Origin of the sequence: Eubacterium sp. An3, from assembly GCF_002159465.1 — a bacterium.
Classification (GTDB): Bacteria; Bacillota; Clostridia; order Lachnospirales; family Lachnospiraceae; genus Anaerobutyricum; species Anaerobutyricum stercoris.
In genome coordinates this window covers 1-115,343 of the sequence record NZ_NFIR01000009.1, presented here as the reverse complement: position 1 = coordinate 115,343, position 115,343 = coordinate 1, and the positions used below count along the sequence as shown (strand labels likewise).

General features: G+C 47.1%; 112 protein-coding genes, 1 tRNA gene and 1 other RNA gene. 100 read left to right on the top strand and 14 right to left on the bottom strand.

The genetic code is table 11. From position 1 onward, the window contains the following. Positions 1–183: 183 nt before the first annotated feature. The 12 genes from B5F87_RS09785 to B5F87_RS09730 all read left to right on the top strand — a co-directional run bounded on the left by B5F87_RS09785 (position 184) and on the right by B5F87_RS09730 (position 9,164). Entirely contained in the window at positions 184–1,575 is a 1,392-nt protein-coding gene (locus tag B5F87_RS09785; protein ID WP_087280467.1) for an AAA family ATPase, read from the top strand. Next, positions 1,568–2,245 carry a hypothetical protein gene (locus B5F87_RS09780; RefSeq protein ID WP_087280465.1) on the top strand — a complete coding sequence of 226 codons (678 nt, stop codon included), beginning with the start codon at positions 1,568–1,570 and terminating at the stop codon, positions 2,243–2,245. The genes B5F87_RS09785 and B5F87_RS09780 overlap by 8 nt, the downstream gene beginning before the upstream one ends. A 92-nt stretch (positions 2,246–2,337) precedes the next feature. Continuing rightward, complete coding sequence (locus tag B5F87_RS09775) at positions 2,338–3,186, top strand: MerR family transcriptional regulator (RefSeq protein ID WP_087280462.1); 849 nt, start codon at positions 2,338–2,340, stop codon at positions 3,184–3,186. Between the two features lie 44 nt (positions 3,187–3,230). Further along, the gene (locus tag B5F87_RS09770) at positions 3,231–3,680 is read left to right on the top strand and encodes a GNAT family N-acetyltransferase (RefSeq protein ID WP_242964376.1); all 450 of its coding nucleotides are present in this window, start codon (positions 3,231–3,233) and stop codon (positions 3,678–3,680) included. Then, positions 3,677–4,486 (top strand): methyltransferase domain-containing protein, encoded by an 810-nt coding sequence (locus B5F87_RS09765; RefSeq protein WP_087280459.1) that lies wholly within the window; start codon positions 3,677–3,679, stop codon positions 4,484–4,486. Before B5F87_RS09770 ends, B5F87_RS09765 begins: the two co-directional genes overlap by 4 nt. A 44-nt stretch (positions 4,487–4,530) precedes the next feature. Continuing rightward, complete coding sequence (locus B5F87_RS09760) at positions 4,531–4,956, top strand: GNAT family N-acetyltransferase (protein WP_087280456.1); 426 nt, start codon at positions 4,531–4,533, stop codon at positions 4,954–4,956. 34 nt (positions 4,957–4,990) lie between these two features. After that, on the top strand, positions 4,991–5,449 hold the full coding sequence (locus B5F87_RS09755; protein WP_087280454.1) for a DUF4869 domain-containing protein: 459 nt from the start codon (positions 4,991–4,993) through the stop codon (positions 5,447–5,449). Continuing rightward, the gene (locus B5F87_RS09750) at positions 5,433–5,993 is read left to right on the top strand and encodes a P-loop domain-containing protein (RefSeq protein WP_087280452.1); all 561 of its coding nucleotides are present in this window, start codon (positions 5,433–5,435) and stop codon (positions 5,991–5,993) included. Before B5F87_RS09755 ends, B5F87_RS09750 begins: the two co-directional genes overlap by 17 nt. A 59-nt stretch (positions 5,994–6,052) precedes the next feature. Next, the gene (locus B5F87_RS09745; protein ID WP_143405245.1) at positions 6,053–6,412 is read left to right on the top strand and encodes a hypothetical protein; all 360 of its coding nucleotides are present in this window, start codon (positions 6,053–6,055) and stop codon (positions 6,410–6,412) included. Positions 6,413–6,569: 157 nt separating this feature from the next. Then, positions 6,570–7,523 carry a transporter substrate-binding domain-containing protein gene (locus B5F87_RS09740; protein WP_087280444.1) on the top strand — a complete coding sequence of 318 codons (954 nt, stop codon included), beginning with the start codon at positions 6,570–6,572 and terminating at the stop codon, positions 7,521–7,523. A 198-nt stretch (positions 7,524–7,721) separates the two neighbouring features. Then, positions 7,722–8,366, top strand: a complete 645-nt coding sequence (locus B5F87_RS09735) for an amino acid ABC transporter permease (protein WP_087280441.1) — start codon at positions 7,722–7,724, stop codon at positions 8,364–8,366. 12 nt (positions 8,367–8,378) lie between these two features. Beyond that, entirely contained in the window at positions 8,379–9,164 is a 786-nt protein-coding gene (locus B5F87_RS09730) for an amino acid ABC transporter ATP-binding protein (RefSeq protein ID WP_087280439.1), read from the top strand. 166 nt (positions 9,165–9,330) lie between these two features. On the opposite strand, the gene B5F87_RS09725 is transcribed toward B5F87_RS09730, so the two are convergent. After that, positions 9,331–10,518, bottom strand: coding sequence for a pyridoxal phosphate-dependent aminotransferase (locus tag B5F87_RS09725; protein ID WP_087280436.1), 1,188 nt, complete (start codon positions 10,516–10,518; stop codon positions 9,331–9,333). A 200-nt stretch (positions 10,519–10,718) separates the two neighbouring features. Here B5F87_RS09725 and B5F87_RS09720 point away from each other — a divergent pair, with 200 nt between their 5' ends. From B5F87_RS09720 to rlmH, 3 genes are all read left to right on the top strand, one after another. Further along, positions 10,719–11,795, top strand: coding sequence for an iron-containing alcohol dehydrogenase family protein (locus B5F87_RS09720; RefSeq protein WP_087280433.1), 1,077 nt, complete (start codon positions 10,719–10,721; stop codon positions 11,793–11,795). A 126-nt stretch (positions 11,796–11,921) separates the two neighbouring features. After that, the gene (locus tag B5F87_RS09715; RefSeq protein ID WP_087280430.1) at positions 11,922–12,632 is read left to right on the top strand and encodes a zinc metallopeptidase; all 711 of its coding nucleotides are present in this window, start codon (positions 11,922–11,924) and stop codon (positions 12,630–12,632) included. Positions 12,633–12,641: 9 nt separating this feature from the next. After that, the gene (gene rlmH / locus B5F87_RS09710; protein ID WP_087280428.1) at positions 12,642–13,100 is read left to right on the top strand and encodes a 23S rRNA (pseudouridine(1915)-N(3))-methyltransferase RlmH; all 459 of its coding nucleotides are present in this window, start codon (positions 12,642–12,644) and stop codon (positions 13,098–13,100) included. Positions 13,101–13,151: 51 nt separating this feature from the next. Here rlmH and B5F87_RS09705 read toward each other — a convergent pair whose 3' ends face one another. Beyond that, positions 13,152–14,702, bottom strand: coding sequence for a polysaccharide biosynthesis protein (locus B5F87_RS09705; RefSeq protein WP_158097011.1), 1,551 nt, complete (start codon positions 14,700–14,702; stop codon positions 13,152–13,154). Positions 14,703–14,778: 76 nt separating this feature from the next. Here B5F87_RS09705 and nifS point away from each other — a divergent pair, with 76 nt between their 5' ends. Both nifS and B5F87_RS09695 read left to right on the top strand, forming a co-directional pair. Further along, entirely contained in the window at positions 14,779–15,978 is a 1,200-nt protein-coding gene (gene nifS, locus B5F87_RS09700; protein ID WP_343215753.1) for a cysteine desulfurase NifS, read from the top strand. Between the two features lie 71 nt (positions 15,979–16,049). Beyond that, a complete protein-coding gene (locus B5F87_RS09695) occupies positions 16,050–16,505 on the top strand; it encodes a hypothetical protein (RefSeq protein WP_087280419.1) in 456 nt (151 codons plus the stop codon). 132 nt (positions 16,506–16,637) lie between these two features. On the opposite strand, the gene B5F87_RS09690 is transcribed toward B5F87_RS09695, so the two are convergent. Continuing rightward, positions 16,638–17,579, bottom strand: coding sequence for an L-lactate dehydrogenase (locus B5F87_RS09690; RefSeq protein ID WP_242964373.1), 942 nt, complete (start codon positions 17,577–17,579; stop codon positions 16,638–16,640). A gap of 223 nt (positions 17,580–17,802) precedes the next feature. On the opposite strand from B5F87_RS09690, the gene B5F87_RS09685 reads away from it, so the two are divergent. From B5F87_RS09685 to B5F87_RS09650, 8 genes are all read left to right on the top strand, one after another. Further along, positions 17,803–17,876, top strand: a tRNA-Arg gene (locus B5F87_RS09685). A gap of 146 nt (positions 17,877–18,022) precedes the next feature. Continuing rightward, a complete protein-coding gene (locus B5F87_RS09680) occupies positions 18,023–19,153 on the top strand; it encodes a DUF362 domain-containing protein (RefSeq protein WP_087280414.1) in 1,131 nt (376 codons plus the stop codon). After that, complete coding sequence (locus B5F87_RS09675; RefSeq protein ID WP_087280411.1) at positions 19,153–19,596, top strand: 23S rRNA (pseudouridine(1915)-N(3))-methyltransferase RlmH; 444 nt, start codon at positions 19,153–19,155, stop codon at positions 19,594–19,596. The genes B5F87_RS09680 and B5F87_RS09675 overlap by 1 nt, the downstream gene beginning before the upstream one ends. 21 nt (positions 19,597–19,617) lie before the next feature. Further along, positions 19,618–19,788 carry a hypothetical protein gene (locus tag B5F87_RS20965; protein WP_158097010.1) on the top strand — a complete coding sequence of 57 codons (171 nt, stop codon included), beginning with the start codon at positions 19,618–19,620 and terminating at the stop codon, positions 19,786–19,788. After that, a complete protein-coding gene (locus B5F87_RS09665) occupies positions 19,781–20,134 on the top strand; it encodes a DUF2200 domain-containing protein (RefSeq protein ID WP_087280405.1) in 354 nt (117 codons plus the stop codon). The genes B5F87_RS20965 and B5F87_RS09665 overlap by 8 nt, the downstream gene beginning before the upstream one ends. A gap of 177 nt (positions 20,135–20,311) precedes the next feature. Next, positions 20,312–21,406 carry a helix-turn-helix transcriptional regulator gene (locus B5F87_RS09660; protein WP_158097009.1) on the top strand — a complete coding sequence of 365 codons (1,095 nt, stop codon included), beginning with the start codon at positions 20,312–20,314 and terminating at the stop codon, positions 21,404–21,406. Next, positions 21,376–23,244, top strand: a complete 1,869-nt coding sequence (locus tag B5F87_RS09655) for a sigma 54-interacting transcriptional regulator (RefSeq protein ID WP_087280400.1) — start codon at positions 21,376–21,378, stop codon at positions 23,242–23,244. Before B5F87_RS09660 ends, B5F87_RS09655 begins: the two co-directional genes overlap by 31 nt. Positions 23,245–23,589: 345 nt before the next feature. Next, entirely contained in the window at positions 23,590–25,134 is a 1,545-nt protein-coding gene (locus B5F87_RS09650) for a 4-hydroxyphenylacetate 3-hydroxylase N-terminal domain-containing protein (RefSeq protein ID WP_087280397.1), read from the top strand. Between the two features lie 136 nt (positions 25,135–25,270). Here the strand turns inward: B5F87_RS09650 and B5F87_RS09645 are convergent, their stop codons facing one another. The 3 genes from B5F87_RS09645 to gdhA form a co-directional block, all read right to left on the bottom strand. Continuing rightward, positions 25,271–26,155 carry a hypothetical protein gene (locus B5F87_RS09645; RefSeq protein WP_087280393.1) on the bottom strand — a complete coding sequence of 295 codons (885 nt, stop codon included), beginning with the start codon at positions 26,153–26,155 and terminating at the stop codon, positions 25,271–25,273. 127 nt (positions 26,156–26,282) lie between these two features. Next, positions 26,283–26,753: an Lrp/AsnC family transcriptional regulator gene (locus B5F87_RS09640; RefSeq protein ID WP_087280390.1), complete on the bottom strand. Its 471-nt coding sequence runs from the start codon at positions 26,751–26,753 to the stop codon at positions 26,283–26,285. A gap of 206 nt (positions 26,754–26,959) precedes the next feature. After that, on the bottom strand, positions 26,960–28,294 hold the full coding sequence (gene gdhA, locus B5F87_RS09635; protein WP_087280387.1) for an NADP-specific glutamate dehydrogenase: 1,335 nt from the start codon (positions 28,292–28,294) through the stop codon (positions 26,960–26,962). Positions 28,295–28,827: 533 nt separating this feature from the next. Here gdhA and B5F87_RS09630 point away from each other — a divergent pair. Genes B5F87_RS09630 through B5F87_RS09620 form a run of 3 tightly spaced genes read left to right on the top strand, consistent with a single transcriptional unit; the run spans position 28,828 to position 32,165 of the window. Further along, positions 28,828–29,781 carry an ABC transporter ATP-binding protein gene (locus tag B5F87_RS09630; RefSeq protein WP_087280385.1) on the top strand — a complete coding sequence of 318 codons (954 nt, stop codon included), beginning with the start codon at positions 28,828–28,830 and terminating at the stop codon, positions 29,779–29,781. Beyond that, a complete protein-coding gene (locus tag B5F87_RS09625; protein WP_087280382.1) occupies positions 29,778–30,644 on the top strand; it encodes an ABC transporter permease in 867 nt (288 codons plus the stop codon). Before B5F87_RS09630 ends, B5F87_RS09625 begins: the two co-directional genes overlap by 4 nt. A 12-nt stretch (positions 30,645–30,656) precedes the next feature. Then, complete coding sequence (locus B5F87_RS09620; protein WP_087280378.1) at positions 30,657–32,165, top strand: GldG family protein; 1,509 nt, start codon at positions 30,657–30,659, stop codon at positions 32,163–32,165. Here B5F87_RS09620 and B5F87_RS09615 read toward each other — a convergent pair. Beyond that, a complete protein-coding gene (locus tag B5F87_RS09615; RefSeq protein WP_087280375.1) occupies positions 32,162–32,980 on the bottom strand; it encodes a histidinol-phosphatase HisJ family protein in 819 nt (272 codons plus the stop codon). The genes B5F87_RS09620 and B5F87_RS09615 overlap by 4 nt on opposite strands. 247 nt (positions 32,981–33,227) lie before the next feature. On the opposite strand from B5F87_RS09615, the gene gap reads away from it, so the two are divergent. The 15 genes from gap (at position 33,228) to B5F87_RS09540 (ending at position 48,819) form a co-directional block, all read left to right on the top strand. After that, positions 33,228–34,244 carry a type I glyceraldehyde-3-phosphate dehydrogenase gene (gene gap, locus B5F87_RS09610; protein ID WP_087280372.1) on the top strand — a complete coding sequence of 339 codons (1,017 nt, stop codon included), beginning with the start codon at positions 33,228–33,230 and terminating at the stop codon, positions 34,242–34,244. Between the two features lie 105 nt (positions 34,245–34,349). After that, positions 34,350–35,540: a phosphoglycerate kinase gene (locus B5F87_RS09605; protein WP_087280369.1), complete on the top strand. Its 1,191-nt coding sequence runs from the start codon at positions 34,350–34,352 to the stop codon at positions 35,538–35,540. A gap of 28 nt (positions 35,541–35,568) precedes the next feature. Then, positions 35,569–36,321 carry a triose-phosphate isomerase gene (gene tpiA, locus B5F87_RS09600; protein ID WP_087280478.1) on the top strand — a complete coding sequence of 251 codons (753 nt, stop codon included), beginning with the start codon at positions 35,569–35,571 and terminating at the stop codon, positions 36,319–36,321. A gap of 168 nt (positions 36,322–36,489) precedes the next feature. Next, a complete protein-coding gene (gpmI, locus tag B5F87_RS09595) occupies positions 36,490–38,034 on the top strand; it encodes a 2,3-bisphosphoglycerate-independent phosphoglycerate mutase (RefSeq protein ID WP_087280366.1) in 1,545 nt (514 codons plus the stop codon). 142 nt (positions 38,035–38,176) lie between these two features. Further along, positions 38,177–39,046 carry a methionyl aminopeptidase gene (locus B5F87_RS09590; RefSeq protein WP_087280363.1) on the top strand — a complete coding sequence of 290 codons (870 nt, stop codon included), beginning with the start codon at positions 38,177–38,179 and terminating at the stop codon, positions 39,044–39,046. Between the two features lie 30 nt (positions 39,047–39,076). Continuing rightward, the gene (locus B5F87_RS09585; RefSeq protein WP_087280360.1) at positions 39,077–39,946 is read left to right on the top strand and encodes an exonuclease domain-containing protein; all 870 of its coding nucleotides are present in this window, start codon (positions 39,077–39,079) and stop codon (positions 39,944–39,946) included. 190 nt (positions 39,947–40,136) lie between these two features. Then, positions 40,137–41,372: an ABC transporter substrate-binding protein gene (locus B5F87_RS09580; protein ID WP_087280357.1), complete on the top strand. Its 1,236-nt coding sequence runs from the start codon at positions 40,137–40,139 to the stop codon at positions 41,370–41,372. A 239-nt stretch (positions 41,373–41,611) separates the two neighbouring features. Beyond that, positions 41,612–42,493: a branched-chain amino acid ABC transporter permease gene (locus tag B5F87_RS09575; RefSeq protein WP_087280354.1), complete on the top strand. Its 882-nt coding sequence runs from the start codon at positions 41,612–41,614 to the stop codon at positions 42,491–42,493. 13 nt (positions 42,494–42,506) lie between these two features. Continuing rightward, positions 42,507–43,586, top strand: a complete 1,080-nt coding sequence (locus B5F87_RS09570) for a branched-chain amino acid ABC transporter permease (RefSeq protein ID WP_087280351.1) — start codon at positions 42,507–42,509, stop codon at positions 43,584–43,586. A 2-nt stretch (positions 43,587–43,588) separates the two neighbouring features. Beyond that, positions 43,589–44,347, top strand: a complete 759-nt coding sequence (locus B5F87_RS09565) for an ABC transporter ATP-binding protein (RefSeq protein ID WP_087280348.1) — start codon at positions 43,589–43,591, stop codon at positions 44,345–44,347. Positions 44,348–44,360: 13 nt separating this feature from the next. After that, positions 44,361–45,071 carry an ABC transporter ATP-binding protein gene (locus B5F87_RS09560; protein ID WP_087280345.1) on the top strand — a complete coding sequence of 237 codons (711 nt, stop codon included), beginning with the start codon at positions 44,361–44,363 and terminating at the stop codon, positions 45,069–45,071. A gap of 8 nt (positions 45,072–45,079) precedes the next feature. Further along, positions 45,080–45,700, top strand: coding sequence for a cytidylate kinase-like family protein (locus B5F87_RS09555; RefSeq protein WP_087280342.1), 621 nt, complete (start codon positions 45,080–45,082; stop codon positions 45,698–45,700). Positions 45,701–45,748: 48 nt separating this feature from the next. Continuing rightward, the gene (locus B5F87_RS09550) at positions 45,749–47,164 is read left to right on the top strand and encodes an amidophosphoribosyltransferase (protein ID WP_087280339.1); all 1,416 of its coding nucleotides are present in this window, start codon (positions 45,749–45,751) and stop codon (positions 47,162–47,164) included. Between the two features lie 144 nt (positions 47,165–47,308). After that, positions 47,309–48,022 carry an MIP/aquaporin family protein gene (locus B5F87_RS09545; protein WP_087280336.1) on the top strand — a complete coding sequence of 238 codons (714 nt, stop codon included), beginning with the start codon at positions 47,309–47,311 and terminating at the stop codon, positions 48,020–48,022. Between the two features lie 260 nt (positions 48,023–48,282). Continuing rightward, positions 48,283–48,819, top strand: a complete 537-nt coding sequence (locus B5F87_RS09540) for a TetR/AcrR family transcriptional regulator C-terminal domain-containing protein (protein ID WP_087280333.1) — start codon at positions 48,283–48,285, stop codon at positions 48,817–48,819. Between the two features lie 105 nt (positions 48,820–48,924). Here the strand turns inward: B5F87_RS09540 and B5F87_RS09535 are convergent, their stop codons facing one another. Beyond that, entirely contained in the window at positions 48,925–49,818 is an 894-nt protein-coding gene (locus B5F87_RS09535; protein WP_087280330.1) for a LysR family transcriptional regulator, read from the bottom strand. A 163-nt stretch (positions 49,819–49,981) separates the two neighbouring features. On the opposite strand from B5F87_RS09535, the gene B5F87_RS09530 reads away from it, so the two are divergent. From B5F87_RS09530 to hslO, 27 genes are all read left to right on the top strand, one after another. After that, positions 49,982–50,353, top strand: coding sequence for a hypothetical protein (locus tag B5F87_RS09530; protein ID WP_087280327.1), 372 nt, complete (start codon positions 49,982–49,984; stop codon positions 50,351–50,353). Positions 50,354–50,454: 101 nt separating this feature from the next. After that, positions 50,455–51,762 carry a phosphopyruvate hydratase gene (gene eno / locus B5F87_RS09525; protein WP_087280324.1) on the top strand — a complete coding sequence of 436 codons (1,308 nt, stop codon included), beginning with the start codon at positions 50,455–50,457 and terminating at the stop codon, positions 51,760–51,762. Between the two features lie 202 nt (positions 51,763–51,964). Then, positions 51,965–52,339, top strand: a complete 375-nt coding sequence (locus tag B5F87_RS09520; protein ID WP_087280321.1) for a BlaI/MecI/CopY family transcriptional regulator — start codon at positions 51,965–51,967, stop codon at positions 52,337–52,339. Further along, entirely contained in the window at positions 52,339–53,772 is a 1,434-nt protein-coding gene (locus B5F87_RS09515; RefSeq protein WP_087280318.1) for a M56 family metallopeptidase, read from the top strand. The genes B5F87_RS09520 and B5F87_RS09515 overlap by 1 nt, the downstream gene beginning before the upstream one ends. A gap of 113 nt (positions 53,773–53,885) precedes the next feature. Then, positions 53,886–55,178 (top strand): BMP family ABC transporter substrate-binding protein, encoded by a 1,293-nt coding sequence (locus tag B5F87_RS09510; protein WP_087280315.1) that lies wholly within the window; start codon positions 53,886–53,888, stop codon positions 55,176–55,178. 85 nt (positions 55,179–55,263) lie between these two features. Then, on the top strand, positions 55,264–55,509 hold the full coding sequence (secG, locus tag B5F87_RS09505) for a preprotein translocase subunit SecG (RefSeq protein WP_087280312.1): 246 nt from the start codon (positions 55,264–55,266) through the stop codon (positions 55,507–55,509). Between the two features lie 192 nt (positions 55,510–55,701). Continuing rightward, positions 55,702–58,068 carry a ribonuclease R gene (gene rnr / locus B5F87_RS09500; RefSeq protein WP_087280309.1) on the top strand — a complete coding sequence of 789 codons (2,367 nt, stop codon included), beginning with the start codon at positions 55,702–55,704 and terminating at the stop codon, positions 58,066–58,068. A gap of 42 nt (positions 58,069–58,110) precedes the next feature. Continuing rightward, positions 58,111–58,581, top strand: a complete 471-nt coding sequence (gene smpB, locus B5F87_RS09495; protein WP_087280306.1) for an SsrA-binding protein SmpB — start codon at positions 58,111–58,113, stop codon at positions 58,579–58,581. A 186-nt stretch (positions 58,582–58,767) separates the two neighbouring features. Beyond that, positions 58,768–59,116: a transfer-messenger RNA gene (ssrA, locus tag B5F87_RS09490) on the top strand. A 488-nt stretch (positions 59,117–59,604) separates the two neighbouring features. After that, positions 59,605–60,852 (top strand): M56 family metallopeptidase, encoded by a 1,248-nt coding sequence (locus B5F87_RS09485; protein ID WP_158097008.1) that lies wholly within the window; start codon positions 59,605–59,607, stop codon positions 60,850–60,852. Between the two features lie 2 nt (positions 60,853–60,854). Further along, the gene (locus B5F87_RS09480; protein WP_087280299.1) at positions 60,855–61,097 is read left to right on the top strand and encodes a hypothetical protein; all 243 of its coding nucleotides are present in this window, start codon (positions 60,855–60,857) and stop codon (positions 61,095–61,097) included. 553 nt (positions 61,098–61,650) lie between these two features. Beyond that, positions 61,651–61,962 carry a thioredoxin gene (gene trxA, locus B5F87_RS09470; protein ID WP_087280293.1) on the top strand — a complete coding sequence of 104 codons (312 nt, stop codon included), beginning with the start codon at positions 61,651–61,653 and terminating at the stop codon, positions 61,960–61,962. Positions 61,963–61,991: 29 nt separating this feature from the next. Continuing rightward, positions 61,992–62,645, top strand: coding sequence for a 4'-phosphopantetheinyl transferase superfamily protein (locus B5F87_RS09465; RefSeq protein WP_158097007.1), 654 nt, complete (start codon positions 61,992–61,994; stop codon positions 62,643–62,645). Between the two features lie 133 nt (positions 62,646–62,778). Next, complete coding sequence (locus B5F87_RS09460) at positions 62,779–63,441, top strand: SEL1-like repeat protein (protein ID WP_087280287.1); 663 nt, start codon at positions 62,779–62,781, stop codon at positions 63,439–63,441. A gap of 51 nt (positions 63,442–63,492) precedes the next feature. Continuing rightward, a complete protein-coding gene (tig, locus tag B5F87_RS09455; RefSeq protein ID WP_158097006.1) occupies positions 63,493–64,614 on the top strand; it encodes a trigger factor in 1,122 nt (373 codons plus the stop codon). A gap of 97 nt (positions 64,615–64,711) precedes the next feature. Then, positions 64,712–65,425, top strand: a complete 714-nt coding sequence (gene pyrH, locus B5F87_RS09450) for a UMP kinase (protein WP_087280281.1) — start codon at positions 64,712–64,714, stop codon at positions 65,423–65,425. Between the two features lie 189 nt (positions 65,426–65,614). After that, positions 65,615–66,160, top strand: a complete 546-nt coding sequence (gene frr / locus B5F87_RS09445; RefSeq protein WP_087280278.1) for a ribosome recycling factor — start codon at positions 65,615–65,617, stop codon at positions 66,158–66,160. Positions 66,161–66,287: 127 nt separating this feature from the next. Next, positions 66,288–67,013: an isoprenyl transferase gene (locus B5F87_RS09440; RefSeq protein WP_087280275.1), complete on the top strand. Its 726-nt coding sequence runs from the start codon at positions 66,288–66,290 to the stop codon at positions 67,011–67,013. A gap of 14 nt (positions 67,014–67,027) precedes the next feature. Next, entirely contained in the window at positions 67,028–67,837 is an 810-nt protein-coding gene (locus tag B5F87_RS09435) for a phosphatidate cytidylyltransferase (RefSeq protein ID WP_087280272.1), read from the top strand. Next, positions 67,834–68,970 (top strand): 1-deoxy-D-xylulose-5-phosphate reductoisomerase, encoded by a 1,137-nt coding sequence (locus tag B5F87_RS09430; RefSeq protein ID WP_087280269.1) that lies wholly within the window; start codon positions 67,834–67,836, stop codon positions 68,968–68,970. Before B5F87_RS09435 ends, B5F87_RS09430 begins: the two co-directional genes overlap by 4 nt. Before the next feature lie 86 nt (positions 68,971–69,056). Beyond that, positions 69,057–70,091 carry an RIP metalloprotease RseP gene (rseP, locus tag B5F87_RS09425; protein ID WP_087280266.1) on the top strand — a complete coding sequence of 345 codons (1,035 nt, stop codon included), beginning with the start codon at positions 69,057–69,059 and terminating at the stop codon, positions 70,089–70,091. Between the two features lie 107 nt (positions 70,092–70,198). Further along, positions 70,199–71,278 carry a flavodoxin-dependent (E)-4-hydroxy-3-methylbut-2-enyl-diphosphate synthase gene (gene ispG / locus B5F87_RS09420; protein WP_087280263.1) on the top strand — a complete coding sequence of 360 codons (1,080 nt, stop codon included), beginning with the start codon at positions 70,199–70,201 and terminating at the stop codon, positions 71,276–71,278. A 15-nt stretch (positions 71,279–71,293) separates the two neighbouring features. Next, positions 71,294–74,782 carry a PD-(D/E)XK nuclease family protein gene (locus B5F87_RS09415; RefSeq protein ID WP_087280260.1) on the top strand — a complete coding sequence of 1,163 codons (3,489 nt, stop codon included), beginning with the start codon at positions 71,294–71,296 and terminating at the stop codon, positions 74,780–74,782. After that, positions 74,783–78,520: a helicase-exonuclease AddAB subunit AddA gene (gene addA, locus B5F87_RS09410; protein ID WP_087280257.1), complete on the top strand. Its 3,738-nt coding sequence runs from the start codon at positions 74,783–74,785 to the stop codon at positions 78,518–78,520. A gap of 80 nt (positions 78,521–78,600) precedes the next feature. After that, positions 78,601–80,142 carry a cardiolipin synthase gene (gene cls, locus B5F87_RS09405; protein ID WP_087280254.1) on the top strand — a complete coding sequence of 514 codons (1,542 nt, stop codon included), beginning with the start codon at positions 78,601–78,603 and terminating at the stop codon, positions 80,140–80,142. Positions 80,143–80,154: 12 nt separating this feature from the next. Beyond that, on the top strand, positions 80,155–80,928 hold the full coding sequence (locus B5F87_RS09400; protein WP_087280251.1) for a class I SAM-dependent methyltransferase: 774 nt from the start codon (positions 80,155–80,157) through the stop codon (positions 80,926–80,928). 44 nt (positions 80,929–80,972) lie between these two features. Beyond that, entirely contained in the window at positions 80,973–81,851 is an 879-nt protein-coding gene (hslO, locus tag B5F87_RS09395; protein WP_087280248.1) for an Hsp33 family molecular chaperone HslO, read from the top strand. A gap of 19 nt (positions 81,852–81,870) precedes the next feature. On the opposite strand, the gene B5F87_RS09390 is transcribed toward hslO, so the two are convergent. Continuing rightward, positions 81,871–82,143 carry a hypothetical protein gene (locus tag B5F87_RS09390; RefSeq protein ID WP_087280244.1) on the bottom strand — a complete coding sequence of 91 codons (273 nt, stop codon included), beginning with the start codon at positions 82,141–82,143 and terminating at the stop codon, positions 81,871–81,873. A gap of 213 nt (positions 82,144–82,356) precedes the next feature. Here B5F87_RS09390 and thyA point away from each other — a divergent pair, with 213 nt between their 5' ends. From thyA to B5F87_RS09330, 12 genes are all read left to right on the top strand, one after another. Further along, entirely contained in the window at positions 82,357–83,187 is an 831-nt protein-coding gene (gene thyA / locus B5F87_RS09385; RefSeq protein ID WP_087280475.1) for a thymidylate synthase, read from the top strand. Positions 83,188–83,208: 21 nt separating this feature from the next. Then, positions 83,209–83,709 (top strand): dihydrofolate reductase, encoded by a 501-nt coding sequence (locus tag B5F87_RS09380; protein WP_087280241.1) that lies wholly within the window; start codon positions 83,209–83,211, stop codon positions 83,707–83,709. Between the two features lie 18 nt (positions 83,710–83,727). Next, positions 83,728–84,225 carry a preQ(1) synthase gene (queF, locus tag B5F87_RS09375; protein ID WP_087280238.1) on the top strand — a complete coding sequence of 166 codons (498 nt, stop codon included), beginning with the start codon at positions 83,728–83,730 and terminating at the stop codon, positions 84,223–84,225. An 87-nt stretch (positions 84,226–84,312) separates the two neighbouring features. After that, positions 84,313–85,425, top strand: coding sequence for a recombinase RecA (gene recA / locus B5F87_RS09370; RefSeq protein WP_087280234.1), 1,113 nt, complete (start codon positions 84,313–84,315; stop codon positions 85,423–85,425). Positions 85,426–85,439: 14 nt separating this feature from the next. Beyond that, positions 85,440–86,051 (top strand): regulatory protein RecX, encoded by a 612-nt coding sequence (locus B5F87_RS09365; protein ID WP_087280231.1) that lies wholly within the window; start codon positions 85,440–85,442, stop codon positions 86,049–86,051. Between the two features lie 275 nt (positions 86,052–86,326). Further along, positions 86,327–87,877 (top strand): ribonuclease Y, encoded by a 1,551-nt coding sequence (gene rny, locus B5F87_RS09360; RefSeq protein ID WP_087280228.1) that lies wholly within the window; start codon positions 86,327–86,329, stop codon positions 87,875–87,877. 232 nt (positions 87,878–88,109) lie between these two features. Continuing rightward, positions 88,110–88,709 carry a hypothetical protein gene (locus B5F87_RS09355; protein ID WP_087280225.1) on the top strand — a complete coding sequence of 200 codons (600 nt, stop codon included), beginning with the start codon at positions 88,110–88,112 and terminating at the stop codon, positions 88,707–88,709. Between the two features lie 115 nt (positions 88,710–88,824). After that, on the top strand, positions 88,825–89,622 hold the full coding sequence (locus B5F87_RS09350; RefSeq protein WP_087280222.1) for an FAD binding domain-containing protein: 798 nt from the start codon (positions 88,825–88,827) through the stop codon (positions 89,620–89,622). After that, positions 89,613–90,071: a (2Fe-2S)-binding protein gene (locus B5F87_RS09345; protein ID WP_087280219.1), complete on the top strand. Its 459-nt coding sequence runs from the start codon at positions 89,613–89,615 to the stop codon at positions 90,069–90,071. The genes B5F87_RS09350 and B5F87_RS09345 overlap by 10 nt, the downstream gene beginning before the upstream one ends. A 5-nt stretch (positions 90,072–90,076) precedes the next feature. Continuing rightward, complete coding sequence (locus B5F87_RS09340; RefSeq protein WP_087280216.1) at positions 90,077–92,365, top strand: molybdopterin cofactor-binding domain-containing protein; 2,289 nt, start codon at positions 90,077–90,079, stop codon at positions 92,363–92,365. Next, positions 92,365–93,111 (top strand): nucleotidyltransferase family protein, encoded by a 747-nt coding sequence (locus B5F87_RS09335; RefSeq protein WP_087280213.1) that lies wholly within the window; start codon positions 92,365–92,367, stop codon positions 93,109–93,111. Before B5F87_RS09340 ends, B5F87_RS09335 begins: the two co-directional genes overlap by 1 nt. A gap of 105 nt (positions 93,112–93,216) precedes the next feature. Continuing rightward, complete coding sequence (locus B5F87_RS09330; protein WP_087280210.1) at positions 93,217–93,825, top strand: xanthine phosphoribosyltransferase; 609 nt, start codon at positions 93,217–93,219, stop codon at positions 93,823–93,825. 34 nt (positions 93,826–93,859) lie between these two features. Here B5F87_RS09330 and yqeC read toward each other — a convergent pair whose 3' ends face one another. Next, the gene (gene yqeC / locus B5F87_RS09325) at positions 93,860–94,645 is read right to left on the bottom strand and encodes a selenium cofactor biosynthesis protein YqeC (protein ID WP_087280206.1); all 786 of its coding nucleotides are present in this window, start codon (positions 94,643–94,645) and stop codon (positions 93,860–93,862) included. 198 nt (positions 94,646–94,843) lie between these two features. Between yqeC and selD the strand changes: the two genes are divergently transcribed. From selD to B5F87_RS09290, 7 genes are all read left to right on the top strand, one after another. After that, the gene (gene selD, locus B5F87_RS09320; protein ID WP_242964363.1) at positions 94,844–95,875 is read left to right on the top strand and encodes a selenide, water dikinase SelD; all 1,032 of its coding nucleotides are present in this window, start codon (positions 94,844–94,846) and stop codon (positions 95,873–95,875) included. A gap of 29 nt (positions 95,876–95,904) precedes the next feature. Continuing rightward, positions 95,905–96,609 carry a sulfurtransferase-like selenium metabolism protein YedF gene (gene yedF, locus B5F87_RS09315; protein ID WP_087280201.1) on the top strand — a complete coding sequence of 235 codons (705 nt, stop codon included), beginning with the start codon at positions 95,905–95,907 and terminating at the stop codon, positions 96,607–96,609. A 105-nt stretch (positions 96,610–96,714) separates the two neighbouring features. Next, entirely contained in the window at positions 96,715–97,566 is an 852-nt protein-coding gene (yqeB, locus tag B5F87_RS09310; protein ID WP_087280198.1) for a selenium-dependent molybdenum cofactor biosynthesis protein YqeB, read from the top strand. Next, the gene (locus tag B5F87_RS09305) at positions 97,563–97,799 is read left to right on the top strand and encodes a DUF3343 domain-containing protein (protein ID WP_087280196.1); all 237 of its coding nucleotides are present in this window, start codon (positions 97,563–97,565) and stop codon (positions 97,797–97,799) included. Before yqeB ends, B5F87_RS09305 begins: the two co-directional genes overlap by 4 nt. Positions 97,800–97,891: 92 nt before the next feature. Then, positions 97,892–98,377: a hypothetical protein gene (locus B5F87_RS09300; protein WP_087280193.1), complete on the top strand. Its 486-nt coding sequence runs from the start codon at positions 97,892–97,894 to the stop codon at positions 98,375–98,377. 383 nt (positions 98,378–98,760) lie between these two features. Continuing rightward, a complete protein-coding gene (locus tag B5F87_RS09295; protein ID WP_087280190.1) occupies positions 98,761–99,030 on the top strand; it encodes a hypothetical protein in 270 nt (89 codons plus the stop codon). Further along, complete coding sequence (locus tag B5F87_RS09290) at positions 99,014–99,292, top strand: DUF4160 domain-containing protein (protein WP_087280187.1); 279 nt, start codon at positions 99,014–99,016, stop codon at positions 99,290–99,292. Before B5F87_RS09295 ends, B5F87_RS09290 begins: the two co-directional genes overlap by 17 nt. A 251-nt stretch (positions 99,293–99,543) precedes the next feature. Here the strand turns inward: B5F87_RS09290 and B5F87_RS09285 are convergent, their stop codons facing one another. Then, the gene (locus B5F87_RS09285) at positions 99,544–100,845 is read right to left on the bottom strand and encodes a D-alanyl-D-alanine carboxypeptidase family protein (RefSeq protein ID WP_242964362.1); all 1,302 of its coding nucleotides are present in this window, start codon (positions 100,843–100,845) and stop codon (positions 99,544–99,546) included. Between the two features lie 221 nt (positions 100,846–101,066). Here B5F87_RS09285 and glgB point away from each other — a divergent pair, with 221 nt between their 5' ends. Genes glgB through scpB form a run of 3 tightly spaced genes read left to right on the top strand, consistent with a single transcriptional unit; the run spans position 101,067 to position 104,319 of the window. Next, positions 101,067–102,983 (top strand): 1,4-alpha-glucan branching protein GlgB, encoded by a 1,917-nt coding sequence (glgB, locus tag B5F87_RS09280; protein ID WP_087280184.1) that lies wholly within the window; start codon positions 101,067–101,069, stop codon positions 102,981–102,983. Continuing rightward, positions 102,961–103,704: a segregation/condensation protein A gene (locus B5F87_RS09275; protein ID WP_087280181.1), complete on the top strand. Its 744-nt coding sequence runs from the start codon at positions 102,961–102,963 to the stop codon at positions 103,702–103,704. The genes glgB and B5F87_RS09275 overlap by 23 nt, the downstream gene beginning before the upstream one ends. A 33-nt stretch (positions 103,705–103,737) precedes the next feature. Then, a complete protein-coding gene (scpB, locus tag B5F87_RS09270; RefSeq protein ID WP_087280178.1) occupies positions 103,738–104,319 on the top strand; it encodes an SMC-Scp complex subunit ScpB in 582 nt (193 codons plus the stop codon). Here the strand turns inward: scpB and B5F87_RS09265 are convergent. Further along, positions 104,302–105,573 (bottom strand): MFS transporter, encoded by a 1,272-nt coding sequence (locus B5F87_RS09265; protein ID WP_087280176.1) that lies wholly within the window; start codon positions 105,571–105,573, stop codon positions 104,302–104,304. The genes scpB and B5F87_RS09265 overlap by 18 nt on opposite strands. Positions 105,574–105,886: 313 nt before the next feature. After that, the gene (locus tag B5F87_RS09260; protein WP_087280174.1) at positions 105,887–106,534 is read right to left on the bottom strand and encodes a TetR/AcrR family transcriptional regulator; all 648 of its coding nucleotides are present in this window, start codon (positions 106,532–106,534) and stop codon (positions 105,887–105,889) included. 507 nt (positions 106,535–107,041) lie between these two features. Here B5F87_RS09260 and B5F87_RS09255 point away from each other — a divergent pair. The 8 genes from B5F87_RS09255 (at position 107,042) to B5F87_RS09220 (ending at position 113,720) form a co-directional block, all read left to right on the top strand. After that, positions 107,042–107,503 carry a transcriptional regulator GutM gene (locus B5F87_RS09255; protein WP_087280171.1) on the top strand — a complete coding sequence of 154 codons (462 nt, stop codon included), beginning with the start codon at positions 107,042–107,044 and terminating at the stop codon, positions 107,501–107,503. 44 nt (positions 107,504–107,547) lie between these two features. After that, positions 107,548–108,087, top strand: coding sequence for a glucitol/sorbitol-specific PTS transporter subunit IIC (srlA, locus tag B5F87_RS09250; protein WP_087280169.1), 540 nt, complete (start codon positions 107,548–107,550; stop codon positions 108,085–108,087). Positions 108,088–108,108: 21 nt separating this feature from the next. Beyond that, positions 108,109–109,161, top strand: a complete 1,053-nt coding sequence (locus B5F87_RS09245; RefSeq protein WP_087280166.1) for a glucitol/sorbitol-specific PTS transporter subunit IIBC — start codon at positions 108,109–108,111, stop codon at positions 109,159–109,161. A gap of 145 nt (positions 109,162–109,306) precedes the next feature. Then, positions 109,307–110,125, top strand: a complete 819-nt coding sequence (locus B5F87_RS09240) for an SDR family oxidoreductase (RefSeq protein ID WP_087280470.1) — start codon at positions 109,307–109,309, stop codon at positions 110,123–110,125. A 79-nt stretch (positions 110,126–110,204) separates the two neighbouring features. Next, positions 110,205–110,888 carry a transaldolase family protein gene (locus B5F87_RS09235; RefSeq protein ID WP_087280163.1) on the top strand — a complete coding sequence of 228 codons (684 nt, stop codon included), beginning with the start codon at positions 110,205–110,207 and terminating at the stop codon, positions 110,886–110,888. A 63-nt stretch (positions 110,889–110,951) separates the two neighbouring features. After that, complete coding sequence (locus tag B5F87_RS09230) at positions 110,952–111,314, top strand: PTS glucitol/sorbitol transporter subunit IIA (protein WP_087280160.1); 363 nt, start codon at positions 110,952–110,954, stop codon at positions 111,312–111,314. 95 nt (positions 111,315–111,409) lie between these two features. Then, a complete protein-coding gene (locus B5F87_RS09225; RefSeq protein WP_087280157.1) occupies positions 111,410–111,670 on the top strand; it encodes an HPr family phosphocarrier protein in 261 nt (86 codons plus the stop codon). 136 nt (positions 111,671–111,806) lie between these two features. After that, the gene (locus B5F87_RS09220) at positions 111,807–113,720 is read left to right on the top strand and encodes a PRD domain-containing protein (protein WP_087280154.1); all 1,914 of its coding nucleotides are present in this window, start codon (positions 111,807–111,809) and stop codon (positions 113,718–113,720) included. A 283-nt stretch (positions 113,721–114,003) separates the two neighbouring features. Here B5F87_RS09220 and B5F87_RS09210 read toward each other — a convergent pair whose 3' ends face one another. Next, a complete protein-coding gene (locus B5F87_RS09210; RefSeq protein WP_087280148.1) occupies positions 114,004–115,275 on the bottom strand; it encodes an Ig-like domain-containing protein in 1,272 nt (423 codons plus the stop codon). Positions 115,276–115,343 lie beyond the last annotated feature (68 nt).

The window sequence follows — 115,343 nt, the reverse complement described above, 5'->3', positions numbered from 1 at the left end:
ACAAAATATATGAACTTTTCAAGGTGCTATAGACAGGCTTTTGACCCCAATATCATAAGATGAAAAAATAAAAGATTTCACAAATATTATTTTTGAAATAGAATAAAAAATGCAGAATTTAAAATAATAATTTGAAAAGAGATATGTGTTTGTGTTACAATGAATTCCGTGGAGGTAAAACAAATGGAAAGTGTTGTGAGATTAGCTTCTTTAAAAATTTCAAATATAAAAAATGTTAGAAACGGACAGATTATTATGCCCAATACCTTTCGGAAGCAGTTGGACTATAAACATGCAGAGGTGTTGGGCTTATATGGTCAAAATGGTTCTGGCAAAACGGCGGTGATTGATGCCTTGTATTATTTACAAAAGATTATGATTGGCAGTGCGTTGGAGGATGAAATCGCAGATTATATCGAGGTAAATGAGAAGGAAGCAGAGATTACTGCCGATTTTAATATTTTTGCAGACTCAGTTATTTATGAAGCGGGCTATAAAATTACTTTGCAAAGAAATGGAAAACATGCAGAGATTGTTCGGGAAACTTTGAGTTGTGCCGTAAATGAAAGAGATTCCAGAAGTAATAAGACTGTTTTTATGGATTATCAGCGTATGGATAAAGATATAGTGTTTTCTCCGAGAAAGAGATTTAATGAAGTGATTGAAGCGAATGCGGAAAATAAAACGGATTTGATTGTGGCGAGAAAAATGGCAGAAAAGGAGAACTGTTCTTATATTTTTGGAGAGAGCAGCAGAGAAATTTTCTGTCGTTGTTATGAAAATGATTTCAGACACTATTCAGAGACAATCAAGGCGTTATTTAAGTTTGCATTGAAAGATTTATTTGTAATTCGTAACGCTCATTCAGGAGTGATTTCTGCTAATTTTCTGCTGCCTATGGCATTCAGGATTGAACAAGACGAAATCGGGATGAAGGGAGATTTTGCTGTCCCTTTAACAGAACCGATTATCTTAAATGAAGAAAGAAAAAATGTTTTGGATGTTATTGTAGAACAGGTGAACATGGTTTTATTTACAATTATTCCAGGAATGAAAATAGCGGTTCATAATCATGGAATGCAGCTAACGGATTCAGGAGAAAATGGTTACAGAGTGGAGATTGTTTCTATCCGGGACGGTATGGCTCCGATTCAAATTAGAATGGAATCGGAAGGAATCATTAAGATTATTTCTATTTTAAATGCGCTGATTCAGGCGTTTGGAAATTTTTCTATCTGTCTGGTCATTGATGAATTGGATGCAGGTATTTTTGAGTATATGCTGGGAGAGCTGCTGGATATTTTCAGCAAAAGCGCAAAAGGGCAGTTGATTTTTACGTCACATAATCTTCGTGCCCTCGAAATGCTGGATAAAGATAGTATTATGCTTTCCACGGCTAATCCGGACAGAAGATATATTCGAATGAAAAATGTAAAAGCAACAAACAATCAAAGGGATATGTATTTGAGGGGAATTACCCTTGGTGGACAGGATGAAGTAATTTATGAAGAAACAGACAGCCTAAAAATCGCACGCGCATTTAGAAAGGCGGGTAGAATGATACAGCATGAGTGAAAAAAAGGTCGTTATGTTTATAGTGGAAGGACCAAGTGACGAAGCTGCACTTGGGTCGATTATGAAAGAATATTTTTCAAATAATGAAGTGCAATTTGTTGTGGTATATGGGGATATCACTCTGAAAGATTATGTTTCTGAAGACAATATTCTAAAAAAAATCAATGAACAGATAGAAAGTGTAAAAAAGAAATATCGTTACTTTCACGATGATTTTATCATGATTATCCATATCGTTGATACGGATGGTGTATATATTCCGGAAATTGATATCAAAGAAGCAGATGTGGAGAAGGCGCAATATTACGAGGATCATATAGATGTTAAAAATGCAAAAGCAATTGTAAATCGCAACAGACGCAAAGGAGCCATTTTATATAAACTTAGGAAAACAGGAAAGATAAATGGAATACCTTATCGAATTTATTTTAATTCTTGCAATTTAGAACATGTGTTATATGATGAGTTAAAAGACTTTACCGATGAGGAAAAACAAATCTTATCGGACGACTTTGCAGATAAATATGACGGGAAAGTAAATGAATTTATAGAATTTATATCAGATAACCAAATTGCAGTTTCGGGAACATTTCAGAAAACATGGGATTACATAGAAAAGGACAGAAATTCTTTAAACAGACATTCTAATATGCATTTAATTTTTGAATAGATTTTATAATTCAAAGGATGGATTTCCCTTGACTGTAAACCTCATTTATACTGTATATTTAAGCCTCAGAAGAGATAAAAGGAGGCGAAAGTATGACCATAAAAGAAGTGGAAGAGCGGACGGGCCTGGCCCGCTCCAATGTTCGGTTTTACGAAAAAGAAAAATTGATCCGGCCCTCAAGAAATGAGCGAAACGGCTACAGAGATTATTCGCAGAGCGATGTGGAGAATCTGAAGAAGATCGCATATCTGCGCACCCTGGGGATATCTATTGAAGACATACGAAATGTAATCCAGGGGAAGGAGTCCCTCCCTGAGATTCTGGAACGGCAGAGCGAACGGCTGGATGAGCAGATGGCGGATCTGGACAGGGCAAAGGTGCTCTGCGATAAAATGCTTCACGACCGGGAACTCAGCTACGAAACGTTGCAGGTGGAGCGATATGTGAATGAACTGGGGGATTATTGGGAGCAGAATCAGCCGGTATTCCGTCTGGATACCGTCAGTTTTGTCTGGCTTTGGTGCAGCTTCCAGACATGGATGGTGTTGACCGTTTTGTGCTTGCTTGTGGGCATCTTGTTTTACAGCAAACTGCCCCCGCAGATTCCGGTACAATGGAAGCTGGGCATCGCAAGTACGTTGGTACGAAAAGAGTTTATCTTTGCTTACCCGCTTATCTGTATTGCAATCCGTTATTTTCTCAGACCGTACATTTATCTAAAAGTGCAGATGAACACGATTTATGGAAAGATTATATCAGAGTATCTGAGTAATTCTCTGTGTTTCGTTGCCCTTTCGGCGGAAGTTTTCGGCGTGTTGTTCGTGTTTGGGCTGGCAGAAAATATCGTGATAGTTTTTCTGGCAGATGCAGTAGTGCTCCTTGGTCTGCTGGCGACAGGGCTTGTGAAAATGAATCTGAGGGGATTTGGGAGAAAGGAGTAATACTTTTCAAAACAGAAATCTTTAAAGAAAAAATGGAGATATAGATGATGAAGATACATGTGGTAAGAGCAGAAGAACTCTGGCAGCAGGCCGGCGCCTACTATGTGCGCATCCAGGCCATGGCCAGGCAGTACCATATCACGCTCCGGGAAGAGTTCGATGAACACGACACTCCGAAAGCCAAATACATTGTGCTGTTGGACGATGAATTTCCGGTGGCTACCTGCCGTCTGTATGAACTTTCCGGGGAGACGTTTCCTTCCGTGATGCTTGGCCGGGTTGTGGTCCTGCCAGAATACAGAAAGAAGGGGCTGGGCGGGATGGCGGTAACCGAGGCGGAAAATTGGGCGCGCGAACTGGGATATCAAAAGTCAGTTCTCGAGAGCCGGGATGTGGCCGTGGGCTTTTATGAAAAGCTTGGTTATGAAATCTGCGACGGACAGATTATCCACGGCGACACCTTTGACTGTGTCCGGATGGAGAAAATGTTGTGATTATTGTAGATGGAGAATCTGGAAAAAGAAAGAAGGAATCATTCATGTGGAATGCGGATATTTATGATAGTTTTGGAAAAGAGCGGATGCAGCCGTCTATCGATCTGGCAGCCCGCTTAAAAGATAAAAAGTTCAAAAGAATATTGGACGTGGGCTGTGGGAGCGGCATGAGCACGGCGGCGATTCTCTCCACATGGAAAGACGCCGAAGTCATCGGCGTGAATTTATCGGAAGAAATGCTTCAAAATGCCAGGGAAACCATGCCGCAGGTGCAGTTTATAAGAAGAGACTGCAGCAAGCCGTTGCTGGACATGGGTACATTTGACCTGATTTTTTCCAACGCATTTCTGCAATGGATACCCAATCAGGAGGAATTTATCAATCAGGCATTTTCCATGTTAAAGGAAGGCGGAGTGCTTGCTGTGCAGATTCCGCTCTTTGACGAGATGCCGGCCAGCAGATGTATCACCGACGCAGAGAAAAACTGGACACAACAGCTGGCGGGAATTGAAGAAGAGCAGTTCGTGGTGCACCCGCCTCTGCAATATTACGAGATGTTCGCAGAACATTTCCCAGAAATCAACATGTGGACCACCGATTACTGCTACATCATGGACAGCCATGAGGAGGTTCTTAACTTTTTAAAAGGCGTCGCCCTGCGCCCGCACATAGGAAGACTCAGCGAGACCGAGCTGCAGATGTTCATGAACGAAGTCCTTACGAACCTGAAAAATGCATATCCGGCCCGGAAAAATGGAACGGTGCTGTTTCCGTTCCGGAGACTGTTTTTAACGGGAGAGAAGTAAGCGGGGCGTAAAATGCAAAGAAAACGTTATGACGGAGGTGCGACATGCGGCTGATTCCTGTTGATAAAGAAAACAGAAGCGCTTACAAAGTATTTGAGCAAGCCAAAGATTTACCGACCTATTTATCCAGAATATATCCGAATTTAGAAGCTTCCTATCTGAAGTGGATGTATATTGAAGAAGATGGAAATTATATTGGGAGCGTCTGGCTGGAAGGGCAGGATACCCGTAGGGCAAAGCTTGGAATTTTCATTGCGGACCCCGCATATCGGGATAAAGGCATTGGAAAATATGCAATACAAAAAATGATTTCTTTGGCAAAAAGCGACGGCATAGATATAATCACCCTGAATGTCAGGGTGGGGAATCTGCGTGCCAGAAAAGTATATGATTCCTGTGGCTTTAAGGAGAGGAAAAGATTTAAAAAAGAAAATGGCATAGACGTGTTCTACATGGAGTTGGAATTATAATATATATCAGTGAAAAATTTTGGGAGGGAAGAAGATGTTAAAAATATGGTACTATGGCGGAGTGGAATATATGAAAGATGCGCCGGCATATTTTAATAATGTATATGAAGACGAATGGCTGGAAGACAATTTTGTCAAAGAAATGATTTTAGATGTTGACAATTCTAAAGTGATCAGTCCGCATATTATTGAAAGTCCGGTTCTCGGAGCGATTACGCCAAGAGAACTGTCCGGCGGCGTCAAAGTCTTGATTCTTATGCTGAAAGATGACTCTTTTGTCTATAATATGTCAAATTGCGGCAACAATTGTGCAAAATGGATTGTGAAAATTGCCGAAAAAAAAGATTTGATCGTGTATCTCCAGCATATGCTCAGATTTACCGGAGAGTTTGAAATTATGATTATGAATACGGGAAAAATTGTTCATAATGGAAAAGAGTATGTAAACGAGCTGCTTAAGGCGGAGGAAATGGTCAATGAAGGGAAAATATGAATTTGAGGTGCGGAGTAAAAAAGTAGTATTCCGATTTGAAATAAAAAGAAATATTACCGTTATTAAAGGGGATAGTGCATCAGGAAAAACCACTTTATTGAATATGATGTATGAATATTTGTTAAATGGCAGAGAATCCGGATTTACAGTTTCCACAAATGCAAAATATTATGTATATCTCCGTGATATGCCGGGCAGAAGCTGGCAGGAAACGTTTGAACCTTTAAAAAATACGGTAATTTTCATTGAAGAAAATAATAATTTTATCTTTTCACGGGAATTTGCCGAATATGTATTATCTTCCGGAAATTATTTCGTGTTTATAAGCAAATCGCCGCTGAAAATGCTTCCTTACAGTATTCACGAAATATATGAGATTAAAACAAGAAAAAAACAGGCGGATGTACGGCAGGTATTCTGTGATTTTCAAGAGTTGTACAGCAATTTCCCGGACGTGAAAAATAACAGAATGTCTGTGGTTGTGACAGAAGACAGTAATTCAGGATATGAGTTTTATTCTGCTTTGTTTGAAAAAATGAGGTAATCAGCGCAGAGGGGAATTCCAATATTGTAAATGTGTTGAAAGAGCAAACAGCAAAAAATATGTTTGTGATAGCAGATGGTGCGGCATTTGGTTCGATGGTTGAAGATTGCTTTGAATTTGTCGTACATAATCTGGATAAAAGAATCTCCATGTGGATGCCGGAGTCGTTTGAATACATTTTACTCAAAGCCGGGATTATACAAAATAATAAAATAGATGCGATTCTGGATAACCCAAGTGAGTACATTGAATGTAAGAGATACCCAAGCTGGGAACGTTTTTTTACGGAGATATTGATTTGTTTTTCGGATGAGAAATATAAATATTCTAAAAAACATTTGAATCCTTATTATGTGCTTCCGTATAATCTGGAAAAGGTAAAAAAATATTTATGGGAGGGGTTACAGATTATTTTATAATCAGAGAAATGAGAGAAGCAATTCTTTTATGATGTGAGAATCAGAAAATAGCATTTACCTCTTGCTTTTTCCTGCTCCTTCGACTATAATACTTTACTAGAGTAGATTGATAAATCTTTACATCAAGAAAGAAATAAGAGTAAAAGGAGAAAACGTTATGAAGAAATTTATTGCCATGGCTTTATTTTCCGCCATGTGTGTAACTTCCCTGGCAGGATGTGGTAGTTCCAATGGAAGCGGCGGCAGTTCCGCAGAGGGCGGTACACAGGCTGCAGCAGAGTCTGACTGGGAAGATGTCAGCGCAAAGGGTGAGATGACCATTGGTATGACATTATTTGCGCCGATGAACTATTACGATGAGAATAATAATTTTGTTGGTTTTGATACTGAGCTGGCGCAGGCAGTGGGCGAGAAGCTGGGTATCGATATCAACTTTGTGGAGATTAACTGGGATTCCAAGGAGATCGAGTTGAATTCCAAGAATATCGACTGTATCTGGAACGGTATGTGCAGCACAGCAGAGAGACAGGAAACCATGACGCTTTCTGCGCCATATCTGTACAATACACAGGCTATGGTTATGAAGGCGGACCGTGAAGATGAGATTATGAGCAGTGTGGACGGACTCACCGTTACGGCTGAGAAAGGTTCCACCGGCGAAGGCAAGCTGCAGGGAACTATCGCAGATGATGACACGGTAGAAGTTTCCGCGATGGAATACTTTGCGAATTCCAACTACGTGGCTTCAGACTCCATGGCGAAGGCTTTGATGGAAGTTAAGGCCGGAACCGCTGATGTGGCGCTGGTTGACAGCGTGGCTGCATACGGCATGGTTGGCCCTGACACCGATTATTCCGATATGGTCATCAACGTGGATAATAACTTTGGTCTGCAGGAATATGTTATCGGTTTCCGTAAAGGAAGCGATCTGGAGCAGCATGTCAGCGATGCCATTGACGAACTGTATGCAGATGGCACTGTAGCTCAGCTGGCTGAGAAATATAACCTTTCTGATCTTTTGATTGAGAATGATGCGCAGGCAGCAACGGAAGCGCCGGAAGCAGCGACAGGTGATACAGCAGCAGAAGCTGCAACCGCAGCTGCAGAATAAGATGAATCAATCACTATAAATAATCGAACAGTAAACGTATGAATCCGGATTTCCGGCATTCCGCATGGCGGCGGAAGAGAGGAAAGCCGGATTCTTATTGTGAAAACACTGGAATCGCGCCGCCTTTGATGAAGGCAGATTCCGCCTGACGGGCAGGAAACCCGAAGTATATCATACATAAAAAAGGAGAGATACGCTATGTTGGGAGCTAATCCGATCGAGTCGCTGACCAGCGGATTTTTGTTAAACCTGGAACTGTTTGCGGTGACGCTGCTTCTGGCGCTTCCGCTGGGTTTGATCATTACATTTTGTTCCATGTCCAGATTTAAACCGCTGAAATGGATCACAAAAGTATTTATTTGGGTAATAAGGGGAACACCGCTGATGCTGCAGCTTTTTGTGGTGCTGTATGCGCCGGGACTTTTGTTCGGGATTCCGATGTCTTCCCGGTTCACGGCGGCGGTCATTGCCTTTGTGATCAATTATGCCGCTTATTTTTCAGAGATTTACCGCGGTGGAATTGAGAGTATTTCCGTGGGACAGTACGAGGCCGGCAAGGTGCTCGGCATGACCCGGTCGCAGATTTTCTTCAAGGTCGTTCTGCTTCAGGTGGTAAAACGGATCGTGCCGCCGATGAGCAATGAAATTATTACTCTTACTAAAGATACGGCGCTGGCTCGTGTCATTGGAATCGGTGAGATTATCATGAGCGCGGAACGTTTTACAAAGATGGGACTTATTTGGCCATTATTCTCGACAGCTCTGTATTTCCTTGTATTTGTCGGCGTTCTCTCTCTGCTGTTTGGCTGGGTTGAGAAAAAGATGGATTATTTCAGAGTGTAAGGAGGTACGGACATGGCGATTTTGGAAGTAAATAATCTGAAAAAGAATTTTGGTAATCTGGAAGTGCTGAAGGGAATTGATTTCTCTTTGGAAAAGGGGGAGTCTCTCGCCATGATTGGCGCGTCGGGAAGCGGTAAGACTACGCTGCTGCGCTGTCTGAACTTTCTGGAGAGACCGACCAGTGGACAGATTCGTGTTAACGAAAAAGTGGTATTTGACGGGGCGGACGCCAGAACTTTGAGCGAGGCGGAGATTCGGAAGAACCGTCTGCATTTCGGCCTGGTGTTCCAGTCCTTTAATCTGTTCCCGCAGTATACAGTATTGAAGAACTGTACGCTGGCCAAGGAACTGATGGCCAAAGAGCGACCGGATTTTAAAACCAATAAAAAGCAGATTCTTGATGAGATTAAGACAGAAGGGGAGGCAGTGCTTGCCAGTGTCGGATTGCAGGAGAAAATGGATTATTATCCACATCAGCTCTCCGGCGGACAGCAGCAGCGTGTAGCCATCGCCAGAGCCCTGATGTTACAGCCGGACATCCTCTGCTTTGACGAGCCGACTTCCGCTCTGGACCCGGAGCTTACCGGAGAGGTATTAAAAGTAATCCGCGGACTGGCGGACAAAAAGACAACTATGGTCATTGTCACCCACGAAATGCAGTTTGCCCGTGATGTCTCCGACAAGGTGCTGTTCCTTGATAAAGGAATGGTGGCTGAGTACGGAAGTCCGGAACAGGTATTTGAACATCCGAAGGAAGAACGGACCAGGCAGTTCCTGGAGAGATATTTTGAGCAGTAACATATAATTTCAATAAAAGCTTCATTAAAAAAGAGCAGCCGGTTATTTTCCGATGATACCTCCTGTCAGGCAGACAAGTGACAAAACTTATGTCTGTCAGAAAGGAGTATAGCGAAAAAACGGCTGCTCTTTTGGTTTGTCATAGCATCAGCTCAGGGAGCAATTTCTATTTCAGATACTCCGCTGCCAGTTCTTTAAAGACCGGCAGCGCTTTTTTTATGCGCTCCGTCGGTACACAGTAGGCGATCCGGAAATGTCCGGGACAGCCGAAAATGTCGCCCGGTACCAGCATCAGATTTTTCTCCTTTGCTTTTTCGCAGAAGGCGTAGGAATCCGGTTCCAGGGAACGAGGGAACATATAGAATGTGCCGCCCGGTTCCACGCAGGAGTAGCCGTAGGAGAGAAGAGCGTCGTAAAGAATCTTTTTGTTCTCCTCGTAGACGGACAGGTCGGAAGTGTCCCCGCACACTTCGGTGACAGTTCTCTGCATGAGAGAGGCGGGGCCGTTCTGGCCGATGGTCCTTGAAATCTGAGGACAGATAGCTATGATATTTTCCGCTCCTTCACATTCAGGATTCACTGCCAGATAGCCGATTCGCTCGCCCGGCAGGGAGAGAGACTTGCTGAATGAATAACAGGTCAGCGTATTCTTGTAAAAATTAGCGATGTATGGGCTGTCTGTTCCCGTGAAGACAATGTCCCTGTATGGCTCGTCGGAAATCAGGTAAATCGGGCGGCCGAATTCTGCGGATTTGGCAGTGAGGATATCGGCCAGCCGCCGGATGGTTCCGGTAGAGTACACAATGCCGGAAGGGTTGTTCGGGGAATTGATCAGCACGGAGGTCACGGCCGGGGTGAGCATTTGCTCGAAAGCATCAAAGTTGATCTGGAAGCTGTCGGTGTCGGCAGGAACGATGGACAATTTCAGGGAAGCTCCGGCAGTGTACGGTTTATATTCAGAAAAACACGGGGCAAAGGTCAGCACCTCATCGCCTGGATTGTTGACGGCTCGGAAGGCGTGGGCCAGAGCGCCGGCGGCGCCGATGGCCATGAATATGTTTTCTGGTTGATAATGACACCCGTATTTCTGATTTAAGCTCTTTGCGATGGCGGCTCTTGCCTCCGGAATACCCATGCCCGGGCTGTAGCCGTGAAGTGACAGTGCGTCAAGCTCCCGGATGTTTTTGATGATGGTATCATTGACGCTTTGCGGCGCCGGAACGGACGGGTTGCCCAGACTGAAATCATAAATGTTTTCGGCACCGACGATTTTAGCCTTCTCTTGTGAATACTGGAATATTTCAAAAATGATATCTTTCTCAGACAGCATTGATGTGTAATATTTGTTGATCATTATTTTGTCTCCTTTGCTATGCAGAATCGTCTGCGGATCAAACCGCAGATAATAATTATTTTATCATGGAATATTTATGGTGAAAAGGCGGCGGCTCTAAATTTTCTCCGCTGCATTGACGAATAAAAAGACTTTGTTTATAATACGAAGAGGAATCTCAGAGTAAAAACAATACGAAGAATAGATAGAGGGAGAATATTATGGATAATTATACAATTTTGCCGGTTCCTTATACGGTAGGACCCGAGGCATATAACAGCGTCGCAGAATACACCCGTCTCTATGGAACAAAGGCGGTGGTCATCGGTGGAGAGAAGGCCATGAACGCATCCAGAGAGAAGCTGCTGAACGCTGTGGAGGATACAGAGATCACAATCCTCGATTTTGTACATTTTGGAAAAGAATGCACCTTTGAGGCGGCAGGACGGCTGGAGGCCGTGGAAGCGGTGAAGGAAGCGGATATGATCTTTGCCGTGGGCGGCGGCAAGGCCATCGATACGGCAAAGCTGGTGAGCATTGATTTAAAGAAGCCGTACTTTGCCTTTCCGACCATCGCCTCCAATTGTGCGGCAGCTTCCGCGGTGTCTATTGTTTATAAAGAGGATGGTTCCTTTGCGGATTTCGTACATTTTCTTGAGGCAGCGAAACATGTGTTCATTGACACGGATATTATTGCCCGCGCGCCGAGAGAATATCTCTGGGCTGGTATCGGAGATACCTATGCCAAATATTATGAGGTGAGCATTTCCGCCCGGGGCGAGAGCCTGCCGCATTATATGGCTATGGGCGTGAATATGAGCCGCATGTGTATGGAGACTCTGGTGGAGCACGGAGCACAGGCGCTTTGCGATAACGAGGCTGGAATCGCTTCTTATGATCTGGAGCAGGCGGCGCTGGCTATCATCATTACCACAGGATGGGTATCCATGCTGGTGGCGAGAGATCATACTATGGATTATAACGGCGGCGTGGCCCACGCCTTCTTCTATGGTCTGTGCAATCTGCCGGGATTTGACGAGAACCATCTCCATGGAGTTGTGGTGGGCTTTGGCGTTCTGCTGCTTCTTGTTATGGATGGAAGAGAAGACGAGTGCAGAAAGCTCATAGAGTTTAATAAGACCGTTGGTCTGCCGACATGTTTGTCCGATATTGATGTTACTGTGGAGCAGGTGGCTGCCTGTGCGCATACTATGACAGAGGATGAGGACGTGCGGCATTATCCGTACAAGGTAACGGAAGAAATGATTCTTCGTGCGGTGAGAAAACTGGATGTGTAAAGAACGCGGCGGTGCAGGACACAATCTGAACATAATTTGACAGTATAATGTTTCAACCAAGTGAAGTGACTTTATAGATTTTGCCCGGAAAATGATTCCGGCAAATATTAGAAAGGTGGTATCACTATGTATTATGGATATGGTATGGGTGGATTTTTCTGGGATCCGACCTATTTTCTTGTTATTATCGGCGTGGTGATTTGTCTCATCGCTTCCGCAAGGGTACAAAGCACCTATGCGAAGTTTGAGAAAGTGAGAAGTCACTCCGGCGTCACAGCGGCAGAGGCCGCACAGCAGATTCTTCATGGCGCAGGGCTTTATAATGTGCGGATTGAGCGCATTTCCGGGCATCTGACGGATAATTATGATCCCCGAAGCAAGGTGCTGCATTTATCTGACGCGACCTGGCGTTCCACATCGGTGGCAGCCATCGGCGTGGCGGCTCATGAGTGCGGACATGCCATTCAGGACGCAAGAGACTATGCGCCTCTTAGAATCCGGGGTGCAATCGTTCCGGTAGTGAATTTTGGTTCTATGCTGTCATGGCCGATTATCATTATCGGTATCTTGCTGAGCTTTAATCATTTTTTGATTACTTTTGGAATTATCCTGTTTTCCCTTACGGTGCTTTTCCAGCTGGTGACTCTTCCTGTAGAGTTTGACGCTTCTTCCAGGGCTCTCCGGATTCTTGGAGACACGCACATGCTCTATGAGGATGAGCTTCGCGGCGCAAGAAAGGTATTAAGCGCGGCGGCTCTTACCTATGTGGCAGCAGCAGCGTCCTCAATCCTGCAGCTCCTTCGTCTTGTTCTGCTGTTTGGAAGAAGAGACGATTAGTGTGCGGCTATGAAAGATATTAAGATTCTTTGTGTGGGAAAGATTAAAGAAAAATATTTCCGTGAAGGCATTGAATACTATGTTCGACAGATAAAAAAGAAGTATCCGGTGGAAGTGGTGGAATGTGCCGATGAAGCCACGCCGGATAAGGCGTCCGAAACGGAAGAACTTCAGATTAAAGATAAAGAAGGCAGAAAACTTCTTCAAAAGATAAAGGAAGAAGATTATGTCATTGCTTTGTGTATCGATGGCGTGCATAATTCTTCCTTGCGATGGCGGGAGCGGATGCAAAAACGCGCCCGCCTTGTGTCTGGTTCTATGGTTTTTGTCATCGGCGGTTCTTTGGGACTTTCTGACGCCGTGGTGCGGCGGGCCAATGAGAAACTTAGTTTTTCTGCCATGACATTTCCGCACCAGATGATGCGGATGATATTATGTGAGCAGATCGCCGGTGTATTCGCGGAATGAGAAGCTGCCGATGAAGGTGGAATCGGCAGAGGACCGGGAGATTCTGTACATTTAACAGGAACAGCGTTCTACTCCCAGTTGAAGGGAGAGAAAGAATACAAAATAAAAGAGACCACTGGCCGCCAGGGTCAAAAATGGATGGAGACCGCTGGGAAGCAAAACCTGCTGGTAAAGGAGCTGGGACAGCCAGCCGCCCGCCAGGGCGAGAGCTGCGGGCAGCAGCAGTGTTTTTTCCACTGAAAAAGAGAATGAGGTCACTTTAAGTATACAGAACAGATCTGTCAGAATCTGTATGGCGTACCCGGCCAGAAGTCCATATAAATAACCGCGGATACCAAAGGAAGGAATCATGGTCAGGATGAAGAGAATCCTCATACCCATGCCCAGCAGATTGTGATACAGAGTCTGTTTTGTGCTGCCGAAACCATTTAAGATGCTCGACAGAGTCTGTGACACGTACATGAACGGACATAAAATGGCGAACATATATACATAATGGCCGGCTTCCTGGCTTCCAAATACAATATTGCCCAGGGTATTTCCGTACAGGAGAAAACCGAAAGTGCTGAATATACCGATGATGATGCAGTAATGAAGACTTTTTGAAATGGTGCTTCGTATCTGCATCATTTTTTTCTGTTTATAGGAAAAAGAAATGGCAGGAAGCAGCATAACGGACAGAGAATTTACGATAGTTGCCGGAAAAAACAAAAAAGGGAGAGCCATGCCGGTGAGCGTTCCATAGCATTCCAGTGCCAGGGTCTGGCTGCCAAGATACGGAATCAGCATAAAAGGAATGAGCATATTTTCCAGACTGCTGATTATGGTCAGAGAAAAATGGTTGATGGTCAGAGGAATACTGAAAGAGAAAAATTCCCGGACCATAACGGAAAAAGGCATAGTATGGACTGATTGAAAATGAGGATGGGAACGGCGCAAGGAAAAACGATTGCGTCCCATCCGCTCTCCGAAAAGATTGGTGTAAATATAGGCAAAAACAGTGTATACAGTGGAAGCAATCTCGCCGATGACCATGCCCCAGGCGGCGATTCTTGCATCAGCCGTAAACAGATAGATGGAAATAGAGAGTAGGTAGATACTCCCTACCCGCGCACACTGTTCCACCAGCTGACTGGCAGCGGGAACACTGGAGCGATTTAAGCCGATATAATACCCGTGAAGGCAGGATTTGACTGCCACAAAAGGCAGAGAGAGGGCTGCGATACGCAGGGCGGGAGCAGCCGATGCCTCATGAAGCAGATGTGTGCTCAGATACCCGGCGCTTTCATACAGGATGGACAGGAGGATCAGGGATAACAGAAAAGAGAGCGTGCAGGTAAGATGGATCAGACGGCGTATATTTTTCTGTTCTCCCATGGCGTAAAAGCGGGAGGTCAGATTGGATATGCCCGTCTCGAAACCATGGCAGACCAGTGTAAAGCAGAGCATGTATATGGGAAAAATGAGCTGGTAAATTCCCAGTTCCTTTGCACCAATCAGGTTGGAGAGGAATATTCTGTTATAGAAACCCAGAATTCTGGAAAGAAATCCGGATAAAGTGAGAATAAGAGTTCCGGTAAATATTGTTTTCTTATAGGACATAGAAACACCTGCGAGTAGTTTCTTTTTAATATATGAGCGGAACTGACGACTTAGAATAAAAACAGACGGCTTAAAAATGAGTAGAAAGGTCGGTGCGATCATGTCGATGATTTATCTGGATAATGCTGCCACAACTCCGCTGCTGCCGGAAGTGTTAAAAGAAATGCTGCCCTATCTTGAGGGGCAGTACGGAAATCCTTCTGGCCTCTATCAGATTTCTGCAGAAGCAAAAAACGCAGTGGAGAATGCCAGAAAAACCATAGCGGATACTCTTGGCTGTGAGCCGGAGGAAATATATTTTACTTCCGGAGGAACAGAGGCGGATAACTGGGCCATAAAATCTGTATACAGAGCAGGGAAAAAGAAATGTCATATCATCACATCTCAAATCGAGCATCATGCAGTGCTGCACACCTGTCAGGCGCTGGAAAGGGAGGGCTGCGCGGTCACTTACCTGAAGGTGGATGAAATGGGACGGATATCGCCGGAAGAACTGGAAAAGGCCATTTGCCCGGATACCGCGCTGATTACAATTATGACTGCCAACAATGAGGTGGGAACCATTCAGCCTGTCAGAAAAATCGGTGAGATTGCCCGGCGGCATAACATTTTCTTCCATACAGATGCCGTGCAGGCGTACGGACATTTTCCAATTTCGGTAAACAAACTCGGCATTGATATGCTCAGTGCCAGCGCTCACAAATTCCGGGGGCCAAAAGGAGCTGGATTTCTCTATATAAAAAAAGACCTGGATCTTCCGCCTTTTATGCACGGAGGAGCGCAGGAAAGAGGAAGAAGAGCCGGAACGGAAAATGTACCGGGCATCGTTGGCATGGGCCGGGCTGCCAGCCTGACTCACCGGGGAATGGAAGAGAGGGAACGGAAAACCTCCGCTATGCGGGATTATATGATTCGGAGAATTCTGGGCGAGATTCCTTTTGCCAGGCTGAACGGAAGCTGGAAAAATCGTCTGTCTGGAAATTGCAATATCAGTTTTCAATTTGTAGAAGGAGCGGCGCTTCTGGTGCTTCTGGATGAAGAGGGAATTTGTGCCGCTGCCGGTTCCGCGTGCAGCACCGGATCAAGGGAACCGTCCCATGTATTAAAAGCTATGGGGCTGCCGGACAGCATTGCGCACGGAACCATACGTCTGACCATTGGCAGCCAGAATACCATGGAGGAAATAGATCGTGCGGTGGAAAGTATAAGAAAATGTGTGGCGAGACTTCGGAGTAATTCACCGGAATTTGAAGACTTGATGGACGGCAGAAAATAAAGGAAACACTTCTTTCTTTCTATTTTCTTCTATAGTATAATAATATTATCAAAATGCAAGGGAGGAATTTTATGAAGAAAAAACTGTGGACGCTGGCTGTTGTTCTCTCTGCGGTATTTCTGTTCCCGGGGGCTGCTCCGGCGGTTAAGGCCCGGAGCGTGAATCCGGAGACCGAGCAGGCTGAAACCATGGCAAATAAGAAATCAGCGAAGCTCAGCAAAAAAGTATACCGGCAGATTAAAGGCTGGTGGACCAATGTTTCCTCCGGCGGAACTGACCGTAAGTTTACCCGGACGAAGATGAAGGTGTACGACCGCAATACCGGAGAATGTATCGGAAAAATGAAAATCTACGGCTGCAAAAAGGTCAAAGGCGGTTACCTGATCAAACTGAAGAACAGCCGCGGCGAAAAGCTTAGCTATAAGTTCAACAAAAAAGCAGATATGATGGAGAACTATATGGGATGGAAAGCCGACGGCGATTATTATTCCGGTTCCAGCAGCCTTTTCCGTGGAAAATGGGGATGAAAAAACTTTGTTGTAAATGCAGGAAGAGCGCGCTGTGCGAAAAGGGGCAGGAACGTTTTGTTCCTGCCTCTTTAAGGTGCAAAATGTTTTCAGTGTGAATATCAGAAAACTTATGGCGCCGTATTATTCTGTCTACAGATCCAGTTCTGCCGCTACTTTTTTCAGGGTTTCAGCAGATTCCAGCAGACGTTTCTGCTCATCTTCGTTAAGAGAAATCGGCACATGTGTCTCGATACCGTCAAAGCCTACGATGGCAGGCATACTGAGAGCGATGCCGTCAATGCCGTATTCACCGTCCATCATGGCGGAAATCGGCAGGATAGACTTTTCATTTCTCACGATACATTCGCAGATTCGTTTCACTGACATAGCAATACCGTAATAGGTGGCGCGTTTTTTAGCAATGATCTCATATGCGCTGTTCTTCACGGAATCAGCGATTCTCTTCATGGAAGCTTCGTGGTTAAAATGACCACGCATCTCGCAGAATGTATCCAGCGGAATACCGGAAACATTGGTGCTGCTCCATGCTGCGATCTCACTGTCGCCGTGTTCTCCGATGATGAAAGAATGGACACTGCGGCTGTCTACGCTCAGATGTTCGCCAAGAGCGTATTTCAGACGGGCAGTGTCAAGCACTGTGCCGGAGCCGATGACTCTGTGTGCCGGGAGCCCGCTGAGCTTTAATGCCACATAAGTAAGGATATCCACCGGATTGGAGACGATCAACAGGATACCCTGAAAATCCTGCTCCGTAATCTGTGGAATAATGCTTTTGTAAATAGCCACGTTTTTATGTACCAGATCAAGCCGTGTTTCATCCGGCTGCTGGTTTGCTCCTGCAGTCACGATAACGATACCGGCGTCAGCAATATCTTTATAGTCGCCGGCATATATTTTCATCTGTCCGGCGAAAGGAATTCCGTGGGCAATATCCTTTGCCTCGCCGTCAGCTTTGTCATAATTGGCATCAATGAGAACAATTTCAGAAAATAAACGGCTCTGCATCAAAGTAAATGCTGTTGCAGAACCAACGAAACCACAACCGATAATGGCAGCTTTTCTTGGATTCATTATCAACACCTCTTTCATTTTTATTTTGTTCCGTAGGAACCTGTGTATTATAACATAAAATGGAACAAAAGCGGTGGTTATAACAACAAAATCCTAAAAAAATTTAAAAATACGAGGAGAATTTTTTTCAATAAGAGGAATATTCTGTTTTTTCTAATTTTTTGAAAAAATTCCTTGCAAAACATACGGAAATATAGTATTATAAATGCCGGAAGTTTTCCAAGGACCAGTAGCTCAGTTGGATAGAGCAACGGTTTCCGGAACCGTGTGTCGGGGGTTCGAGTCCCTCCTGGTTCGTTTTTTTATGTCCGGATACAGAATAACAGAGAAGAAGTTTCCTGTTGGGAACCTCTTCTCTGTTATTTTTTTGGTTGTGCTTTTTCCTAAAAAGATAGTATAATAGGAATGCAAAAAAAGGATAAAATGAATCAAAGGAGTATCACATGGAAAAATCAAAAGTATATTACACTGATTTTAGAACAAAACTTGGAGAAGGTCTGCCGACCAAATTAAAAAGACTGATCAGGAAAGCAGGTATCGAAGATATCGACATGGATCAGAAGTTTGTCGCTATCAAGATGCATTTCGGCGAGCTGGGTAATCTGGGCTTTCTTCGTCCGAACTATGCAAAAGCTGTTGCCGACGTGGTAAAAGAAATGGGCGGTCTGCCGTTCCTCACCGACTGCAACACCCTGTACCCGGGCAGCCGGAAAAATGCTCTGGAGCATCTTCAGTGTGCATGGGAGAATGGATTTACCCCGCTGACCGTCGGCTGTCCGGTGCTGATCGGAGACGGTCTTAAAGGAACTGATGATATTGACGTGCCGGTGGAGGGCGGCGAGTACATTACAAGCGCCAAAATAGGACGTGCCGTCATGGACGCCGATATTTTTATCAGCCTGACACATTTTAAGGGGCATGAGATGACCGGTTTTGGCGGAGCCATTAAAAATATCGGTATGGGCTGCGGTTCACGTGCCGGAAAGAAAGAGCAGCACTCCAACGGAAAGCCGAGCATTGATCCGGAAGCATGCCGTGGCTGCCGCCTCTGCCAGCACGAATGTGCCAATAACGGACTGGAATTCAACGAGGAGACGAAGAAGATGACCGTCAACACAGACAACTGTGTGGGCTGCGGACGATGCCTCGGCGCCTGCAACTTTGACGCCATCGCGTTTGTCAATGACGCGGCGACAAAAGAACTGAACTGCCGGATGGCGGAATATACCAAAGCAGTCATCGACGGACGCCCGAACTTCCATATTTCCCTCATCGTGGACGTATCTCCAAACTGTGACTGCCATGCGGAAAATGACGCGCCGATTCTTCCAAACATCGGAATGTTCGCATCCTTTGATCCGCTGGCTCTCGACCAGGCATGTGTGGACGCCTGCCTCAAATGTGATCCGCTGCCAAACAGCCAGCTGTCCGACCGGATGCACAGCGAAGGCTTCTGCGACCACCACGACCACTTCGAAAACACCACGCCGGATTCCGAGTACAAGACCTGCCTCGATCATGCCGCAAAGATTGGCCTTGGAAACCGCGATTACGAGTTGATTTTTGTAAAATAATGAAATACGAGATTTACATTTATGAGGAGGCCAAAACGGCCTCCTTTTATAAAAAAGCCATCGCAGAATACGAAAAGCGCCTGAGCCGCTACTGCAAAATATCCTGCCGCTTCATAAAAAAAGAAAAAGAATGGGAGAAGCTCCTCACCGAAGCCGAAACCGCCGGGGACGCCTGCCTGGTTCTGCCGGGGCCGGACTCCGTATCATCGGAAGACTTCAGCGCGGCAATCGGCCGGATGGAGCTGTCAGGACAGGGGAAAAAACGCTTTTTTATACCGGGAACTCGCTTCACTGCCCCGGAAAAGGGCGACGCAGAAAAAAGAAAAGCGGCGATCATAAACCTCTCGGACTTCACCATGAACACAGCCATGACCGCTATGATTCTCTATGAGCAGATTTACCGGGGGTACCGGATATTGAACAACCATCCGTATCATAAATAAGTGTGGTTTTCTGTGGTGTATATGGATAAAGGAAAAGAAGAAAATCTGAAGAAGTTCGCTATAGCATATTTACAGCAGAGTTTCAATATTAAAAAAATAGAAAGAATTAAAAAAATAAAAAAATATTCAGGTTTACAGAATGAAATCCGTCTGTACGCCTCAGCCAGAGAAGTCAGGAGGAAAAATGGATAATCAAAAAGTATTTGCAATGAGTTTCAGTAAGATATATCCGCTCTACGTTCAAAAAGCAGAGCGGAAAAGCCGAACAAAGAAAGAAGTGGACGAGATTATATGCTGGCTTACCGGCTATGACCCGGAGACCCTGCAGGCGCAGATTGACAGGAATGTCAGCCTGCAGACATTTTTTGAAGAGGCGCCGCAGATGAATCCCAAGGCAGCGTTAATCAAAGGCGTTGTCTGCGGCGTCCGTGTGGAGGAGATAGATGATCCTCTCATGCAGAAGATCCGCTGGCTGGATAAGCTCGTTGATGAGCTGGCAAAGGGAAAGAAGATGGAGAAGATATTACGGGTATTTTAACTGGCAGTTAATTTTCCTTCCCGTAAATTAATAACCATTCAATTGTCTGTATCTTCTCTGTTCTGTATAATAAAAATGACAAAGCTGCTATGGTGGAATGTCAGAATGGTCTTCATCGATGAAAGAAGCCGGATCTTGCAAAATATGATGAAAATACAGATCAACAGGAGAAAGACAATGAAAATAAATGAAATCATACGGGAAAAAAGGCTGGCTGAGGGGTTTACGCAGGAACAGATGGCGTCGTATCTGGGAGTGTCTGCCCCCGCGGTCAATAAATGGGAAAAAGGCGTTTCGTATCCGGATATCACTCTGCTGCCTGCATTGGCAAGGCTGCTTAAAACGGACGTAAATACCCTTTTATCGTTTCAGGAAGATTTGAGTGATCAGGAGATTGCGGATTTTTTGGGAAGCGTTTATACTGTAGCTATGGAGCAGGGAATGCCTCAGGCGTTTGCGAGTCTGAATGAGAAAATCCGGGAATATCCTTCCTGTGAGAAACTGGTGCTTAACGGAGCGCTGACACTGGAAGGACTGGTCGCGATGACTGTCAGGGAAGGAGAAGGGGAGTTGTTCCGGGCAGAGATTGAGCGCTTGTATGAGAGAGCGGCAGAGGGCAGCGATGTGCCGGTCAGCCAGCACGCAAAGGCTATGCTGGTTTCCAGGTATATGGCGAGAAAAGAATATGCGGAAGCGGAACGGCTGCTTGAAGAGCTGCCTTCAGAGAACATGTTTGATAAAAACAGTCTGAAATCCAGCCTTTATCTGGCGGAAGGGAAAACGGCGGAAGCGGCGCAGATTCTGGAGAGAATGATTATCAATGATATAAGCAGTGTGGTTGCTTGTCTGCTTTCTCTGATAGAGGTCGCCATGAAGGAAAAGCGGGAAGACGATGTGGGAAAGCTGGCGCAGACGGCAAAGGACACGATTCGGCTCTATGATTTGTGGGAATACGAGGAGTACGCTATTGACTTTCAACTGGCCTTGGTTCGGGAGGATGCGGCTTTGTGTCTGTCCAGTCTGGAAAAAATGTTTCATGCCATGCAGAAAGTGGACGATATTCCTTTGCTGCAGGGTTCGTTTTTATACCGGCATTTGCCGGTGAAAGAGAGTCCGGGCAAGGATAAAATGACAGTGGGCGAAATGATGATGAATAATCTGCTGAAAGAGATGGGGCGTAATGATAATGGAGAATATGATTTTCTCCGTGCAGACGGCAGATTTCAGGAATTTCTTTCCCGGTGGAAAACAGAACAGGCAGCGGAAGTCTGAGCGAACAGAGCCAGCCGGCAGGACCGGAGAACAGGCAGTCGCTGGTTGCGGGGAGGGCAGTCATGGTGGAGATAAAGAATAATATGCGCGGGATCTGTGAAAATACTATGCGAAAAGAAGATTATGAGTCGGTGCTGGACACTATCTTCTGCAGCATTTTGCTTTTTGACGAAGAAGCAAAGTTGGTTCATTTTAACAGAGGAGCCTGTCTGATGTTTGAGGATATGGGGTGGAATCTGGCTGAAAAAATTGGTACAGATTTTGAAGAATTTACCGGTGTTCTCAGGAGAGAGGTGGACTATATGCGAGGAAGCGGCCGTTATCGGGTGGAGATTCATAACCGCTTTATTGTGTGCAATGTACAGCCGTGGATAACGGGAGACAGAAGAAGGGGGACAATCCTGATTCTCCATGAGTCGCTGCAGTCCAGCTGCATCATGCAGGAGCTGGATGTGACCAGCGGTCTTTTGCAGGAAATCAATATTTTTGTGGAATCTTCCCATGACGGTTTTCTTGTGACCGACAGCCGGGGGAATGTAGTCCGGGTCAATGCGGCCTGGGAGAAGGTGTTTGGGATCAGCAGAAGTCATGTGATTGGCAAAAATGTATCGCAGCTCATAGAGGAGGGCGTTTATTCAGAGTCTGCTGTTTTGAAGGTGATCAAAACCAAAAATGTGGCAACGGTCATGCTGAAAAAAGAAAGGAAAAAAATCATTGCCACGGGAGCGCCTGTGTTTGACGCTAACGGGACTTTTACTTCCGTGGTGGTAAATGTGCGGGATATCACGGAGCTCAATAACCTTCAGAGTAATCTGGAGCAGCAGCGCCTGGTGGCGGAAGGTTTTGTGAGAGAGCTTGCCTTTATGCACAGCAGAACGCCTCTTATCGCGCACAGCAAGGAAATGAAAAATATCATGGATACGATAAAAACGCTGTCGCAGGTAAATTCTACGGTTCTTGTAACAGGCGAATCCGGTACGGGAAAGGAAGTCATAGTCAATCAGATCCATCAGGCCAGCAGCCGCCGGAAGAAACCTTTTATCAAGATTAACTGCGGTGCGATTCCGGCTGCGCTTTTTGAATCAGAACTGTTTGGCTATGAGGAAGGGGCTTTTACCGGGGCGCGAAGAAAAGGAAAGGCAGGATTTTTTGAGCTTGCCAATGGAGGAACACTCTTCCTTGATGAGATCGGAGAACTGGATCTGGCGCTTCAGGTAAAGCTGCTGCGGGTGATTCAGGAGGGAGAAGTGACAAGGATTGGCGGGACGAGAACGATTCATGTGGATGTGAGAATCATTGCCGCCACCAACCGGGATCTGTGGCAGCAGGTTCAGGAAGGAACATTTCGGCAGGATTTATTTTATCGTCTGAACGTCATCAACATTGAAGTGCCGCCTCTGCGAAGCCGGAGAGAAGATATTATTCCGCTTGCAGTTCGTTTTCTCGAAAATTTCAATAAAAAATACGAGAAAAAGAAAGAAATATCCGCGGAGCTTGGTAAATTATTTCTGGAGATGGAGTGGCCGGGAAATATCCGCGAACTGGAGAACCTGATTGAGAGTATGGTCGTTCTGACACAGGGTACGGTGATGGAACCGAAGGATCTGCCTATCCGGTACAAAAATTCTTTCGGGAATGAGAGTGTGGCGCAGGTGTCAGTAACGGGTATTCTTCCATTAAAGGAGGCAGTGGCATTGACTGAAAAGCAATTGCTGGAAAATGCCAGGGAGAAATATGTGACGACCAGAGAAATGGCAAAGGTTCTGCAGGTGAATCAGTCGACTGTTTCACGCAAACTGGAAAAGTTGATGGGAACAAAGAAAAAAGAATATTTTTAGAGAGAATAATTTTTGAATTTTTCCGGATATGCCGAAAAGACACATTTTTGATGCGCTACCGCATATTTCTATGCGTTTTTGCATAATAAGGAGAGGAAGGGATGCGGTCTTATTTTCCTGCAGATTGTTTTGGTGATGCAAAAATACATCAAAAAAGATGTCTGATTGTCTGAAAAAAGTAAATACCGATGTATTTGAAGCCCTGTGTCAGTTGGCACAGGGTTTGCTTTATTATAATATATGAAGATATTTTTGTTTTAAGCCAGAGACAGCTTATAAGTCAATACGATATCCCGGAAGGGAGGAGGATGGAAGGGCTGTCGGAAAAGAAAAGGGGGGTTTATTATGGCAATTATGACGAAAGAACAATTTCAGGACAGCATTCGTGCCAGAGAACCGATGAACGTCTGGTTTCTGGGAGAAAAGATTGAAGACTTGACAACCTTCCCGGTATTATCGGCAAGTTTTAATGCCGTTTCCAAAGTTTATGAATTACATAATCACCCGGATTGGGAAGATTTACTTACGGTGGAATCGGATTTAAACGGAGAAAAGGTAAGTATCTATAACGCGCCGCTGCGTTCTCCGGAAGATGCCAACCGGAAAACCCGCGCTGCGCGTGCTCTGGCGGAGGTCATAGGGTGTTGTACACATCGCTGTACCGGTTCGGAAGCTTTTGCCGGCCTGGGACCGTGTACCTATGATATGGATCAGGATCTGGGAACCGATTATTTTAAACGTTTTACGAATTTTATTGATTATGTACAGAAAAATGATCTGAGCTGTACGGTGACGGTGACCGACGTGAAGGGGCTGCGTACTCTGCCGCCGCATAAACAGCCGAACCGGGATAATTACATTCATATCGATGAGATTCGGGAAGACGGAATTATTATCAGCGGATTTAAGTGTAATCAGACTGGAATTTTGTTTGCACATGAGATTATTATTATACCGACCACAAACATGAAGCCGGAAGATGAAGATTTTGCTCTTGCCTGTGCGATTCCGGCAGACGCTCCAAATATCACCTACGTTCTGGGAAGAACGCCGCAGGATAAGAGATTCTTTGAGGTAGGAGGAGATATCGAAGGAATTGATCTGGGCAAAAAGTATGCGGATCACCAGGCACTGGTTTATTTTGATAAGGTATTCGTACCAAAAGAGCGGGTGTTCATGTGCGGAGAAACAAAATATGTGGGAAGAATGCTCAGTTATTTTACAGCGGTGCATCGTCTGACTGCCGGCGGATGTAAAGCTGGCGGATGTTCTGCATTGTGCGGTGCGGCCAGCCTCATTACGGAGATGGTCGGTGTGCAAAAGGCGGGGCATATCCGGACAAAACTGACGGAGATGGCCATGACGGCGGAGACTGTTTACGCGCTTTCGCTGGCTTCCGGCGTGGAAGGATTCAAACATCCGAGCGGTTACTGGATTCCAAACCCTCTTCTGTCCCATACCTGCAAATATACTTGTACGAAAATGCCGTTTGAGGCAGTGCGCTATGCCAGAGATATCATAGCCGGATTCGGCGAGACGGCCCCATCAGAAATCGATATGCGTTCTGAGGCTGTCGGTAAGCTGTGCCAGGATGCGTTTAATCCGGGAAATCCGGATTATGATGCTTTTGATCGGCTACGCGCGGTACGATTTGTGGAACATATGGTGAGGGGTTCCAACTGGACGGCCATGGCACTGCACGGAGGCGGTAATCAGGAAGCGTCCACGGTGATGGCGAGAGCTTATACGGACTGGAAGCATCTGCAGGATATTGCCAGGGCGGCCACAGGTATTGTGAAAGATGAAGAAAAGTGCGAAGAAATCATTAGTGATATCGGTAAGAGAGAGGGACGCATCTGTACCACACTGGATTTGCCGAAGGAACAGTAGAGAATGAGAAGAGGAAGGCAGAGAAAAAGTAGAGAAGCATAAAATGATATAATACTAAAAGATAATAAAATAGAGACCGGGCGGCGCTGGAAATTCTCGCAGCGCCGCCCGGTTTTTGTGGCTGACAATTTGTTTTTTACGTGTCCTTTTTCTCCGTTACTTCTGAGGAAGAGGAGGAGAGAGCGGAAGATTTTTCTTCTGCTTCTGCCTGTGCCAGAAAGTCGGCGTTTTTTTCTTTCAGACGTGGGATAAAAAGTCTGGCAAAACGTCCTTTTCCCCGGGTTTTTACGTAAAAGAATCCGATCACGGAGAAAATGACAGCGCCGATAAAGTTGACCAGCAGGTCGTTCATGGTGTCTATAAGCCCGATATCCAGATAACCGCCCAGTCCGAGGCTCTTTCCGTTGACAACCACATCCCGGATGTTATCCACCGGGATGGGAATGTTGCTTCTGGTCGGATCCAGCAGCACGGATTGGAAAGAATGAATGACGGTATCTTTCTGCATGTCCAGGGAGAAAAAACAGTCCATGGCAAACTCAAAAAACTCCCAGATGACTCCGATGGTCATGGAAAAGCAGAAGGCCACGATGGCGAGGAAAACCGGTGAGAGCTGAAAGGAAAACCGTTCGCTCCTGTTCAGGATATCCACCAGGGCAAACCCGATGGCTGCCATCAAAAATCCATTCAGAGTGTGAAGAACCGTATCCCAGAACGGAAAGATCAGATAATAAGAGTGAATCTCGCCCAGAATCTCTGCGGCAAAAATAAAAATCAGAATTGTGATTTCCAGAGCGGTGGGAAGCTCGATCTTCAGATTGATCTGTATCAGGCTCGGAGCGATGAGAAGCGCCAGAGTCAGAAGACAGAGAAACACATTCTCATAATTCCTGTTTAAAAATTGAAGGATCATGACCACAATAACCAGTGCGCGCAGAATGATGTAGACCATAAAAGAGCTTTTATGTTCACGGAGTTCTCTATGTATGGCTTTTCCCATTATTCGAATCTTTTTTTTCATAGTATCTCCTTAATGCCTTTTTATCTATCGTTGCTACCCGCTTATTATAGCGGCAGAAAACATAGAAGGCAAGAAAAATGATTGAAAAATGGAAACAGCCATAAAAAGAGAGGGATTGTCGTTTTGCTTATTGGTTTTGTGCGGTTTCTTCTTCCTCCTCTTCCTGCGGCAGATGAATGCCTCTCGGGGGAACTGCCGTGGAAAAAACAATCTGGGTCTGGGTGTTGCCGTACTGCTGCAGGTGACCGATGAAGGTATCAAGTTCCATGGTACTTGGAAACGCCACCTTCAGCATGATGGAATAGAGCCCTGTGACGCAGTTGCATTCCAGGACATTGGGGCAGGCTGTAACATAAGGATAGAATTCGTCCTTTTGTTTCGGATCCAGTGTCAGATTGATAAATGCAGTGATGTGATAACCCAGGGCCACCGGATCAACCGTTGCATGGTAGCCGGTGATAATGCCGTTCTTTTCCAGGCGTTCGATGCGCGTGGAGACGGCGGGAGAAGATAAAAAGACTTTCTGAGCCAGGTATTTCAAGGGATACCGGGCGTTTTCCTGTAACAGCGATATGATTTTTCTGTCTATTTTGTCCATATGATCAACCTCCGGATAAAACTGTGTTATGCTGAAACTATGTAAATGATGCATATTAAGAAGAATTTTTTCGTAGAAGCCCGTGTTTCTATGAAAAAAAGGAGTATCCCAAACAGGGACACTCCTTTGCGTCGATGCTATTATATAGTACCCGGCCGTATTTGGCAAGTACTTTTGTAAATAAAATTACGTACGGAGAACGGATATTAGCAGACGCCCTGTGCCAGCATAGCGTTTACAACTTTCTCAAAACCGGCGATGTTAGCGCCAGCCACATAGTTGCCTTCCATATCGTAACGTTTTGCTGCGTCAGAAATGTTATGGTAGATATTTACCATGATACCCTGTAATTTGCTGTCAACATCCTCGAAGCTCCAGCTTAATCTCTCGCTGTTCTGGGACATTTCCAGTGCGGATACAGCAACGCCGCCGGCGTTGGAAGCCTTTCCAGGAACGAAATAAATACCGTTGTCCTGAAGATATTTGGTTGCGTCTAAAGTAGTAGGCATGTTGGCGCCTTCTGCAACGGCGATACAGCCGTTGGCTGCCAGCTGTTTGGCGTCTTCCAGATGAAGTTCATTCTGTGTTGCGCATGGAAGAGCGACATCACATTTTACCTGCCATACGCCGCGGCCTTCATGATATTCGCTGTTTGGACGATAGTTCTTGTATTCGGTCAGGCGGGCACGGTTCACTTCTTTGATCTCTTTTAATGCGGCAACATCAATGCCTTCCGGATCATATACCCATCCTGTGGAATCAGAGCATGTTACAACTTTTGCGCCTAACTGCTGTGCTTTTTCGATGGCGTAGATGGCAACATTGCCGGCGCCGGAAACGCAGACGGTCTTACCTGCTAAATCCATGCCATGGTCTTTTAATAACTCTTCTGTAATGTATACAAGGCCGTAACCGGTTGCCTCTGTTCTTGCGAGAGAACCGCCGAAAGTAAGACCTTTACCGGTCAGGACGCCTTCGTAACGTGTGGTCAGCCGTTTGTACTGTCCGAACAGATAACCGATCTCTCTTCCGCCTACACCGATGTCGCCGGCCGGTACGTCGCAGTCAGGACCGATATGTTTGTGGAGCTCTGTCATGAAGCTCTGGCAGAATGCCATAACTTCACGGTCAGATTTACCCTTCGGGTCAAAATCAGAACCGCCCTTGCCGCCGCCGATCGGAAGACCGGTCAGGGAGTTTTTGAAGATCTGCTCAAAGCCCAGGAATTTGATAATACCCTGGTTTACGGAAGGATGGAAACGTAAGCCTCCCTTGTAAGGTCCGATAGCGCTGTTGAACTGTACGCGGACACCCATGTTCACCTGTACATTTCCTTTATCATCAACCCAAGGAACACGGAACTTGATCATTCTTTCCGGTTCAGTCAGTCTTTCCAGAATGGCTTCTTTTTTGTAGAATTCTTCATTGGCTTCAATGACCGGACGAAGAGATTCGAATACTTCTGTGACAGCCTGGTGGAATTCCGGCTCACTTGGATTTTTTGTGATTACTTTTGCGAGAACGTCATCAACGTAAGACATAAATTAATCCTCCTTAAAAATGCATCATTGCTTTTTTATTTCTTCAACGCTCCCTATTATACTATATTGCTTTCTCATAATCAATAAAAAGAATGGCAAAAACTACATTTTTCTTAAAAAAAATTTCATAACATGACGGAAAAACTCGCATTTTTAAGAAGAAAGTGAGAAAAAATGATGGTTTCCAATTCATTTCCTTCAAAAAATTAACTGAAAATATAGGAAACCCATAAGAAAAAAAGGCGTGGACGCCGGAAAATGTATCAGAACGGCGCATAAAAATTAAAAAAAGAAAGTGAAAGTGCATAAAAATGTATACGAGAAATAAAATTGACAGCCTGTTGTAAGGAAATCGTGAAAAAAATGTGAAAAGGCCATATTGTTCACAAAATTATCTTAAATGTTGCATAGTATGTACGAAGCAAAATCATCGCAGGCTGCGGCAAAACTCACGATGGGGCAAAACTCACGATGGAATGGCATAAGCAGAGTCGGCGCCGGAAGCACTGCGTAAAAAATAATGGAGGATGATTATGATTGAAGTAACAAATCTGGTAAAAGATTATGGAAATCATCACGCCGTAAAGGGAATCAGTTTTACGGTGGGAGAAGGACAGATTGTCGGACTTCTCGGACCCAATGGCGCTGGTAAATCCACGACCATGAACATCATGACCGGATACATTTCGTCCACAGCCGGAAAGGTGAAGATCGGGGAGTATGATATGTTTGAGCAGCCGCTGAAGGCAAAGAAGCTCATCGGTTATCTGCCGGAGATGCCGCCGATCTATGAAGAGATGACGGTAGAAGAATATTTGAATTTCGTGTGCAGTTTAAAAGGCATACGCAAAAAGAAGGACAGAATGGAGAACATTGCAGAGGTGGAAGAAGCGGTCAGGATCACGGATGTAAAGGGACGTCTCATTAAAAACCTGTCAAAAGGATATAAACAGAGGGTGGGACTGGCTCAGGCGCTCATTGGTAATCCTCCGCTTCTGATTCTTGATGAGCCTACGGTGGGACTCGACCCGAATCAGATTATTGAAATCCGTGCCCTCATCAAAAAACTGGGAGAAAAACATACGATCATATTGAGTTCGCATATCTTGTCGGAGGTCAACGCCATCTGCGATTATGTGCTGATCATTGACAAAGGTCTTCTCGTGGCGGAAGATACGCCGGAAAATCTGTCGGAGCATTTTGCGGATAAAAACCGGATCCTTCTGTCTGTCAAAGGAGAAAAAGAATTGATCGAACAGGCTCTGGAGGAGTCAGAATATATTGCTTCGTATACTGTTACCGGAGAAAATGAAGGCGTTCTGGATGTGACGGCGGAAACCAGTGTAAAAGAAGATGTAAGAGACGCGCTCTTTTTTGAATTTGCAGATAAAAAGCTGCCGATAGTCAAGATGGAGACGGAGACCTTAAGTCTTGAAGAAGTGTTCCTGAAATTGACCGGCAAGGAAGGAGAGGAAGAAGAATCATGAGAGCAATCTATATAAAAGAAATGAAATCATATTTCCATTCATTATCCGCCTATCTGTTCCTGGCGCTGTTTCTCGCCATTTCCGGCGTATATTTCTCCGTGATATGCATGTCGTACGGATATACGGATTATGCGGCGAACATTTATTCAAATATAACTATTATCTTTATCATTATTGTGCCGATACTTACCATGCGCCTCATGGCGGAGGAACGTAAACAGAAGACGGATCAGTTGTTGCTCACCAGTCCGGTCAGGGTAACAGGGATCATACTCGGAAAGTATCTGGCTGTGCTTACACTCCTTCTTGGAGCTGTGGTTATCACATTTTTGCAGGCTGCTGTCCTCAGCATGTACGGGGATGTGAACTGGCTGACAGTGCTGACAGGAGGGCTGGGATATTTTCTGGTGGGAGCCAGCCTTCTTGCCATCGGGCTGTTCATTTCCTCTATCACGGAAAGTCAGATGATCGCGGCAGGAATTTCTTTTGGCGTAGTGCTTCTTTGTATGCTGCTGCCGAATCTTTCGGACATCGTGCCGGGCAGAGCCAGATATACGTATATAGTATGCGGAATAGTCATTGTTCTGCTGGCCTGGTTTTTCTATGAGGAGACAAAAAGCTGGAAGGCGGGAGTGATCACCATGGTTCTCGGCGCGGCGGTTCTTGGGCTTTTCGCCTGGCGGACTCCGGAATTATTTGATAACGGCCTGTCAAAAATCATTGACTGGTTTTCCATTATGGACCGGTTTAATGATTTTTGCTCTGGTATCTTAAACGCCTCTTCGATCATATATTACCTGTCGTTTATTGCGGTATTCATTTTTCTGTCCATCCAGACGATTGAAAAACGCAGATGGAATTAGGAGGAGCAGCACATGAATAAGAAGTTTTGGAAAAAAGAGAAAAAAGGAAAACTGTTCAGCGGCCGGCAGATTTTTAAAAACCGGCATTTTAAGAAGGGACTGTTTTCTGCGGTGGCCGTGGTGCTGGTGCTTATTATCGCCGTGGGAGCCAATGCGCTGATCACATGGAAGGATTTCAGCATTGATGTGACATCTAACCAGATTTATTCTCTGTCTGATCAGACCAAAAGTATTGTGAAAGCGCTTGATCAGGAAGTGACGTTCTATGTTATCAATTCAGAATCCGATGTCAACGGCGCTTACAAAAAGATTTTTAATGAGTATAAAAAATTATCTTCTAATATAAAGATTGAGTACAGAGATCCGGAACTTTATCCGAATTTCACTCAGGATTATGTGGAAGATACCGAGGAAGTCAGCAATGACAGCGTGATCGTAGTCTGCGGAGATAAAAACCGGTACATTTCTTCCGATGATTTTATCACCTATAGCTATGACAGCGGGTATTCGTATTCCGCCAGTGAGCTTCAGGTAGAAAAACTGCTGACAGAAGCTATTAATTATGTTATTTCTGATGAAACGCCGGTAGTCTACACCCTGAGCGGCCATTCGGAACAGGATCTTTCCTCCGATGTGATAAGCAGCTTTGAGGGAGACAACTATGCGGTTGAGACGCTGAATCTTCTTTCAGCAGGCTCTGTGCCGGAAGACTGCGAGATTCTTCTTATTAACGGCGCGCAGACTGACATTACGGAAGATGAGAAGAATCAGATCAAGACCTATATGGATAACGGCGGGAAAATGTATGTGTTTCTTGACGCCAGCGTGGAAGATCTTCCACAGCTTTATTCTCTGCTGGAAGAATACAACATCGGTGTGGAACCGGGCGTAGTGGTTGAAACAGACGCCAACATGTACACCCAGTATCCGATTTACCTTCTGCCGGAGATTCAGGATTCTGACGTGACGGAGGCACAGTATGACAGTAATATTTATATTCTTGCCCCGAGCGCCAAAGGACTTACGGATCTGTCAGCGGATGATGCGGAAGAGGAAACCAGCGAGGATACCAGTGAGGAAACCAGCGAAGAAACCAGTGAGGATACGACTTATACCGTAACTTCCCTGCTGACTACCAGCGATGGTGCGTACTCCAAAGTGGATACCAACAGCTCCACCATTGAAAAAGAAGAAGGTGACATCGACGGGCCGTTCTCCATCGCCATGGCAGTTTCCGATGATAACGGCGGCAGGCTCATTGTGACCGGCTGCAGCAACATGCTGGAAACATCCATTGATTATGCAGTAGGCGGAGCCAACACAGATTTTGTGTTAAATGGTGTGAATTATCTCAGTCAGCAGGAAAGTAAAATCTCCATACGAGCCAAAGATCTGTCCACTGACACAGCCATTGTTCCGGCTTTCAGCCAGAAAGTAACGCTTGTTGGCTGCGTATTTGTTCTGCCGTTGCTGCTGCTGGCAGCAGGCATTGTGATGGCAGTGCGCAGAAGAAGACTTTAATTTATCGGAATAAATTCCGGCTGCTGTTCCCGGTACAGGGCGTAATACCGGAATCCTGCCTCGGACAAAATCTCTGGCAGCCGGTCAAAAGCGTAGGCCATGTCTTCCGGGCGGTGGGCATCGCTGCCGATAGTGATGATCTCGCCTCCGAGATCGCGGTAGCGCTTTAAGATCTCCATGTGAGGATTCGGCCACGGCAGCCCCTTCTTCAGGCCGGCGGTATTTACCTCAAGCCCTTTTCCGTTGTGGATAAGATAGCGGAGGATCTCATCCAGGATATCCGCGTAATCCCCATAATGAAATTCCGGACGTGGTTCAGGGATATAGCGGCTGATATAATCCAGATGGCCGGCGGTCTGGAAGAACGGGTATACTTTCAGATTGTCCAGCGTGCTTTCAAAATACCGGCGCAAGCCTTCTTCCGGCGTGTGCGTTTCAAAAAAGACCGCATCATAAGGATCGACGCCGTCCACCAGATGGCAGGAGTTGATGATGAAATCAAAGCGGCCGCCTATTTTGCTGTAAAAATTAATGAGAGCCGGACCCGCGTGTTTTTGTACGCCGAGCTCGATGCCGTGGAGCAGTTCGATCTGCGATGCATATTTTTCTTTCAGCCGGAGAAACATAGTATAGTAGGCTCCGAAATCCAGCTGAAAGTCCAGGCCGTCCTCGGTAACGGGAAAATCATAATCATAGTGTTCTGTGAAGCAGAGGGTGCGCAGACCGAGGGAAATGCCCTGTAACACCATGTCTTCCATGGAAGCCTCGGAATCTGAGGAAAAAAAACTGTGCAAATGTGTGTCGCTTATCAGCATTAAGATACTCCTTTCATGGATATTATTTATGAATAATATTGGATTTGCCGGTTACTATATAATAATAGCATAAAATCAGTGATAATATTTTTCTTTTTTTTATGCAAATTTTTACTTGAAAAAATACCATAAATTAGGTAAAATAGTTAAGGATTTGACATAGTGAGTCAATTCTTTTATAGGATGTGGACAAGAAGTCCATATTCCTGGATTTTTAACAATTTCTAAAAACTTAGGAGGAATTATCATGGCAGTAAAAGTAGCAATTAACGGTTTTGGTCGTATTGGTCGTCTTGCTTTCAGACAGATGTTTGGAGCAGAAGGTTACGAAGTAGTAGCTATCAATGACTTAACAAGTCCTGAGATGCTTGCTCACCTGTTAAAATACGATTCTTCACAGGGAAGATACGAATTAGCTGACAAGGTTTCCTACGGAGAAGACTCCATCACAGTTGACGGACAGGAAATCAAAATCTACAAATTCCCGGATGCAAATGATTGCCCATGGGGAGAGATCGGTGTTGACGTTGTATTAGAGTGCTCCGGTTTCTACACAAGCAAAGCAAAAGCTCAGGCTCATATCAATGCCGGCGCTAAAAAGGTTGTTATCTCCGCTCCAGCTGGAAATGACCTTCCTACAGTTGTTTACAACACAAATCACGAGACACTGAAAGCTGACGATACTATCATTTCCGCAGCTTCCTGTACAACAAACTGTCTTGCACCTATGGCAGACGCTTTAAATAAATACGCTCCTATCCAGAGTGGTATCATGTGTACAATCCACGCTTACACAGGCGACCAGATGACACTTGACGGACCACAGAGAAAAGGCGATAAGAGACGTTCCCGTGCAGCAGCAGTGAACATCGTTCCTAACAGCACTGGTGCAGCAAAAGCAATCGGACTGGTTATCCCAGAGTTAAATGGTAAATTAATCGGTTCCGCTCAGCGTGTTCCTACTCCTACAGGATCCACAACAATCCTGACAGCAGTTGTTAAAGGAACAGACGTAACAGTAGAAGGCATCAACGCAGCTATGAAAGCAGCAGCTAATGAGTCCTTCGGTTACAACGAAGACGAAATCGTTTCCTCCGATATCGTAGGAATGAGATACGGTTCCTTATTCGATGCTACTCAGACAATGGTTTGCAAGATCTCTGATGATTTATACGAAGTACAGGTTGTTTCATGGTATGACAATGAGAACAGCTACACATCTCAGATGGTTCGTACAATCAAATACTTTGCTGAATTAGCATAATTTAAGACGATCATAATTGATTATATAAGATCCAGACATGGGTCCGGTCTGTTGGACCGGGCCCTGTTTGTTTTCAATATTGTTTAACGAGAGGAGATTACACCCATGCTGAATAAAAAATCAGTTGATGATATCAATGTAAAAGGTTTAAGAGTTCTGGTTCGCTGTGACTTCAACGTACCTCTGCAGGATGGAAAGATCACAGATGAAAACCGTCTGGTTGCTGCATTGCCAACCATCAAAAAGTTAATTGCTGACGGCGGCAAAGTGATTCTTTGCTCCCATCTGGGCAAACCGAAGGGAGAGCCGAAACCGGAATTATCCCTTGCTCCTGTAGCTGTACGTTTATCCGAGCTTCTGGGACAGGAAGTGAAGTTTGCTGCTGATCCGGAAGTTGTCGGACCAAACGCAAAAGCAGCAGTGGAAGCAATGAACGACGGAGACGTTGTATTATTAGAGAATACCCGTTATCGTGCAGAAGAGACCAAGAATGAAGATGCTTTCTCCAAAGATCTGGCTTCTCTCTGCGACGTATTTGTAAACGATGCTTTTGGTACCGCTCACAGAGCGCACTGCTCCAACGTCGGTGTTACCAAATATGTTGATACGGCTGTTGTCGGATACTTAATGCAGAAAGAGATCGATTTCCTCGGCAATGCAGTAAATAATCCGGAAAGACCTTTTGTTGCCATCCTGGGCGGAGCAAAAGTTTCCTCCAAGATTTCCGTTATCAACAACCTTCTTGATAAGGTTGACACTCTGATCATCGGCGGCGGCATGGCTTATACATTTGCAAAAGCACAGGGCAAAGAAGTTGGTAAGTCCTTACTGGAGGCTGATTATCTTGATTACGCCAACGATATGATCAAGAAAGCAGCAGACAAAGGTGTGAACTTATTACTGCCGGTTGACACCGTTGTGGCAAAAGATTTCAGTAATGATGCCCCAAGCCGCGTGGTTGAGGGAAGCATGGACGCAGATGAAATGGGTATGGATATCGGACCTAAGACAAGAGAGATTTTTGCAGATGCAGTGAAATCTGCGAAAACTGTCGTATGGAACGGACCGATGGGCGTATTCGAGATGCCGAACTTTGCAAAGGGAACTATCGCAGTGGCGGAAGCGCTGGCTGATATCAATGCTGTTACCATTATCGGCGGAGGAGATTCCGCGGCAGCTGTTAACCAGCTTGGATTTGGCGACAAGATGACACATATCTCCACAGGCGGCGGCGCTTCTCTGGAATTCCTGGAGGGCAAAGAGCTTCCTGGTGTTGCGGCAGCAAACGATAAATAATTGTATTCGAAATAAGAAAAGAGGAAATATTATGCGTAAAAAAATTATTGCCGGTAACTGGAAAATGAACAAAACTCCTAGCGAGGCAGTTGAGCTTGTCAATATGTTAAAACCGCTCTGCGCCAATGACGACGTAGATGTTGTGTTCTGTGTACCGGCCATCGATATTATCCCGGCGGTAGAAGCTGCCAAAGATTCCAATATTGCAATCGGCGCAGAAAACATGTATTATGAAGAAAGCGGCGCATATACGGGCGAGATTTCCCCGGCTATGCTGGTTGACGCCGGAGTGAAATATGTAGTTCTCGGACATTCCGAGAGAAGAGAATACTTCGGAGAGACCAATCAGGATGTAAATAAGAAAGTATTAAAGGCTTTCGAGCATGGTATCACTCCGATCATGTGCTGCGGCGAGTCTCTGGAACAGAGAGAACAGGGCGTTACCGTTGACTTTGTACGTCAGCAGGTAAAAGAAGGCTTCTATGGTGTTACCGCTGATCAGGCAAAGACAGCCGTAATCGCTTACGAGCCAATCTGGGCCATCGGCACAGGCAAGACAGCTACCACAGAACAGGCACAGGAAGTCTGCGCTGCAATCCGTGCATGCATCGCTGAGATTTACGATGATGCCACAGCAGCAGCAATCCGTATCCAGTACGGCGGAAGCGTAAATGGCAACACAGCTCCGGAATTATTTGCACAGGCAGATATTGACGGCGGTCTGGTTGGCGGAGCTTCTCTGAAAGCTGATTTTGGTAAAATTGTAAATTATAATAAATAATTGATGTTTTGGGGGCTGTTGCATGGATATCCGGGGAAGTTTTTCCCGGATACTGGCGGCAGCCCTGATTTTTGCGCTTTGTGCGGCTGCCGGAAAGAAATGTACAAAATATGCGAGGACAGCTGCCCCGCCAGCGCAGAACAATTTTATTTTACAGGAGATTTTGATATGAGTAAAAAACCAACAGTGTTAATGATTTTAGACGGATTCGGCTTAAATGATAATCCGAAAGGAAATGCGGTTTATGAGGCAAAGACTCCAAATATCGACCGCATTATGGAACAGTATCCTTTTGTAAAGGGGAATGCCAGCGGTCTTGCCGTTGGTCTTCCGGATGGACAGATGGGTAACTCCGAGGTAGGACATCTGAACATGGGCGCCGGAAGAATCGTTTACCAGGAGCTCACAAGAATCACTAAATCCATCGAGGATGGAGATTTCTTTGAGAATGAAGCGTTCCTTGCCGCAGTGGAAAACTGCAAGAAGAACAATTCCACTCTGCATCTTTACGGATTGTTATCCGACGGCGGCGTACACAGCCACAATACCCATCTTTACGGCCTGCTGGAGCTGGCTAAGAGACAGGGACTCACTGATGTGTGCGTACACTGCTTTATGGACGGACGAGATACCGCCCCTACATCCGGTAAAGGTTTCGTGGAAGAACTGGTAGCAAAAATGGAAGAGATTGGCGTCGGCCAGATCGCATCCATCGAGGGACGTTACTATGTCATGGACAGAGATACCCGCTGGGAGCGTGTGGAGAAAGCTTATGAAGCTCTCGTATACGGTGAAGGCGTGAAAGCTTCGGATCCGGTACAGGCTATGGCAGATTCTTATGCCGGCGATGTGACAGATGAATTTATTCTTCCGACCGTTATTGAAAAAGACGGAAAACCGGTGGGAACTCTGAAAGAGAACGACTCCGTAATCTTCTTTAATTTCCGTCCTGACCGTGCGAGAGAGATTACCCGTGCTCTCTGTGATCCGGAATTTAACGGATTTGAGAGAAAGAACGGTTACTTCCCGATGACTTACGTATGCTTCACAGAATATGACGCAACTATCCCGAACAAGATCATCGCTTTCCACAAAGTGGAAATTACCAATACTTTTGGTGAATTCCTGGCAGCCAATGGATTAAAACAGCTTCGTCTTGCAGAGACAGAGAAATACGCCCATGTAACATTCTTCTTCAACGGAGGAATCGAGGTGCCGAACGAGGGTGAAGACAGAATCCTTGTAAAATCCCCTTCTGTTGCCACCTACGATCTTCAGCCGGAGATGAGTGCGCCGGAAGTTGGTGAAAAACTGGTGGACGCCATCCGCTCACAGAAATATGATGTGATCATCATCAACTTCGCCAACCCGGATATGGTCGGACATACCGGCGTGGAAGCAGCTGCCATCAAAGCGGTGGAAACAGTGGATACCTGTGTTGGCAATGCGGTAAAAGCCATCGAAGATGTTGATGGACAGATGTTCATCTGCGCGGATCATGGTAACTGCGAACAGCTTATAGATTATGAAACAGGCGCGCCGTTTACTGCACATACCACCAATCCGGTGCCGTTTATCCTCGTAAATTATGACAAGGATTATACCTTGAGAGAGGGCGGCTGTCTGGCAGACATTGCTCCAACGCTCATCGAGATGATGGGAATGAAGCAGCCGGAAGAAATGACTGGAAAGTCCCTGCTTATCAGGAAGTAATAACCGCAAAAGTTTTTTACAGGCCCCGGATAAACGTCCGGGGCTTCTTTCTTGGGAAAAAACAAAGGTTCCCTATTGGCACAAAAGGTGCTATAATGCATAAGAATGTGCATAAGCAATTGCAGCCAGGAGGTATGAAAAGTTGAAAATTGGAAGAAATGATAAATGCTGGTGCGGCAGCGGCAGAAAATACAAATCCTGTCACATGTCGTTTGACAACAGGATCAAAGATTTTCAGAATCGCGGATATGAAGTGCCGAATCATCAGATGATAAAGACGCCGGAACAGATAGAAGGAATCCGCGAAGCAGGCAAGAGAAATACGATGGTGCTTGATTATATCACTCCTTTTGTGAAGGAGGGTGTCACCACGGAGGAACTTGACAGAAGGATAGAGGAATACACCCGGAAGATGGGTTGCATACCGGCGTGCCTTCACTATCAGGGCTACCCGAAGAGCGTCTGCATCTCTGTGGACGATGTGGTATGCCATGGAATTCCAAGCGAAAACCAGGTGTTAAAAAGCGGCGATATCGTCAATGTGGACTGTACCACTATCTATAACGGATATTTCGGGGACGCTTCCCGGATGTTCTGCATTGGGGATGTCTCTGAGGAGAAGAAAAAACTGGTGCGGGTGACCAAGGAATGTCTGGATTTGGCTCTTGCGGCCGTTCGTCCGTGGGGAACCATGGGAGACATGGGCTACGTGTGCAACAAACATGCCGAAGAAAACGGGTACACTATCGTGAGAGAGATTGGCGGACACGGCTGCGGCGTGCATTTCCATGAGGATCCGTGGATCAATCACATCGGCACTCCGGACTCGGGGCTTCTCTTTGTGCCGGGTATGACATTTACGATCGAGCCGATGGTCAATATGGGACAGCCAGACGTATATCAGGACGAAGAGGATGGCTGGACGATCTACACACAGGACGGCAAACCTTCTGCACAGTGGGAATATACCATTCTTGTGACAGGAGACGGGACAGAGATTCTTTCTTATTAAAGTGGACAGAAACGGAAAAGAGGTGATGGAGTGAATAGAAACAACACTGCAAAAAAGAAGTTTTACTATGCATTTTTTGACGCGGAATATACCTGTTTTATGGAGAAAGACACCTTTTTTGACAGAGAACACAGTGGAGAATTATTGTCAGTGGGGCTGGTTATCTGCGATAAAAGCTTTAATCTCGTACGAACCTATTATTCACCGATCCATCCGATTTATAATACGAAGCTGACCGGTTACTGTAAGGAACTGACGGGTCTTACTCAGAAAGAAATAGATGACGCGCCGTCTTACGAGGCAGTTTTTCAGGAAATGTACCTTCTGTTTCAGGAATACCCGGTGAAAGAGATTTTTACCTGGGGAAATGATGCTCATACTATACGTCACGATATGGAAAAGAACCACCGGTTTGTGGCAAAGAAATTTCGTAAAATTGCAGGATTACTGCAGGATATCACCAAGAGACTGACCCGGCGCATATATGGAAAGGGAATGGTTCTGAGCCTTTCTGATATGAAGTACATCTGCGGCATGAGCCACCATACTGCGCATAATGCTCTGGAGGATGCGAAAGATCTGTACCGTATCACCAGATGCTGCGCGCAGGGGAAGTTTGACAGGGAGAGAGCCGGCAGGCTGGAGGAGTACATCCACAGAAGAGATGCCTACCACCAGTACAAACGGTTTAGAAAGCCGCTTTCGTTTACCGTGGATGTCGGGGAGCGACAGCCGTCCGCAAGAAACCTGCGGGAAGCTTCCATGCAATATATCGGTGTCCTGAAGAGCTGCTGCATGCAGGAGGACGGCACGGTTCCACCGGAAATTCTGGCGCTGTGCGATGATTTACGAAGTCTCGTAGGGATAGAGAATCAGGACTGTCCAAAGCTGGAAGAATAATTTTTTGAAGGAAAATCTTTTCTTTCATTCAAAATAACCATTCAAAACTAACAATTTACAAGAGAAAAATTGTTGCTTTTGCAATAAGAATGTAGTAAAATCGTAAAGAAGAAGAAAGGCGTTCTTATAGGATGACTGAAGGATGCCTTTTTTCATTATTTTTTAATATTCTTGAAGGAGGAAGAAAGAAATGAAAAAGTTAGTGACAGCAGCTCTGGTTCTCGCCATGACGGTGGGATGTCTTGCAGGCTGCAGCGGCGGTTCAGGAACTTCCGAAGAAAAGAATGCCAACGCATTTTATATCGGTGGAATCGGACCGACAACAGGTGCGGCAGCGATTTATGGTAATGCGGCAAAGAACGGTGCGCAGATCGCCATCGATGAGATCAATGAAGCAGGCGGAATCAACGGCGCGCAGATTGAATACCGGTTTGAAGACGACCAGAATGACGCTGAGAAGTCGGTAAACGCTTACAATACCTTAAAGGACTGGGGTATGCAGATTCTTTACGGAACAGTTACAACAGCGCCTTGTATCGCAGTGGCAGATATGACAGCGCAGGACAATATGCTCCAGATTACTCCATCCGCATCTTCTACAGATGTTATTGAAAATAAAACTAACGTATTCCAGGTTTGTTTTACTGACCCTAACCAGGGTACTGCATCTGCACAGTATATTGACGAGCATAATCTTGCTACAAAGATCGGTATCATCTATGACAGCTCCGATCCATATTCCTCAGGAATCGAAGAGAACTTCGTAAAAGAAGCAGAGAGCAGAGGACTGCAGGTTGTGTCAGAAGAAGCGTTTACTGCTGATTCCAAGACAGATTTCCAGACACAGCTTCAGAAGGCACAGGACGCAGGCGCAGACCTGATTTTCCTTCCGATTTATTATCAGGAAGCTTCCATTATCTTACAGCAGGCAAGCAACATGGGCTATGCTCCGACATTCTTCGGCGTGGACGGCATGGACGGTATCCTGACTGTAGAGAACTTTGACACATCTCTTGCTGAGGGAGTTATGCTTCTGACACCTTTCGCGGCAGACGCACAGGATGACGCTACTGTAAGCTTTGTTACCAAATACGAAGAGCAGTACGGCGAGACTCCGAACCAGTTTGCGGCAGACGGCTATGATGCGATTTATGCGATCAAGGCTGCTCTTGAACAGGCTGGAGCAACACCGGATATGAGCGCTTCCGATATCTGCGACGCCATGAAGACAGCAATGACTCAGATCAACGTACAGGGTCTGACCGGTGATGAAGGCGGACTGAAATGGTCTGAGACCGGTGAGGTTAACAAATCCCCTAAAGCTGTTGTGATCGAGAACGGCGTGTACGTAGGTATGGATTCTGAGGAAGAGGCAGCTGCCGGAACAGAAGCTGCACCGGAAGCAGATACAGCCGCACAGGAATAAGAGCGGACAATCCTCATGAAAATCAGGCTCCATGTTCGTGAACTGTTTGGGAAAAACAGCTTCGCAATTATATGATAAGAGCCCATAGAAGGGCTGCTTTTTGGCAGCCCTTCTTTCCTTGAGTTTACACACAGATACAGAAATGTGAGTATTTCGAAAAATATAATTTAATGAAAATTATATTTTTCGGAATGCTTATGCAAAAGTACAAGTTTAAGAAAGAAAAAAGAGGTGGAAAGATGAGTTTTATATCCTATTTATTGAATGGCATCAGTCTTGGAAGCGTTTATGCCATCATCGCTCTTGGATATACGATGGTGTACGGTATCGCCAAAATGCTGAATTTTGCGCATGGCGATGTCATTATGATTGGATGTTACATCGTGTTTACCATGATGACAACAATGGGATTGAATCCAATCGTCAGTATTTTGGCAGCAATTGTGGGATGCACAGTCCTCGGTGTTGTTATTGAAAAGATTGCGTACAAACCGTTAAGAAAGGCTTCTCCGCTGGCGGTTTTGATTACGGCAATTGGTGTCAGCTACTTCCTGCAGAACCTGGCGCTGATCATTTTCGGCGCGGACACCAAGTCCTTTACATCAGTAGTGAACATGGAGCCTCTGCGTCTGGCGGGCGGCAAGCTTGTGATCTCCGGTGTGACGATTGTGACAGTCATTGCCTGTATTGTGATCGTACTGGCGCTCATGACATTTATTAAGAAGACAAAAGCGGGACAGGCTATGCTGGCTGTTTCTGAAGATAAAGATGCGGCGCAGTTGATGGGCGTTAATGTGAATAAAACGATTTCTCTTACTTTTGCCATCGGTTCGGGATTGGCTGCCATCGCGGGCGTATTGTTATGTTCTGCGTATCCGACTCTGTCTCCGTATACTGGTTCCATGCCTGGCATCAAAGCGTTTACCGCAGCGGTTTTTGGCGGAATTGGTTCGGTTCCGGGCGCATTCATCGGCGGAATTCTTCTGGGAGTTATTGAGATTCTGGGAAGAGCATATGTATCTTCACAGTTGTCAGACGCCATTGTGTTCGCTGTATTAATTCTGGTTCTTCTGATTAAACCGACCGGAATTCTTGGCAAGCCAATTCATGAGAAAGTGTAGGTGCAGACGTAAGATGAAAAAGTTCAGTTTGAAGAATATGAATAAAATAACAAAGAATCATTTTATTACCTATGCCATGGTGATCATTGTATTTGCCGTGGTGCAGTTCATGGCGTCCGGCGGTATGATATCCAGTCTGATGCAGGGACTGCTGGTTCCTCTGTGTACCTATTCTATCGTTGCAGTGGGACTGAATCTCTGTGTGGGATATCTTGGCGAGCTCAGCCTCGGACACGCGGGCTTCATGTGTGTCGGCGCTTTTTCCAGTGCGTTTTTTACAAGATACATGGAAGACTCTGCTATGAATCCGAATCTCCGGTTTTTCCTGGCTCTGGTCATCGGTACTCTGGCCGCCGCTATTTTCGGCTGTCTTATCGGAATACCGGTTCTTCGTTTAAGAGGAGACTACCTGGCGATTGTAACTCTGGCGTTCGGAGAGATCATTAAAAATGTCATTAACGTTATGTATGTGGGAAGGGACGGCTCCGGACTGCACATTTCTATCAATGACAGCGCGTCATTTACACTGGACGACACCGGAGATATGATTATCGACGGAGCCATGGGAATTACGGGCACGCCCCGCCAGTCTACCTTCCTCATCGGAGTCCTCATTCTTTTGGTGAGCCTTTTTGTGGTGTTTAACCTGGTGAATTCCCGCAGCGGCCGTGCCGTTATGGCAATCAGAGATAACCGTATTGCAGCGGAATCCGTGGGTATCAATATAACCAAATATAAACTGATGGCTTTCAGTATTTCTGCGGCCATCGCCGGAGCGGGCGGAGTCCTCTATGCTCACAACCTGTCCACACTGACAGCTCTTCCGGCAAACTTCGGATATAACATGTCCATCATGATTCTTGTATTCGTGGTTCTGGGAGGAATCGGAAGCTTCCGGGGATCGATCATCGCGGCTGTTGTGCTCACGATGCTTCCGGAGGTGCTTCGTGGTCTGGCGGATTACCGTATGCTCATTTACGCTATCGTTCTTATTGCGATGATGCTGTTTAACTGGGCGCCGAAGGCGATTGAATGGAGACAGAGATTTTCTGTGAAAAAGCTCTTCCACAAACAGGCGAAGGGGGTACAATAGTCATGGCATTGCTTGAAGTAAAGAACCTGGGTATCTCCTTTGGAGGTCTCCGGGCAGTAGATAATTTTGAAGTGAATATTGAAAAAGGACAGCTGTACGGTTTGATCGGACCGAACGGTGCGGGAAAAACCACAGTATTTAATATGCTCACCGGCGTATATAAGCCGGATGACGGTCTGATTCGTCTGGACGGGCAGGATCTGATCGGTAAAAGCACCATTGAGATCAATAAGGCAGGCGTGGCCAGAACCTTTCAGAATATCCGGCTCTTCCATGCGCAGACTGTCCTTGACAACGTAAAGATTGGTCTGGCTAATCACTATAAATATTCCACCCTCACAGGGATTCTCCGGCTTCCAAAATACCGGAAGATGGAAAAGGCCATGGACGACAAAGCCATGGAACTGTTAAAAGTTTTTGAGATGGATGATAAGGCGGATTACCTGGCGTCGAATCTTCCGTACGGCGACCAGAGAAAGCTGGAGATCGCCCGTGCTCTCGCCACGGAGCCGAAACTTCTTCTGCTCGATGAACCGGCGGCCGGCATGAACCCTAACGAGACACAGGAATTGATGGATATGATTCGTTTTGTGAGAGACGAGTTTGACATGACGATACTGCTTATCGAACATGATATGAAGCTTGTCTCCGGTATTTGTGAAAAACTTACTGTGCTCAATTTCGGTCAGGTTCTGGCGCAGGGAAAAACCAGCGACGTGCTGAATAATCCGGAAGTAGTTAAGGCGTATCTGGGAGAATAGGAGGAAAGACTGTATGGCGATGCTTGAAATAAAGGACCTTGAAGTATATTATGGTGTGATTCAGGCTATCAAAGGGATTTCCTTTGAGGTCAATCAGGGAGAGGTTATCGCGCTGATCGGAGCCAACGGCGCCGGCAAGACAACCACCCTTCAGACAATCACAGGTATGCTGCAGGCTAAAAAAGGACAGATTATTTTTGAGGGAAAAGATATCACAAAGGTTCCAGGACATAAGATCGTGTCCATGGGAATGGCTCATGTGCCAGAGGGACGGAGAGTGTTTGCCGACCTGACGGTTCTTGAGAATCTGAAGCTGGGCGCATATACCAGAAAAGATAAAAATGAGGTGGAGGAGACCCTTCAGAAAGTATACCAGAGCTTCCCAAGACTGAAAGAGAGAAAGAACCAGTCGGCGGGAACTTTAAGCGGCGGAGAACAGCAGATGCTTGCCATGGGCCGGGCGCTTATGTCCAAGCCGAGAATTATTCTCATGGATGAGCCGTCCATGGGACTTTCTCCGATTTTTGTGGAAGAGATTTTTAAGATTATTCAGGAGATATCCGCGGCGGGAACAACGGTACTTCTGGTGGAACAGAACGCGAAAAAAGCGCTGTCCATTGCGGACCGGGCCTATGTCCTTGAGACTGGCAACATTGTTCTGAGCGGAGACGCCAAAGAGCTTATGAATAACGAATCCATTAAGAAAGCATATCTGGGAGAGTAGGTGATTGTATGGAACATACAGTAATTACGATTGCGAGAAGCTACGGAAGCGGCGGAAAGACCCTCGGAAAGCTTCTGGCTGATGAATTGGGAATCCACTGTTATGACAGGGAGCTTCTCCGGATGGCCTCGGAACAGAGCGGCATCAACGAGGCCTTGTTTGGCAAGGTGGACGAAAAAGTAAAGACGATGCCTTTATTCCGCATCAGTAAGAACATTTACAAAGGAGAGGTGCTGCCGCCGGACAGCGATGACTATACTTCCGACGATAATCTGTTCAACTACCAGGCAAAATGTATCAAAGAGCTGGCAAAAACAGAATCCTGTATCATTATCGGACGCTGTGCGGACTTTATCCTGAAGGATGAGCCAAATGTCATCAAACTGTTTTTCTATGCATCAAGAGAAGACTGCATTAAACGTACCATGGCGCAGAATGGCGGTACGGAGAGAGAAATAATAAAGAAAATTGAAAAAAGAGATAAGTATCGTTCTGATTATTATAAATATCACACGGGAAGAGACTGGAACGATGCGCGAAATTATGATTTCTGTCTGAATACATCCAGTACCAGTTATGATAAGTTGGTAAAGGTTGTCAAAGACTACATTGAAATCTGCAAGCACTAGAGCTGTCAATGGAGGCAAGTTCATTTTATTACGGTAAAGGAGCACATTATGGGCGGAATATTTGGAGTAGCATCAAAAGAGAGCTGTGTATTTGACCTGTTTTTCGGTATTGATTATCATTCCCATCTGGGAACCCGTCGGGGCGGCATGGCTGTGTACAGCAAAGAGAAAGGATTTGACCGTTCTATCCACAATATTGAAAATTCGCCGTTTCGGACAAAGTTCGAGCGGGATGTGGAGGAACTGTCCGGCAATCTTGGAATCGGTTGTATTTCTGATAGTGAGCCTCAGCCGCTTCTGGTTCAATCTCATCTGGGCAGTTTTGCCATCACAACGGTGGGAAAGATTAACAATCAGGAAGAACTGGTGAAAAAGGCGTTTGACAACGGACGAGCTCATTTTCTGGAGATGAGCGGCGGCGGCGTCAATGCCACTGAGCTGGTTGCCTCACTGATCAACGAAAAACAGAGTATTTCCGAGGGAATTCGTTATGCTCAGGAATCCATCGACGGCTCCATGAGTATGCTTGTAATGACGCAGCATGGTATTTTCGCTGCCAGAGATTTGCTGGGAAGAACGCCTCTGTTCATCGGGGAGAAAGAAGGCGGACACTGTATTTCCTTTGAGGATTTCGCTTACGCCAATCTGGGATATAAGACCTGTAAAGAACTGGGGCCGGGTGAGGTAGTCTTCGTCCGCCCGGACAGCGTAAAGACGGCGGTTCCTGCCGGTGACAAGATGAAAATATGTTCTTTCCTCTGGGTATATTACGGTTATCCAAACGCCACATATGAGGGCGTCAATGTGGAGACTATGCGTTACCGCTGCGGAGAACTTCTGGCAAAGAGGGATAATGTGGAGGCGGATTATGTGGCCGGCGTGCCGGATTCCGGTATCGCACACGCCGTAGGTTATGCTAACGAGTCAGGAATACCATTTGCCAGACCGTTTATCAAGTATACCCCTACATGGCCGCGATCTTTCATGCCGCAGAATCAGTCCAAACGAAATCTCATTGCCAAAATGAAGCTGATTCCGGTACATCCTCTGATCAAGGGAAAGAAGCTGCTGTTGATCGACGATTCTATCGTGAGAGGCACACAGCTTCGGGAAACCACAGAGTTTCTTTATGAGAGCGGGGTAGAAGAGGTGCATATCCGTCCGGCGTGTCCTCCTCTTTTATATGGCTGTAAATATCTGAATTTCTCCCGCTCCAAATCTGAGCTTGATCTGATTACCCGCCGGGTGATCCTGAAGCGGGAAGGAGAAGAAAAAGCAAATGATCCGGAGATTCTGGCGGAATACGCCAACCCGGATTCTGAAAAATATCAGGCTATGCTGGATGATATCTGTAAGGAGCTTAACTTTACTTCCCTCCGTTTCCACAGGCTGGACGATATGATCGAATCGATCGGTCTTCCCAAAGAATGTCTGTGTACCTACTGTTGGGATGGAAAAGAATAATATTTAGAAAATTATAAAGAAAAAGTAAGAAAATCGACATTTTCCTACAAAATTCCTCCGATGTGAAAACAAAGTTCATACGTTTGGTGCTATATTAAATACAACACTAGTGTATAACTTTTTTCACAGAAGGAGGAATTTTTTATGACTGCATATCTTGGTGAATTTTTAGGTACCATGCTCCTCGTTCTTCTTGGAGATGGCGTTTGTGCCAACGTGAACCTGAACAAATCAAATTTCAAAAATGGCGGTCTGGTAATTGTGACAATCGGATGGGGTATGGCCGTACTCCTTCCTGCAGCATGTTTCAGCAATATCTGTGCAGCATCTTATAACCCTGCTCTGACAATTGCTCTGTGTATCGGCGGTTCTCTGCCATGGTCCCAGTGTATCGGATATATTGTCGCTGAGATGCTCGGCGGTATCATCGGTGGTATCCTTGTATGGATCGCTTTCAAGCCTCAGTTTGATGCGACTGCAGACGAACCTGACACAATGCGTGGCGTCTTCTGTACAGCTCCTGGCGTAAGAAATATTCCGTACAATATCTTACAGGAAGCTTTCGCAACGTTCTGGCTGGTATTCGCTATTCTTGCATTCCCGAACTGCGGCGTTGTTGACGGCGGTGTTTCCAAATTCTTCGTATTTGCCATCATCGTTTCCTGCGGTATGTCCTTCGGCGGACTGACCGGATATGCTATGAACCCTGCCCGTGATATCGGACCTCGTATCGCTCATGCAATCCTTCCGATCAAAGGTAAAGGCGATTCTGACTGGGGATACGCGATTGTTCCTATTCTGGGACCTGTCATCGGAGCCATTGTAGCCGTATTATTATACATGGTTATTCCGTGGTAAGTATATAGCGGAAAAGGAACTGTGCTCATAAAAGTTCTATATTATAAGTTTGCCCTGAGTGGATATATATTTATCAATATACCTGCTCAGGGCAATCTTTTTATTAAAAATCAATTATTTTTGATATCTGTTTTTGATATAACAGAAATATGATATATATATTTTGCAAATGACAAAAAATGAGGTAAACTGTGTTGGTGGAGGAAAAGCTGATAGGAAGAAGGAATTCTTTTTGCAAAACAAGGAGAGGAGAGCGCAAGATGGTAAGCAGGACAAAAGAAAAACTGGCAGAAGCATTTAAAGCCGTCGTATGCAGGAAAACCTTTTCTAAAACGACGATTTCTGACATCACAACAGAATGTGGAATGACGAGGGAGAATTTTTATTATCATTTTCGCGACAAATACGACATTCTCGACTGGGTATTTCAGAATCAGCTGTTGATTCAGGACACAGAAAGTGTCCAGAAGATGACGATGGAAGAAATAACGCTGCATTTTATCCACAACATTAATAAGGATTATAAATTTTACCGGGCCATAGTAAAGGATATCGGGCCGGATCAGATCCGGAAAGAGGTATTTCCGTATATTGAGGGAACGACCCGCAAGTTTGTGGAAGATTCCATGGATAAAAATATATGGAAGATGAGGGAAGAAAAAGAACATTTTGCCGTTGAATATTTCACCGACGCCTTCATTTCATTTATCACCAATTATCTGCTGGGACACAAAGAGATGGACGAAAAAATGATGGTTACGAACTTTCACTTTCTTTATACGCAGTTTTTTGGATAATGCATTTCCCTCTGGGAGCCGCCCGTTTTCCCCCCCGGAATCGCCTGGTTTCCCCCGAAAGCAGCTTGTTTCTTAATGGCGGCTTGTGGGAAGAGCCATCTGGTGTCACTGGTCGTGTCCCTCGAGGAGAAGATCGACAAACTTCCGGGCCGCGATGCTCAGGGTGTGGGAGCCGTTTTGGATCAGGCAAATCTCCCTGAGAGGAATGTCTTCGTGCAATGGGATCTCTACGATTTCTTTTTCGTTGAGATGGCGTCGAACCAGTTCTTCCGGATAGAAACCGATGCCCAGATTATGCTGGATCATCGGGAGTATCTGATCTGTGGTGGCGGCCACCATATCCGGCTGAAAAGAAAGATTATGTTTCATGAAGAACTCCTGGTGCTGATGTCTCGTGCTGGTTTCATGGCTCAGAGAAATAAAAGGAAGGTGAGAAATTTCAGCGATAGAATGTTTCCTCTCAGATAAATATGCGTATTTATTGCCTCCGATCAATATTTCACGAAATGAAGAGAGTGAGATTTTGGTCAGGGGCTGTTTTATTTTTAAAGGAGTGGTCACAACAGAAAAATCCACGAGATCGTTTTTCAGCGCGCCAGCCGCTTCCGGAGCAGAATAATTCAAAATCTGCAGACGAATCTTCGGATGGCGGATACGGAATTCTTCCAGTTTATCAAGGAGGAGCAAATGCAGGGCAATCTCGGTGGCACCGACAGTGATAAGACCCTCCTCCATATTTTTCTCTTTTTTTATCTGGTTTTCTCCGGCGAGAATCTGTTTATAGCCGGTAGCAACATAATGAAACAGTTTTTCGCCTTCGGGAGTCAGTGATACCCCGCGATTGGAGCGTACAAACAACCGGCAGTCCAGTTCATTTTCCAGATTATTCATGCAGCGGGTGATGTTCGGCTGGCTGTTGTCCAGAAGCTCCGCGGCTTTTGTAAAGCTCCTGCACTGGGCCACGTAATAAAAGATGCGATAATAATCTAATATAACCATAAAACTCCTCCTGATTATAATAAAATAGAATAACAACGATATCATATATATATTTTACATATTGCATTTCGGAAAGTATAATACAGTTGTTTCAAGAAAACAAGGTTTTTGGTTCCTGAAAATTATATAACAGGAAACGCAAAAAAAGAAAGGGGATTTTATCATGTTGATGAAAAAAATATTTTTAGCATTTGGAATAACTGCAATGACATTTTCTGCATGTCTGGGAAATATGACCATGGTACAGGCAGCTTCTTTGAGCGGAACGCAGGGTGAGCCTTCTCAGGCAGAACAAAGAGCGATGTTATCAGAATCTAATTTCTTTTCTCCGGGACGTTTGGGCCAGGCTGCAACTCTGTATGGAACAGGTGATAAATCAAAAAAGGCAGCCATTTTTTCCCCGGGAAAGTTTGGGATAATCAACTGTAAAGATAAAAATATGTGGAGTGAGAATAAAAATAAAAAAATCACATGGCTTTCTCCAGGACAGTTTGGAGAAAAGGAGTCTTATTTATATTGCTGGAAAGAAAAGTGACCGCTTCTTTTAAATATAGAAGCGGATGCATAAAATTTAGTAAATCCTCCAATACTGAAAGCGGGAAAAATTTACATCGTTTCAGTATAGGAGGATTTTTTATGGTAAAATGTTATGGAAAAGAACGATTTGTGATTGAAGAAGTTCATGGCCTGGAGGTGCTTGATTCCCGTGGAAATCCCACCGTGGAGGTTACCGTCCGGTTGAAAAGCGGAGCCATCGGGAAAGCTATAGTGCCGTCCGGAGCTTCCACGGGACGTTATGAGGCGGTTGAACTTCGGGACGAGGAAAAGCGATTTGGGGGGAAAGGAGTGGAGCGTGCGGTCACCAACGTAAACACACGAATCAACGATCGTCTCTGTGGCTGCGACGCTTTAAATCAGCGGGAAATTGACAGGATTTTAATTGAGGCTGACGGCACGGAAAATAAGGGGAAATATGGCGCCAATGCTATCCTTGGCGTATCGCTTGCCACGGCTAAGGCGGCGGCAGACGCCCTGGGAATCCCGCTGTACCGCTATATCGGAGGAGTCAATGGAAAAACTTTGCCGGTACCTATGATGAATGTCATCAACGGCGGCGCCCATGCCAAAAACTCCATTGATTTTCAGGAATTTATGATCATGCCGGTGGGGGCGGAGAGCTTCTCCGAAGGGATTCAGATGTGCGCGGAAATATATCAGCAGCTGAAAAAGACTCTCCATGAAAAAGGGCTGTCCACAGGAGTGGGTGATGAGGGTGGCTTTGCCCCTGACCTGGAATCAGCGGAAGCGGCTCTGGATATTCTTGTGCAGGCTACGGAAGGGGCAGGCTATAAAACGGGAGAAGATATCTGTTTTGCCATGGATGCGGCAGCGTCTGAGTTGTACGATGAGAATGCGAAGCGTTATTATTTCCCTGGAGAAAGCCGCATGAAAGAAAAAGAAATATATCGTAACGCGGAGGAGATGGTACAGTATTATGAAGCCCTTGTGGAACGTTATCCGATCATCTCCATTGAGGACGGGCTGGGAGAAGAAGATTATGCCGGCTGGAAAGTGCTTACCTACCGTCTGGGCGAGAAAATCCAGCTGGTGGGAGATGATCTTTTTGTGACAAACACAAAAAGGCTTCAGGAAGGCATTGAGAAAGGTATCGCCAATTCCATTCTCATCAAACCGAATCAGATCGGAACGCTCTCAGAGACACTGGATGCTATTTTGATGGCACAGAAAGCAGGCTATACCACTGTGATCTCTCACAGGAGCGGGGAGACGGAGGATACGACCATTGCGGATATCGCAGTGGCAGTCAACGCCGGGCAGATCAAAACCGGCGCTCCGTGCCGTGCGGAACGGACGTCCAAATATAATCAGCTTCTTCGCATTGAGGAGGAGATGGGAAGTACCGCGTCTTTTAAAGAAAAATAAATAGGACCAAGTGAGTAAGCATCTGCGTACTGGCGCGGCAGCCGGGCTGCCGCGCCAGTACTTTTTGCCCTTATGCAGAATAACTGACAAAATATCAGTGTAATGGGAGATCACAGCGGAATTTTTATTTTTCTTGACATTTCTACAGATGTAGAATATAATTTCTACAAACGTAGAAAAGAAGCCGAGAGGAGGAGATGCGATGAAAAAAATGAAACGACTGCCGGAGAGTGAGTTCGCTATCATGAAGCTGGTCTGGGGTACAGAGCCTCCGGTATCACGCCACGATATAGAGAGTGCGATGGAGGGAAGCCGGCATCTGGCTTCCACCACAATCCTCACTCTGTTGACAAGACTTTGCGACAAAGGATTTCTTGCTGTGGAAAAGAGAGGCAGAGTGAACTATTATTCTCCGCTGATCACCGAGCGGGAGTATCTGGCGTCAGCGAGCCGGACGATTCTTGATAAGCTCTACGGTGGTTCTCTTGCCAGTTTTGCGATGGCTCTCTGTGACAGCGGGATAAAAAAAGAGGAGATTGAGGAACTGAAAGACATGCTGGAGCGAGGTGATCTGTAATGATGATGAGGATAGTGTGGGCGATTTTTCTGACCATGGTTGTCAGTGTGGCTTTTGGCGTGGTCTGGAGGAAAGAGCAGAAAGTGTCGGAGGGGAAAGCGGACGAGAAAAACAGTCAGATATGGGTGTCGCCTCTGGTGCTTCCATTTTTGCTGGTGCTGGTGCTGATACTATGTATTTTTCAGGTTGGCTGGCGGGAGGGAATGCATTTGTTTTTCTGTCAGGCTGCTGACGTGTTCCTTTTTTTGAGCGTCTATTTCATCATCCTGCTTATCCTGCTTCCTTTGCTGCGGAGGCGAATCAGTGCCAGAGCCTGTGCGACCTTGTGGCTTGTTCCTGCGTTTTTGTTTTACCAGGCGTATGGACTCTACAACAATATAATTATCCCGTACCGCACCATTTATGTTCCGCTCCGGGTACTTCAGGCAGGAATTGTTATTTGGGCAGCGGGTTTTGTGGTCGTAATGATATATCAGATCATATCTCATCAGCTGCTCCGGCGGCATCTTTTGAAAAACAGCAGAGAGGTAGAAGACGCAGTGGTGCTGGAAGTATGGGAAGAAGAAAAACAGAGACTCTGTTATGAAGATCCGGTGCGGCTTCTTTATTGCAGCGCTATCTCCACGCCGCTGTCCATGGGGATATGGGGCAGTTTGACGCTGCTGCCGGAGCGGATGTACACAAAAAAAGAATTATCGTTTATTTTCCGTCATGAGCTCCATCATATGAAGCGCCGGGATGTGCAGACGAAGATTTTTTTAGGTTTTTGTAAAGCTCTTTGCTGGTGTAATCCTCTCATATGGATTGCTGTGAAAAAGGCCAGCGACGATCTGGAACTTTCCTGCGATGAAATTGTTCTGGCGGGCAGCGGGGAGAAAGACAGGGGCGAATATGCGGAGCTTTTGCTGCAGACGGCGGGGCGTTCCGGAGGTTATACCACATGCCTGTCAGCCGCCGCCAGTACTCTCCGGTATCGGATGAGATCAGTGCTTCATCCACGGAAAAAATTTGCGGGCGTTGCGGTATTGGCAGTGATCATGTTTGCAAGCTGTCTCTGCTATGGAAGTCTGGTACTGACCAGCGGGAGGAAACCGGCAGGAAAGGTTCTGCAGGAATATGGCGTGACGGCGGAAGATATTTCCCATGTTTCCGGCAGATTCACAGAATCCGGTGACGGTGACGGCAGATGCGGTGAGGAACTGTTTGCGTACCTGTCTTCCATAAATGTGGAGCGGATCTACAGCGCCAGAGATTTTTACGATGTTGGAAGAAATGGGATTTCTTTATATTCCGATAAAAAAGAAATTGATATCAAGATGGACGATTCTCTGCTGCTTATAAACGATTTTGAGAAAAACCGGGAGGAAGCCTATCAGATCCGGTCGGGCGTTGACTGGCAATATATAGGGCGGCTCATGGAAGATCATTCATGATTTTCTGCCGATGAAACAATTAATTTTCTATAGTTTTGCAATTAACCTCTTTACTTCTTTCAAAATGTATTCTAATATAAGTACATATATTGTCTGAAAACAGGAGGAAGAAAATGAAACGATATATTGTAATGATACTGGCTGCATTGATGGCAGTTTCCATAATAGGATGCGGACAGTCCGGAGATCTGTTTCCGGAAAGTACTGCCGGTGATACCGCGCAGACGGAGCCGGTGGATGAGGCGGGCATGAAGGTGGGATATCTTCTGCCATCGGGAACGGATACCACAGATACGGATTCCCGCATTGAAGGAATCCGGCAGATGCAGTATGAGACAGGACTCAAGGACAGTCAGGTGTTTATCCGGACGGATGTGTCACGGGACGACTGCGCATCCCGGATTGAAGAACTGGTGCAGGAGGGCTGTAATATTATTTTTGCCTGCGATGACCGGTATGAGAATACGGTGCTTGACGCGGCGCAGCAGTATCCGGATGTACAGTTCTGCCAGGAGGGCGGAACCAAGGCGAAGAAGAGCGGCCTGGATAATATGCATACCTATTATGTCCGTCTGTATGAGGCATATTATGCTGCCGGCGTGATTTCCGGCATGAAGCTGAACGAGTTTTTAAACAGCGGCAGGATCACAAGTTCCGAATGTATCATCGGTTTTGTGGCCAATGAGGATTCTCCGGAGGTTACAAGCTGTATTAACGCTTTTTACATGGGCGTCGGAGAGGTCTGCTCTCAGGCATCCATGATGGTTCGGTATACAGATGGAGGCGGTGACTATGACGCGGATGCGGAGGCTGCACGTCAGCTTCTGGAAGCAGGAGCATCTGTTATGTCACAGTTCACGTCGACAACGGGCGTTGCCACTATCTGCGCGGAGAATGATATTCCAATCGTGGGCAACGCGGTTAATATTATTGATGTGGCTCCGAGCGAAGCGCTTACATCCGCTGTGGCAGACTGGAGCGTTTATTATACGTATGCGGTCAACAGTGTGCTGGAAGGAAAAGCCATTGACGTTGACTGGTGCGGCGGGTATGATGACGGTTCCGTGATTTTATCTCAGCTCAATGATACTCACATACCGGACGGCGGTACAGACAGGCTGATCGAAGTGGAGAAGTCTTTACGGGACGGCGATGCCAAAGTATTTGATATAGAGAAGTTTACAGTGAACGGAGAATCTCTGGCAACTCTGGCAGAGGAAGATGAAGATTATCAGAAATATGCGAAAAGTATCCGGAATGGCGAGTATCAGGAATCTTTAAAACGTTCAGCGCCATCCATGGACTTTTTCGTAGACGGTGTGGAAGAGAGTACCTATGATTATTTAGGTGATTCGGAAGATACTGAAGAGGCTGCAGAGAGCAGCACAGATACAGGGGAAGAATAGAGACACGGGCGAAACATTAGATTTTTCACTTGTATTGCGGGAAAGAATATGGTATCATGATACAAGTTGTGTGTGATGACAGGAGGTGAAGAAGTTGATAAGAACAGCATTTACAATTGTTTTCATCTTAATATGTATTGCGTTGATCGTAGTAGTATTGATGCAGGAAGGTAAGTCAGCCGGACTTGGGGCATTGACCGGACAGGCAGACTCTTACGTGAGAAAGAATCACGGACGTACGAGAGAGGGTAGACTGGAGAGAGCGACAGTAATCCTCGGCGTTCTGTTTTTCGTTATTGCCATCGGTCTTGAATTGAAGTTTTTTCAATAGATAGACGACCACAGATAAATGATCACAGTATGTGAAGTTGAAGCACCCCTTTTGCCAGACAGACTCTGTTCGGCGGAAGGGGATTTTTATATTATGGGAAACTGACATATAATTAATTAAGAATTACCGGCGCGTATCAATGTGTCATGTGGATGAAGTTTGCCGGTACAAAACAGGAGATTACTATAAAATATGGATGACAGAAGATTATTCGAACAGAGAAAAGAAAGTATCCGGAACATGATCTATGATGAAGAGTACATCCCTTTAAAGTTTAAGGAGATGGCCTATCTCATGAATGTTCCGCACAAAGAGAAGGAAAAGCTGAAAGAAGTGCTGGATGCGCTTCTGGCGGACGGCAGCGTGGAACTTACCGCCCGGGGCAAATATGTGAAGGCGGAAAATGAGAATCTCACCGGTGTGTTCACCGCCCATCCGCGGGGATTCGGCTTTGTGAGCGTTGAAGGAGAACCGGAGGATATCTTCATCCCTGCTCCTTATGTGAACGGCGCCTTTCACAAAGATGTGGTGCGGGTAAAGATTTCCAGAGAAAGCCACGGGGAAGGCAGGAGAAAAGAGGGCGTGGTGCTCAAAATTCTGGAGCGGGGGACAAAGACCCTGGTGGGAACCTTCATGAAGAGCAAGTCCTTCGGTTTTGTCCGTCCGGACGATACCCATTACGGACAGGATGTGTTCATCTCCAAAAAGAACTGCGGTGCCGCCATGAACAACGACAAAGTGGTAGTGGAAATGTTAAGCTACGGCAGCCGGGATAAAAAGCCGGAAGGACGCGTTGTGGAGATCATCGGAAACACCGACGATCCTTCCACGGATATCACGGCCATCGTCAGAGCCTTCGGGATTCCCGATACATTTCCTGGCGAGGTGATGCGGGAAGCCAGAGCAGTCCCGGAGGAGGTCAGCGTTCCAAAGGGAGAGAACAGGACGGATTACCGTGAGCTGCTCACCGTGACCATCGACGGCGAGGACGCCAAAGATCTGGATGACGCCATCACCTTAAGCAGGCTGGACGACGGCTATGAACTGGGCGTGCACATCGCCGATGTGAGCCATTATGTCATGGAAGGCTCGCCTCTCGACAGGGAGGCTCTGGAGAGAGGAACCAGCGTCTACCTGTGCGATCGGGTGATTCCTATGCTTCCGCGGGAGCTGTCCAACGGCATCTGCTCTCTGAATGCGGGAGTGGACCGCCTTGCTTTGAGCTGCGTGATGCAGATCGACGGGAAGGGAAACGTCACCGGGCATAAGATTGTGGAGTCCATCATCCGGGTGGACAGGCGTATGAGCTACAACGGCGTGAAGGCAATCCTTGCAGGCGAGGAACATCCGGAAGGAGATAGGGAGGATATCCGGGAAATGTGCTTTCTCATGAAGGAAGCGGCAGCCATCCTGAAGGAGAAGAGAAGAAAACGTGGATCCATTGATTTTGATTTTCCGGAATCAAAGATTGTTCTCGATAAAGAAGGCTACCCGACGGATATTCACCCGTATGAGAGAAATGTGGCCACGGACATCATTGAAGATTTCATGCTCCTTGCCAATGAGACGGTGGCGGAAGATTATTTCTGGCAGGAGCTGCCGTTTGTATACCGGACCCATGAGGAGCCGGACCCGGATAAGATTGCGAAGCTGGATACATTTATCCGGAATTTTGGTTTCTATATGAAGACGGGGCGGGAACATTTCCATCCGAAGGAGATTCAGAAGCTGCTTTTTGCCCTGGAAGGAGAGCCGGAGGAGGCGCTGATCAGCCGCCTGGCTCTGCGTTCCATGAAGCAGGCAAGATACACAACCCTCAATGTGGGACATTTCGGCCTTTCCACTCAGTATTATACACATTTTACTTCACCGATCCGCCGCTATCCGGACCTCCAGATTCACAGAATCATCAAGGAGAACATCCACGGACGGCTGAACAGGAAACGGGTGGAGCATTATGAAAACATTCTCCCGTCGGTGGCGGAACAGAGCTCCAGGCGGGAACGCCGGGCTCAGGACGCCGAGCGGGAAGTGGAGAAACTGAAGAAAGTAGAATACATGCAGAAGTTCATCGGCGATGCCTTTGACGGCGTCATCTCCGGCGTCACGGCAAAAGGGTTCTTTGTGGAGCTGGATAACACAGTGGAAGGTATGGTTTCCATCCAGACCCTGTTGGACGATTATTACTTCTTTGACGAACAGCAGTACCGGCTGGAAGGCAAACGTACCGGGCGTGTCTTTACTCTCGGGCAGAAAATACGGGTGGTGGCGGAAGCGGCCAATAAAACTATGAAAACGGTTGATTTTGTTCTGGAGGAATTCTCCTCTGCCGCCGGCTGGGACGTTCACGGAGAGCGGTACGGCGCGCCAGAGTCCGGAGACGTGGATGATGAACCGGAAGAAATCTGGTTTGACGGCACGGAAGAAGACTGGTATTCTGATGAGGAGGAAGAATGGATTCAGAGCAAGGAAGATATCGCCAAAAATGACTGGATTGACGACGACGAGGCCGACCGGCTCTTAAAACTTTACGCCAGGAAAGATGTTCGGGATATCTGAATGATCCGATGACAAAAATGGAAATAAAAAAGGAGAAAAACAGTGGCAAAATCAGAAAATATCCGCCTGATTGCGAATAACAAGAAGGCATATCATGATTATTTCATAGACGAAAAATATGAGGCGGGCATCGCTCTCCACGGAACGGAGGTGAAATCTCTCCGCATGGGCAAATGCAGCATCAAGGAATCATTTATTACCATACACCGCGGAGAGGTGCTCATCCAGCACATGCATATCAGTCCCTACGAGAAAGGAAACATTTTCAACAAAGATCCTCTGCGCACAAGAAAGCTCCTGCTCCACAAGGCGGAGATCCGCAAACTGGAAAACCAGGTCAAAATGAAGGGCTATACCATTATGCCGCTGAAGGTTTACCTGAAAGGGAGTCTTGTAAAGGTGGAGATCGGCCTGGCCCGGGGCAAGAAGCTTTATGACAAACGGCAGGATATTGCCAAAAAGGACGCTCAGCGCGAGGCGCAGAGAGACTTCAAGATCCGGAATCTGGGCTAGACTGTCGTCCGGAGCCTGGCAGCGGCATCGTGGCATATGGCGGCAGTGAACATGCGGCAGCGCAGACCAGAAAAGGCTTGACAAATAATTTCTATTCAGTATAATAAGTATACTACGGTTCAAATCATGACCGTGCAGCGGCAGTACAACAGCATAGCCAGCGTGGCGTCATGCCGCAGCAGTTAAGGGCTTGTACTGGTTTCGACGGGGGCTTTGAACGTGGGGCAGCCATCCGTGGTCCGGGACCACGTTAAAACTCGGAATTAAATATAAACGCTGAAGATAATAATTTAGCATACGCTGCCTAAGTTGCAGCTGTCGGCCTCAGCATACCCACAGGCTGAGAGTCCGGCACCGATTATGTGGGACACTCGTATCCGTAAGCTTTGCCGGGTATGAAGTAATATGAAGCTACTGAAGTCAGGAGTTTGTCTTTAGACGCCTGACGGAGGGAATGTTAAAATAAAGACTGTGATGGGAGATACCGTGCGGAATAGGTTTTCGGACAGGGGTTCGATTCCCCTCAGGTCCATAAGAAAAAGAGACATGGATGTTTTACTTTGTTGGGTAAGATGTCCATGTCTTTTCTTTTGAAAAAATTATATGAGAAATTAAAATACTTGAGGTATATGTCGGTGTCAGAACAAAACAGGGTGTGGTATAACAAAAATATATGTTATACATGATGCGTATTTTTCACCGCCTTAATGGATGAAAATGCTATAATAAAAAACATGTAATAAAAATAACATTTTTTATACAAGAATGTTATAAAAAGATGTTTATGTCTGCTGTAAAAAAGAATGATTTTTTTCAAAAAATGTTGAAAAAAATAAAAAATTATTGTATGATAAGAAACGTGATATATATTCGAAAGGATATAGAAAATTAATAGTAAATATTATTTAATGAGTTATATTATGTAATATTTATTCAGACGCAGAGTCCGGAGCTATACAAGGGACATGCAATAAATGTACGGGCAGATAAGACTATATCAAATGACAACAGGAGAGAATGCAGATGATAACGATTTATTCCTTATTTTGGTCTATTATTAATTGCTGCCTGATGGCATTTATTATTTTCTTTCTAAGAACAAGAACTATGCTGATATCCAAATACGGTACGTCAGTGATTGGATTTTTGACGGTTTGCTGTATTGTCAGGATTCTGCTTCCGGTGGAATTCCCAAAGCACCAGTACATATTGGCAGATAATTTTCTGTATTCATGGATCGTGAAGCATTTCAAGTTCGTTTTGCATCCGGATTTCCGTGATAATTTGCTGGCAGTTCTGATCGTGATATGGATATGCGGAAGTGTGTTCAGTATCCTTCGTCTGATGAAAAAGTCGAGGGAAGTGCAGAAAGTAATACGCGCCAACGCCTGTACGGACAATCCGAGAGCAGCACAGATACTCGCCTCTATTGATGAAGAGTGTCCGCTGGACGTCCGTGTTTGTTCCGGGATTTCAGTTCCGGTGCTTGCCGGATATTTTCATCCAGCCATCTATTTTCCGGACTATCCGTACTCCGATGAAGAAATGAGATATGTGATTCTTCATGAATACACCCATTGGAAACGCCATGATATCTGGAAGAAGCTGCTCATGAACGTTATCTGTGTACTGATCTGGTGGAACCCGGCTGTCTATGTAATCCGGAAAGAAGTCACACAGCTGATTGAGTTTCGCTGTGACAAGACATTGTCCAAAGATTTCAGTGAAGAAGAGATACTCGATTATCTGGATATACTGCTGACCAGCTTCGAGCGGGCACAGAATCCACTCATCAAAACGAATCTCTACACCATAGAGTTTGTGAATACTTCCAAACAGTACACCATACGGCAGAGATTCGACCTGCTGCTTCAACGGTACACGGTCACTCGCCGCAGGTGGCTGATGCAGACATTGATTGTACTGCTGGGTCTGGGATGGATGTTCTGTTCGTATTATTTTATTTGGCAGACGAAGTATGCTGCGCCAGAAAATGCGTTATTGAAGGAAGACGTGCAATCAGAATCTGTCGTAGATATTGCTGGGGAACAAAATGCTTACTTGAAAGAGCAGGAAAATGGTTCATATATTTTTTATTATGATAACCAGAATGGATTCTCTATGGAAGTGTCTGAAGAAGATGTGGAAGCGGGATTGTACGATTTTTACCCTATTGTGGAATATGATGAAGAAAATAAAAATGTTTTTAAAAAGTTTTTTATAATAATTAAGGAAAATATTGAAAATATATTTTCAGATAAGGAGGAATAATTATGAAGTTAATGAAGAGATTAGCAATCGGTGTGATGGCAGCAACCATGGCATTCTCAGCAATGCCGGCAGCAATACCGGCGATGATTCGGATGCCAGTAGCAGTGGAAGCAGCAGAGATTGAACCACGTGCTGACGTTATTTACTGGATGTTTCGTACATTAAGTGATGGAACTGTTCAGAAACGTCGCTGGAATGAAACCAGAGGATATTGGGTAGATCCTCACTGGATCGATGTAAACTAATCGAGCAAAAAGAATGAAGGGGAAAGAGCTGTTATAAAACACACTGCAAAACAGGAAAAGTGTATTTATGTCAAATGATACATCGTATTCTGTACAGTATAGTTTATATAACAGCTCTTTCTTTTTGATTTGTTTGGTTAAATGACAATTCTGTATTATGGTTTCTCTGATGGTTTTTCTGAAAGGGAGCCCCGTTCTTCTCTATCAACCAAAAGCAAAACAAGTATTGAAAGACAAATAGCGCCGTCTCCTTCCCACCTCGAAACTTTTCGTAAGAAAAAATAACGTTGACAAATCCCGCAGCCATGTATAATAATAAAAAACAAACCCCATGATTTTGTTTATCAGATGTGGAAAGACTCCCGTTTTTATAGACGGTGAAAATAATTAAGCTACATCGGTGGCGGAAGCTGATTCCTGATCTTATAAACGCTCCGCAAGGATGTGCAGGGATTCGGATTGGAAGATGTCAGCTGTCGCTGACACGAATCCCGCGCCAAGATTCGCGGGCGGGTCTTGAATTGTGTGTGTTGGTTTTAGAAAGGAAGATATTATGGTAATTATTAAGATAACGAACGCTAATTTTGATAAAGAAGTATTACAGTCGGACAAGCCGGTGCTCATTGATTTCTGGGCGTCCTGGTGCGGACCTTGTCAGATGCTGTCTCCGATTATTGAGGAGGTGGCCGCTGAGGTCAGCGATGTGAAGATTGGTAAGATCAATGTGGACGAGGAGCCGCAGCTGGCGGCTCAGTTCGGAGTGATGAGCATTCCGACGCTGGTTGTGATGAATCAGAGCAAGGTTGTGAATCAGTCCGTGGGCTACATTGGCAAAGAAGAAGTTCTGGCGCTGATCGGCAAATGATGAGCGCGTGGCCGGTGCATCTTTATATTATGAGAACTGATGCTCTGGATGATCCGCGGGAGCACGCGGAGTGGGAGCAGGAGCTGCCGGAAGGCAGATGGCAGAAGGCGGTTCTTCCCATACAGATACAGGACAGGAAAAACAGTGCCGGGGCAGGCTGGCTGCTCCGGTATGTGTTTGAGAGGGAAGGGGTGCCTTTTTCGGAGGCGGCGGTGACATGCGGGCCGCATGGAAAGCCCTGTCACGAGAAGCTGCATTTTAATCTCTCTCATTCCGGGAAGTATGTGATCTGCGCTGTGGGGCAGCGGGAGATCGGCTGCGATATCCAGAAGATAAAGCCCTGCAGGGAGAAGATGGTGCGCCGGTTTTTCTCAGACGAGGAGCAGGAATACATTTTATCTGCCGAAGGGCAGGAGAGAGATCTCAGGTTTATTATGCTCTGGAGCAGGAAGGAAAGTCTGCTGAAGCGAACAGGGGAAGGTCTTACGAGAGAGCTTCCGGAGATATCCTGTCTGTCCGGCGGCTGCTTTTATGAGAAGCAGATGGAAGATTATGTGATCTGCGTCTGCTGCGGGGAACCGGCGGACGATAGTGGAGAGAAGTTCTGCGGGATTGCCTCTGAAAATGTTTTGACGGAGTACGTGCGTCCGTCTCAGTGCCTGCGTCTGGCGGAAGCAGATTGACAATTGTTGGGGAATGCAATATAATTTTGGTGTATTTGCAGGTTGTTGTTCCGCTTAAGGACATAAGTGTTTGGGGACAGAAAACAGCTGGAAATACAGTTGCAAAGGAAACAGTTGTCAGGAGGACAGGGAATTGGAACAGTCAAAGATTGATGCCATGATGGATGGCAGAACTCTTACAAAAGAAAATATTTTAAATATGTATCAAATGGTCCGGAGTGCTTCGGATGCGGAGGAGAAAAAGAATGTGATGAAGCATTCCGTTTTTTTTGTGGGACAGCTTCCGCTGAAGGAGAATCATGTGGTAGATGTGGAGAAGACGGAACGGCTTGTGAATATCACAGTGCCGCTTGATGAGCTTGAGACATATATGCAGTATCTGCTGGAAGGTCTGGCGACTCAGACTCTGCTGTTAAAGAAGGAGAACGGGGAATACGCGGTGAACACCAAGTATGAGAATACGGTGGTGAAAGCGCGTAAGATTGCCAGAGCTTATCAGATGGAACAGGAGAAGGCCAGGGAGGAGTCCCTGCCGAAGGCGAAGAAAATGTACCAGATGGGAACGAAGTATTATCATTCCGGACAGTACACGGAGGCGGCCGCCTGTTTCATGAATGCGGTGGAGATGGCGGATTACCGGATGGCGTGCTACAGCCTTGCCATGATGTATATGGAAGGAAAGGGTGTGGACGCTTCTTTGAGCGAGGCGCTCTATTATGCCCGCAAGGCTATTGTGCAGGGCGGTGTTATAGCGGAACCGCTGGAGAAAGAGATTCTGGAGAGGATGAATCAATAATAATTCTGCGGCGGGGCAGAAAAGAGGATGGAAAAGAAAGGAATTGGAAAAATGAGAAAGAAAGTATTGGCAGCCAGTCTGGCACTGGCTCTTGCAGCAGCAATGATAGGAGGCTGTGGAAACAGCAGGGATAACGATACAGCTCCGGAGGCTACCACCACGGAGAGTCAGGCGCAGACAACAGCCACAGTGGATTACAGCCAGGGACTCAATGAGGATGGCACACTGGCAGGAAACGACGGCAATTATGTGACTCTGTGCGATTATTCAGCCATTGAGATTCCGGAGAGTGAGATCACAGTGGAGGACAGCGAGGTAGATACGGAAGTGGATTCTCTCATGGCGAATTTTCAGACAGAGAATCAGATAAAAGACAGAGCAGTCAAAGACGGCGATGTGGTAAATATTGATTATGTGGGAACGATAGACGGCAAAGAATTTGACGGCGGCAGCGCAGAAGGAGCTAATCTGACCATCGGTTCCGGTTCTTTTATTGATAATTTTGAAGATCAGCTGATCGGACATAAGCCGGGTGAAGAAGTGCAGGTGAAAGTGACCTTCCCGGATGATTATTCTTCAGAAGATGTGGCCGGAAAGGACGCGGTATTTGCCACAACCATCAATTATATCAGTGAGACGGTCACTCCGGATCTGACAGATGATTTTGTCAAGGAGAATCTGCAGGAGGCGTATGGTTACACATCTGTAGATGACATGAGAAAGAAGATTCGCCAGAATCTTGAAAATAATAATAAGTATAATTATGTCTGGACTTATATGATGGATAATTCAACTTTTGAAGAGATTCCTAAAGAACTGGTGGAGCCGCAGCTCAACGTTATGATTGACGGTCTGGAAGCCAGCCTGTCTCTGCAGGGCGCGACTCTGGAGGATTACCTTACCAGCAGCGGCTATGAAGATGAGGAAGAGCTCCGGGATGCTTATTATGCGGATTGCGAGAATATGGTAAAGACGTATCTGATCGCGGATAAAGTGGCGAAGGAACAGAATCTGCAGGCAACCGACGAGGAAGTGACATCATATTTCAAAGAGTTTTACAACACGGATAATTATGATAGTTATGTAGATTATTATACACGCCCATATATCAACCGCACGGTGTTAAACAATATGGTTACAGAGAATCTGGCAGATATGGCGCAGGTGAAATAACATTTCATCAGAATAACAGCGGATGGGGAGGAAGGACTTCCGCAGCCGCCGCGCAGATATAAATGTTTTATAACAGATGAAGAAAAGGGAGGTCCTGATGAAAGATTTAAAAAGCTTAAACCGGGTATTGTTAAAACTGAGCGGAGAAGCGCTGGCCGGAGACAAGAAAACTGGTTTTGACGAGGCGACTGTTCTCGACGTGGCAAGACAGGTGAAGCAGGTGGTGGATTCCGGAATTCAGGTTGCCATTGTGATCGGAGGCGGCAATTTCTGGAGAGGAAGAACCAGCGAGAATATGGACCGCACGAAGGCGGATCAGATCGGCATGCTGGCCACTGTCATGAACTGCATTTATGTGTCGGATATGTTCCGTCATGCAGGTATGAAAACAAAGGTTTACACACCGTTTGCCTGCGGCGCTTTTACAGAGCTGTTTTCTAAAGACGACGCAGTGGCGGAGCTTGAGAGAGGAACCGTTACATTTTTTGCCGGAGGAACCGGACATCCGTATTTCTCCACAGATACGGCGACGGCGCTCAGGGCCATTGAGATTGAGGCGGACGCTATTCTGCTTGCAAAAGCCATCGACGGAGTGTATGACAGCGATCCGAAGGTGAATCCGGATGCGGTGAAGTATGATGAGATTTCCCTGGACGAAGTTCTGGCTAAGAAGCTGGGCGTTATCGACCTTACGGCGACCATCATGTGTCTGGAAAATAAAATGCCTCTGGTAATCTTCGGGCTCAATGAAAAGGACAGTATCGCTGCGACCATGGACGGCAGATTCAACGGAACTTACGTGACGGTTTAGGTGTTTTTCAGACCGGAATCAAAGAGTATTACGGCAGGGTAGCCGGGACGTCACAGCCGGGACGTCTGACTGGAAAAACATTGACAAAATTGTACGATTGATGTAAATTATGTGTATATTCGGAGTCACATTTTTCGATGAGAAAAATAGTGGCGCAGAGATTGAAAACAGGATGCAGGAGGTTACATTATGATAGAAAAATATACCGAGAAAATGCAGAAGTCCGTGGATAACCTGGAGAGCGAATATAATTCAATCCGGGCGGGAAGAGCGAACCCGCATGTTCTCGACAGAATTAAGGTAGATTATTACGGAACACCTACTCCTCTTCAGCAGGTAGGCAACATCACAGTGCCGGAACCGCGTATCATTTGTATCCAGCCGTGGGAGACTTCTCTTCTTAAGCCTATTGAGAAGGCAATCCAGCAGTCTGACGTGGGTATTCATCCGACCAACGATGGCAAGATGATTCGTCTGATCTTCCCTGAGCTTACGGAAGAACACAGAAAAGAGCTGGTCAAAGATGTGAAGAAAAAGGCAGAGGGCGCTAAAGTAGCCATCCGTAACATCAGAAGAGACGCCAATGATTTTCTGAAGAAGGCAAACAAGAACGGGGATATTACCGAAGATGAACTGAAGACAGAGCAGAACAAGGTTCAGAAAGAAACAGATAAGTATATTAAAGTGGTTGACGAAGCCATGGATAAGAAGTCACAGGAGATTCTGACAGTATAAAGGTTATCTGCTGCAATCCTTGTTTTGGGCATGTGGATGGAGAATATTTTCGAAAACCAGGCAGCCGGGATGACTGGCTTCCTGGTTTTTCTTGTGAACATGAAAAAAGATGACCGGAGGGAAAATTATGGAAAAGGAACTGAATGGAAAGCTGTGTCAGATCCCGGAACATGTGGCGATCATTCTGGATGGAAACGGCCGCTGGGCCAGGAAGCGCCTGATGCCGAGAAATATGGGACATTCTCAGGGAGCCAAGGTGGTGGAGCAGATATGTGAGGACGCCTGGGATCTGGGGATCAAATATCTGACAGTTTATGCGTTCTCCACAGAGAACTGGAACCGTCCGCAGAAAGAAGTAAATGCGCTGATGAAGCTGCTGCGGAGGTATCTCGTAGACTGTATCGAGCGGACCTCAAAAAATAATATGCGTGTCCGGGTCATTGGAGAGAAATCAAGGCTCGCTGACGATATCCGGGAAGCCATTGATGAATTGGAGAGAGTATCGGCCGGCAACACAGGGCTGAATTTTACCATTGCCCTCAATTATGGCAGCCGGGATGAGATGGTGCGCGCCATGCGCCACATGGCGGCGGACTGTTGCGATGGCATCCGGAAGTCGGAGGAGATAACAGAGGAAGTATTTTCCTCGTATCTTGATACGAGAGAACTTCCGGATCCGGATTTGATGATCCGGACCAGCGGCGAGCAGCGGCTGTCCAACTGGATGCTGTGGCAGCTTGCCTATACCGAATTTTATTTTACCGATGTGCTCTGGCCGGATTTCAATAAAAAGGAATTAATACGTGCCATCGAGTATTATAATACAAGGGAGAGAAGATTCGGAGGTATCTGAGGGAGAGGAGATTTATGTTTAAGCAAAGGTTGATCAGCGGGATCATTCTCGTCATCATCGCATTTGTCACCCTGTATTTCGGAGGAATGCTGACATTGCTTGTGACGGCGGGAATTTCCCTCATTGGAATGTACGAGCTGCTTCATGTGATAAAAATTGAGAAGTCAGCCCTGGCTGTAATAGCATACTCGGGAGCTGTTTTGTATTATGTACTGGTGCTGCTGAATCTGAATCAGTATGATATACCTCTGATGCTTCTGATACTTGTGATGCTGTTTGTCGTTTATGTATTTACGTTTCCTAAATATGAGATATCCGGTGTGGCTATCGCATTTTTTTCAATTTTTTATGTTACAGTCATGCTGTCCTGCATATACAAGGTGCGTGTTCTGGAGAACGGCGCCTATATGGTGGTTCTCATATTCTTAAGCGCCTGGGGCAACGATACCCTGGCTTACTGTGCCGGACGGCTGTTTGGCAAACATAAGATGTCTCCGGTGCTCAGTCCGAAAAAGACTATCGAAGGCGCGGTGGGCGGTGTCATTGGCGCCGGGGTGCTGGGCTTTTTGTATGGTCTCATTGCGGAGAATTTTATTACGGAAGATTACGCGCTGGCGCCGGCGTTCGCTCTCGTATGCGCGATGGGAGGGCTCATCAGCATTGTGGGAGATCTGGGAGCCTCAGCCATAAAAAGAAATTATGAGATCAAAGATTACAGCAATCTGATTCCGGGACATGGAGGTATTCTGGACCGGTTTGACAGCATTATATTTACAGCGCCGATTATTTATTATTTACTGACTTTGGTGGTGGATTTTCAATGAAAAAGATAGCGATACTTGGCTCCACAGGCTCCATCGGGACGCAGACCCTGGAGGTTGTGAGGGAACATAAGGATGAACTGTGTGTCACGGCTCTTGCCGCCGGGCGCAATAAAGAAAAACTGAAGGAACAGATCGCGGAGTTCCATCCGTCTCTTGTCAGTCTTTCTGACGAGAAGCTGGCGCTGGAACTGGAGCGTGAACTGGCGGGAAGCGGCGTCACTGTGCTTCACGGCATGGAAGGTCTTGTGGCTGTGGCAGGACAGGAAGAAAGCGATGTGGTCGTCACCGCCGTGGTCGGCATGATGGGGATTCTTCCGACCATGGAAGCAATCCGCAAGGGAAAAGACATTGCTCTTGCCAACAAGGAGACGCTGGTCACGGCCGGACATCTGATCATACCGATGGCAGAGGAATACGGCGTGTCCATTCTGCCGGTGGACAGCGAACATTCGGCCATATTCCAGTGCCTGCATTCCGCCCGCAGACAGGACGTGGATAAGATTCTCCTGACGGCGTCCGGCGGCCCGTTCCGCGGAAAGACGCTGGAGGATCTTGAGAAGGTGACGCTGGAGGACGCTCTCCGGCATCCGAACTGGTCCATGGGACAGAAGATCACTATCGATTCGTCCACCATGGTCAACAAGGGACTGGAAGTGATGGAGGCCCGCTGGCTTTTCGATGTGGATTATGATCAGATCGAAGTGGTGGTGCAGCCGCAGAGCATCATTCATTCCATGGTGCAGTTCGTGGACGGCGCCATTCTGGCACAGCTTGGCACGCCGGATATGAAGGTGCCTATCGAGTACGCCCTTTTTTATCCGGAGCGAAGACATCTTTCCGGCGAACGGCTGGATTTCGGAACCTTAAAGAGTATTACCTTTGAGAAGCCGGACTACGAGGTGTTCCGGGGCCTTTCCCTGGCTCTTGATGCGGGAAAGGCAGGAGGAACCATGCCGACAGTTTTCAATGCTGCCAATGAGAAAGCGGTGGCGAAGTTTTTGAAGAGAGAGATCGGATATCTGGAGATTATCCGTCTGATAGAGAAATGTATGAACGCACATCAGATAAAGGAGAATCCGTCGCTGGAAGAGATTCTTGCCACGGAACAGTGGGTATACTCTTTTATCGGATAGGAGACAACAAATCTATGACTGGAATAAAAATTGTGTGAAAGCAGGCGCAGACCTGTGTAGAAGAATTAGAAAGACGAGGATGAAGCATGTTAAGCATTATTCTGGCAATACTTATTTTCAGCCTGATCGTTATCATACATGAGCTGGGGCATTTTCTTCTGGCAAAGAAAAACGGCATCTGTGTGGAAGAATTTGCCATTGGAATCGGACCGACCCTTTTCGGCATTCAGAAAGGGGAGACAAAATATTCCATCAAATGTCTTCCTTTCGGAGGATGCTGTGTGATGCTGGGTGAGGACGGGGAGAACAACGACCCGAGAGCTTTCGGAAACAAGTCCGCCCTCGCCCGGTTTTCCGTGATTTTTGCTGGTCCGTTTTTTAATTTTATTCTGGCCTTCGTGTTGGCTTTGTTTGTGGTAGGCTTCGGCGGAGCGGACCCGGCGGTGGTCGGCAATGTGGAGCCGGGCAGTGCGGCTTACGAGGCGGGACTGCAGGAAGGAGACCGGATCGTGCGTCTCGACGGCTCCCGCATTTACAACTTCCGGGAAATCAGTCTGTATAATTTCATGCATACAGACACGCCGGAGGTGGACGTCACCTATGAAAGAGACGGTGTGAGGAACACCGTTACAGTGAACAGACATGAAGAGAACGGTTCCTATCTTCTTGGCGTTACCATGACCGATGATACAGATGTGGGACTGCTTGGAACATTAAAGTACAGTCTTCTGGAAGTGCGCTATCAGATCAAGTCCACTTTTTTAAGTCTGAAGTATCTGGTGAGCGGCAGAGCGTCCGTAAACGATATGTCAGGGCCGGTGGGTATCGTCAATATGATTGGGGATACCTACGAACAGTCTATTGTCTACGGCATAGGCACAGCGGCTCTGAGCCTTACAAGCTTTGCGATTCTGTTAAGCGCCAACCTGGGCGTTATGAACCTGCTGCCGATACCGGCTCTGGACGGCGGGCGGCTGTTGTTCATTATCGTTGAGATCATCCGGCGTAAGAAGATTGACCCGGAAAAAGAAGGAATGGTGAATTTTGCCGGCCTGGTCATTCTGCTGGCCTTTATGGTTTTTGTTATGGCAAATGACATCAGAAATATCTTTATGACATAAGACTTTGGCGAACAAAGTGGAAAACAAGACTGCTGCAGAAAAAGAACGGGAAGAAAACCGGAGATTTTGTGCGGCAGTCTTTTGTTCCTTTGGGATGATAAAAAAGTATGCAGAAGGAAAAGGAGAAGAAAATGTATCGAGAACACACAAAAGTAATTAAAATCGGCGATCGTGTCATCGGCGGAGGCAACCCAATACTGATTCAGTCCATGACCAACACAAAGACAGAAGATGTGGAAGCCACAGTGGAGCAGATTCACGCGCTGGAGAAGGCGGGATGTGAGATTGTCCGCTCTACGGTGCCTACACTGGAAGCGGCAAAGGCACTGGGAGAGATCAGGAAACGGATTCATATTCCGATTGTGGCGGATATTCATTTTGATTACCGGATGGCAATCGCAGCTATGGAAAACGGAGCGGATAAGATCCGCATCAATCCGGGCAACATCGGTTCTGCCGAGAAGGTGCAGGCTGTGGTGGACAAAGCGAAAGAATTTGGCGTGCCGATCCGCGTTGGCGTCAACAGCGGTTCTCTGGAGAAAAATCTCATCGAAAAATACGGTAAAGTGACAGCGGAAGGACTGGTGGAGAGCGCCCTGGATAAGGTTAAGATGATTGAGGATATGGGCTATGATAACCTGGTGGTGAGCATTAAGTCGTCTGATGTGCTTATGTGCGTCCGTGCTCATGAGCTTCTTGCGCCGCAGTGTCCGTATCCGCTCCACGTGGGCATCACGGAAGCAGGAACGGTATACTCCGGCAACATTAAGTCGGCCATCGGGCTGGGAATCATTCTCCATCAGGGCATTGGCGATACCATCCGGGTATCATTGACCGGCGATCCGGTTAATGAGATTGCCTCGGCTAAGCAGATCCTCCGGACGCTGGGGCTTCGGCAGGGAGGCATCGAGGTGGTTTCCTGCCCGACCTGCGGCAGAACGAATATTGATCTGATTTCTCTGGCAGGCGAGGTGGAGAAGATGGTGACAGAATTTGACCATCTGAATATCAAGGTGGCCGTCATGGGATGCGTGGTCAACGGGCCGGGAGAGGCGAGAGAGGCGGATATCGGCATCGCCGGAGGCGTGGGAGAAGGTCTACTTATCAAAAAAGGAGAGATCATCCGGAAGGTTCCGGAGGAGGAGCTTCTGTCCACCCTGCGGGAGGAGCTTGCAAACTGGAAGTAAGAGCAGGAGGAAAGCATGTCTCTTAGAATCATTGCGGGAAGCAGCGGACAGGGAAAGACCCGGCTTGTGTTAGAGGAAGCCATCCGTCTGTCCGAGGAGAATCCAAAACAGAATTGTTATATCATCGTTCCGGAGCAGTTCAGTCTGGAAATGCAGCGAAAGCTGGTGGAGAGCCACCCGAAGCACGGATATTTCAACATTGATGTGCTGAGCTTTTACCGGCTTGCCTACCGGGTATTTGATGAGTGCGGGTTTCAGCCCAAAGACATCCTGGAAGATCTGGGCGTATCTCTCATTCTGCGCAGAATCCTCGCAGAGCACGAGGAGGAATTTCCTTTTTTCAAAAGAAATATCCGGAAGGCCGGATTTGTGGACGAGCTGAAATCTATATTGATAGAGTGTATCGGCTACGGCGTCACCTGGGAACAGATGCAGGGACTTGACGGGACACTATCCGAATATCCGGGGCTGGAAGCCAAGTGCAGGGAACTGGGCAAGATTTTTGAATACTTCGATCAGGAGATATCCAGCCGTTTCATGGTGGCGGAGCAGATTCTTGATGTGCTGAGCGAGCTGGCGCCGTTCTCCGCTATGCTTCGGGAAGGCGTGTTTTATCTGGATGGTTTTACCGGTTTTACGCCGGTGCAGATGAAGTTTCTGCGGGAGCTGCTGAAGATCTGTCTGCAGGTCAATGTGTCCATTACCATGGATGCGCCGCCCTTTAGCAAGGGTCCGGGGATGCGCCCGGGCAATGCGAATGGAAAAGCGGCGTTTTCAGGTCAGGCTGCCAAAAGCCCGGGCAGCGCATCCGGCAGCGAGCTGTTCCATTTCAGCGAAAAGACCGTGCAGGCGTTAGCCAGACTCTGTCAGGAGGCCGGCACCGAGATGGAGGAGCCGGTCTGGCTGCATCAGGAGAGACCGCCGAGGTTTCAGAATGATGAACTGACATTTCTTGAGAAATATTTATTCCGTTCCCGGAGGAAACATTATGAGAAAGAGGTGTCTCACATTCATCTGACGGCATGCCGCAATCCGGACGGGGAGGCGGAGTATATTCTCCATCAGATTGAGCGGATGGTGAGAAGAGAAGGATACCGCTACCGGGATTTTGCTGTTTTGACGGGAAATGTGGATGAGTACGCCTCGTCCTTTCGGAGAAAGGCGGATATCCTGCAGATCCCTTTGTTTGAAGATACCAAGAGAAGGGTGTCCTATCATTCCGGCGTGGAGACGCTGCGGGCGCTTCTTCATCTGGCAGTGACGGATTATTCCTATGAGAGCGTGTTCCGGTATCTGAAATCCGGCATGTCTGATTTCACCGACGAGGAGACGGATACTCTGGAAAACTATGTGATCTGGGCGGGTATCCGGGGCTATTCCATGTGGAAAAAGCCTTTTACAAGGCGGATGAGCCGGATAGAGGAGAGCCGGGCGCAGCGGCTGCAGGCGCTTCGGGAGAAGCTTCTCTTTGAGACTGCGGAATGTACGCAGATGCTTCGGGAGAAGCAGAGCAGTGTACGGGAGAAAATGGAGGCACTCTATAACGCCATGTGCCGTCTCAGATATGACGGAAAGTTAGAGGCCCTGGCGGAGCTTGCCGGACAGGAGGGCGAGTATGTCCGCGAAAAAGAATACCGGCAGCTTTTTCAGCTGATCCTTAATCTGCTGGATAAGATCGTGGGGATTTTCGGTGAGGAGACAATGCCGGTGGAGGAGCTGGCACAGATTATGGACGCGGGTCTTGACGCCCTGGAGATTGGCGCGCCGCCGTTGTCTGCGGACGCTTTGATTCTCGGGGATTTGAAGAGAACCAGACTGCCGGATGTGAAGGTTCTGTTTATCGCCGGCATGAATGACGGTAATATCCCGCCGTCCCTGGAAGATAAAGGGATGATCAGTGACGATGAGAAACAGATTCTGGAGGAAGAGGGGATTCATCTGTCTTTATGTCTGGATGAGCAGTCCATGGAAGATGATCTGTACATCTACCTTGCCCTGTCCAGACCGGAGCGGGAGCTGTATTTTACCTATGCCGCCCAGGACAACGGCGGAGCTGCCAAGAGCCCGTCACCGCTTTTAAAAGAGTGTCTCCGGCTGTTTCCGCAGTTAAAAGAGAGAAGTTATCCGGGAGAAGAGCCGCGGTACTATTTTAACGAGGAAGACAGCAGGGAGCTTCTCATTGACGGTCTGCACGCCGTAAAAAACGGACAGGAGACGACGGTTCCGTTTCGTCTGCTGCTGCGGTACTGGTATGAAGATGAGCGCCTTCGGGAAAAGCTTTTGGCTCTCTGGTCGCAGAAGGACAGAGCAGATGCAGGAAAGACGCTGCCAAGAAAACTGATGGAGGAAATTTTTGGCAGGGAATTAAAGGGAAGCGTCACCCGGCTGGAACGGTTTGCGGCGTGTCCGTATCAATACTATTGCATTTACGGACTGGAGCTTCGGGAACGGGAAGAATATACTGTGCGGCCGGTGGATCTTGGGAATCTATTTCATCGTGCGCTGGAGTTTTTTTCACGGCGGCTGAAACAGTCCGATTATCACTGGAAAGACATTCCGGAACCGGTGGCGGATGAATGGATCATGGCTGCGGTGGAGAACGCCGCAGGAGAGGACGCCGGGGATGTGCTGCAGAGTTCTGCCAGAAATCAGTACAAAGTCCGCGTGGTGGAACGAATCCTGAAGAGGACGGTTCGGGTGCTGAAAATGCATCTGGAACACAGTCAGATGGAGCCGGACCGGTTTGAACTGCATTTCGGACGGACGGACAAGCTGGCGGCGGTACATTTGCCCTTAAAAGACGGAAACCGGATGCAGCTGGAAGGCTACATTGACCGGGTGGACGTCTGTGAGGAGGAGGATCGGGTTCTCCTGCGGATCATTGATTATAAGTCCGGCATCGAGAACTTTGATCTGGGCGACCTGTATCACGGCCTTCAGATGCAGCTGGTCATCTACATGAACGTGGCCTCGGAGATCTATCAGAACGATACGGGAAAGGAAGCAGTTCCGGCGGGAATGTTCTATTATAATCTGAAGGATCCTATCTTAAGGGCGGACAGCGCCGATGCGGAAACTGCCGCAAAGAGTTTTCGGATGTCCGGCTACGCCAACGGGGACGCGGATATTTTAAATAAACTGGAAGAGGGGCGGGAGAACTTTGTGTCGGCGTCCATACGTCTGACCAAAAAAGGAACGCCTTATAAAAACGCGGCGGTTCTCTCCACAGATGATTTTCATACTATTGGCCGCTATATGCGGCGCAAGATCACGGAGATGGGCGAAGCCATCTATGACGGAAAGATTCCGGTCAGCCCCTACAAGAACGAAAAAGGGACGGCCTGTGATTTTTGTCCGTACAATTCCGTGTGCGGCTTTGACGCCCGGATGGAAGGCCATTCATATCGGGATTTTAAAAAGCAGTCTGCGGAAGAAGCGCTTGACGCTATACGGAAAGACATGGCAGAGCATATGCCGGAAAGCGACGGAAGGCAGGTGGACTAGATGAATTTTACAAGAGAACAGGAACAGGCTGTCCGGCTGAGAAATTGTGATATTCTGGTATCCGCCGGAGCCGGAGCCGGAAAGACAAGGGTTCTTGTCAACCGGATGGCGGAAATGATTCTTGACGAAAAGCATCCGCTGTCCGTGGATGGCTTTCTGGTGATGACCTTTACCAACGCGGCGGCAGAAGAAATGAGAGAGAGGATCACGGCGGAACTGGACGCCCGGCTGGAAAAGGAGCCGGAGAACCGCAGGCTGCGGCGGCAGATCCGGATGATGAAGCATGCGGATATTTCCACGGTTCACAGCTTCTGCAATCGTCTGATACGGACACATTTCAACGAGGCAGGTATCGATCCCTCTTTCCGGATCGGTGAGGAAGGAGAGCTGTTTCTGCTGCGCCAGAAAGCTATGGAAGATGTGCTGGAGGAGGCCTACGGCAGTGAAAGAGAATCTTTTCACCGGTTTGTGGAGGCGTATTCCCCGGGCAAAAACGACCGGATGATCGAGACTCTCATCGAAGAATTTTACCGGTTTTCCCGGGGGTTCCCGGACAGGGAGCAGTGGCTTTTGCAGGTGCGAAAAGAGAGCGGTCTGCTGGAGTCGACAGACACTATCGGGGATAGTCGTGCGATCCGAAGCCTCGCCGCAAAGGCGCGGGGACAGCTTGCGGAACTTTCCGACCGCATTGCCGAAGGCAGGAAGCTGTTTCAGGGCGTTCCGGAGCCGGAACGTTTTTTTGAGCTGCTGCAAAAAGACGAGGAAATGGTGAGTCATCTGCTGTTGGCGCAGCAGTTCGATGATTTCTGCGCCCGGTTTGACGGAATGACCATACCGGACCTTCCGAGGGCCAATAAAAAGGAGAAAGAGTGGCCGTATCTGGAAGAGATCAAAGCGCTCCATAAGGATGTTCGGGAAGAGCTGCAGCAGATGAAGGAAGCGTATTTTCTCTGGAAGACGGAAGAGCTCTGCCGGGAAAACCGGGAGCTTCGTCCGTTTCTGGAAGAACTGATTACATTGTCGGCGCGATATGAAGAACTTTATTTTCAGTCCAAGAAAGAAAAAAATGTTTTTGACTTTGACGATCTGGAACATATCGCGCTCTCGTTACTGGTAGAATCCTATGATGAAAATGGATGCCCGGCGCCATCCGCCGTGGCGGAGGAACTGTCCAGAAAATACAAGGCAGTTTTTGTGGACGAATACCAGGACACCAACCTGGTGCAGGAGACCATCTTAAATGCCATCTGCCGGGAAGGACAGAACCACCTGTTTGTGGTGGGAGACGTGAAGCAGAGCATTTACCGGTTCCGTCAGGCGAGACCGGATTTGTTTTTGTCCCGCTATGACAGTTATCGGGGAGAAGAAAAAGAGGCTTGCGCCGGGCAGGAGAACTGCTTCGGCGGAACAAGCGGCGTGCGCATCGAACTGCGGGATAACTTCCGGAGTGTGCCGGGTGTGCTGTCTTTTTCCAATCAGGTGTTTGAGAACCTGATGGACAGACAGTTCGGCGGTGTGGACTACACATCTGAGATTGCTCTGAGGCCCGGAAAGGGCGGTCCCATGGAAAAGGAAACAGAGCAGTCGGAGATGCTTCTTCTGGTGGAAGACGAGGAGAAAGAGAATCTGGCGGTGGAAGTCAATTCCGTGGAGGCGGAGACGGCCATGATCGCCCGGAGGATCCGGGAGCTTCTGGAGGAAGGCTATACATTTAAGGATATGGTTATCCTGCTGCGTTCCGGCGCGGGAAGGGCGGAAGTCATGGCGGAGCTGCTGAGTCATGCGGGGATTCCGGCGGTCTGCGAGAGCAAAACCGGATATTTCCAGAGCAGAGAGGTGCAGCTTGTTCTTAATTATCTGGCCATTGTGGATAATGTATATCAGGATATTCCCATGGCGTCGGTGCTGCTGTCGTCCATGGGCGGCCTGACCGAGGAGGAGCTGGCAAGACTCCGGGTGTTGACGCAGATTCCGTCCCGGCAGGAGTATGCGCTGTATGATCTGATAGAAATATATCTGGCGGAGGGGGAAGATGAAGAACTTCGGGATAAACTGTCCCGGTTCACGAAGCAGCTCCTTTATTTCCGCAGAAAGAAAAAGGAGATGCCTCTCCATGAGCTTTTGTGGGAAATATACAGAAAGACCGGTGTTTTTTATCAGATGCAGATGCTTCCGGAAGGCGAGACCCGGAAGGAGAATCTGCTGATGCTGCTGCAGAAGGCGGAGGACTATGAGAAAACTGTATTTAAGGGACTGTTTTATTTTCTGCGCTATATGGAGCAGCTGCGCACCTATGAGGTGGAGCTTGGAAGCGCGTCCCTGAAAGAGGACAACAGCGATCAGGTGCGGATTATGACCATTCACAAAAGCAAGGGTCTGGAATTCCCGGTTGTTTTTGTAAGCGGTCTGTCCCGGCGTTTTAATCTCATGGACGGCAATCGTCCGGTGCTCTTTCATCCGGAAATGGGAATCGGTCTGGAATATGTGGATCTTAATGCCCGGGTCCATCACGCTTCTCTCATGAAAAAAGCCATCCGGGAGCAGATGAAGAAAGAGACACTGGAGGAGGAACTGCGGATTCTGTATGTGGCCATGACCCGGGCACAGCGGAAGCTGATCCTGACAGGAATCGCCAAAGCGGACAAAATAGAGGAAGCGGAGAACGCACAGTCCCGTCGTCCGCTTCTGTCTCAGGAGAAAAAACTGGCGGCCAAAAGCTTCATGGACTGGCTGCTGCCGCTCCTTCCACAGCTGCCTGTGAAGAAGGTACATTTCCATGAGCTGGAAGGAGAGTTTTTCCGAGAGGAACAAAAGAAGACGGCGGTTTCTCTGGAAGAGTACATGAATCAGGAGGAAATGCAGGGAGATATTTCTCCGGTGAAACAGGCATTTTCTTTCGTGTATCCATACCGGGAGGCAGCCGGATGGAAACGGAAATACGCGGTTTCCGAATTAAAACGATTATCTATGACGCCGCTTTCAGACGGAGAAGCGACGGAAGAGGACATAGCGCTGCTGCCGGAAGAACTGCCGGCATTGAGAGAATCCGGCATACCTGTGGTGAACGGACAGAAGGAGAACAGGGTTACGGAAAGTGATTCCGAAGAAACTCCGAAGCCCCGCTTCCTGTCAGAAGAGCAAAAAGAAGTTTCCGGCGCCGCCCGCGGAACCATCGTCCATAAAATCATGGAGCTGCTTCCGTTTGGGGAGATTCAGACAAAAAAAGATCTGTTTGAAGCTTTGCAGCGCATCGAAGAGTCTTATGCAGACTGCGCCCGAATCTCCATGAAGGCGGTGTACCGGGGGACGGAGCAGTTTCTGTTTTCGGAAGTCGGGGAGATGATACGGAAGATGGACCGGGAAGGAAGACTGCGCCGGGAGCTGCCATTTACCGTTGGGATTTCATCTGCGTTGTTTTATCCTGGGACCGGAGGTTCCCCGGCACAGGCTGTTTCCGGCTCTGATGCTGTCAGAAAAGAAGAACTGATCGTGGTACAGGGAGTCATAGATGCCTGCGGAGAAGATGAGGAGGGACTGTGGCTTTTTGATTATAAAACGGATTACGTTTCGGAGGGAGAGGAGAGTCTTCTTCTTGACCGATATAAGATGCAGATGTTATATTATAAGACAGCCCTTGAGCAGCTTCTGGATAAAAAGGTGATGCACAGCTATATTTATTCCTTTTCATTGGGAAAATATCTGGAGATCTGCTGGCAGGAGCATGCGGGTGAGGAATAAGAAAACGCGCGGGCAGAAGAGTGGAACGGATTCGTACCGTGAAACGCGCAGCAAAAAGATACGAAAGCAGGAGGGAAAGTATGAGAAAAATTTTTAAATATCTTACACATCGTATGGCTATCGTGTCTCTGTTGATATTGCTGCAGATTGTATGGATCGCATTGCTGTTTATCCGTTTTACTTCCTACAGCCAGATGATCTCCATTGCGTTTCGTGTGCTCAGCATGCTTGTGGTCCTGTATATTATACGGCGCAACGATAATCCGGCCGTCAAGCTGGCCTGGATCGTGGTGATATTAATGTTTCCGATTTTCGGCGGCCTGTTGTATCTTTTTATCGGAGGAAAGAAACCTATCCGGAACATGCGCAGAAAGATGGAGTCTACGCTTCAGGAAAGCGCCGGATATCTGGTTTTTGACCCGAAGATACAGGAAGAGCTGAACGAAGAAGACACCGTGGCGGCGGGACAGGTGTATTACCTGGAGAACCGGTCGGGATTTCCGGCATGCAGAGATTCGGAGATCACGTATTATCCCACCGGTGAAGAGTGCTTTGAGGCTATGCTTGAAGACTTGAAAAAGGCAAAGAGATATATTTTTCTGGAATATTTTATTATCGAAGAAGGAATCATGTGGAATTCCATATTGAAGATTCTGGAAGAAAAGGTAAAAGAGGGTGTGGACGTCCGGGTAATGTACGATGATGTGGGAAGTATTTTTGTCCTTCCTGCTCACTATGACAGGACGCTGCGGGAAAAAGGAATCAAATGTGTGGTCTTTAACCGTTATGTTCCTGTGTTGTCCACGGTATTTAATAACCGCGATCACCGGAAGATTCTCGTTATCGACGACCAGGCGGCTTACACGGGCGGCATTAATTTTGCCGATGAATATATCAACGAGAAGCAGAGATTTGGATATTGGAAAGATAATGGCGTGCGGCTTTCCGGCAAGGCGGTTCACAGTATGACCATGATGTTTCTTCAGATGTGGAATACATTTGCTGCTGACAAAATTGACTATAATCGTTTCCTCTATAATAAAGAAGCGTATACGAGTCACCTGAAAACGGATGCGCCGGGGATCATTCTGCCCTATTCCGATCATCCCCTGGATGCGGAGTGTGTGGGAGAGAGTGTATATCTGAATCTTATTAATAATGCTGTTCATTATATTTATTTTTTCACCCCGTATCTGATTATTGATAATGAACTGATCACAGCGCTGATTCTGGCGGCGAAGAGAGGGGTGGATGTGAGGATTATTACCCCGGGTATCCCGGACAAAAAGATGGTGTTTCTTGCGACGCAGTCCTATTATCAGCAGCTGGTGGAGGGCGGCGTACTCATTTTTCAGTTCCGTCCGGGTTTTGTCCACAGCAAGGTGGCGGTCTGTGATGACAAGTTCGCCACGGTGGGAACTATTAATCTTGATTACCGCAGTCTGTATTTCCACTTTGAAAACGGGATTTATCTCTATAAATGTCCCGCAGTGATGGATATTAAGAATGATATTCTTCGCACGCTGGAAGACTGTACAAATATCACGGCGGAACTGTGCCGGAAAAATATGTTTTTCCAGCTGGTGCAGGGAATCCTGCGAATTTTTGCGCCGCTGTTGTAAAGGGGAAATCATATGAAAACCTATGAGAATTTTGCCAGAGTATATGATGAGCTGATGGACAATGTCCCTTATGAGGAATGGGCAGATTTTCTTCAGACAAAACTGGAAGGATATGGGATCACGGACGGGCTGATGCTGGATCTGGCCTGCGGCACCGGAAAGCTTACGACTCTCATGGCGCAGCGGGGCTTCGACATGATCGGCGTGGATTCCTCGGTGGATATGCTCCAGATCGCCAGGGAGAGAGCCTGCGGGAAAGTGGAGAGCTGCCTGTATCTGCTGCAGGATATGAGAGAATTTGAACTTTACGGAACTGTCCGGGCTGTGATCTCTGTCTGTGACAGTATCAATTATGTAACAGAGGAAGAGGAGCTTGCGCAGGTATTTGCCCTGGTCAATAATTATCTCGATCCGGGCGGCGTCTTTCTCTTTGATTTTAATACGGAGCATAAATACCGGGATCTGATGGGAGAGAGCGTCATCGCTGAGGATCGGGATGACGTGAGTTTTATCTGGTATAACGAGTATGACGAAGAGGAGCATCTCAATTATATCGACTTAAGTGTATTTGTGCAGGAACAGGGAGATTTGTTCCGTAAGTTTCAGGAGCAGCACGTGCAGAAAGGCTATACACTGGACAGAATGAAAAAACTGCTGGATCAGGCAGGACTCACCTTCCTGGAAGCATGGGATGGATACACAGCGGAACCTGCCCGTGAGGACAGCGAGAGGATTGTGATCGCCGCCAGGGAGCGGGGAAAGAAAGTTGAGGCTTTGGCCAAATAAACAAATGAACCGCCGGCAGAGGCGATCAGAAGGAGGAAGCAGAAATGGAAGATTATATTATAAGAGGAATGGCGGCAAACCACCAGGTACGTTTTTTTGCCGCTTATTCTAAAAATCTGGTGGAGGAAGCAAGAAAACATCACGATACAAGCCCGGTGGCAACAGCGGCGCTGGGACGTCTGCTGACAGCGGGCGCCATGATGGGAACCATGTGCAAAAATGACAGTGATGTGATCACTATTCAGATAAAATGCAGCGGGCCGATCGGCGGTCTTGTAGTGACGGCCGACGCCAAAGCCAATGTAAAAGGATATGTTTATAATAAAGATGTGATGCTGCCGCCAAGCAAGGCGGGCAAACTTGATGTGGGAAAGGCACTGGATCTGGGAGTGCTTACCGTCATAAAGGATCTGGGATTAAAGGAACCGTATTCGGGACAGACCCATCTGGTTTCCGGCGAGATCGCAGAAGATCTGACCTATTATTTTGCTACATCCGAGCAGATTCCGACCTCTGTGGCGCTGGGCGTTCTCATGAATAAGGATAATACCGTGCGTCAGGCCGGTGGATTTATCATTCAGATGATGCCGTTTGCGGAGGAAGAAGTGATCGCTGCTCTTGAAGATCGTTTGAAAGATTTTTCGTCGGTGACTACCCATCTGGATGCGGGAGAGACGCCGGAGGATATGATGAAAAAACTGTTCGAAGGTTTTGACATGGAAGTGGAGGACCGGATTCCGACACAGTTTTATTGTAACTGCTCAAAAGAGAGAGTTTCAAAAGCGGTCATCAGTGTGGGAAAAAAGGATTTGCAGGAAATGATTGATGAAGGAAAACCTATTGAGGTAAATTGTCATTTCTGTAATTCTCATTACACATTTACTGTGGAAGAGATGAAAGAAATGTTGAAGGCTGCAAAATAAATTTTGCAGCCTCAAAAGATTACTCAGCAGTCTCAGCATTGTGGAACTTGATCGGAATATAACCGCGGCGCACCTTGGAAGACGCCTTTGCAGGTTTTTCTTCTTTGACAGGAGGTACGTCGTCCTCTCCCTCGAAATCTTCATCGATGAAATCAAGGTCAGCGTCTTCATCAAACAAGTCTTCTTCCGCATAATCTTCGAAAAGATTCTTTACAAACCGGAGAAGAAGATACATGCCGGCGAAGATGCCTATCACAGCGGCTGCAGCAAAAATAAGTTTAGATTTTTTCATGGTAACATCCTTCCTGTAACGTAAAGTCAGAAACTTTACTTACGATTTAGTATTGCCTGTTCTCTATATTCTAATACTTTTTTAAGAGAAAATCAATCACAGGGAAGAATATGATAACAAGAGATGTTATGGCGGAACTGTTACCGAATCGGAGAGACAAAATTAAAATCAAAAACAGAAAGAAATACCGTAAAGTATTTTGGAGGGAAAAAAATGAGCTATGCAGATACCCTGTTTATTGCCATGTGTAAAGATATCATAGAAAACGGATACAGTACCGAGGGGGAAAAAGTGCGTCCGAAATGGGAGGACGGTTCGTATGCCTACACTCTGAAGAGATTTGGAATCATCAACCGCTATGATCTGTCAAAAGAGTTTCCGGCCATTACCCTGCGTAAAACCTACATCCGTTCTGCCATTGATGAGATCTTATGGATCTGGCAGAAAAAATCCAACAATGTTCACGATCTCAACAGCCACATCTGGGATTCCTGGGCGGATGAGGACGGCTCCATTGGTAAGGCTTACGGCTATCAGCTGGGCGTGAAGCATCAGTATAAAGAAGGAGAGATGGATCAGGTGGACCGGGTGCTTTTTGACCTGAAAAATAATCCGTACAGCCGCCGTATCATGACAAACATCTATGTGCACGCCGATCTCCACGAGATGAACCTTTATCCGTGTGCATACAGTATGACGTTCAACGTGACGGGCAACAAGCTGAATGCCATTTTAAATCAGCGTTCCCAGGATGTGCTCACCGCAGGAAACTGGAACGTGGTGCAGTATGCGGCGCTTCTTATGATGATCAGCCAGGTCAGCGGATTTGAGCCGGGAGAGCTGGTGCATGTGATTGCGGACGCCCACATTTACGACCGGCATATCCCGATCATCAAAGAACTGATCACAAGACCGACCTACGATGCGCCGAAGGTGACGCTCAATCCGAATGTGAAGAACTTCTATGATTTTACGGTGGATGATTTTATCATCGAAGATTACGAGGCGGGGCCTCAGGTGAAAAATATACCGGTGGCTATTTAAGAAAATGAGGAGGAGTATATCATGCATATAATCGTAGCGGCAGATAAGAACTGGGCCATTGGAAGAAACAATGAGCTGCTGGTCCGCATTTCCAATGATATGAAGAACTTCCGCCGTCTGACGGAAGGAAATGTGGTGGTCATGGGGAGAAAGACACTGGAGAGCTTTCCGGGAGGAAAACCTCTGCCAAACCGCGTCAACATCGTACTGACCCGCCAGCAGAACTATGACGGAAAAGGCGCAGTAGTGGTGCACAGTGAAGAGGAACTGCGGGAAGAATTGAAAAAATATACCGAAGAGATTTTTATTATCGGCGGGGAGAGCATTTACCGGATGATGATTCCATACTGTGAGGACGCCTATGTGACCCGCCTGGATTACGGTTATGAGGCGGATACCTGGATGCCGGATCTCGATAAGGAAGAAGGCTGGGAGCTGGCGGAGACCGGGGAAGAACAGACTTATTTTGATCTGATTTATTATTTTACAGTCTATAAAAATACCGCATGCAAAGAATTTTAGGAATGAAGGAAAGAGAAAATGAGTACAAGAACGAAAGAAGAGCTTTCCGGTGTTTCCCTTCTGGGCAATCAGGGTACGAAGTACCCGCAGGATTACGCCCCGGAGGTGCTGGAAACCTTTATCAATAAACATCAGGACCACGATTATTTTGTAAAATTTAACTGTCCGGAGTTCACCAGTCTCTGTCCGATGACGGGACAGCCGGATTTTGCCACCATTTATATCTCTTATGTGCCGGATGTGCGCATGGTGGAGAGTAAATCTCTGAAGCTGTATCTGTTCAGCTTCCGCAATCACGGGGATTTTCACGAGGACTGTGTGAATATCATCATGAAGGATCTGATTCGTGTGATGGATCCGAAGTATATCGAGGTGTGGGGCAAGTTCACGCCGCGGGGAGGAATCTCCATCGATCCATACACCAATTATGGAAAGCCGGGCACCCGCTGGGAGGAAGTGGCGGCTTATCGTCTGGAGCGTCATGATCTGTATCCGGAAAAAGTGGACAATCGATAAAAACGAACAAATTTTCGGGAACACTTGTTTTGTTTTCGGGTTTGTGTTATACTATCCCGGAGAATCGCAGCAAAAGGAGATGGAATTATGAGCAGTAGAGATGAAAAGATTACCGCATTGAATAACGCGGTAGCGGCGATTGAGAAGAATTTTGGCAAGGGCTCCGTAATGAAACTGGGAGATGCCTCTGCCAATATCAATGTGGAAGCGATTCCGACAGGATCCATCAGTCTGGATGTGGCTCTTGGCGTCGGAGGAATTCCACGGGGACGAATCATTGAGATTTACGGCCCGGAGTCCAGCGGTAAGACGACGGTAGCCTTACATATGATTGCTGAAGCACAGAAGAGAGACGGTATTGCCGGATTTATTGACGCGGAACACGCTCTTGATCCGCAGTATGCCAAGAAGATTGGCGTGGATATTGATAACCTTTACATTTCCCAGCCGGATCACGGCGAGCAGGCGCTGGAGATTGCTGAGACGATGATCCGTTCCGGCGCTCTTGATATCGTGATCATCGACTCCGTGGCGGCTCTGGTGCCGAAGGCGGAGATCGACGGTGATATGGACGACCTGCAGGTGGGCCTTCACGCCCGTCTGATGTCCAAGGCCATGCGTAAGCTCACCGGTGTGATTGACAAGTCCAACTGCGTGGTGGTATTTATCAACCAGCTCCGTGAGAAGGTCGGCGTTATGTTCGGCAATCCGGAGACGACCACAGGCGGACGGGCTCTTAAGTTCTACGCTTCCGTGCGTATGGATGTGCGCCGGGTGGAGGCCATCAAGCAGAATGGCGAGATTGTCGGCAACCACACCCGCGTGAAGGTGGTCAAAAACAAGGTGGCGCCGCCGTTCCGTGAGGCGGAGTTCGATATCATGTTCGGCCAGGGAATCTCCAGAGAGGGAGATATCCTCGACCTGGGTGTGAAGGTGGGAGCGGTTGCCAAGAGCGGTTCCTGGTATTCCTATGAGGGAGAGAAGATCGGACAGGGCAGGGAGAATGCCAAGATCTTCTTAAAGGAACATCCGGATATCATGCAGGATGTGGAGAATAAGGTTCGTGCGTTCTACGGACTTCCGGCAGATGTACTTTCCGATGAGTTGCCGGAAGAGGAGAATCAGACGCAGGCCGGCAGGACAGCGTCAGCGGACACTTCCGGAAAAACTGCCGGCACACCGGCAGATAAGGCAGAGTAAGCCGGAGTGACGTTATGGAATTTGTCATTCATATGTATGAGACAAAGGGAAAAAAGATATGCGTGAAACCGGAGTACGAGGAAGGCATCTATCTCTATCCGGGAGAGATCAGGAAACAAAAGCTTGCGGACGGAGACCGGATCAGTGAGGAGACGTTCTGCCGGCTGCGGGAAGAATACGCGGTTCCGAGAGCCAGAAAAAGGGCTCTCGGAATTTTGGTTAAAAAGGATTGTACGGAGCAGGAGCTGAGAGAAAAACTGGCTGCGTCGCTGAATGATTCTTTTTCTGTGGAACGGGCTCTCGATTTTGTAAAGGAACAGGGCTATGTGAACGATGAGAATTATGCAAAGGAATACCTGTATTACAAAAAAGGACAGAAGAGCTACCGGCAGATCCGTATGGAACTGTCCCGGAAGGGTATTGCCGGGCATATACTGGATGCGCTGTTTGAGGAGGCAGGCAGTCAGGAGGAGGAAGATATCCGTCCCCATGTGATCAAATATATCCGGAAGTTCCCCGAGCTGGATGCCGTGGCTGTGCAGAAGACCTGCGCGCATTTCTACCGGAAAGGATATCCGGCCGGACTGATCCGTAAGATTCTGGAGGAGACCAGGGAAAAGGACTGATCCGTTTTTGTCCGGCATGCCGCGGAAAGCCCCGAAACTTCTGATTATTAAGGAGCACCTGATTTATTTTGTTATAAACTGACAGGAAAGGAAAGCGGTTTGTAAAAGGTTATGTGCAACATGAATAATAAAAAGAATTTTGCCATATAGATTCTGCTTGACATTTTATTAAAAAAAGTTTAGAATCTAAGTGTTGTACTTTGGCATGACTGATACCATCGTATAGGTCATGTTTTCGTATAATGAAAATTAAATAAGGAGGTGCTCCTGTAGATATGGGTCCAATCACTGTGATTGCTGTTCTTATTGCAGTTGTTCTGACTGCTCCGATATCGGCCGTGATCGCCATGAACTATCGTAAGAAGGTTTCGGAGGCGAAGATTGGCAGTGCGGAGGAGAAGGCCAGAGAGATTATTGACGATGCTTTAAAGACTGCCGAATCGAAGAAGAGGGAGGCATTGCTGGAAGCAAAAGAAGAATCCATTAAGGCAAAGAACGATTTTGAAAAAGAAAGCAGAGAACGCAGAGCGGAGCTCCAGAGATATGAGAAACGTGTTCTGAACAAAGAGGAAGCGGTTGACCGTAAGTCAGACGCCCTTGAGAAGAGGGAACAGTCTCTTTCTCACAAGGAGAGTGCGCTTGAGAAGCAAAGAGCAAAGGTTGAGGAATTGCATGCAAAACGTCTGCAGGAACTGGAAAGAATTTCAGGTTTAACCTCTGAACAAGCAAAAGACTATCTGCTTAAAACTGTCGAAGATGATGTAAAACGAGAGATGGCTGTTATGGTGAAGGAAATGGAAACCAGAGCCAAGGAAGATGCAGCCAAGAAAGCCAAAGAGTATGTCGTCACAGCAATTCAGAAATGTGCGGCAGATCATGTGGCGGAAGCAACAATTTCTTTAGTTCAGCTGCCGAACGATGAGATGAAGGGCAGGATCATCGGGCGTGAAGGCCGGAACATCCGTACCCTTGAGACATTGACAGGCGTTGATTTAATAATTGATGATACTCCGGAAGCAGTCATCTTATCAAGCTTTGATCCTGTCAGAAGAGAAGTGGCAAGAATCGCTCTTGAGAAGCTGATTGTAGACGGAAGGATTCATCCAGCGAGAATTGAAGAGATGGTCGAAAAGGCTAAGAATGAAGTAGAGCAGATCATGAGGGAGGAAGGCGAGGCTGCCGTACTGGAAGTCGGTGTGCACGGTATCCGCCCGGAACTGGTTCGTCTGCTTGGTAAGATGAAATATCGGACAAGTTACGGACAGAATGCTCTCAAGCATTCCATTGAAGTAGCACAGCTGGCCGGTCTCCTTGCTGGAGAGATTGGGGAAGATGTACGTTTGGCAAAAAGAGCCGGATTGCTTCATGACATCGGTAAATCCGTAGACCATGAGATGGAAGGCTCTCATATTTCAATAGGTGTTGACTTATGTAAGAGATACAAAGAATCTCAAGTCGTAATAAACGCTGTGGAATCTCATCATGGAGACGTTGAACCGACCAGTTTGATTGCCTGTCTTGTACAGGCGGCAGATACTATTTCCGCTGCGAGACCTGGTGCCAGACGTGAAACATTGGAGACGTATACGACGAGATTGAAACAGTTGGAAGAAATAGCTAACACCTTCAAAGGTGTTGATAAGACTTTTGCCATTCAGGCCGGTAGAGAAATTCGAGTAATGGTAGTTCCTGAACAGGTAAGTGATTCGGATATGATTTTATTGGCCAGAGATATTTCCAAGCAGATTGAAAGCGAGCTGGATTATCCTGGACAGATTAAAGTCAATGTGATCCGTGAATCCAGACAGATTGCATATGCAAAATAATGTTTGAGAAAACAAGACGGTCGGCTGATCGTCCAAAACCATAGAAAAGCAGAATGCTTTATTTGATAAAAATAAGGCGTTCTGTTTTTTTTGTGTGAAATCAAATTTTAGTCTCCGTAATTACCGGCAGAAATCCGGTATATTTCCCATGTATAAAAGAAAGTTTTCCGAATACAATGAATAACAGGAAGAAAAAGGGGAGGAGGAGTGATGCCGGGGGCATCCAGGAAATATGTATTATACCATTGAAGGAAAACGATTTCTTTGTATTCTTTATGTGGCGGGACTGCTGCTGGGTTCGGTTTTCATTAATTTATCTATTCAGATGAATCTGTTTCGGACGACAGATTTTCTGGGATTTGTGGAATACATACAGTCGTTGAAGGGACTGGATACCAGTGCCTTTTTTTCGTATGTCTGCCTGGTGAGGTTCCGGCAGCTTCTCATATTTTTTGTCTGTCTGTTTATATTTTCGCCCTATGTGGTGTTTTGTGTTCTTGATTTTCTCGTATCTGTGCTTATGGGATTTTTTATTTCCACTCTGGTGCTTTATTACGGATGGCCGGGAATGATAAAAGGAATCGGCTTTTTGATCCCTCATTACATTTTTTATGGAATATTACTATGTGCCATTTATATTTATCTGTTTCAGAAGACTCCTTTATCTAAAATGTATATGTTTTCCACAGAAAAACGTTTTTCTTTTATGAAAAATGGAAAGATTTTTGAAAACAAAATTGTGGTGGCGGGTTTTTGTATCCTCATGTTTGTACTGGGCTGTTATGGAGAGGCCTATCTGAATCCGGCAATACTGAAAATATTCTTTCATTAATGCATGATTTCATGTATAATGGAAGAACTATACCGGTGTACCGATGTTTTTGTTCAGAAAAGATACCGGTAAGCTGACAGAAAGTAGCAGAAATGCAGTACAAAGGAGAGTACGTATGTATACGGTAAAAAATTACGTGATAGCCGATTCCCTGGACCAGGCCTATGACCTGAAGCAAAAAGGGAGAAATAATATTATTATCGGCGGGAATCTCTGGTTGAAGATGGGACACCGGGCCATTCAGAATGCCATAGATCTGTCCCGCCTGGGTCTCGATCAGATTGAGGAAGATGCGGAAGGATTTCGCATCGGATGTATGGTAACACTCCGGCAGCTGGAAGTTCATGAAGGATTAAAAACAGCTTTTGGAAATGTATTCCAGGAGGCTGTTCGGCATATCGTAGGGGTACAGTTCAGAAACCTGGCGTCAGTGGGAGGAAGTATTTTCCCGCGGTTTGGTTTTTCTGACGTACTGACAGCGTTTCTGGCATGCGACAGCTATGTGGAGCTGTATCAGGGAGGAACAATACCTCTCAGAGAGTTCGCTGAGATGCCTCTGGACAATGATATTCTGACTCACATTTATGTAAAGAAAGACGGACGCCGCGTCTGTTATCAGAGTTACAGACTGACAGAGACAGATTTTCCGGTGCTGACCTGCGCGGTTGCACGGAAAGAAAATGGTTTTGAGACGGTACTGGGAGCCAGACCAAAACGGGCAGTCTGTATCAGCGATGTGGAACTTCATACGCCGGAAGATGCCGGAGAAAGAGAGATATATGCGGAACAGACAGCGGGAAAGGCAGAGTTTGGCAGCAATATGAGAGGAAGCGCCGCGTATCGGAAGGAACTTGCCAAAGTGCTGATCGTGCGGGCGCTTACAGAACTTACGGAGGATGAGACATGCAGATAGAAGTATTTTTAAATGAAGAAAAAGTGCAGGCAGACATCCGCCCTGATATGATGCTGCTTGATTTTCTGCGGAGCATGAATTTAAAAAGTATGAAACGGGGCTGTGATACAGGTAACTGCGGTCTTTGCACCGTCTGGGTGGACGGCAAACCGGTGTTATCCTGCGGTGTGCCTGCTGCGCGGGTGCAGGGAGCGCATATCACGACTCTGGAAGGAGTGCAGGAAGAAGCCGCGGAGTTTTCCCGCTTTCTGGCTGCCGAGGGAGCTGATCAGTGCGGTTTCTGCAGTCCGGGTCTTATCATGAATGTGCTGGCATTAAAGAAGGAGAATCCGCATCCGACGGAAGAGGAAATGAAAGAATATCTGGCAGGCAATCTCTGCCGTTGTACCGGATATCAGGGACAATACCGGGCGTTAGCCAAATATTTTGAGATAGAGGAGGCACAGTAAGTCATATGGAAGAAACCAGATTTGTGGGAAAGGGAATCGTCAAAAAAGACGCGGAGGCACTTCTGTCCGGAAGACCGGTGTACACCGACGATCTGGCGCCGGACAGCTGTCTGATCATCAAGCTGCTGCGCAGTCCGCACGCCCATGCAATCATTGAAGATATCAAGACCGACGCGGCCAGAAAGGTGCCGGGAATCGCGGCTATTTTTACTTACAAGGATGTGCCGCAGACACGTTTTACCGAGGCCGGACAGACCTTTCCGGAACCGAGTCCCGACGATCGTCTGATTCTGGATCAGAGAGTCCGTTATGTTGGCGATCCGGTGGCTATTGTGGCAGGAAAAGATGAGGCGTGCGTCAACCGGGCGCTGCGGATCATCAAGGTAAAATATCAGGTGCTGGAGCCGATTCTTGACTTTACAAAGTCTCTGGATAATGACATTATCATACATCCGGAAGATAACTATGTGGCAAAGGAAGGCAGGGGAACAGATCCGAAGCGTAATCTCTGTGCTTCTCAGAGCCGGGGAGAGGGCGATGTGGATCAGGTGCTTGCCGACTGCGACTATGTGGTGGAAGAGGTATATCACACCAAGGCGGTAAACCAGGCCATGATGGAGCCGTTCGGAGCTTTTGCTGAGAAAGACATTTACGGAAGACTGAAGATCACTTCCTCCACACAGATTCCGTTCCATGTGCGGAGAATCGTGGCGCGGGCGTTAAACATTGCCAAGTCAAACGTCCGGGTGGTGAAGCCCCGGATCGGCGGAGGCTTCGGCGCGAAGCAGACGGCGGTCTGTGAGGTATATCCGGCTTTTGTCACCTACATGACGGGAAAACCATCGAAGATTATCTATACAAGAGAAGAGTGTTTTATCCACGGTTCACCGCGGCACGAGATGCAGATGTCCGTCCGCATCGGTGCGGACAAGAACGGCAAGATCCGTGTCATCGACCTGCACACACTATCCAACACCGGAGCGTTTGGGGAGCACGGACCGACCACAGTGGATCTGTCCGGCACGAAGTCCATCTCGCTTTACCGGGATCTGGACGCCTTCCGTTTCAGCTCCGATGTGGTTTATACCAATGTACTTTCAGCCGGAGCATACCGGGGATATGGCGCGACTCAGGGAATATTTGCGGTGGAGTCGGCGGTCAATGAACTGGCGCACAAGATGGACATGGACCCTTCCGTGCTGCGGGAGAAGAATATTGTCCGGGAAGGAGATCGTCTGAGCAACTATTATGGCCAGACTACGGAATCCTGCGCTCTGGACCGTTGTATCGCGAGGGTGAAGGAGATGATCGACTGGGATAAGAAATATCCCTACGTGAAGACCGGACCGCACACTATCCGGGCGGTAGGCATGGCTCTCTCCATGCAGAGTTCCGGCATCAACGACTGCGATGTGGGATCTGTTCAGATCAAATTAAATGACGACGGATTTTACACATTGATGATCGGCTGTTCTGATATGGGAACCGGTTGTGACACCATTCTTGCGCAGATGGCAGCAGACGGCCTGGGCTGCGATTATGACAAAATCATCGTTCGAGGCGTGGATACGGATCAGTCTCCGTATGACAGTGGTTCTTATGCGTCAAGCACCACTTACGTGACCGGTATGGCTGTGGTGAAGGCCTGCGAGCAGATGAGGACACGCATATGCGAGGAGGCGGCGCCTCTCATGGGTCTTCGTCCGGAACAGGTGGAATTCGATGGCGCGCTCATCAGCGAAAAGAAGAATCCGGAACATTTTATGGAACTTTCTAATCTGGTAACCTGCCTGCAGGCAGGTTCCGGAACGATCATTACCGCGGCGGCATCCAATACATCAAGCGTATCCCCGCCTCCGTTTATGGCAGGCGCCGCTGAGATTGAGATTGATCTTGAGACAGGAAAGATTATTCCGGTTGATTATGCAGCCGTAGTGGACTGCGGTACGGTCATCAACAGCAATCTGGCGCGGGTGCAGACCGAAGGAGGTCTCGTGCAGGGTATCGGCATGGCCCTCTACGAGGACATTCAGTATACTTCTAAGGGCAAGCTGAAGAACCGGAACTTTATCAGTTACAAGATTCCGACCCGTCTGGATATGGGACGCGTCCGGGTGGACTTTGAGAGCAGCTACGAAAAGACCGGTCCATTTGGAGCCAAATCCATCGGCGAGGTTGTCATCAATACGCCATCCCCGGCTATTGCTGACGCCGTTTATAACGGGACCGGTCTTCGTTTCCGTACTCTGCCGATCACCAGCGAGCAGGTATTTATGGGACTGAACAAGAAGTGATGAAACAGGGCGGCGCAGAGAACCCGCCGGGAAAGAACAGGCCTCGCATTGCCGTGGTTCTCATGGCATCCGGTTCCGGAAAACGATACGGGAAAAATAAACTGCTGGAATACTTTGGCGGCCGGCCTCTCTTTGCCCATGCTCTCTGTCGGGCGGCAGAGAGCGAGGCGGACAGCATCTGCGTGGTGACGCGGTATCCGGAGATCCGGGAGTATGTGGAGCGGTGGAAGAATGCGGGGGCCGGGAGCTCCGTGGATCCAGGGGCTTTTGAGGAGTCTGGAAGCTTTGTATCCTCTGCGGAGCCGGGCAGCATCCGCGTGATCTGGAACGATCATCCGGAACGGGGGATTTCCCAGTCGCTCCGTCTGGGACTGGACGCGCAGCGGGAAGCAGACGGCTGCTGTTTCATGGTCTGTGATCAGCCGATGCTTAAGACAGAGACCCTTCGTCGTATGTTCAGAGCATTTCGGGAGTCGCCGGATGATATCTGCGTATGCAGCGACGGCAGCCGCCGGGGTAATCCGGTATTGTTTCCGAAGGATCTGTTCAGCGAGCTGATGCAGTTGAACGGAGACAGCGGCGGACGGCAGATCATGAAAAAATATCCGCAGCGGATCCGGGAGATCATCGTCGAAAGACCGGAAGAACTGTATGATATTGACTCTGTGGAAAATATGGAATTTTTGAGGGAGCATCCCGCCGGAAGCGGCCATACAGATGAAAATACGGACAGGGTATTCAGATAAAACAAAGAAAAGTTTTGTATTCATAGAAATTTTGCCAGACAACTCTTGCAATGACGAAAGAAAGATTATAATATAGAAAACAAAAATACATATGAGGTGAAGAGCGTGAAATTACTGGAAGATAGAATCAAAAAGGAAGGACAGGCATTAAGTGAAACTGTACTGAAAGTAGACAGCTTTATCAATCATCAGGTGGATTCTGAATTTATGGACGCCCTGGGCAGGGATTTTGCAGAGCATTTTAAGGACGCAGGAATTACAAAAGTATTTACCATTGAGAGCTCCGGCATTGCGCCTGCATTAATGACAGCAAAACATTTGAATGTACCTATGGTCATTTTAAAAAAGCAGACCTCCAAGATTTTAAATGGAAATGTATATCAGACCCGGATCACTTCCTTCACAAAGGGCACCAGTTATGAGCTGACTCTCTTTGCCGATTATATTCAGCCGGAAGACAGGATTCTGCTCATTGATGATTTTCTGGCAAACGGCGAAGCGGCCATGGGAGCCAGCCGTATTATCACAGAGTCCGGCGCAACCCTGGCGGGCATCGGAATTCTCATTGAGAAGTCCTTCCAGAGAGGCAGAAAGCGTCTGGAAGAAGCCGGCCATCGCGTATACTCTCAGGCGAGAATCAAAAGACTGGACGCCGGCGTTATCGAATTTCTTGCCGAGGATGCTCCGGTGACAGACGTGGAAGAAAACGAATGATGCGTTGAAGGCGGAATTTCCATTGAGAGATTATTCAATAGAACATTCTTTTTTTCAGAGAGACAATGTGGCAGTACGCCCCGTTGTCTCTTATTTTTTGTGCCGCCGCGCGTATATCTTCCAGCTGATCTTTGGAAAGGCAGTCAGCCTGATTGAACACGACATGATACTCCTGTGTGGTGACATATTTTCGCAGACCATGCCGGGAAAGAGCAATGGAAGTCAGTGCCTCCGGCGTGAGGAGGCCGCCGTTTTGTTGAAGAATCTCCTGAAGGGAAGGAATTGTGATACCCGACAAAAAAGAGGTATCGCCGGATGTCAGTTCTGTATCCGAATTCCATCCAAAGAGACAGTTTTTGGCGGGATGCCCGAGACAGGACAGCCCGATGACGCCGATGACGGTGTCTGTGCCGGGAAAGAGTACCGGCTCGCCTGCGCGGGGAATCTTCACCGGAAGCCGCCGGGAACCGTCGCCTTCGCAGAGAATCCGCTCTGGAATATCCCGGATGCTGTCCAGAAAAGCGCGAGAAAACGAGGACCATTTTGCCGGGACTGCAGCCGAAACCGGACGCCCCAGCGCCACGAGACTGGAAGTGCCAAAGGCGGAGAGAATCTGCTCCCGGCTTTCTTTTGTGACCAGAGAAGCGCCGGTGAGATCCCGAGGTTCCATAATGTGTGTGGTGGTGGTCACGAGGGTTTTTTTAGTTTGCGCCATTTCTTTGCCGAGAGCGTACATCAGAGTGGTTTTCCCACCTGCGCCCACGAAAGTGATGATCCGGCTGTTTTGTAGATGCATTTGATGGGTGATAGATAATGTCATGTCTGATCCTTTCTGAAAAATTGAAATATAATCTTATTTGATTTTAATAGAAAAAAGGAAAAAAGAAAATATTTATAAAAAAAGAAAATAAAAAGAAGAAATGTATCAGTATCTGTAATGAGTACGAGGAAATCGTTGCAAAGCAGGAAGAGATTTGTTACAGTAGATAAAAATAGGGGAAAAAGAGGTGAAGAAAACGTGAGTGAAAAAATACAGTTCTGCAAAGGCGGCGGATGTACGGCAAAGCTTGGTCCGGGTATCCTGGAGAGAGTGCTGGAGCGGCTGCCGAAGGGAAAGAAGGACGAGAATCTGCTAATTGGATTCGACAGTCATGATGACGCCGCCGTCTATAAAATCAGCGAAGATACAGCAATTGTGCAGACCCTTGATTTCTTTCCACCCATGGTGGAGGACCCGTACACATTTGGAAAGGTGGCGGCGGCCAATGCCCTGAGCGACATATATGCCATGGGAGGCAGGGTGATCACTGCGTTGAATATTGTCTGCTTTCCGGAAAAAATGGATCTGAATATTCTGGGAGAGATTATGCGGGGCGGCCAGGAGAAAGTAAATGAAGCGGGAGGAACGCTGGCGGGAGGCCATTCCATCGCGGACGACAGTGTGAAATACGGTCTTTCAGTGACCGGAGTGGTGCATCCGGATCGCATTCTCCCCAACGACGGCTGCTGCGCCGGGGACAAGCTGATTCTCACAAAGCCTCTGGGCGTCGGCATCATTGCCACCGCTAACCGGGTGGGGGAGACAACGAAAGAAGCGATGGACGAGGCCGTCAACTCCATGACCACTCTCAATAAATATGCGGCTGAGATTGCGGCAAAATATACGGTGCATGGTTGTACTGATGTGACGGGATTTGGATTTCTCGGACATCTCCATGAGATGATGCACGGAGAATATTCCTGCCGGATCATGTCTTCTCAGGTGCCGTATATTGCGGACGCCCGCCGCTGCGCCGATGAATTTCTTCTGACGGCAGCGGGACAGCGCAACCGGAATTATGTGGAATCCCGCGTGGATTTCGGCGGCGTGGACTTTGCCATGGAAGAGATTCTTCTGGACCCGCAGACCTCCGGAGGATTGCTGATCAGCGTGGCTCCTGAAGACGCCGAAGCGCTTCTTGCCGAGCTGCAGACGCTGTCTCTGCCCTGCGGCATGGTCGGCGAGGTTACTGACAAGCAGGAGAAGGAAATCTATATTCTCAATCAATAAATTAATAAAAAGATAAGGAACGTGATATTATGATAAAAGTAAATGCAATGGGAGATGCCTGCCCGATCCCGGTCATCAAGACCAAAAATGCCATCAGGGAAATGAATGGGGCAGGCCAGGTGGAGGTTCTGGTGGACAATGAGATCGCTGTGCAGAATCTCACGAAAATGGCGAAACAGAAGGGATACCAGTGTCAGTCTGAGAAAATATCAGACGATGAATATAAGGTGATGATCACCGTGCCGGAAGGAAACAAGAGCGCAGCGGCAGATCAGGATGCAGCGATGAATGCCGCTCGTGAGGGTGCTGCCCATGAGAGTGAGGGTGCTGCCGGGACCGCCGGTGAGACGGCGGGAGAAGATGCCGGACAGACCGCCTGTCTGCCGGACAGCCGCAAGAAGAAAAAAATAGTCGTGCTGCGTTCCGGCAAAATGGGTGAAGGAAACGACGAACTGGGCGCAGTCCTGATGAAAGGGTTCATTTATGCCCTGACAGAACTTGACAATCTTCCGGAGACCATCCTTCTCTACAATGGCGGCGCGTCGTTGTCCTGCGAGGGTTCTGATTCTCTGGAAGATCTGAAAACTTTGGAGGCCCAGGGCGTGGAGATCATGACCTGCGGCACCTGCCTGAATTATTACGGACTCTCCGACAAGCTGGCGGTGGGCACAGTGACCAACATGTACACCATTGCGGAGAAAATGTCGGAGGCCGACACGATCATCTGCCCGTAAGCGGGGAAAAATGTCGGAGGCCGATGCGGCAGAACGCAGAGAAGCTCACTGCGGGAACAGACAGGGATAAAACAGGAATAAAAAAATAAAAAGGACGGAACAAAAGTGGAATTTGAACAATGGAAGAAGGAACTCTGCATCGTCAGAGGAGGCGGCGACATTGCCACGGGCACGATTTATAAATTGTTTCAGTGCGGCTTTCCTCTGCTGGTGCTGGAAATAGGCAATCCAAGCTGTATCCGCCGGACCATCAGCTTCTGTGAGGCGGTGTTTGACGATGACGTGGAGGTGGAAGGCGTACATGCAAAGCGCGTGGGTTCTCTCGAGGAAGCATATCAGTGCTGCTGCCGGGGAAAAGTCCCGGTGATGGTGGACCCGGAGGCCGTTATGATTCAGAAAGCGTCTCCGGCTGTTGTCATCGATGCCATTCTGGCAAAATGCAATCTGGGTACTCGTATCACCGACGCTCCGGTGGTCATCGGCGTCGGCCCGGGATTTACTGCTGGAAAAGACGTTCACGCCGTGGTGGAGACCAAGCGGGGACATAATCTTGGCAGAGTGATCTATGACGGAGCTGCCGCGCCAAACACCGGTGTGCCCGGAGTCATTGGCGGTTACGGGAAAGAAAGAGTCATTCACGCCCCGGCATCAGGGACTCTTCATATAGAGAAACAGATCGGCGAGGAAACAGCGCAGGGAGACGTTATCGCATGGATTGATGAGACGCCTGTGAAAGCGACCATATCCGGCATTGTCCGGGGCATGATCCGGGAAGGCTATGCAGTGCAGAAGGGTCTGAAGATTGCAGACATCGACCCGAGAATCACAGAAAAAGACAACTGCCATCACATTTCCGACAAAGCCCGCTGCGTGGCGGGCGGCGTACTGGAGGCGGTGCTGCATCTGCGTCTGGAGCAGGAGAAAATAAAAAGTACAGATAAAGAGTCGGCCATATGAGAAAAAAAGAACGAAAAACAGTCATCACATTTGCCACCACCACGGCGGCAATACACATGGAGCAGTGCTGTAAAAAAGAAGAACTGCCGGGACGGCTTATTCCGGTTCCCACAGCAATCACCGCAGGCTGCGGTCTGGCCTGGGCAGTGGTTCCATCAGAGAAGACTCCGGTTCTTGCCATGATGGAAAAAGAAGGAATCGCCGCAGAAGGCGTCTATGAGCTGGAAATCTAAGTGTGCAAGAGCGTAAAACACAGTTAGTGCCAGGTATTGTCTTCCCTCCCGAATGTTGTTATAATCAAAAACAAAAACGGGAGGGAATTTCTATGAAGTGTATGAGTAAAATGTGGAAAAAAACAGGAATCGCCGTGATGGTACTGCTTCTTCTGGCTGCGGTGATACCGGCAGGGTCCGTGCTGGCGGCGTCAAAAACCGGACAATATCAGAAAAAGTATAAAACGCAGGTCAGCTTTCCGGTATGGTCAGAACCGGCCTATGGCGTAGTCATTAACCGGATCAAAAACGGAAAAGTTCGTTTCCAGATCAGCAGGGCAGGTGTCAACGGTTCGCCTATCTACAATTCCAACGTGATCAAGGCGAAGCTCAAAAACAATAAGGCGTCTTTCCAGTGGAAAGATACCTGGGGCAACAGCGGAACCGGAAAGCTCAAGTTTTCCGGCGGATATGTCAAGCTGAAAATCAAACAGACCTACACCGCTGACCTGAACCGCTCCACCCTCGACACCGGGGGCAAATTTGTTAAGATGAAGAAGATCAGTAACAGCAAGAAGTTATTTGACAAATGGGAGTAAGGTGTTGTTGTAGAGGGGTGAGTAAATGGCATTAGCAAAACAGAATATGCAGCATTTATGATGGTTTCAAAATTGATTTTAGTAAGATTACAATAGAATAAAGGATTATATGCACAAGGGGCTGTTGCATTGACCGGGGCGGTTGTTCTCCATCCAGACCGCAGCAGTTTACGAAATGCGTGTTCTCTATTCCGAGAGAAGCGGCCCGCTTATTCGTTTTGGACACACACGCGAAGCATATAGAGGTGGTAGAAAAAAATATATTTTCTGATTGGAACCGTCAGCCAGAGGATATATTAGAAAATATTCCACCGGAATTAGATACAGTGCAGGAAAAATGAAAAAATGAGTATAAAGAGAGATTAAAAGGGGGCGTGGTATTTATGATGTATCCTTACATGACTTTAAATGATGATACAGAGATTACACATTCTGAGATGAAAGCGGACGGGCGGGTTAAAGTTTATATTGAAACCCCAGACGAAACAGGAGGTTTTCACCATGCTATCTGTTGGCTTCCTGACTATACATGGGAAAATCATGGATACTCAGAAGCAGAAATGACATATTTTAAACAACTAATTCGGGATAATGCACATCTGATAATGGAATTTTCGCAAGAAGGAGGTATTCTGAATGCCTCAGCTGTTTAAAATTGGTTCATATACTATTTATTTCTGGTCAAATGAAAATGAACCTCTTGAGCCAATACATGTGCACATCGCAGAAGGACGTGCCACAGCAAATGCAACTAAAATATGGATTACCAGTTCAGGAAAGGCATTGTTGTGCAATAATAAGTCTCACATTCCGCAGAAAATTCTAAAAAAGATGTTACGTTTTATTGAAGCAAATAGTTCCGTTATTATTGAGAAATGGGTGGAACAATTTAATGAAATACGATATTTTTGTTAAATTTGGAAAATATGGCAGAGCAGCGACGTAGGAAGAGATGAAGTTCTTGTAATGGCAAAACAATATTCTGTTTCAAAATTGATTTTAGTAAGATTACAATAGAATAAAGGATTATATGCACAAGGGGCTGTTGCATTAAATAATGCTATGCTTCCTCCTAAGTGACAAGTTAATATTATTTCACTGGTCTAGCTGGAAGGGAGCATAGCAATTGATGCGACAGCCTTTCTTTATGTAAATGTACTGCCGCTTCACAGCGCCAGCATCAGCCGCTGCAGATAGTCCATGTAATGTGCTTCCGGTACATTTTCTTCGGATAGGATGGAGACGCTGCCAAGTTTGGTGCCGTCGTAATAATAGTCGAGGCTTCCGATGTGCTGCCCTTCTTTGACCGGGGCGGTGACAGCGTCGTCCATGACGAGTTTTTTCTCGATTTTACTTTCGTCCAGGTCAGAGGTGGCGACGTAGGAGAAGTTTTTTTCGTAGCGGCAGGTGATCTGCTGCGCGGTGCCGCCGCGGACGGGAACAGCGGAGAGTGCCGGTGGATTGTCGTCGGTGAAGATCCGGCAGACGGAGAAGCCGTAATCAAGCAGGGAGGCGGAAGCGGCAACTCTGGCCTTGGAGCTCTCGCAGCCCATGACCACCGCGATTAAGGAAATGTCGTTCCGGGTGGCGGTGGCGCTTAAGCAGAATCCTGCTTTTGATGTGCTGCCGGTTTTTAAGCCGGTGGCGCCTTCGTACTGACGAATCAGCTTGTTGGTGTTGGTGAGACCGAATTCGGAAGAACCGCGGGTGGTGACATGGGTGATGTTTTCCATCCAGATGGTGGTATAGTCAAAGATTTCCGGATGATTGACAGTAAGCTCCCGGGACATGATGGCGATGTCGCGGGCGGAAGTGTAATGGCCGTCTGCATCCAGACCGCAGCAGTTCACGAAATGTGTGTTCTTCATGCCGAGGGCAGCGGCCCGCTCGTTCATTTTGGCCACAAAGGCGTCCTCGCTGCCGGCGATATACTCAGCCATGGCCACACACGCATCATTCCCTGATGCCACCGCGATACATTTAATCAGGGTCTCCACTGTCTGGGCTTCGCCGGCTTCCAGAAAGACCTGGGAGCCTCCCATGGAGGCGGCGTGCTCGCTGGTGGTGACGGAGTCGGTGAGACTGATCTGCCCGGCGTCGAGGGCTTCGAAGATCAGGAGAAGGGTCATGACCTTGGTGACGCTGGCCGGCGGCTTTTGCAGGTCGGCGTCCTGTTCGTAGAGAACGGTGCCGGTGGATGCTTCCATGACGATGGCACAGGGCGCTTCCACGTGAAAGCCGGTATCGGTGACGGCAGAACTGTCGTCGGAAGAGGAACTTTCTGTGCCGGTGGCAGTAGTTTCGTCGGCGGAGCCGTCGTCTTCTGAAGATGTGGTGACGGCCGCAGGTGTTTCCGCCAGAACGTCGCTGGCGGCAGCGGCCGGAACCGCCGATAAGAAAAGAAGAAAAAAGGTGCAGAAGAAAGATAACATGCGAAAAATGTTTTTTCGGACCGAAGGATATTTCATAGAAGACTCCAGATAGAATTTAGTACAGTTTATGGGATTTGTCTAAAAATATGCATTTCTTTGTTGCCATTCCATTGGAAAATGTTTAAAATCTGTATAGATAGTTTTGTAACTGTGACCGGAGACACAGGCCATGCGAGGTTATAAAGCATGCGAAGCGCAGGCCCTCGGCACGATACAGGCCGGAAGCGGAGAAATAGAGAAAAAGGAGATGAAGTCGTATGATACTGCATGAATTTTATACGGGAAGAGCTTTTGACGCCTATGAATATTTTGGCGCACATCCGACAGATACGGGAGTTCTGTTCCGGGTGTATGCGCCGGGCGCAGAGAGGATTGAACTCATCGGAGAGTTCAACGAGTGGGACGGCAGTGGGGATGAGATGCACCAGGAGGGGCAGTCGGGCATTTTTGAGGCGGTCAATGAGAAGGCGCGCCCTGGCATGATGTATAAGTTCCGGATTTATCAGAAGGACGGAAGGGTCGTGGACCGCTTTGACCCCTACGGTTTCGGTTCTGAGCTTCGGCCTAACACGGCGGCGATCATCCGGGATATTGATACCTATACTTTCCATGACCGGGAGTGGATGCGGAAGAGGACGAAGAATTATAACCAGCCGCTGAATATTTATGAGGTGCATGCGGGCTCCTGGAGACGGAAGGGCGAAGGAGAAGAAGACTGGTACAGCTACCAGGAACTGGCGAAACTTTTAGTGGACTATGTGAAGGAAATGGGGTATACTCATGTGGAGTTTCTGCCGCTCTCGGAGCATCCGTTTGACGGCTCCTGGGGATATCAGGTGAGCGGCTTTTTCTGTCCGACTTCCCGGTACGGGACGGCGGAAGATCTGATGGAGATGGTGGACATTTTCCATCAGGCGGGTATCGGCGTGATCATGGACTTTGTGCCGGTGCATTTTGTAGTCAATGACTATGCGCTGAGCTATTTTGACGGGACGCCCCTTTACGAACATCCGGCGGATGACACGGGACGGAGCGAGTGGGGTACCTGTAATTTTAACTATTTCCGGGGCGAGGTGCGCAGTCTTCTGCAGTCGGCGGCGGACTTCTGGCTGACCCGGTTCCATTTTGACGGACTGCGGATGGACGCCATCAGTAACGCTATTTTCTGGTCGGGCAACGCGGCGAAAGGTGTCAATGAAGGCGCCATTGAGTTTATCCGGTGTATGAATCAAGGCCTGCAGCGGAGGCATCCGACGGCTATGCTCATTGCGGAAGATTCCACCAATTATCCTAAGGTGACCGCGCCGGTGGAGTACGACGGTCTGGGATTTGATTACAAGTGGGATATGGGCTGGATGAATGATACGCTGGAGTATTTCAAGATTCATCCCCATGACAGAAAATACCGGTATCATACCTTTACATTTTCCATGATGTATTTTTATAATGAACATTATCTGTTGCCGCTATCTCACGACGAAGTGGTTCACGGGAAGGCGACTATCCTGCAGAAAATGTGGGGCGATTATGATTTTAAGTTCCAGCAGGCAAAGACTCTCTATACTTATATGTTTACCCGTCCGGGCAAGAAGCTGAATTTCATGGGCAATGAGATTGGTCAGTTCCGGGAGTGGGATGAGAAGAGAGAGTGCGACTGGTCATTGCTGGAGTATCCGAAACACAGTGATTTTCAACGGTTTATGAAGGATCTGCAGCATCTCTATCTCACAGAACCGGCATTTCATGACGGAGAATATAATTCCGCCTGCTTCCGCTGGCTGGAGGCGGACGCCGCCGAGGAGCGGGTATATGTTTATGAGAGAATGTCGGCAGGACAGAATTTTATCGTTGTTTTGAATATGAGCGACGAGCAGTATAATAATTTTGAGTTCGGTTACGACAGAAATGCAGTGCTGCATGAGGTGCTTTCCGGCGAACGGAAGGAATACGGCGGTTATTTTGACGGCTCAAAAGAGGACATTCCGGCGCAGATCAAAGGCTATAAATGGTGGAAGCGGAAGTTCAGCATTGTGATTCCGGCCCTGGCTGCCATCGTGTACCGGGTGGAATTTCTGCCGGAGCCAAAGGAAGAGCCGCGCAGACTTACGCATCTGCGAAATACGGATTTGACAAAAGGATTGCAGGCACAGAATGAAAATAGATGTAAAGCTTGAGGCATTTGAAGGTCCGCTGGACCTTCTTTTGCATCTCATTGAAAAAAATAAAGTAAATATTTATGATATTCCTATTGTGGAGATCACCAATCAGTATATGGAATACATACAGGAGATGGAGCGGAGCACTTCCATGGAATCCATGAGCGAGTTTCTGGTCATGGCGGCGACCCTGTTAAAGATCAAGTCCCGGATGCTTCTTCCCAAGGAAGAAAAGGAAGAGGAAGAGGACCCGAGAGAGGAGCTGGTACAGCGTCTGGTGGAATATAAAATGTGCCGGTATGCGGCCGGTGAGCTTAAAGATATGAGCGTGGACGCAGAAAAGGTGTTTTATAAGCCGGAGACTATTCCGAAGGAGATCAGGGAGTACGAGGAGCCCATCCGCCCGTCGGAGATCGTGGGCGATGTGACTCTCGAAAAGCTCAATCAGGTCTTCCAGATGGTCATGCGGAGGAAAAAAGACCGGGAAGACCCGGTGCGTAGCCGGTTCGGCAAGATCGAGAAGGAGAAGTATAAGGTGGAGGACCGGATGCGGGACATCCGCCGGCAGATTCAGGGACTTCGCCGCATTAATTTCCGCACCCTCCTTGATATCCAGCCCACCAAGGAAATGGTCATCGTTACATTTCTTGCGGTGCTGGAGCTCATGAAGGTGGGACAGGTCACTGTCAGCCAGGAGAGCAACTTTGGAGAGATTTACATGGATGCGGCCGACGCGTGACGGCAGAAAACAGACAGGAAGGATGTAAATATTTTGGAAGATAAGAAGAAAATAAAAGGAATTATTGAAGCAATTCTATTTACCATGGGCAGGGCCGTACCTCTGGAGCAGCTTACAGCCGTGCTGGAGATGGACAGGGAGTCGCTCCGGGAGCTTCTTCTTGAAATGAAGGAAGAGTATAATAAAGAAGAAGCCCGGGGCATCTGTCTCATTGAGCTGGATGATTCCTGGCAGATCTGCACCAAAATAGAGACCTACGATTATGTGCGCAAGCTGGTCAGCCAGCCGAAGAAGCGCTCCCTGACGGACGTCATGCTGGAGACTCTTTCCATCATCGCCTACAAGCAGCCGGTGACCAAGCAGGAGATCGAAGCCATCCGCGGGGTGAAATGTGATTTTGCCGTCAATAAGCTGGTGGAGTACAAGCTTGTAAAGGAGCTGGGACGGCTGGATACCATCGGAAAGCCGATTGTGTTCGGCACAACGGAAGAGTTCCTGCGCTGCTTCGGCGTTTCCTCCATCGAGGAGCTGCCGGACATCGATGAGGTGACAAAACAGAGCTTTATGGAGGAAGCCATGGAAGAAGTGGCGGAGTCGTTAAATGTTCCTGTGTAAGGTGTCCGTCTGGTCGGGCGTCGTTGCCTCCAATTGTACAAAGAATCCGGCGGATGCCAGTCCGATGACGCAGATGATGATGCCGCTTGGAATCAGTACCCGGTAGGCGCTGTCGGAGAAACGGTCAAACAGGGCGCCGTAAATGATCTGGCCGGCGGGCTGGGCGCACAGGGAGAGGGTAAACACATAGGACATCACTTTTCCCATCAAATGTTCCGGCGTGCGTTCCTGTATCATGGAGATGGCATAGGTGGAGAAAAGACTGCATCCAAGCTGGCAGGCGCAGAACATGATCAGCAGGATGATATAACGGGTAAATGTCCGAAGCGGCAGCAGAAAGGCGATGCCGCACGGTATCAGACAAAGACCGAAGAAAACGAGAACAATAACAAGATGGCGCGGCCGCATTTTCTTTGCCAGCGCCACAACACACAGACTTCCCAGAATGGACGCCACGCCCATGGCGCTTTCTGCGGCTCCATAATGGGCGGCTGACAGTTCCAGAACGGTGCGCACCAGATATGGGAAGCCCACCACGGCGGTTCCCGCCACAAATAGGCTCACTGCGGCCGCAAGAAGAAGCAGTTTCAGGATGCCCGGCTGTTCCCGGCGCAGAAAATGTATACTGACAGCGAAGTCCTCTCTGATCACGGTGAAGATTCCCGTGGCCCGGGCAGGCTTCTTATAATCCAGACGGATAAAACATTCGAAAAGAGCAGTGACAAAGAAGCAGACCACTGCCGCATAAAATACCGGCCGGATTCCCAGAGCGGTATAAAAAACACTTCCAAGAAACGGCGTGATCAGGGAGGCGATGGAAGCCACCTGATTGACGACGGCATTTCCTTTTATAATATTCTCCCCGGAAAGCATCTGAGGGATGCAGGCCTGCACGGTGGGCGATTCAAAGGCTCCAAGCACAGAGAGGACGACAAGCAGTGTTCCGATGACTGGTATGTCCTGTCCGGAAGCCATGGCGAAGCCTGCAATGAGTACGGACAGTCCGGAGAGAGTGTCCAGAGCTACCATGATATTGCGCCGGTTGGCCCGGTCGGCAAGAATACCGCCGAAAGGCGATAGTAGGATGGTAGGAATCATGGACAGTGCCAGAAGTCCTGCAAAGACAGAAGCGGAGCCGGTGCGCTCCAGCACATACATGGACAGGGCAAACTTCAGCGTATTATTTCCAATCAAGGAACTGATCTGACCTGCGATCAAAAAGATAAAATTGCGGGTAAAAAGTTTTTGTTTCATTCCAAACGTTACTCCTTTCAGTTCGTATTTGAATCTTTCAGAGGCCGGTATATCTGCCGGCGGTTATACCTTCGATACCGGACGATGGTATGTAAAATAGGTAAGGAAAATACGGTATTTTTAATACCGTCTGAACGAATGTATATAATTTATAAGAATAGAGTTCCGTGATCGGAACTCTTAACCGGGCGCCGTGGTCTGCTGTGATAGCATATGCCATATGCGCTGCCGCATGTCTTCTATATGCGCTGCTGTATGTTCTTCCATATGTTTTGTCAATTCTTGAATACTTATGCTTCAGAAGAATGTGTCTTTACGACTCGTCCGGCATTTTCTCAAAGAACTGTTCTACCAGCTCGTAAATGGAATCGTCCATCAGCGGTACGCCCATTTTTTCCAGCATGTCGCCGAGAAAGTGAAACTTGTGTTTCATGCCTTCTCTGTCAGCCGGAAACACAGATGGCAGCAGCCACAGACTGGTGAGCAGAGGCATTAATTCTGCCAGCTCTTTGGCATACTCTGTGTGAAGGGAGCCGTCTCGGTTTCCTTCTTCCAGAAGTTCCTGATAGTAGGGCGTCAGGATACGCCGGTTGGATTCGATCATCTCCACCAGAAGGCGGGGATTTCTCGTAAGAGGAATGGACTGAATGGTCATATCCGTGCGGGCTTTGTCTGACTGGTTCAGCCGGATGGCTTCCTGCAGCTTCTGCAGACCGTTGAGGTCGGAGCGGTTCCGGACGGCCTCAAAGGGATTATTGGCGGAGAACATCCGGTCGCCTACCGCATCCATAATCTCTTCTTTTGATTTAAAATGATGATAGACAGCGCCCTTTGATAAACCGTCCAGCTCATTGACAATGTCCTGAATGGTGGTATTGTCATAGCCTTTTTCCAAAAAGAGGCGCTGGGCCGCGTCAAGAATCTTCTCGACAGTGACTTCCGGGTATTTGTTTCGGGCCATATCCTGCCCTCCTTTCTTATACATACATTCGTTATGTATCCATTATATGGGAGGACAGGATTTCTGTCAAGATACATTCGTTTGGTATTTATATGCCAGTTTGCCGTTTTACTCAAACTGACTATAATACAGTGCCGCGTAAGCGCCGCCTTTTCCGGTAAGAAGTGCCATGCATCAGGGAGAATCTGAGGAAAATACAAATTATGTCAGCGTTTTTCACAGAGAGAAACGCAGCATGTGAATAACAGGGTTAAAAAAGGAAAGGGTTCTGTAAAAAATGCATAAAAGACCGGGATTTTTCTTGTGTATGAAGTCCAGTTTCCGGTTTTTGGCGGGCAAAAAATAAAAGAAGAGCAAAACAGGGATTTCCATGAAGTGGAAAAAAGATGTATTAAATAAAGAACAGGAATCTTATATAATGAAGGCACAACAAAACAAAACGCTGCGGCCGCGGCAGAAAGAAACACGAAGACAAAAGGAAAAGAAGGGAAAGGAGGAAGCTGCATTATGAGTCTGATACCACTGATGATTTTATTTTTGGCAGCATTCATGTTACAGTATCTGTTCACTTTTATGCAGATGAAAGATTTTAACAGGCATTACGGTTCATTGAGAAGAATGGGCCGCGTGGCCATTGGAAAGGTGAAAGGAGCGCTGAGAGCAGGAGCCATCGTCATGTTTGCCATCGATGAAGAAGGAACCATTCTGGCAGGAAGGTACATGCAGGGAATCACCGTGCTGGCAAGGTGCCGGGTGCTGAAAGGTTTTGAGGGCAAAGATGTGGGAAAACTGACAGGGGATGACTGTAAAGCGCTGCATCTTTCAAAATCATTGACAAAAGGGGTGTTGGAAGCGTCGTCAAACTACAATATACTGATGGCGGGCGGTGAGATTCCGGAACCTCCGGCTCCTTTGGAACGACTCGGAAACTTCTTTATGAGAAAGGAAGGAAAACGGGTGGCACAATAATAAAATACAATCCTTGTTAAAGGGGAAGAGAGAGGAGACAATCTATGGATATTATAGTTAATTTGGCAGAAGGCTTCATGGGATTATTTGACGCAGGTGCAGAAACCTTTGTCGGATGGGTGACAAGCATTGTTCCCCGGGTATTGCTGCTTCTGATTTTTATGAATGCGCTCATCGCGCTCATCGGACAGGAGAGAATCAATAAATTTGCAAAGGTTTGTTCAGGAAATGTAATTCTTGCATACGGTATCCTTCCATTCTTATCCGCATTTATGCTGGGTAATCCGATGGCATTGTCCATGGGTAAATTCCTGCCGGAGAGAATGAAACCAAGCTACTACGCATCAGCATCTTATCACTGTCATACGAACAGCGGTCTGTTCCCGCATATCAACGTAGGTGAGATCTTCATCTATCTGGGAATTGCGGACGGAATCAGTACCCTGGGGTTATCCACAACACCGCTGGCTGTTCGTTATCTTCTGGTTGGTCTTGTCATGAACTTTATTGCGGGCTGGGCCACTGACTTTACCACAAAGCTTGTGATGAAACAGCAGAAAATTGAACTGAGCAATAAACTGTAGGAAATAAGAGGAGAGAGAAAAATGGCAAAATATAACGCAATAAAAATAGAACGTGGCAGCGGCGGATTTGGCGGCCCGCTGACAGTAAAACCGGAAGAAGGAAAAGATAAACTTGTATTTATCACCGGCGGCGGTGCAGAACCGGATATCGTGGAAAAGATCGTGGAATTGACCGGATGTACGGCAGTCAACGGATTCAAGACATCCGTACCGGATGAAGAGATATTCCTTGTCATCATCGACTGTGGAGGAACTCTCCGCTGTGGTATTTATCCGCAGAAGAGAATACCGACGATCAATGTGATGCCGGTAGGAAAAAGCGGCCCTTTGGCCAAATTTATCACAGAAGATATCTATGTATCCGCAGTCGGATTAAATCAGATCAGTCTTGCGGACGCCGACGCAGTACCGATCGGATCAGCTTCCGCTACGGAAAATGCACAGGCTTCCGAAGCGAAGGAAGAAGCGAATGCGGCAGGAGAAGAAAGAAAGTTTAAATACAGCGCAGACAAAAAGGTATCAGAGACTTTGGGAGAGACGAGCAAATCAAGCATCATCCAGAAAGTCGGCATGGGAGCCGGTAAATTTGTCAATACCCTGTATCAGGCAGGACGTGACGCCGTACAGTCCATGATCACGACGATCCTTCCGTTTATGGGATTCGTTGCTATGCTCATCGGTATCATCAACGGTTCCGGATTCGGAAAATGGTTCGCTAATCTTCTTGTTCCGCTGGCCGGAAATGGAATCGGTCTGATCATTCTGGGATTTATCTGTTCCATCCCTGTACTGTCCGCACTGCTCGGACCGGGAGCGGTTATCGCACAGGTAATCGGAACAATGATCGGTGTGGAGATCGGAAAAGGAAATATCCCTCCGCATCTGGCACTGCCGGCCTTATTCGCCATCAATACACAGTGTGCCTGTGACTTTATCCCGGTTGGTCTCGGACTTGCAGAAGCGGAGCCTGAGACAGTGGAAGTCGGTGTTCCGTCTGTATTATACTCCAGATTCCTTGTGGGCGTACCGCGTGTTATCGTGGCATGGATAGCAAGTATCGGTCTTTACAGTTAGGAGGCGGCAGCCGGATGGCAGACGCCGGTCTTCACAGATTTTCACAGATAATTTTCATAGATAAAAAAATATAATACATAATCTTTAACAATATGATTTATTTGACGAAATCATAGGAATGAAACGAAAACAGAAGGGGGAAATCATAATGAATACATGGTTAAATCTTGAAGATAAAACAGTGATCGTAACAGGAGGAGCTTCAGGTATCGGAAAGGCAGTGGCTCAGGAGTTTATCCACCAGGGGGCAAATGTGGTGGTCTGCGATATGAGCCCAAATATCCCGCATCTGGACGACGCCACGGAGGATAATTTTCTCTATGTGGTAACGAATGTGACAGACAAAGCCGATGTGGAGAATATGATAACACAGACAGTGGAGAAGTTCGGAACTGTGGATGTTCTTGTGAATAATGCAGGTATCAATATTCCAAGACTTCTGGTGGATCCGAAGGATGCCGGCGGCGAATTTGAGCTGGATGAAGCTGTGTGGGATAAAGTATGCAACGTTAATCTGAAAGGTGTCTTCTTTTGCGGACAGGCGGCAGCCAGAATCATGGTGGAAAAAGGAGAAGGCGTGCTTATCAATATGTCTTCTGAGAGCGGACTGGAAGGTTCCGAAGGACAGAGCGTTTATGCAGCTACAAAAAATGCGGTGAACTCCCTGACCCGTTCCTGGGCAAAGGAGCTTGGCAAACTTGGCATTCGGGTTGTGGGCGTGGCGCCTGGAATTCTTGAAGCAACAGGACTTCGCACCATTTCTTATGAGACAGCCCTCGCCTACACAAGAGGAATCACTGTGGATGAGCTGAGAGCAGGATACAGCAAAACATCGACAACACCGCTGGGACGAAGCGGAAAGCTGACAGAGGTGGCAGATCTGGTATGTTATCTGGCCAGCGAAAAGGCAAGCTATATCCACGGCGTAACCTACAATGTGGCAGGAGGAAAAACCAGAGGATAAAAAGCTTTTCCAATGGGCAAAAACAGGATATAATACATATAATATGAAGCCGGAACAGGGGTAAATTGGAGGAACGGAAGTGAAATTTCTCATTGACGACGCTGACATAACAAAAATCAGAGAAATATATGAATATTATCCGGTGGACGGGGTGACGACCAACCCGTCCATCCTGGCAAAAGCCGGAGGCAGCCCGCAGGAAGTTCTGCGGGAGATCCGGTCCTTTATCGGACAAGAAGCAGATATTCATGTGCAGGTGGTTTCCCGAAAGGCGGAAGCCATGGCGGCGGAAGCGCAGATCATACGGGAAGCGCTGGGAGAGAGAACGTACATTAAAGTACCGGTCGTACCCGAGGGACTGAAAGCAATCAGGATGTTATCCGCAGAAGGGTATCTGATCACGGCGACGGCCATCTACACGCCGATGCAGGCTTTTCTGGCTGCGAAAGCGGGTGCGGACTTTGCAGCGCCGTATGTGAACCGGATTGATAATCTGGGCGCCGACGGCGTGGAAACGGCAAAAACAATCCATGACATGTTCGTGAAAAACAATTGTAAAACAGAGGTGCTGGCAGCAAGTTTTAAGAATGCCAGACAGGTATCAGAGCTGTGCCGGTATGGAGTCGGAGGAGTAACCGTGGGTGCAGATCTCATAAAAAGTTTTCTGCAGAATGATTCTGTGACAGCGGCAGTCGATGCATTTTGTGCTGACTTTGAGGGACTCTGCGGAAAAGAGAAAACAATGTCCGATATCTTTTTGTAGGAAATGTATAAAAAATCTGGAATTTCGGGCGCAAATGTAATAAAATAAGCAGGAGGGATAAAAATGGGCGTAATATATGAAAATAAAGTAAAAGGCATAGGAGACATGGTGGAAGCATTCAAGGACGAAGGTATGTTTATTTTGTTTGGTGAAAACGCACCGGATACCTTGAAAGATTTTTGTTATACGATTACCGTAAAAAATGCTTCAGATACCATTGCAGCAGGACAGACGCTGGAGATAGACGGAACATCTTATAAGATTCTCGGCGTGGGAGAGGTCATGCAGAAGAATCTGGAAGCCCTCGGACATATCACGGTAAACTTTTCCGGTGATGTGAAAGCCGGTCTGCCGGGTGCCATGGTGGTAGAGAAGGCAGAGGTTCCGAAGCTTACTATTGGCAGTGTGATCAGAATCCTTTCATAATTTTGTCTGTCGGTCTTTATACAAAACAGAGCGGTGCGGACACGTACCAGACAGATGGAAAAGAACGGACAAAATGCAGATGAGGGAGTAGGACATTGCTGAAAAAGATGATAGTAGACGGTCGTTGGGGCATACATGCAGAGGTGGCCGCGAGACTGTATGAGGTGAGCAGACGCCGGGAGTCTTGTCACATTTTTATCAAGCATGGAAGAAAGATAGCCAGTCTGATGGATATCAGCCAGTTACTGGCCCTGGGCGTAAAACAGGGGGATGAGATTGTAGTCATCGCAGATGGAGAAGACGAGGCGGGAGCCATTAGGGAAGTGATTTCCGTGATTCAGTATACATCCAGGTGATGCCGAAACATTTTGTAATGAAAAAAACAGACCATTTGAGCGGGTCGGCAATGATGAAAAACAGGTTTGCTCATATCATAATAAAATGGGGCATTGCAGAGGCAGTGCCCTTTTGATTTCACGGGGGGATTAAGAGATGCAATTTGACGGAGACAACAGACTTGCCAGTTTACTTTCTTATCTGGAATTTAAAAAAGCAGCCACACTGGAAGAATTGTCGGAACGTCTGCATGTCACGACAAAGACGATTCGAAGTGATATCAAAGAATTAAATGGAATGCTGGAAGGCAGCGGGGTGATAGAAGGAGTAGGCGGCAAATACCGGCTATTCCAGCTGAATCCGGAATACTTTAAAGAATGCAGGGACCGTATTTACGCCAGCGATGAATACATGAACTCTCCGGTGAGAAGGTATGCGTACATTATGGATCGGCTCCTTCATTCAGATAAACCGTATCCCACAGAGGAACTGGCCTACGAGATGAATGTGGGGAGAACGACGGTCGTCGGTGATCTGAAAAGACTGCGGACGATGCTGGACGGTTACTCTGTGTCGATCAAAGGGCAGACAACGCAGGGGTTATCTCTGTGTGGGGATGAAATGTACATACGTCTGTTTATCCTTGAAAATATGTATGAGGTCATCTACGGAGAATATCAGCTTCCGGAAGAGATGCTGCAATACATCGACGCGCTGTGCGACCGGTATTATCTGGACTCCGGGACAAGGAGTTATTTCCTGCGGTCCTTTATTTTGATGACAGACCGGATTACGAACGGGCATCCCCTTGAAAAACTGGAAGAGAAATACCGGGATCTGCTGGAGACAGATTTTTACCGTTTTGCAGAAAAGATTGCGAGAGAGACAGAAAAGGTCATGCACTTTACCGTCTCCCGGGAAGAGATCATCTTTCTTTCTCTGCCCATCGCCGGCATGCGCATGACAGCCAATGAAAAGGGAGGTCATTTCATAGACATTTCTGAGGAGGTGGCGGAACTGGTCATCGCCATCATGGACAGGATTGCCTATGAAATGAATTTTCATATTTCTCCCACAGATCTGCTGGATGAATTCGTCTATCATCTGAATTTTATGCTCAACAGGTTAAAATACCGGTTCTATATCAAGAATCCGATGCTTCTGGATATTCGGCAGAAATATCCCGTCGCCTATAAGATGGCGGAGGTAGCCAAAGAGGTCATAGAGGAGAAAATGGATGTCGATGTGATCGATGAGGAGCTTGGATTCATGGCTTCTTATTTCAGTGTGTTTCTGGAAGAGCAGAAAGTCATGGGTAATCCCAACTATCATGTGGCCATTATCACGAGAAACAGCATGTCCACCATCAAGCTGATGGAAATGCAGCTGAAAAAGGTGCTGCCGGACGCGACGACTTACGTTTTTTACGAAAAAGATGAAGTGAACAGCCGGATTCTGAACCGATATGATCTGGTATTGTCAACGGTGAGACTGGACATACATCCGGACTGTCCGGTGGTGTACATTTCCGAGATTTTTGACGAGATGGAGATCTCGCGGAAGATCGAGCAGGTACAGTTCCTGCGAAGGGGAAAGATCAAAGTGAAAGCCGGTCTGAATTCCCTGATTGCTACACTGGTGGAGCCAGAAATGTTATTCCTTCTCCCGGTTGACTGCACCTTTAGGGAGGCCCTTGATCATATGCTTGACCGTTTGCTGGAAGAAGGCATCATTGACGAAGCCTTCCGGGAAGCCATGCTCGAGAGAGAGGCGAAGGTCACGATGCTTTTTGACGAAAACATCGGTTTTCCGCACATTCTCTATGAGGGCAAGAAGCTGATTTTTGCACTGGGAGTCACGGGAAGAGATAAGGCGGAAAACGGCCTGAAGCTGGTATTTTTCCTTGGACTGCCCAAAAACATGGATTACGACGATCAGATCCTCATGAAAATATACGATGAGATCATTTCCATCGCCGGCAACGGCCAGATCATGCAGGGAATATGCGAATGTCGCTCCGCGAAAGAATTTTACAGCTATATGATAAAAAATAATGCATTTTTTGAATAAGTGATTGATTCTGGTTCCGGAAAGAATTTCAGGTAATTGTTAAATGCAAAATATCCCAGATGTGGATAATTCTCTCCTATATAAGGAGAAACAACGTGCTGTGTACAGACATGGCGCAGCGGAAACACAAAAAATGTACATTTTATGTAAAAAATAAAAAAATATGTTTGATCAGGGCGGCTCAGAAATGGGCCGCCCTGCAATGTCTGGAGAAGAAGCAAATTTTTGTAATTGATGGGAGTATAAAGAAGCTATATTTTTATATAACTGTTAAAAAATATTTTTATAGAATTTTTACTTTTATTGTTTTTCGTTTGTTACTACCATCTGTTGATATGGCAGTAATTTTGACTGTTTTTCCTTTCCCGGCTTTTTTTGCCTTAACTGTTCCGGATTTGGATACAGTAGCATATTTTGTATTACTGCTTAGCCAGAGTAATTTTTTGTTGGCGCCTTTAGTTGCAATTACTTTAGTTTTTAGTTTGAGTTTTTTTCCTGCCTTCAATTTTTTTTGTTTAGTACCGGATATAATAATCTTTTTTACAATACCTTTCATAGATTTAATGCGAAAAGAAGCTTTTATTCCACTGTGATCAGAAGATTTTGCGGTAATGATAACAGATTTACCTCCAGTTTTTTTCTTTATTTTGACAAGTCCATTTTGTGATACGGTAGCAATTTTTTTGTTGCTTGAAGACCAAATTAATTTTTGGTTTGAAGCATTTGCTGGAGTAATAGATGGAGTTAATCTAATTCTCTGTCCAGCAGCAATTTTATGTGATATTCCAGAAAGAGTAACTTTTGAAATTAATGTTGTAATGTTATTAAATCCTGAAGAAGAAAGTTTTTCAATCCTTTCTTGACGAGTGATTCCACATTTCTTACAACAATATCTTATTAATCCTTCAGCTGTTGATGATGGTGCTTTTATTATATATCCAGAATCCCAAATATGTTTGTTTTTAAAGTCATGTTTTAAATATTTTTTTCCACAATTTGAACAGTTATATTCTATTATTTTTTCGCAGGCGTTGTTGATAAATGTGTTAGAAGAAAAAATATGTTTTTTTGTTTCTTGTGGAACAGTGTCATCAACAACATTTATTAGGACATAGTCAAAATTTCCTTTTTGGTCAAATGCAACGACAGCTGTGTGACCGATATTTTTTGCTGTGATGCGGTTATCTGCTAGAGATACAATGGAATCAGAAGTTATCCATTGTATTTTATTTTCTCCAGTAGAACAAAAATTTAAGGTTGTCTCATCTCCCACATGCATTGTTATTTCGTTTTCTTCAAAAATAATTGGATTAATTTTTAAATCTTTCTGTGCGGTATCATAGATTTTGTTTCCGTCAAAATATGAATTTATACAAAATAATTTGATGAATTCATTATATTCAAGGGATCCATATATTGGTTCCTCCATTATATCAGAAGGGGATGTACCAGTTAATTTTCCGTAATTAAAACAATTTTCAAAAACTATTCTTGATTCTTTATATTTTATGATATTGGGGTCAAAAGCCTGTCTATAGCACCTTGAAAAGTTCATATATTTTGTAGTAAATACAAGCCGAAATGCTTCTCTTGCTGTATAATAGAGCTATCCTAGAAAAGAAG

Excerpts from the sequence above, each read along its gene's own strand:
- yedF (WP_087280201.1), top strand. The coding sequence starts at position 95,905 with ATGATAAAAGTAAATGCAATGGGAGATGCCTGCCCGATCCCGGTCATC.
- B5F87_RS09660 (WP_158097009.1), top strand. The coding sequence starts at position 20,312 with ATGAAAATAAATGAAATCATACGGGAAAAAAGGCTGGCTGAGGGGTTT.
- B5F87_RS09435 (WP_087280272.1), top strand. The coding sequence starts at position 67,028 with ATGTTTAAGCAAAGGTTGATCAGCGGGATCATTCTCGTCATCATCGCA.
- rny (WP_087280228.1), top strand. The coding sequence starts at position 86,327 with ATGGGTCCAATCACTGTGATTGCTGTTCTTATTGCAGTTGTTCTGACT.
- nifS (WP_343215753.1), top strand. The coding sequence starts at position 14,779 with ATGAGTAGAAAGGTCGGTGCGATCATGTCGATGATTTATCTGGATAAT.
- B5F87_RS09365 (WP_087280231.1), top strand. The coding sequence starts at position 85,440 with ATGGAATTTGTCATTCATATGTATGAGACAAAGGGAAAAAAGATATGC.
- B5F87_RS09230 (WP_087280160.1), top strand. The coding sequence starts at position 110,952 with ATGGGCGTAATATATGAAAATAAAGTAAAAGGCATAGGAGACATGGTG.
- B5F87_RS09725 (WP_087280436.1), bottom strand. The coding sequence starts at position 10,518 with ATGATCAACAAATATTACACATCAATGCTGTCTGAGAAAGATATCATT.
- B5F87_RS09515 (WP_087280318.1), top strand. The coding sequence starts at position 52,339 with ATGATGATGAGGATAGTGTGGGCGATTTTTCTGACCATGGTTGTCAGT.
- B5F87_RS09705 (WP_158097011.1), bottom strand. The coding sequence starts at position 14,702 with ATGTCCTATAAGAAAACAATATTTACCGGAACTCTTATTCTCACTTTA.
- B5F87_RS09415 (WP_087280260.1), top strand. The coding sequence starts at position 71,294 with ATGTCTCTTAGAATCATTGCGGGAAGCAGCGGACAGGGAAAGACCCGG.
- B5F87_RS09305 (WP_087280196.1), top strand. The coding sequence starts at position 97,563 with ATGAGAAAAAAAGAACGAAAAACAGTCATCACATTTGCCACCACCACG.
- queF (WP_087280238.1), top strand. The coding sequence starts at position 83,728 with ATGAGTACAAGAACGAAAGAAGAGCTTTCCGGTGTTTCCCTTCTGGGC.
- B5F87_RS09565 (WP_087280348.1), top strand. The coding sequence starts at position 43,589 with ATGGCATTGCTTGAAGTAAAGAACCTGGGTATCTCCTTTGGAGGTCTC.
- thyA (WP_087280475.1), top strand. The coding sequence starts at position 82,357 with ATGAGCTATGCAGATACCCTGTTTATTGCCATGTGTAAAGATATCATA.
- B5F87_RS09785 (WP_087280467.1), top strand. The coding sequence starts at position 184 with ATGGAAAGTGTTGTGAGATTAGCTTCTTTAAAAATTTCAAATATAAAA.
- gdhA (WP_087280387.1), bottom strand. The coding sequence starts at position 28,294 with ATGTCTTACGTTGATGACGTTCTCGCAAAAGTAATCACAAAAAATCCA.
- B5F87_RS09300 (WP_087280193.1), top strand. The coding sequence starts at position 97,892 with ATGAAGTGTATGAGTAAAATGTGGAAAAAAACAGGAATCGCCGTGATG.
- B5F87_RS09570 (WP_087280351.1), top strand. The coding sequence starts at position 42,507 with ATGAAAAAGTTCAGTTTGAAGAATATGAATAAAATAACAAAGAATCAT.
- B5F87_RS09245 (WP_087280166.1), top strand. The coding sequence starts at position 108,109 with ATGGCAAAATATAACGCAATAAAAATAGAACGTGGCAGCGGCGGATTT.
- B5F87_RS09740 (WP_087280444.1), top strand. The coding sequence starts at position 6,570 with ATGAAGAAATTTATTGCCATGGCTTTATTTTCCGCCATGTGTGTAACT.
- B5F87_RS09535 (WP_087280330.1), bottom strand. The coding sequence starts at position 49,818 with ATGGTTATATTAGATTATTATCGCATCTTTTATTACGTGGCCCAGTGC.
- B5F87_RS09545 (WP_087280336.1), top strand. The coding sequence starts at position 47,309 with ATGACTGCATATCTTGGTGAATTTTTAGGTACCATGCTCCTCGTTCTT.
- B5F87_RS09630 (WP_087280385.1), top strand. The coding sequence starts at position 28,828 with ATGATTGAAGTAACAAATCTGGTAAAAGATTATGGAAATCATCACGCC.
- B5F87_RS09695 (WP_087280419.1), top strand. The coding sequence starts at position 16,050 with ATGAAGAAAAAACTGTGGACGCTGGCTGTTGTTCTCTCTGCGGTATTT.
- eno (WP_087280324.1), top strand. The coding sequence starts at position 50,455 with ATGGTAAAATGTTATGGAAAAGAACGATTTGTGATTGAAGAAGTTCAT.
- B5F87_RS09260 (WP_087280174.1), bottom strand. The coding sequence starts at position 106,534 with ATGGCCCGAAACAAATACCCGGAAGTCACTGTCGAGAAGATTCTTGAC.
- B5F87_RS09615 (WP_087280375.1), bottom strand. The coding sequence starts at position 32,980 with ATGCTGATAAGCGACACACATTTGCACAGTTTTTTTTCCTCAGATTCC.
- B5F87_RS09220 (WP_087280154.1), top strand. The coding sequence starts at position 111,807 with ATGCAATTTGACGGAGACAACAGACTTGCCAGTTTACTTTCTTATCTG.
- B5F87_RS09275 (WP_087280181.1), top strand. The coding sequence starts at position 102,961 with ATGAAAATAGATGTAAAGCTTGAGGCATTTGAAGGTCCGCTGGACCTT.
- B5F87_RS09265 (WP_087280176.1), bottom strand. The coding sequence starts at position 105,573 with ATGAAACAAAAACTTTTTACCCGCAATTTTATCTTTTTGATCGCAGGT.
- gpmI (WP_087280366.1), top strand. The coding sequence starts at position 36,490 with ATGAGTAAAAAACCAACAGTGTTAATGATTTTAGACGGATTCGGCTTA.
- B5F87_RS09720 (WP_087280433.1), top strand. The coding sequence starts at position 10,719 with ATGGATAATTATACAATTTTGCCGGTTCCTTATACGGTAGGACCCGAG.
- tig (WP_158097006.1), top strand. The coding sequence starts at position 63,493 with ATGAGAAAGAAAGTATTGGCAGCCAGTCTGGCACTGGCTCTTGCAGCA.
- srlA (WP_087280169.1), top strand. The coding sequence starts at position 107,548 with ATGGATATTATAGTTAATTTGGCAGAAGGCTTCATGGGATTATTTGAC.
- B5F87_RS09540 (WP_087280333.1), top strand. The coding sequence starts at position 48,283 with ATGGTAAGCAGGACAAAAGAAAAACTGGCAGAAGCATTTAAAGCCGTC.
- ispG (WP_087280263.1), top strand. The coding sequence starts at position 70,199 with ATGCAGAAGGAAAAGGAGAAGAAAATGTATCGAGAACACACAAAAGTA.
- B5F87_RS09430 (WP_087280269.1), top strand. The coding sequence starts at position 67,834 with ATGAAAAAGATAGCGATACTTGGCTCCACAGGCTCCATCGGGACGCAG.
- addA (WP_087280257.1), top strand. The coding sequence starts at position 74,783 with ATGAATTTTACAAGAGAACAGGAACAGGCTGTCCGGCTGAGAAATTGT.
- pyrH (WP_087280281.1), top strand. The coding sequence starts at position 64,712 with ATGAAAGATTTAAAAAGCTTAAACCGGGTATTGTTAAAACTGAGCGGA.
- B5F87_RS09510 (WP_087280315.1), top strand. The coding sequence starts at position 53,886 with ATGAAACGATATATTGTAATGATACTGGCTGCATTGATGGCAGTTTCC.
- cls (WP_087280254.1), top strand. The coding sequence starts at position 78,601 with ATGAGAAAAATTTTTAAATATCTTACACATCGTATGGCTATCGTGTCT.
- B5F87_RS09640 (WP_087280390.1), bottom strand. The coding sequence starts at position 26,753 with ATGGACAAAATAGACAGAAAAATCATATCGCTGTTACAGGAAAACGCC.
- B5F87_RS09605 (WP_087280369.1), top strand. The coding sequence starts at position 34,350 with ATGCTGAATAAAAAATCAGTTGATGATATCAATGTAAAAGGTTTAAGA.
- B5F87_RS09780 (WP_087280465.1), top strand. The coding sequence starts at position 1,568 with ATGAGTGAAAAAAAGGTCGTTATGTTTATAGTGGAAGGACCAAGTGAC.
- B5F87_RS20965 (WP_158097010.1), top strand. The coding sequence starts at position 19,618 with ATGGATAAAGGAAAAGAAGAAAATCTGAAGAAGTTCGCTATAGCATAT.
- trxA (WP_087280293.1), top strand. The coding sequence starts at position 61,651 with ATGGTAATTATTAAGATAACGAACGCTAATTTTGATAAAGAAGTATTA.
- B5F87_RS09380 (WP_087280241.1), top strand. The coding sequence starts at position 83,209 with ATGCATATAATCGTAGCGGCAGATAAGAACTGGGCCATTGGAAGAAAC.
- B5F87_RS09680 (WP_087280414.1), top strand. The coding sequence starts at position 18,023 with ATGGAAAAATCAAAAGTATATTACACTGATTTTAGAACAAAACTTGGA.
- B5F87_RS09560 (WP_087280345.1), top strand. The coding sequence starts at position 44,361 with ATGGCGATGCTTGAAATAAAGGACCTTGAAGTATATTATGGTGTGATT.
- B5F87_RS09350 (WP_087280222.1), top strand. The coding sequence starts at position 88,825 with ATGTATACGGTAAAAAATTACGTGATAGCCGATTCCCTGGACCAGGCC.
- B5F87_RS09285 (WP_242964362.1), bottom strand. The coding sequence starts at position 100,845 with ATGAAATATCCTTCGGTCCGAAAAAACATTTTTCGCATGTTATCTTTC.
- B5F87_RS09400 (WP_087280251.1), top strand. The coding sequence starts at position 80,155 with ATGAAAACCTATGAGAATTTTGCCAGAGTATATGATGAGCTGATGGAC.
- B5F87_RS09735 (WP_087280441.1), top strand. The coding sequence starts at position 7,722 with ATGTTGGGAGCTAATCCGATCGAGTCGCTGACCAGCGGATTTTTGTTA.
- B5F87_RS09760 (WP_087280456.1), top strand. The coding sequence starts at position 4,531 with ATGCGGCTGATTCCTGTTGATAAAGAAAACAGAAGCGCTTACAAAGTA.
- B5F87_RS09770 (WP_242964376.1), top strand. The coding sequence starts at position 3,231 with ATGATGAAGATACATGTGGTAAGAGCAGAAGAACTCTGGCAGCAGGCC.
- B5F87_RS09440 (WP_087280275.1), top strand. The coding sequence starts at position 66,288 with ATGGAAAAGGAACTGAATGGAAAGCTGTGTCAGATCCCGGAACATGTG.
- B5F87_RS09715 (WP_087280430.1), top strand. The coding sequence starts at position 11,922 with ATGTATTATGGATATGGTATGGGTGGATTTTTCTGGGATCCGACCTAT.
- gap (WP_087280372.1), top strand. The coding sequence starts at position 33,228 with ATGGCAGTAAAAGTAGCAATTAACGGTTTTGGTCGTATTGGTCGTCTT.
- rseP (WP_087280266.1), top strand. The coding sequence starts at position 69,057 with ATGTTAAGCATTATTCTGGCAATACTTATTTTCAGCCTGATCGTTATC.
- B5F87_RS09345 (WP_087280219.1), top strand. The coding sequence starts at position 89,613 with ATGCAGATAGAAGTATTTTTAAATGAAGAAAAAGTGCAGGCAGACATC.
- B5F87_RS09745 (WP_143405245.1), top strand. The coding sequence starts at position 6,053 with ATGTTTGTGATAGCAGATGGTGCGGCATTTGGTTCGATGGTTGAAGAT.
- B5F87_RS09665 (WP_087280405.1), top strand. The coding sequence starts at position 19,781 with ATGGATAATCAAAAAGTATTTGCAATGAGTTTCAGTAAGATATATCCG.
- B5F87_RS09480 (WP_087280299.1), top strand. The coding sequence starts at position 60,855 with ATGAAGTTAATGAAGAGATTAGCAATCGGTGTGATGGCAGCAACCATG.
- hslO (WP_087280248.1), top strand. The coding sequence starts at position 80,973 with ATGGAAGATTATATTATAAGAGGAATGGCGGCAAACCACCAGGTACGT.
- B5F87_RS09355 (WP_087280225.1), top strand. The coding sequence starts at position 88,110 with ATGTATTATACCATTGAAGGAAAACGATTTCTTTGTATTCTTTATGTG.
- B5F87_RS09295 (WP_087280190.1), top strand. The coding sequence starts at position 98,761 with ATGATGTATCCTTACATGACTTTAAATGATGATACAGAGATTACACAT.
- yqeC (WP_087280206.1), bottom strand. The coding sequence starts at position 94,645 with ATGACATTATCTATCACCCATCAAATGCATCTACAAAACAGCCGGATC.
- B5F87_RS09520 (WP_087280321.1), top strand. The coding sequence starts at position 51,965 with ATGAAAAAAATGAAACGACTGCCGGAGAGTGAGTTCGCTATCATGAAG.
- B5F87_RS09690 (WP_242964373.1), bottom strand. The coding sequence starts at position 17,579 with ATGAATCCAAGAAAAGCTGCCATTATCGGTTGTGGTTTCGTTGGTTCT.
- B5F87_RS09620 (WP_087280378.1), top strand. The coding sequence starts at position 30,657 with ATGAATAAGAAGTTTTGGAAAAAAGAGAAAAAAGGAAAACTGTTCAGC.
- B5F87_RS09575 (WP_087280354.1), top strand. The coding sequence starts at position 41,612 with ATGAGTTTTATATCCTATTTATTGAATGGCATCAGTCTTGGAAGCGTT.
- rnr (WP_087280309.1), top strand. The coding sequence starts at position 55,702 with ATGGATGACAGAAGATTATTCGAACAGAGAAAAGAAAGTATCCGGAAC.
- B5F87_RS09290 (WP_087280187.1), top strand. The coding sequence starts at position 99,014 with ATGCCTCAGCTGTTTAAAATTGGTTCATATACTATTTATTTCTGGTCA.
- glgB (WP_087280184.1), top strand. The coding sequence starts at position 101,067 with ATGATACTGCATGAATTTTATACGGGAAGAGCTTTTGACGCCTATGAA.
- B5F87_RS09755 (WP_087280454.1), top strand. The coding sequence starts at position 4,991 with ATGTTAAAAATATGGTACTATGGCGGAGTGGAATATATGAAAGATGCG.
- B5F87_RS09335 (WP_087280213.1), top strand. The coding sequence starts at position 92,365 with ATGAAACAGGGCGGCGCAGAGAACCCGCCGGGAAAGAACAGGCCTCGC.
- B5F87_RS09555 (WP_087280342.1), top strand. The coding sequence starts at position 45,080 with ATGGAACATACAGTAATTACGATTGCGAGAAGCTACGGAAGCGGCGGA.
- B5F87_RS09530 (WP_087280327.1), top strand. The coding sequence starts at position 49,982 with ATGTTGATGAAAAAAATATTTTTAGCATTTGGAATAACTGCAATGACA.
- rlmH (WP_087280428.1), top strand. The coding sequence starts at position 12,642 with ATGAAAGATATTAAGATTCTTTGTGTGGGAAAGATTAAAGAAAAATAT.
- B5F87_RS09645 (WP_087280393.1), bottom strand. The coding sequence starts at position 26,155 with ATGAAAAAAAAGATTCGAATAATGGGAAAAGCCATACATAGAGAACTC.
- B5F87_RS09390 (WP_087280244.1), bottom strand. The coding sequence starts at position 82,143 with ATGAAAAAATCTAAACTTATTTTTGCTGCAGCCGCTGTGATAGGCATC.
- B5F87_RS09255 (WP_087280171.1), top strand. The coding sequence starts at position 107,042 with ATGAGTCTGATACCACTGATGATTTTATTTTTGGCAGCATTCATGTTA.
- B5F87_RS09775 (WP_087280462.1), top strand. The coding sequence starts at position 2,338 with ATGACCATAAAAGAAGTGGAAGAGCGGACGGGCCTGGCCCGCTCCAAT.
- B5F87_RS09210 (WP_087280148.1), bottom strand. The coding sequence starts at position 115,275 with ATGAACTTTTCAAGGTGCTATAGACAGGCTTTTGACCCCAATATCATA.
- B5F87_RS09730 (WP_087280439.1), top strand. The coding sequence starts at position 8,379 with ATGGCGATTTTGGAAGTAAATAATCTGAAAAAGAATTTTGGTAATCTG.
- B5F87_RS09580 (WP_087280357.1), top strand. The coding sequence starts at position 40,137 with ATGAAAAAGTTAGTGACAGCAGCTCTGGTTCTCGCCATGACGGTGGGA.
- B5F87_RS09675 (WP_087280411.1), top strand. The coding sequence starts at position 19,153 with ATGAAATACGAGATTTACATTTATGAGGAGGCCAAAACGGCCTCCTTT.
- B5F87_RS09465 (WP_158097007.1), top strand. The coding sequence starts at position 61,992 with ATGAGAACTGATGCTCTGGATGATCCGCGGGAGCACGCGGAGTGGGAG.
- B5F87_RS09625 (WP_087280382.1), top strand. The coding sequence starts at position 29,778 with ATGAGAGCAATCTATATAAAAGAAATGAAATCATATTTCCATTCATTA.
- B5F87_RS09550 (WP_087280339.1), top strand. The coding sequence starts at position 45,749 with ATGGGCGGAATATTTGGAGTAGCATCAAAAGAGAGCTGTGTATTTGAC.
- B5F87_RS09650 (WP_087280397.1), top strand. The coding sequence starts at position 23,590 with ATGGCAATTATGACGAAAGAACAATTTCAGGACAGCATTCGTGCCAGA.
- frr (WP_087280278.1), top strand. The coding sequence starts at position 65,615 with ATGATAGAAAAATATACCGAGAAAATGCAGAAGTCCGTGGATAACCTG.
- recA (WP_087280234.1), top strand. The coding sequence starts at position 84,313 with ATGAGCAGTAGAGATGAAAAGATTACCGCATTGAATAACGCGGTAGCG.
- B5F87_RS09485 (WP_158097008.1), top strand. The coding sequence starts at position 59,605 with ATGATAACGATTTATTCCTTATTTTGGTCTATTATTAATTGCTGCCTG.
- B5F87_RS09750 (WP_087280452.1), top strand. The coding sequence starts at position 5,433 with ATGAAGGGAAAATATGAATTTGAGGTGCGGAGTAAAAAAGTAGTATTC.
- B5F87_RS09340 (WP_087280216.1), top strand. The coding sequence starts at position 90,077 with ATGGAAGAAACCAGATTTGTGGGAAAGGGAATCGTCAAAAAAGACGCG.